Raw genomic sequence first — 90,360 nt, 5'->3', positions numbered from 1 at the left:
CTGGCAAAATCCCATCAAAAGACCCCTAATAACCCGGCAGGTTTTAAGCAGTGGTTGAAATGGGCATTATCCCTTTCAACAGCAGCAGAACTCTGGGTAGTCATGGAACATACCGGGTATTATTCCTGTCAGTTTGAATTATTCCTGCAGGAACAGTCCATTCCTTACAGCAAAGTACACAACGGCGGCTGAAGATGGTTCAAATGATGGCTTAATAATTATTATTGTTGTGTAGAAGTGTCCTTTGGTTTCAATCCCTGTTCCCGTAAATACCTGTCGTAGGATTGTTTGATGAAGAGCATCAGGTCATAATCCGTTGCGTTGAGCAGGAAGCTGTAACTGGGCCTGTGCGTGAGCATGAAGGAATCCAATGCAGGGCTTTCCAGTTTCGTAAGCCGGGCTACAAGTTCCGGATTATAGCGGTAGTCGATATGTTTTTCTTCTTCCCAGTATTGCAGCTGCTCACCGAACTTCTCTTTCCGTTTGCGGGCCTTGTTGGGAATCAGGTAACTTAATGCAGTGATGGGATTGGAAGGTAATGTTTTGAGGATGTCCACGGCACCTGGTCTTTTATATCCAAAGTATTTCTCATATTCATCCCGGATGGCCAGGGAGTCCCTTTTATAGATCCGGCCACGCACATTGATACCCTGTAATCCGAAGATCTGGCGTTTCAGTTCAATATTCTGAGAAGCGGAAATACCGGTGGCAATGACGTAGGTCCTCACATAACTCAGCATGGAGAACTCAATGGTATCTCCCGGGAAGGCCTCAATATAATAACGGCCGGTTTCATTACTCACCGTACCAATTTTGGCCCTTTTATTCCAGATACTTACGGAGGGCAGCCCTACACGGGTATCTCCATCCGTAACCATTCCGGTTAACCGCACCTGTGCCGCCGCTTCCTGCAAAGCGGGGATCATAAAAATGAAAAGTGCAACAGTATATCTGATCAGAGAATGCTTCATACTAATATGCCAAATTTAGCGTTCCAAGCTCAAAAGAAACGTTAAAAATATTTTTAAACCTTCGCCCGGAACCATTGGATTTGCATAAATTCGGAGATAATCATCCGAATATCGTGCCATGCCGAAGAAGATCTTGTTTGCCACACAACGTTACCAATATCTGAAAGCGCGCATTTTAGCGATCGCCCCTGCAGATTGGGAAGATGGTGAAATTATTATCCGGGATTTCCCGGACGGGGAACATTACCATCGTATAACCAGCAACGTTAGCGGCAAGGAAGTAGTGCTCATTGGAGGAACAATTGATGATAAAGAAACCCTCGAACTCTTCGACATTGCCAACGGTTGTATACAAACAGGCGCTATCTGCCTCAACCTGGTGATCCCCTACTTTGGCTATTCCACGATGGAACGTGCTGTACAGCATGGGGAAATTGTAAAGGCCAAAAACCGCGCTATCCTTTTTTCTGCTTTGCCCACTACTTCTCTCGGCATCCGGGTAATTATGATCGACCTCCATGTGGATGGTATCTCTTATTACTTTGAAAGCAATGTGCGGCCGGTACATCTGTATGGCAAACTGTTTGTTCGGGAAGCGGCCCTGGAACTTGCGCAAGGTAAACCTTTTGTGATGGCCAGCACAGATGCGGGCCGGGCAAAATGGGTAGAATCCCTGGCTAATGATCTCCAGGTGCAGGCTGCTTTTGTTTTCAAACGCCGCCTTTCCGGAGAAGAAACACAAATTACGGGCATCAGCGCCAATGTACAGGATAAACTGGTGATCATTTATGACGACATGATCCGCACAGGTGGTTCTCTCCTTGATGCTGCAAAGGCTTATAAAGATGCGGGGGCCAGCGAAATTGCGGTGATCACTACCCATGGGATCTTTGCTGGTAATGGGTTTGAGAAGATCCGTAACAGTGGCCTGGTGCAAAAGGTGGTTTGTACAGATACCCATCCCAATGCCCTGCAAATAACGGATCCTATGTTGCGCGTGCAATCTGTTGCACCGCTGATCGTTGATTATTTTCTCAGCATTCCGTAATAATTTTGCTCTATGCCTGATATAAGACTTATTGAATATGGCAGTTGTGATTACAAAGCCATGGTGGAACTCCGTGATAAGATCCTGAGAGCCCCGCTGGGCCTCACTTTTTCTGAAGAATACCTGCAGCAGGAGATCTCCGATGTGCTGATTGGTTGTTTTGAAGAAGAAAAACTGCTGGGCTGCTGTATACTTACACCCCTCAATGAAACTACGGTGCAATTGCGCCAGATGGCGGTGGATGATAATTTACAGGGGAAAGGTACGGGCAGTAAAGTACTGCGGTTTGCGGAAGAGCACGCAAAGAGGAATGGCTTCCAGGAATTAATGATGCATGCGCGCAAAGAGGCGGCGCCTTTTTATACCAAAAACGGTTACCTGATCCGGGGTTCAGCATTTGAAGAAGTGGGCATTGCCCATTATGAGATGTTCAAACGGCTGTAATCTTTAAACAGCGTTTTCATCAGCTGACTGAAACTATCTTTAGCGGTTTCACTTTCGAAAGCACTGGTAGGAATGAGAAAAAAACTGCGCTTATCCTTGTACAGAAAGAAAAAGGAGTTTGTTTCCACGATCTGGGAAAAGCTTTTCCAGGACAATGCTCTTTCTCCCGGTCCTGTAGAAATGGCCATACCTTCCTCATTATAACGCAAACGGATATTGTCTTTAAAAGTAGCGGCCTTATTATAGGTAGAAACGGGTAACAAATACCAGAATGCCCAGCCCAGGATCACCATCATCGTGGAAATACCGAGTAAGGCATTGAAGTTCACAACATGAAACAGGTAACCTGTTACAGTGGCTATCAGTAAAATAATGAGAGTGTTGCGAAATACTTTGATTTCGCCACGTCGGAGAAAGTGGGAGCGCAATGCATTTATAACCTCTTCCCTATTGTACGTAAACTGAAGGAAATGCATTCACCGAACTTACGAAATTATTTTGATGCAGTCAAAGACATTGGTGCATCCAGGTCGTCGCAGGTAGAAACAGGCGCATTCTTCCGTTTTACAGCGGAAGTGGTCATGCGTTTATCTGTAAGATCTTCTTCATTCAGTCCCGGGAAATTCATTTTGATGAATTTCAGGTACTGCTGCAAAACCTTAGGATCAACCTTGAAAGGAGCTACCGGTGCGTCGTTATTATCACCTTTGATGGAGGAGCTGTTATTAACGCGGGTTTCATTCTGCAAATACCATTTGTAGAGGTCTACCATGGCCTTTTGCATTTCGGAGTCATCTACCTTTTCTACCTGGGAAGATTGGGGGAGTGTCCATATGAACTCTTCCACCCTCTTAGTAGTTTTGGCTTTTGCACCTTTGTCGGTTTTCTCACCGTTGTTGTCGTTGTTATCACCGGGATTGCCGGCGATCGCTGCAGTGGCAGTTACTGTTCCCAGTACTAGCAAAAACAACAGCTGTTTCATAAGGTAATTTTTAATGACCTAAAAATACTAAATAAATAACATAAAATACTCATTGGGGGCTAAATACGCACTTCTACGGGACAAACTGCGTTTTTCACGGTATAAACAGCCTTTTGAGTATAATTTAAAGACGACCGGCCGGATAAAAAGTTGCAAACTGGCCCTATTCTTTTTTTGGGCGGCCGGGAACAGCAGTAAAACGCTGCTTCCCTTATAATATTACATGTAATTTTACGGACGATGAATGCATATATTAATTGGAGTGGCGGAAAAGATGCTTCTTTTGCCCTCTGGCAGCTGCAACAGCAGAAGGATTACAACATACGTTATCTCTTTACCACGCTCAGTGAGGCTTTCCAAAGAGTTTCCATGCATGGGGTAAGGGAAGTGTTGCTGGATGAACAGGCCCGTCAAACGGGTATCCCTCTTAAAAAGGCCTATTTGCCGGAAAATGCTTCCATGGAAGACTATAACCGGATCATGCGCACGCAACTGGCTGAATTACAGGCAGAAGGGATCAGTCACGCTGTTTTTGGGGACATTTTCCTGGAAGATCTGCGTACTTACCGGGAAACGCAATTGGCCCAGATCGGGATGGAAGGGGTGTTCCCGCTTTGGAAAAAGGATAGTACACAGCTGATAAAAGATTTCATAACGGCGGGCTTTAAGGCTATTATCGTTTGCGTGAATGCAAAATATCTGCCGGCCTCTTTTGCAGGCAGGATGATCGATGAAGCCTTTCTCGCCGATCTCCCTGCAGAGGTTGACCCTTGCGGAGAGAACGGCGAGTTTCACAGTTTTGTGTTTGACGGCCCCCTCTTTACCGGACCCGTGAATTTTTTAGTAGGTGAAACGGTAGAAAGAGTCTACTCCCCTGTTCGTAATGGGGAAGGTGATTGCTATAAAGATGATGGTGAAAACTGTTTTAAAAAAGAAACGGCTGATTGGGACACCCGGTTCTACTTCTGTGATCTACTTCCAGTCTGAGGTTCTTTAGTTAGGTTGCTTGATTCTTTTTCTTTGTTATTCCTCCACCTTGATGAAAAAACAAAAGCAATGGATGAATCCATTGCTTTCGAGAGTCATTTACTTTGCAAGAAGATTCTCGCGGTGTAGGAATATTTGGTTTTTCATAGGACAGTAACCATATAAAAATTAATACTTTAACAAATATAAAATAATTTGAATAAATAGAAAAATCGGTGTCTGAATATTCAAAATCCTCAAAATAACCCCCTCAAAATGAAAATAAACAAATTAAAAGGCCGTTTTTTGAAGAAAATCCAACTTTGAAGATACCCTGGGCAAAATCGGTTTTGCGGGCTGGGGTGTTTTGTTAACAAAAAAGGGGCTTTTTTTGCCGCGCAGCCCTCATGCACCTTCTAAGATTAACAAACCGAAAAAACCTGTTAACATTTCTCCTATTTTAATGACCCTATCTTCGCAAAACATGTTACAAAAACGTGTAGTAAAATTTGGGATAAATTCTTGTGACTCAGTAGAAATTTCAGCTGCGTTATATTTTACTACTACAAGCAATACATCTTCACATCAATCATCTCATTTCAATTGCGAAGATGCAGCTATGTTTTTTAAAGCAATGTGCCCTCTTCGCAGAAGCTACCCTCTAAGGCGCAATCCCTTGCTCCTGTTGTGTTTTAGTGTACCTTATATTTTCCTTCACTAAAGTGATCACGCATCTTTCATGTCGCAAATAATTGCGGGTGCATTGTAATGCATGCATCTTTTTTGCAGTTATTGAACTGTTTTGTGCAAATCCTTCGTAAAAGTGGTGGAAGAAAGGCTTCGGCTGAAACCCTTTACAGACAAGGGGGAAAAGAAAAAGGGCACTTAGAAAAGTGCCCTCAATTTGTTACTATCCTATGAAAACCCTATTTGTATACAAAGGTATATCTATGTTAACTTTATTTGAAATTTTTGCCATCGAATAACAAATAATTAACAAAGTATTCGTTGCGTAAAAACCACACAAACCCAATCCCCAAGCCACTTTCAAGGCACACTATCCAACGATTCGCTTTACTACGCTTGTTAAACATTCCTAAACAATTGCAAATCACATCAGCTACAACCCATGCTGTTACCGCAATTCAGACATTTGTAACATGTTCCTGAACGTACAGTGATATGTCCGCAGGTACTACAGGCGGGAGCATCACTCTGCATGCTGCGCATGTATTCCTGTGTACTGCTCTCTCCGCTGGCAGCAGCTACTGGCTGCGGTTTCACGGACTTTTGGCCGGATTGATTACTTGCTGTACCAACAATCCTCATGTTGGATAATTCTGGTTTAACAACTGGCTCAACAGGATCATCATCCCAATCATCTTCTCCTGTATTTCCTGGTGCATCCAGTATATGTACAAGATCAGTTCGGCCGAGATACTCATAACCCAGCACTCTGAAAATATAATCGATCAATGAAGTGGAAGAACGAATATTTGGATGATCTACCATGCCTGAAGGCTCAAAGCGGGTAAATACAAATTTATCTACAAACTCTTCCAGCGGCACGCCATATTGCAAACCAACGGACACTGCTATTGCAAAACAGTTCATGAGGCTGCGCAAAGTGGAACCTTCTTTTGCCAGATCAATAAAGATCTCTCCCAGTGTTCCGTCGTTGTATTCACCTGTGCGCACGAAGATGGGTTGTCCGCCAACTTTGGCCTTCTGTGTAAATCCACGGCGTTTGCCAGGCAGTGTTTTTCTTTCTACGATCCTTGATAAGGCACGTTTCAGTGAGGTATCCGAACTAGCGATCATGCGCTTATTCAATTCTTCCAGCAATTCATCTATCGTTAGCTGGTCCATATCAATGATCTGCCCGGTATTTTCTGCCTCTGCCACTTCTCCCCTCTTTCTCTTGTCTCCTTTTGTATTCAGCGGCTGGCTCAGTTTAGATCCATCCCTGTACAAAGCACAGGCTTTAAGCCCTAATTCCCAGCTCAGTTTGTAAGCATCAGCGATCTCTTCCACCGTAGCCTCATTAGGGAGGTTGATGGTTTTTGAAATAGCGCCTGAAATAAATGGCTGCGTGGCTGCCATCATGCGAATGTGGCCATGCGGGTGAATGAAACGTTCTCCTTTTTTACCACATTTATTAGCGCAGTCAAAAACAGGGAGGTCTGTTTCTTTCAGATAAGGCGCCCCTTCCACTGTCATGGTACCACATACATAATCATTCGCAGCTTCTATCTGTTCATCTGTAAAGCCCAGCTCATGCAACAGGCTGAACTCCATATTATAGAACTGCTCAGGTGTGAAACCGATCCTTTGCAAACATTCCTCACCCAGCGTGTATACATTGAACACAAAAGCCACATCAAAGGAAGAGGCCACTGCCACATCCAGCTTTTTGATCTCTTCTGCAATAAATCCTTTTTCACTCAGTGTTTGCGGATTAATGTAGGGTGCACCGGCAAAACTTCCTGTGCCTTTGGCATAATCCACAATGGCTTTGATCTCATTTTCTTTATACCGGAGGTTACGTAATGCGGCCGGAATGGATTGATTGATGATCTTAAAGTAACCACCGCCGGATAATTTTTTGAATTTAACGAGCGCAAAATCAGGTTCCACGCCGGTAGTGTCGCAATCCATGACCAGGCCAATTGTTCCGGTTGGTGCGATCACGGTAGCCTGCGCATTCCGGTAACCATATTTTTCTCCTAACTGCACAGCATCGTCCCAGGCCTTTGTGGCTGCTTTCAGGAGATAGTCCGGGCAATATTTTGCGTCGATGCCCAGTGGCTGGATCTCCAGTCCTTCAAAAGCATCTGCTGCATCATATGCTGCAGCCCGGTGATTACGCATCACCCGGAGCATTTCTGTTCTGTTCTCTTCGAATTTAGGGAAAGGACCCAGGTGACTGGCCATTTCCGCAGATGTCTTATAAGATACACCGGTCATGATGGCTGTAATAGCTCCGGCAATTCCACGTGCTTCTTCACTATCATAAGCAATGCCGCTCACCATCAGCATGGAACCCAGGTTGGCATAACCAAGCCCCAGTGTTCTGTATTCGTAACTCAGCTGGGCTACTTCTTTGGAAGGGAATTGCGCCATGAGCACGGAAACTTCTAATACAACGGTCCATAACCGCACGGTGTATTCAAAACCCGGCACATCAAACTGGTTATTGCCTTCATTAAAGAAGCGGCGCAGATTTACGGAAGCCAGGTTGCAGGCTGTATTATCCAGGAACATGTACTCAGAGCAAGGATTGGATGCATTGATCCTTCCGCCCTGGGGACAAGTATGCCATTCATTAATAGTAGTATCATATTGGGTACCGGGGTCTGCACAACGCCAGGCTGCGTAAGCTATCTGGCTCCAGAGGTCTACTGCTTTGAGGGTTTTAGTGGTTTTGCCGTTCATGCGGCCTTTTAATTCCCAATCCCCGTCAGATTCCAGTGCATGGAAGAAGCTATTGGGGATTCTCACGGAGTTATTGGAGTTCTGGCCGGAGACGGTTTTATAGGCATCTCCTTCATAATCAGAAGAATAACCTGCAGCAATGAGGGCTGCCACTTTCTTTTCTTCCTCGACCTTCCAGTTAACAAATTCCAGGATCTCCGGATGGTCCAGGTCCAGGCAAACCATTTTAGCTGCCCGGCGGGTAGTGCCTCCTGATTTGATAGCACCAGCTGCTCTGTCTCCTATTTTGAGGAAACTCATAAGGCCGCTGGAAGTGCCGCCACCACTCAGTTTTTCTCCATCACCACGAAGGTGGGAGAAATTGGTGCCTACGCCGGAGCCATATTTAAAGATCCGGGCTTCCCTTACCCAGAGGTCCATAATACCACCATCATTCACAAGATCGTCACTCACACTGAGAATGAAACATGCATGGGGCTGGGGTCTTTCGTATGCTGAAGTGGATCTTTCCAGTTTATTGGTGCGGGGGTCCACAAAGTAGTGGCCCTGCGGTTTGCCTTTGATCCCATAACTTTCATGGAGGCCGGTATTGAACCATTGCGGGGAATTTGGTACACAGGCCTGGTTGAGCATGGCATAGACCAGCTCTTCATAAAATATGGCGGAATCTTTCGGGGAGGCAAAATAACCATACCTTTCTCCCCAGGCGCGCCAGCAATTGCACATTCTGTGCACGACCTGCTTTACGGAGGTTTCCCGGCCAAGGGAACCATCAGGCTGCGGAACACCGGCTTTACGGAAATATTTTTGAGCAAGGATATCTGTAGCGATCTGAGACCATCCCTTAGGGACTTCCACATTATTCATTTCAAACACCACATCCCCGCCAGGGTTGCGGATCACAGAGGAGCGGAAGTCATATTCGAACTGATCATAGGGGCTAATACCTTCCTGGGTAAAGTGACGAGTGAATACAAGGCCACCAGCCTTATTCTCTTGATTTTTCATATGCCCTGGATTATTTACAGGATTAAGCAAATCGGTTTATAACTCTCTTTCTACGCGGGATTACTAAAATAATTTTTTAAACCTTTGATTGGCTATTATTCTTATCCACAGGCTGTGCATAAGCAAAAAGACTGCCTCGATTAACAATTAGGGGGTAAAAAGGGGAACTTGGCACTCTTTTAGTGCTATTTCAGTTGTAAAATCAATGCTATGCATACTTATTTAACTATGTGCCTTATTAGAAAATAATTTATACATTTGCCACAACCGGAACAATGCAAAATTAATGTATAAAAAAATATACAATTCCTTTATCGAAAGAAAGGCAAAAGGTACAAAGTCATTCGCAGTTCTGATTGATCCCGATAAGGTAACCCCTACCGGTATCGCTGATCTGACTGCCAAATGCACTGAGGCGAAGGTTGATTATATATTTTTAGGCGGCAGTCTTGTGATCACCAACCATCTCGACGAGGTGGTTCAACAGATCAAGGCTACCTGTTCTATTCCGGTAATCCTGTTCCCCGGCAGCCCCTCGCAGGTTTCGAAATTTGCAGATGCTTTGCTTTACCTCTCCGTGATCTCCGGCCGTAATCCGGAATTACTCATTGGCCAGCATGTGGTTTCCGTTGCGGCAGTGAAAAAAAGTGCACTTGAAGTGATCTCCACCGGTTATATGGTGATCGATGGCGGTGCCCCTACCACCGTTTCTTACATTAGTAATACTACTCCCATCCCTGCAGATAAAGATGATATTGCCATGGTTACTGCTATGGCCGGCGATATGCTGGGCATGAAAGTGATCTATATGGATGCCGGCAGCGGTGCCCGCAAACCTATTACAGAAAGTATGATCCACAGGGTTGCCAGCCAGGTGGATATTCCCGTTATTGTTGGCGGCGGTATCCGCGATGCGGAAAAAGCTTACCGCAATTGTAAAGCCGGCGCAGATATTATTGTTGTTGGAAATGCTATTGAAAAGGACCTCTCCCTTATCAAAGAAATTGCCGATGCCGTACATCAGGCTCCAGTGAATGTAAATCGCTAACACACTCTTATCCAGTGGGTTCCTTTCTGCAGGATAAACATCCGTACATCAATTTTATTTTCAGGAAATGTAAAAATCTGTGAAAACTTCATAGAGGTTGTATATCTTAGCATCCGATTTAAAGAGCTATCTGTTTTAATATTAAACCAACCAGTAAAAGTCCCTCGATAATACCGTGAAGTAAGTCCGTGTGTTTTATGGTTCCGTTTTTCATTCCCTTGTCATTACAACCTGGTGGAGATAACTCTTCATGTCTGTTACTATTGGTAACCGGCAAACAAAATTGGTAAATCTGGCCCGAAATGGCCTTTTTTCATAAGCATAATTTAGCGGGCTGTTCTTTCCAGGACAGCCCTTCTTTCTTAAAAAAAAAAGCAGCATGCGGGTTGCGCATACTGCTTCAGGTTTATTATTTAATACGTTTACAAACTCATCATTTCTTTGAACTTCACAGCCTGACGGCGGCTCACTTCTATCTTTTCACCTCCGCGCATTTCCAACAGCAGGCCTCCGTTGAAGTAAGTATCTATCCTTTCTATCATCCGCAGGTTCACGATGTGTTTGCGGTTGGCGCGGAAGAACACTCTTTCGTCCAGGCGCTCTTCCAATGCATTGAGCGATTTCAGGATGAGGGGTTTATTGGTTTCAAAATATACCCGTGCATAGTTACCCACGCTTTCAAAAAGGCGGATCTCCTGCAGTTTCACAAACCAGCAACGGTCTCCGTCTTTTACAAATACCTGGTCACTTTCTCCCAGGATGTTCCGGATACCGGAAGCTGCTGCCAGCCGTTCCTTTTCATCTACCTGGTGTAATTTGTGAATGGCATCTGCCAGCCGCTTGGGCTCTATGGGCTTCAGCAAATAGTCCAGCGCATTGTATTCGAATGCTTTCAGGGCATATTCGTCATACGCGGTGGTAAATATTACCTGCGGCGTTCGTTCCAGTTCCGCCAGGAGGTCAAATCCGGTTTTATCCGGCATCTGGATGTCCAGGAATAAAAGGTCGGGCCGCAGTGTTTCTATCTTTTCCATCCCGTCTTTTGCATTTACCGCCTCACCTACTACCACTATTTCCGGGTGATCTGCCAGGAGTTTCTTTAATTCACTTCTGGCCAGCCTTTCATCGTCTATGATCAATGCTTTTTTCATACTACTGTTTGCATTTTTGGTTGATGATGCGTCCAAAAAATACAGGACGCTTCTTTTTATAGCAACGGCATCCGCACTTTGGCTTCAACAGTTGTTTTATCAAGGTTATAGATTTCAAATGAAGCGCGTTTGCCGAACAGCAATCCCAGTCTTTGGCGGGTGCTGGCCAGGCCAAATCCGTTGCCATTCAGATCTTCTATGATCTGCCCGGTATTCTGAATAGTGATCTCATGCCGCAGATCGTGTACATGGGAACCTATCAGGATCAGGCCGCCGTTCACTTCCCGGGAGATACCGTGTTTGATGGCATTTTCTACAAGTGTTTGCAGCATCAGCGGCGGTATGGGTAACTCTAACGTTTCCGGGTCTATATCATATTGCACTTTCAGTCTTTCCTCAAAACGGATATTTTCTAATGCAAGATAATCTTTTACGATGCTCAATTCGTTCTCCATGCTCACAGTTTCTGCTTTATCTGCCTGCATGGAATTGCGCAGGATATTGCTTAACTCCGTGATGGCGGTACGTGCTCTCCGGGGGTTTTCATCTACCAGGGCCCTGATACTGTTGAGGGCATTGAAGATAAAATGCGGATTAAGTTGAGATTTGATGGTCTTAAGCTCCAAAGTACGCACAGTGGCTTCCAGTTTTAATTGTCCCAATTGAGAATTCCGGCTTTCTTCTACATAATGCCATAAGAAATAGATCACCGCCCATAATGCCAAAATAACCACCTGCTGAAAGATCACACTCAGCCAGTAATTGTTAAAATCGAACTCTAAATGGCTGGGGGTGGTTAACCAGGCCAGGCAGGCCAGCAAAAAAGAGTACAGCACAGCACATACCAGGATACCTGCAAAGAAGTAGATGGCTACTTTCTCAAAAGGTTTCTCAATCCATTTAAATTTGACGATAATTGCCCGAAAAGCATGTGTAATGATAATACCCAGTACTACTACCTCTAAAACATAGAGCAGCATTGATACACCCAGGATATCAAAGAAAAAACCGAAGAAAAAGTAAAGAAAGGCATATGCTCCCCACCCCAGTATCTGACACCACCAATATTTTGACAAGCGTTTAAACATCCCTGAAAAGTTAGCAAAGTCTTTCGATTAAATAAAACCTCGCGTGTCATTCAAAAGTAGTACCTGCGGCTATGGGTCTAAAAGTAATTTTTATCAATGGTGGTATAGGCATTTAAATGGGAACCCTGAAATAACGTAAAAACTTGTATTTTTGGGCCTTAAACCCTAATGCTGATATGGAAATTACGGCCGGTCAATTACTAAGCCAGATCGAATACCCTTCTGATCTGCGAAAATTGAGCAAGGAGCAGCTTCACCAGGTGTGTGACGAGCTGCGCCAGTTCATTATTGACGTGGTGAGCGTACATGGCGGACACTTTGGTGCCAGCCTGGGTGTGGTTGAGTTAACTGTTGCCCTTCACTACATTTTTAACACTCCCTACGACCAGCTGGTTTGGGACGTAGGGCACCAGGCATATGGTCACAAGATCCTCACCGGCCGGAAGAGTGTTTTCCATACCAATCGTAAATACAAAGGTATCAGTGGTTTCCCCAATCGCGGTGAAAGCGAATATGACACTTTCGGGGTAGGTCACTCCAGTACTTCCATCAGCGCAGCACTGGGTATGGCCATGGCTTCCAAAAATAAAGGAGAAACAGACCGCCAGCATATTGCTGTGATCGGAGATGGCGCCATGACGGCCGGGATGGCTTTTGAAGCATTGAACCATGCCGGCGTTTCCAACACCAACCTCCTGATCATCCTGAACGATAACTGCATGGCCATTGACCCTAACGTAGGGGCTTTGAAAGAATATCTTACAGACATCACCACTTCCCATACTTATAACAAGTTCCGGGATGATGTATGGAACCTGATGGGGAAACTGCCCATCGGCAAGAAATTCACGCGGGACATGGCCTCCAAGCTGGAAGCCAGTGTAAAAGGCATGGTATCCAAATCCAGCAATCTCTTTGAAAGTCTGAACCTGCGCTATTTTGGCGCTATAGATGGTCATAATATCACCAAACTGGTGGATACGTTGCAGGATCTGCGCGATATTCCCGGTCCCAAGCTGTTACATATTGTTACCACTAAGGGTAAAGGATATGCACTGGCAGAAAAAGATCAAACCAAATGGCATGCGCCTGGCCTGTTCGACAAGATCACAGGTGAGATCTTAAAGAAAGCTATCGACACACCACAGCCTCCCAAATACCAGGATGTTTTTGGCCATACTATTATTGAACTGGCTGAACTCAATAAAACCATTATGGGTATTACCCCCGCCATGCCTTCCGGCTCTTCTCTCAAACTGATGATGGAAAAAATGCCGGACCGGGCTATTGACGTGGGCATTTGTGAGCAACATGCTGTAACGCTCTCTGCCGGCCTTGCCACGCAGGGAATGACAGTGTTCTGTAATATCTATTCTTCCTTTATGCAACGGGCATATGACCAGGTGATACATGATGTGGCCATACAAAGCCTTCCTGTGATCTTCTGTCTGGACCGCGCCGGTGTTGTTGGAGATGATGGTGCCACCCATCATGGTGCATACGACATTTCCTACATGCGCTGCATCCCGAATATGATTGTAAGTGCGCCGATGAATGAAGAAGAACTGCGCAACCTCATGTATACTGCCCAGCTGCCCACTAATAAATCACCTTTTGTGATCCGCTATCCGCGTGGAGAAGGTGTAATGGCTGACTGGCGCAAACCGTTTTCACAGATCCGTGTTGGCACAGGCCGCAAGATCCAGGATGGCCGCGATGTGGCGATCCTTTCTTTAGGTCACCCCGGCAACTTTGTAACAGAAGCCATGAAAGAACTGATGACAGATGGATTGCAACCTGCACATTACGATATGCGGTTTGTGAAACCACTGGATACAGACATGCTGCATGATATCTTCCAGCGCTATGATAAAGTGATCACTGTTGAAGATGGTGCCCTGCAGGGCGGATTCGGCAGCGCTGTGCTGGAATTCATGGTAGATAATGATTACAGGGCTGAGGTAAAACGTTTGGGTATTCCGGACCGCCTTGTGGAACATGGTAAACCGGCAGAGTTACAAAGGGAATGTGGCTATGATGCCATTGCCATTGTGAATACCGTGCGCGAAATGCTCAAAAGTAAAATTACTGTTCACGCCAGCTGATAAAGGCCGTACGTGCCACCGGTTTGCCGGTGGCCGTTTTCCATCATGAACGACCTGTATATACAATTACGCATCACCGCCATTATACCGGAAACTCCGGATACTTTCACTTACCAGTTTGAAGAAGTTAACGGCAAACCTGTTCCTTACCAGGCAGGGCAATTCCTGACTTTTCTGATCACACTTCATGGAAAGGAGATCCGCCGCTCTTATTCTTTAAGTTCCACACCAGGCATTGATCCTCATCTTTCTGTTACCGTTAAAAGGATCACGAACGGGGAAATATCCCGGCATATTATACGGTACTGGAAAGTGGGTGATACCGTCACCTCCTTATTACCTTCCGGCCGTTTTACCCTGGAAAGCCAACCGGATACACAACGGGATCTATTCCTCATAGCTGCCGGCAGTGGCATCACCCCATTGTTTTCTATATTGAAACATGCGCTGAAAACGGAAACAGCTGCGCACATCACTTTACTATATAGTACCCGCAATAAAGAAAATACCATTTTCTACCAGCAGATCCTGGCCCTGCAACAACAATACCCGGAGCGCCTCACCATTTTATGGTTGTTCAGTGATCCGGAAGAAAGCGCCTTCCGCCGTATGAGCAATGGCCTCCTGGAAATGTTAGCCCCCCAGCACCTGAAATATGATCGGGAACTGGCACAGTTCTTCATTTGCGGCCCATCAGAATATATGCGCATGGTACAGTTCACCCTGGTGTTTTTGGGTTTTAACCCAGCACATATTCATAAGGAGAACTTTGTGATAAACACGGAAGCGAAAATTGCCCGCATCCAGATCCCGCAGGATACCAGTATTAAACAAGTATTGTTACAGGTGAAAGGGAAAGAGCAGGTATTGGAAGTGCCTGGAAATGAGAGCATCCTGCATGCGGCATTACGGCAGGATGTACATCTCCCTTATAGCTGTAAGGGTGGTGTTTGCGGTTCCTGCATTGCAAAATGTACCGGAGGCAAAGTATGGATGTCTGTGAATGAAGTACTTACAGATAAAGAACTGGCACAGGGCTTAATCCTCACCTGTACAGGTTATGCACAAAGCGATAAAGTAATATTGGAGTGGTAGAAATTGGCTGGTACGCTAAATTTCCATAAATTGATTTCAAATTAATGCGATGAGCTATACTGCTTTGAAAGCAGCAAGTCTTTATCTTCTCCTTGGATTGGTGTGGATAAGCTGTTATAGCTGGTTATGGCTTTCTCTCGCAGCACGATTCCCCTTAGTTAACCCCGCTTTGCTTCAGTATCTGTTGCATGCGTTCTTTATTGCCGGCTCGGCCGTTTTTATTTACGTGCTCGTTAGAAAGGACTTTTCAAAGAACATTAAATATTCAGAACAGTACCGGCAGTTGTTTTACGGACATCCGGTGCCCATGTGGATCTATGATTGGAAGACCTTGCGATTCCTGACAGTGAACAATGCGGCTATTCAGAAATATGGTTACAGCCAGGAGGAATTTCAGCAGATGAGCATTTTGGATATTCGTGATCCGTCTACCGTTCCGCAGATCCTTGAAGATGTAAGAAAAACGATTCGACATATTGCTTATCGCGGCATCTGGCAACACAGGAAAAAGAACCGGGAGGTATTTACAGTAGAGATCTATTCACATAGTACAAAGTATAAGGGACGGGATGCGCGTATTGTAATGGCAATTGATGTGGATGCCGAAATCAGATCAACTATTATGGTCAAGGACATTGGAACCCGTTATGAATTATTGGCACAGGTGACCCAGGATTATATTTACTACTGGGACATTGCCACTAACCAGGTGACCCGCAATCACGGGCCGGCTTCCTTATTTGGATATAAGGAGGAAGAGATCCTCAACAACGGGGCCTGGTGGAAAGAGAATGTACATCCGGAGGATATTGGCAAAGTAATGACCTCTGTGGAACAGGCCATGCGGAACGGCGATATTAACTGGGAAGCAGAATACCGCTTTCGCTGTGCGGATGGCCAGTATAAATATGTGAATGACCGCGGGTACATTATCTACAATGATCAGAAGCAGCCTGTACGAATGATAGGTGCTGTGCAGGATGTTGATGACAATACCCGGCAGAAACATGAGATAGAATTATTGTCTATGGTGGCCAGCAGAACGATCAATTCTGTATTGATCACCAATGCTGCGGGTGAGATAGAATGGGTGAATGAGGGTTTTGTGCAGCAGACGGGTTATAGTTTAGCGGAATCCATCGGAAAGCGCCCCAGGGAGCTGCTCAGCGGCCCTTCTTCCAATGAGGGCACACTGCAGGAGATAGACCTGAAAATGGCCAGTAAAAAGCCCTTTTCTGAGGAATACATCAACTATAAAAAGAATGGGGAATCCTATTGGGTGAAAATGGATGTTACGCCCATTTTACAGGAAGACGGGAATATCTTCAAGTTCGTATCTATCCAAACGGATATTACGGAACGCAAAAAGTTTGTACACCAGCTGCAGCATCAGAATGAGGTGTTGCAGGAGATAGCCCGCATCAATTCACATGATATCAGGAAGCCGGTTGCTTCTATACTGGGCATTGTTTCCGTTATGGACCTGGATAAAAATGAACCTGCTCTTAACAGCCGCCTGTTGCAGATGTTACAGGAAAGTACAAAGGAGCTGGATGCTATGTTGTACAAGATCCAGGATAACCTGAAAAAGATGAATGACTAAAGCCTTTATCCGAAAGACTCAAATTGATTAAACTCTCCTTTTAATTCGTCGTGTAGTTTGTGAAAAACCTGCATGCGGTCCTGCATGGTGTTGTAGTCTGCTATCGGCCTGTCCTGATGGATGATCACAGGGTTGGTGTTACTCATGCTTTTGGCCGATTGTTTGAGATCATGAAACATTTCGTCTGCAACTTCCAGCTGGCGGATAAACTGGTTTTGAAAGTGCTCAATGCCCACCATTCTTTCCGGATCTACCTGGAGTGGTACTATTTCTTCCAACCTGCTGCGCATGGAACGGATGTTGTTCCTTACTTCATCTACTTCTCCTTTCCAGGTAAGGAGCTGCGCCTGCAGGTCTGATGTCTGTGTTGGTACTTCCATGATATATTGATTTTAATGAAATAAACATATCGATTTCCCTTTCACTTCTAATTTACGATTCTTTTCTCTTTTAAAACGCAAACATCCAGAGGATTTTATCCACCGGATGTTTGTTGTTTTTGTTATGCGATCATGGGTATATCCATTAACAAAAATTCCGCATCTTCCTGCACACTGATGTCCAGTTTATCATAGTCTGAAACTGCTATGGCATCGCGGTTTTCCAGTATTTCTTCTCCTACTTTCAATTGACCATTGAGCACTAAAAGATAGGCACCATTGCCGTTTAATTTAGGGCTGTAAGTAAGGGTTTGGCCTTTGTCGAATTTCCCTAAAGAGAACCAGGCATCCTGGTTGATAAAGAGTGTTTCTTCACTTTCTTCCGGTGCTACCACTACCTGCAATTTATTATGCCGGTTAGCGGGATCAAATGTTTTCTGATCATAGCGGGGTTGAATATCTTTTACTTTCGGGAACAACCATATCTGTAAGAACTTAACGGTTTCTGTTTTAGAAGCGTTGAATTCTGAGTGTTGAATTCCCGTGCCGGCGCTCATGATCTGCACATCATGCTGATTGATGATCTTATGCCTGCCTGTATTGTCTTTGTGTTCCAGCGCACCGGATAAGGGTATGCTGATGATCTCCATATTATCGTGGGGATGGCCGCCGAAGCCCATGCCGCCTTTTACAGTATCATCGTTCAGCACGCGTAATGCGCCGAAATGAATTCGTTCGGGATTGTAGTAACCTGCAAAGCTGAAGGTGTGATAAGATTGCAACCATCCGTGATCTGCGAATCCGCGGGTATTTCCGCGGTGAATAACTGTTTTCATATTTTATTTCCTCCTGTTTATTTTCTATTGCAAAGATCTATCAAACAGGTGTTTTTATCAATGGACGAATTCGATAAAAGCATGCACTATTCATTGTGCAAAAACAAAGGCCGGTAGCAGGTTCTGACTGCTTTCCGGCCTTTGGAATATTGTGTGCTAAATGGCTTACACCAGCTTTGCATCCATGGTGATATTTGTGTTGAGCAGTTTGGAGATAGGGCAATTCTCTTCTGCATCTTTTGCAAACTCCGCAAACTTTTCAGCATCCAGACCGGGTACGCTGGCTGTTACTTCCAGGTGGCTGTTAGTGATAGCGCCATTCTCAAAAGTGATGGTGGCTTTTGTATCAATATTACCAGGTGTTAAACCTGCAGCAGAGATCACAAAGCTCAGCTTCATGGTAAAGCAACCTGCGTGTGCGGCAGCTACCAGTTCTTCCGGGTTAGTACCTGCGCCATCTTCGAAACGGCTGGTGAAAGAGTATGGGGTATTGCTCAGTACGCCTGTTTGGGTAGAAACTGTTCCTTTACCTTCTTTGCCGGTGCCTTTCCAATTGGCAGATGCGGATCTTTTCATGATTCAAATTTTTTTATGGGTGATGAGAGGGTCTAAAATTAATGAATTATCGTAAACCCGCTGTTAATAAATAAAACCGGGCGAATTAAATCGCCCGGTTCACCTAAAACCCTAGACATTCATCTGCACTATTCCACAAAGTCATTTCATTCGTTTCATGTATTACACTTACCTCTCTCACCTGTTGCCAGTCTGTTTTCTCGTAACCTTCTTTTGCCGGGTCTTTTGGCCGTATATACCGATTGGTTTCCTTATGCTTGTTTGATCATTTGCACTGCCATGATCAGGCGTACTTCATCACTTACCACTAATCCACCTGCTTCTGTAGTAGCCGTCCATGTTAAACCGAAATCTTTACGGTTGATCTTTCCTGTCAGTTCAAAACCAGCTTTGGTTTGACCATAAGGGTCTACAGTAATACCTGTATATTCCACGTTCAGTTCAACGGGGCGGGAATTACCGCGGATGGTCAGATCTCCTTTCAGGGTAAAGGTTTCAGCATCTTTCTTCTTTACTTCTGTAGAAGTAAAAGTAATTTTTGGGTGGTTAGCCGCATCAAAGAAATCTTCGCCTTTCAGGTGTTCATCACGTTGTGTGTTCTTGGTGCTTACGCTGTTCACGTTTGCTTCAAAAGAGATCTTTGCATCGGTGAAGTCATCTTTATCTGAAGTGAGGGTTGCATCGTATTCAGCGAAGTAACCTGTCACGTTGGTGATCATCAGGTGTCTTACTTTAAATTCAATTTCGCTATGTAAAGCGTCAATTTTCCAGGTTGCCATTTGTTTGTAGTTTTAATTTTTTATGAATGATTAGAGTTATTGGTCTTAGTTCAGTGAGCCCATCCTGCCGTTGTTGTAATCATCAACAGCCTGTATGATCTCTTCTTTTGTATTCATCACAAAGGGTCCATATGCGAAGATGGCTTCGTTCAAAGGTTCTCCGTTCAATACCACCAGGGTAGTATCTGTGAGTGCCGTGATGGTAATGGTTTCACCCGTTGTTTCAAACACCGCGATCTCCACTCCCTTTGCTGTATGTGTATCATTGAACCGGGCTTCTCCTTTCAGGGCAACAATGCCTGTGGTATATCCGTCCGGCAAATGCAGTTCTGTTGTTTTACCTGCTTTTAACTGTATATCGAACAAGTTCACGGGGCTAAAAGTTTTCGCCGCTCCCTTTTGTCCATTATAATCTCCGGCAATAATGCGCAGATAACTTCCTTCTCCCAGATCAACCACAGGAATATCTTTCTTTTCCAGGCTTTGATAACGGGGAGGGTCCATTTTGTGGGCTTTGGGAAGGTTCACCCACAGCTGTACCATTTCAAGGGTACCACCATTTTTAGTGAATTCCGTTTCATGCTTTTCTTCATGTACCACACCGGAAGCTGCTGTCATCCATTGTACATCTCCTGCGAAGATCTTACCGGCATTTCCTCCGGAATCACGATGTTCCAGTGCGCCCTGGTAAGCAATAGTTACTGTTTCAAATCCTCGGTGCGGGTGTTCTTCCACACCACGGGGTTTGTCTGATGGAGGAAAGTAGCCCGGGGCGGCATAGTCCAGCAGGAAGAAAGGGCTTAACTGCTTTTCGAGGCTTTTATTGCCATTCGGAAAGAGGTTCTGCACTTTGAATCCGTCGCCAACCATATGTGATTGTGCGCCCTGGTAAATACGTGCTACTTTTTTGAAGGTTGTCATTTTGTGTGTTCTCCTTTTAAAGACTACACAAAAGTACATGTTGCAACATCTAATTAGAATGGATAGAACACGTTAAAAGATGGACATTTTTTGCTGCTCATATTAAATTATTGATTTACAGGAACTTTTGCCAGCTCTTTGAATTCTGAAGGGGACTGGCTGGTGTATTTCTTAAAGAAGCGGGAAAAGTAATGCGGGTCGTCGAAGCCCAGTTTATAGGCTATTTCTTTTGCGGTGAGGTCTGTATTATATAAAAGGCGCTGGGCTTCCAGGATCACGCGGTTGCGGATATGTTCTCCAGCGGTAATGCCGGACAGTGATTTGCTGATCTCATTCAGCAGTACGGGTTTGATATGCAGCAAGGCGGCATAGTCAGACACGTTCTTTAACAGCTGGTATTTCTCTTCTATCAGGGATTTGAAACTGATGAACAGGGCGCTGTTATGTTTAGCGTGGTATTCCGGGATCACGGAAATGGTCTGAGGTGCATTGCGGGAAGCCACTACCAGGAAGTACTGCAGCAGGTTCTGGAAGGCTGTTTCGTAGTTGGGTTGTTTGTTTTCCACTTCCTGCATCATTTTCTGTACCATCCATTCCAGTTCTGTTTCATCTTCTTTACTGGCAATATGGATCACGGAGCTGAAATGATCATTTACAAAAAGGCGGTTCCTGACTACGGACATCTTGGACTGGTCGTTCGGGCACATGAGGGAATCATGAAACGCGATCATGTAGCCATCCACTTTCTCGGAAAAATTCATCTGGTGTACCTGGCCGGGAGCCAGGAAGAACAGGGTATTGTCTTTTACCACATGGGTCACGGTATCAATCGTATGGGTCAACTGCCCATTTTTGATCCAGTAGATGGTGTAAAAGTTATGGCGGTGCGGGGCTTCCTGGTGTTCAAAGAAATTGGGGCCCATACCGCAAAGGGTGGACACCCTGAAATCACCAGCTCCTTCTGCATCGTGTGCATATTCCGGTAGAGTAACGATCTCTATATGTTCTTTTTTTTCTGCCATTTTGTTTAGTCTTCGAATACTACTGGTTCTCCTTCCGGTCTGTCAGAAGGCTCAACATAATCGATGATAAAGTTATTCCGTCCTTCGCCTACCATAATACTGAGGAACCTGGCCTGCACCAGCTCCAGCATACCAAGGAAAAGGAATATTGCATGTACCCTGTCCTTACAGTGATCAAAGATCTTTTCAAAGGCCATGGTCCTTTCAGACCGTGCCAGGTCCAGCATATATTCCCGGGAGCCTTCCATGGTATAGTCATATTTATATACCACGTGCTGGGGTTTATTGCTGCGTTCTTTTACCCGCTGCATGATCTTTTCAAAGGTTTTGGTCAGTTTGAAAAGCGTGAGGGTCTGTACTTCTGTTCCTTCACTGGTCACTTCACCAATAATGGCGAGTTCCCGGGCAATATTTCCCCGTTTCATGGACAGCATACGGTCTGCCTCTTTTTCTGCCAGTTCCGCTGCAGCTTGTTTGAAACGCTTGTATTCCAGGATCTTATCTACCAGTTCCATCCGGGGATCGATTTCATTACCTGCCTCGTCCAGCTCTTTGCGGGGGATCAGCATTTTGGCCTTGATCCGCATCAGGGTGGAAATAAAGAGGATGAATTCGCTGGCCAGTTCAATGTTCAGCGTTTCAAGGTGATGAATATAATCCAGGAAATCGTTGGTGAGACTGGTGATGGGGATATTGTAAATATCCAGTTCATCCCTTTCAATAAAGAAAAGCAACAGGTCGAACGGCCCCTCGAACTGGGCTAGCTTGATCTTGTATATTTCTTGTTCGTTGCCCATAGTAAAATAATAAAAACCTGCCGGTAGGCCCGACAGGTTTATCAAAAATAAGGAAAATCCCCTGAATCAGAATTTAGCGGTAAGACCAACGCCCAGAACCTGCTTTATTTGCAGCCGGGGGCCTTTTACGCCAGTTTTGGTATTTTCAAACTCCTTCACATCATCGTCGTAGATCATATCTACGTTCACATTGGCACTGATCCACTTATTCACTTTCAGGGCCAGGGTATTGGTCCAGAATACGTCTATATTCTGCGGATTATGCTTGTAATTGGAAAAAAGCTCCAGTTTTGTGCGGAAAGTGATGTTCTTCACAATTTCCTTGTTCCACGTGGCAGCTATGTAGGCACCAAACTCTCCTTTTACGTGTTTGCCGGTATCTACACCATAGGCGCCATGGGCAGACAATGTATCGTCCGCCACTACTACCCAGCGGGCTGTGATAGGAGACATAAATAAGGAGAATTCTTTATTGGGCATGTAATCGATACCCGGAGACAGTACGATATAGGCAGGAGAAAAGAACTTAGATGTGAGCTGGGGAGTAGTGTCTGCCGGATACAAATAACCAGGGGCAAACTGGGTACGGAGATTAAATAAAGCGCCCAGGTACCAGTTTTTCCCTATTTCGTATCCGTATTTGGAGGTCATATCAATACGGTCGTCACTTTTACGGCTGCCAAGGCTGGTGGTGTTCACATAACCATATGCCAGGTCAATGTTGTTATCCCAGGAATGTTTTCCTTTTTTGTAATTCGCGAAAGCATTGAGGGTACCCAGCAGGGAGAGGGATAATTTGTCACCACCCGCGGCCCAGTTGGTTAAAGATCCCTGGTTGAACATGAGGCCAAAATTGCCTCCTTTCTTCCATAATCTGCCGGTGGTGTCCTTCTCTGCATTCTTGATCTTGGCAGCAGCTTCTTCTCTTAATTTCTTCATGCTATTATCCTGTGCCTGCATAGTGCAAAAGGCCAACAGGCATGTGGCAAGCGCCAAATAAAACTTCTTCATTCTCAAAATTGGTTATATAGATGAAATAGTGAACGGTTGACCGTTGCTGCGGCCAACCGTCTATCTAACAAAGTTGAACTATTTTTGTTTTATGGCATCGCGGATCTCCATCAGCAACTTTTCTTCTGTGGTAGGTCCGGCAGGTGCTGCAGCCTCTTCTGGTTTTTTCAGACGGTTAATAGTCCTAACTACCAGGAAAATAGCGAAGGCTACGATCAGGAACTCTACCGTTGCCTGGATGAACAAACCATATTTTACTTCGGCTTCTCCTACTTTGATCATTCTTGTTTTGAAGTCAAAACCTCCGATCAGGATACCTACCAAAGGCATGATGATAGCCTCAACAAGAGAATTTACAATCTTTCCGAAAGCAGCGCCGATCACAACACCCACTGCGAGATCGATCACATTGCCTTTCATGGCAAAGGCTTTAAATTCACTGAAAAAAGACATACGCTAAAATTTTAGTGTTAAGAAATAATGAATGGCTTATAATAACCGCGATATTAAGAATTTACGATTTGTTATCCTCATTATTTTTTGGCGTCGGTAATTTCGGAAATTTCATCTTCAGTGATTTTAGTGTATCCCTTACCGTTTTAGCGATCACATATTCCTTATACCAGTTCTGATCTGCAGGCACAATGATCCAGGGAACTTTGCTGCAATGCAGGAACACATCATCATACGCTTTGCGGTATTCCTTATGCAACTTTGCTTCTTTAAAATCATTTTCATTGTACTTCCACATTTTTGTGGGGTCCTGTGTTCTTTCTATGAGCCGTTGCTGTTGCTCTTCCGGTGAAATGTGCAGGTAGAATTTCAGGATGTGTGTATCGTTATGCTCTTCCAGCAATTTCTCAAAATCATTGATGGCATCAAATCTCTTTTTGATCGTTTTTTCATCTACCCATTTATGCACCCGCTGTATCAGTACATCTTCATAATGCGAACGGTTGAATACCTGGATCATCCCCTTGCCTGGCGCATGCTGATGGATCCGCCACAGGAAATCATGGCTGGCCTGTTCTTCTGTAGGCGCTTTAAAAGGTTGCACCTGCACCCCCATGGGGTTCATCATGCCAAACACATCACGGATCACACCATCCTTGCCGCTGGCATCCATTCCTTGTAATACAACCAATAAACTATGTTTATGTTCAGCGTAGAGCAGATTTTGCAGATCATCCAGTTCATCCTGGATCCTTCTGAACTGTTCTTTCGTTTGCTCTTTCCCGAACTTCTGAGGGGCCGTGGTGGCCAGTGATGAGAGTTTTACAGTAGGCATACGCGTAAGATCTTTATTAAATTTAAGCAAATTTATTTAGCATATAGGGATTCGGTATCTTTACGGCCCTATGGACCAACGCTTATTAAACTGGGGGATCTTCCTTCTCCTGTCTCTTACCTGGGGCAGTTCTTTCATACTGATGAAGCTCGGTTTGGAATCCTTTAACCCTTACCAGGTGGCCAGTTTGAGACTTATTGCCGGCGGCCTGGCCTTACTTCCTTTTTTCCTGAAAGCTATTCGCGAAGTACCTAAAAATAAAATTCCACTGATCATTGTATCCGGCTTGTTGGGGAATGGTATCCCTGCTTATCTTTTTTGCATTGCGGAAACGAGGATAGATAGTTCACTGGCGGGTATGCTGAATTCTTTCACACCGGTATTTGCCTTATTCTTTGGACTGGTGATCTTTCGCGCGCCTGTTGCGAAACGTCAGCTGATGGGTTTGGCTATTGGTTTCATTGGGGTGATCTGTTTGTTCCTTGCCAAAGGGATAGATACGAATGAATACTGGTACTATGGCTTTTTTGTGGTACTGGCTACTGCCTGTTATGGATTGAATATTACGATCGTGCATCACTATCTGAAAGGGCATGCTTCTATGCACCTGGTGGCTATATCTCTTTTTTTTATGGCGGTGTTTGCATTACCCATCTTATTATCGGGTGATTTCTTCACTTTATTCCAGGGGGAGGATAAGCCATGGATGAGTCTTGGCGCCAGTGTGTTATTGGGTGTGATGGGAACGGGGTATTGCTTCTATCCTTTTCTATCAGCTGATCAGGTCTGCCGGAACTATTTTTGCATCCATGGTCACTTACGGTTTACCCATTGTGGCCATTGGCTGGGGATTATTAGCCGGGGAAGTCATCAATATGTTGCAGGTATTGTGCTTATTCGGGATCATGGGTGGGGTGTACCTTGTGAACCGTAAATAAAAAGAGGCTGTTCCTGATGGGAACAGCCTCCTGAAGAATATGTATGAACGGGCTTAAATAGCCATGATCTCTTTGTCTTTATTCGCGCAATGTTTGTCGATTATCACGATGAATTTGTCCGTCAGCTCCTGCACATCTGCTTCTGCATCCTTGGCGGTATCTTCACTGAGTCCATCTTTCTGTAATTTCTTAATGGCTTCAATAGCATCCCTGCGGATATTCCGGATGGCTACTTTTCCATGTTCACCTTCACCATTCACTTTTTTCACGAGTTCTTTACGGCGTTCTTCTGTGAGCGGGGGCAGGAAGAGGCGGATAATGATACCGTCGTTCTGTGGGTTGAGGCCAATATTGGAAGCAATGATAGCGCGTTCAATGGGTTGAAGCATGTTCTTTTCCCAGGGCTGAATAGTGAGAGTACGGGCATCGGCCACACTCACGTTAGCAACCTGATTCAAAGCAGTGGGGGCACCGTAGTAATCAACATAAATACCATCCAGGATCTGGACGTTGGCTTTACCAGCCCTTATTTTGGTGAGCTCTGTTTCCAAATGCGAAATAGAATTTTGCATGGTCTCCTTTGCGTCGTCCAGGATTAAATTAAGTTCGTCTTGCATAAGAATTAATACTTAAAGTGCTTGCAAACCTACATGAAATCTTTTAATCATCAAAGGATGAGCTACGATAGAAAAGTAAGCGGAGTGTGTTATACGTTACAACACTATTTGTCCTGCAACATCCCTTCTGTGTTGATACGCAGGATCTTGGGCTTGGTAATGGCTGGCGCCACTTCTTCCATTTCGGCCACCACCATTGCTGGTTTCGGTGCTTCTTTCCGTTTCTTTAACACGAAAAGAATAGCGGTGAATCCAAAGGCCAGTGTACCGATCAGGGCCATCAGGTAAGTTGTACCTATATTTTGTAACGAAAAGGCTAAAGTGATAAAACCTGCATTGAATACCACGGCCACCAAAGTTGCTTCTCTGTGAGTAAGCCCCAGTGCCAGCATGTAATGGTGAATATGGTGCCTGTCTGCAGTAAAAGGAGATCTGCCGCGGCTCATCCGGATAGCAAATACCCGTAAGGTATCGAACAAAGGGATGATCAGGATGGCAAATGCAATGGCAGGTACAGACTGAAGCGGCATTTTACTGGCCGGGTTGCCTGCAATTTCAATGAATTTAACGATCAGGGTTGCGTTCACCAGGCCCACTAACAGTGAACCGGTATCTCCCATGAATATTTTAGCGGGGGTGATATTGAAGATCAGGAAAGCAGCAAGACCTGCAGCGAGGCTGAATCCCATTACGGCGAAGGTCACTTCGTTCACGTAGAGGAAATAAGCACCGAGCACTGCGGAAACCAGCATACCGATACTACCTGCCAGCCCATCGATACCATCGATCAGGTTGAAGGCATTGATCACCACGATGAAGGTGAAATAAGTCAGTAAAAGGCTGAAATGATACGGTAATGTTTCAATACCAAACATTCCGTACATGTTACGGATCTGGAGGTTGCCCAGGTAAATGATAGCAAAAGCTGCTACCAGCTGGCCTACCAGCTTCTTTACAGGGGAAAGTCCTGTGATGTCGTCTTTCATGCCTACAATGAAGATCACGAAGAAAGCCGCAACAAGATATTGAAGTGGAAATGTTTGCGTTGAAGGTGCGCAAACAAGCGTTGCCAGCACGAAGCCGGCAAAGAAACCCAATCCGCCGAGCGTGGGGATACGGGATTTATGCGATTTGCGCTCGTCTGGTTCGTCATACAGATGTTTCAGTTCTGCCACCCGGATCAATACGGGTATGGCAAAATAGGTTATAACGAAACTCAGGACAGTCGCGATAATTACATTCTCCATACGGGGGGTTGTGATGCAAAGATATTAAATTCAGTGATATGCGTATCAACATTTTATAAAAACTATGGTTTTTAACCATTCTTCCAAAAAAAGCTGGATTACGCTGAGAATCTGGACAATTTCTTACTACTTTTGCGGCTTATAAAATGCCAATTATCATGCCAGAACTGAAAGATATAGCCACGCAGATCCGGCGGGACATTGTACGGATGGTGCATGCCGTACAAAGCGGACACCCCGGTGGATCCCTGGGCTGTACGGATTATTTTACTGCCTTGTTCTTCAAGGTGATGGAACATCATCCCGTACCGTTTGATATGGACGGTAAAGATCAGGACCTGTTCTTCCTTTCCAATGGTCACATTTCTCCTGTGTATTACAGTGCACTGGCGCATTCCGGCTATTTCCCCAAAGCGGAACTGGCTACTTTCCGGAAACTCAATTCCCGCCTCCAGGGGCATCCCACGACACATGAACATCTTCCCGGTGTTCGTATTGCCAGTGGTTCTCTCGGCCAGGGTATGAGTGTTGCGCTGGGAGCAGCCCTCTCCAAGAAACTCAATAAAGACAGCAAACTGGTGTATTCCCTTCACGGAGATGGTGAACTGGAAGAAGGCCAGAACTGGGAAGCCATTATGTTTGCAGCGCATCATAAAGTGGACAACCTGATTGCTACTGTGGATTATAATGGACAGCAGATCGACGGGCCTACTGATAAAGTAATGAGCCTGGGCGACCTCGGTGCTAAATTCACCTCTTTTGGCTGGATAGTGCTGAAACTGGAGAAAGGAAATGATGTGGATGCAGTGGTAGCTATGTTGGAAAAGGCGAAAAGCCTCAGCGGCAAAGGCCAACCCATTATAATACTCATGACAACCGGCATGGGTAAAGGTGTTGATTTCATGGAAGGTTCCCATGAATGGCACGGCATTGCTCCTAATGATGAACAGCTGGCGAAGGCACTGGCACAATTGCCTGAAACACTGGGTGATTATTAAACGCTAAGTAAGTATAAAAAAAAGGCGCCGTGTCTATTGATGCGGCGCCTTTTATATTTAAGTGGCTTTCAGTGCAATTTCTTGCCTCGCGGCCCTCTTAGCTGGATACCAGCTGGCCAGGACCCCTATAACGAGAATGGTTACACTCACCAGGATAAAGTCATCTATATGCATTTCCACCGGGAAGGCATCTATCAGGAAAGAACCTCCTCCTAATTTTACCAGGCCAAAATGTTGCTGTAATAAACAAATGGTGATGGCCAGGCTAAAACCAAGAACGCTGCCGGCACCTGCTATGATCAGCCCCTCCATCAGAAAGATGCGCTGGATAAGGCCATTGCGGCTGCCCATGGCTTTCAGGATAGTGATGTCCTTTTGCTTTTCTATCACGAGCATGGATAATGACCCGATCATGTTGAAAGCGGCAATCACCAGGATGAAGCTCAGGAATACATACACCACCCACTTTTCTGTTTGCATCACATTATAGATCGTGGCATTCTGCTCTACGCGGGTAAGCACTTTCACATTATCTCCCAGCAATTCCTGTACTTTCCGTTTTACTTTTTTTTCTGAATAATCTGGTTTCAGTGATAATTCCAGCGAAGACATTTCCCCCGGGGCCATGTCCAATATATTCCGCAGGAAGCTGATATCTGTGAGGATGTATTTACTGTCAAACTCCTGCTGAATGGCAAAAGTGCCTACAGGATAGATCACGCCTGTATTCAGCGCTTGTTCCGGCAGGGCGGCATTCAGGTTGCTGTTGGCATCTCTTTTAGGGATGTAAACGTTCACAGGCACCAGGCTATGTTCCACATCTACACCCAGCGCAGTTTCTATTCCCATCCCAAATACGGCCTGGTAGCCATTTTCATGACTCAGATCAAAGCGGCCTCTTACGATCTTATCCTGCACACCAGCTACTGTTTTGAATTGCGCATCTACTCCTTTTAATACGGCAATGGTTTGCTCATTACCAAAACGCAGTACGGCCTTTTCTTCAATGGTCTGGGAAAAGTAGGCTACGCCCGGGATAGCGGCGACCTCTTTGAGCTGGCTGGCTGTTAAAAGAATGGTTTTGCCGGTGGCCGGCACTACTTTGAGGGTGGGGTAAAAGGAAGAATACAGTGATTTAACAAGGCCGGTGAAACCGTTGAAAACACTTAATACAGTGATCAAAGCGGCAGTGCCTACGGCAATTGCACCCACGCTCACCCACGCAATGATATTGATGGCACTGGTAGATTTACGGGCCCGGAAATAACGAAGTGCAAATTGCCAGATCATGTTGTAATAATTCCGAAAAGGTTACTTCTTATCTTTATCCTCGTTGATCTTCTTAAAGAGTTCTTCCATCTTGAACACGTGATCCAGCGTATCATCCAGGAAGAAATTAACGTAAGGTACACGACGTAATTGTTTGGCTACACGGTTGCCCAGTGCTCCCCTGATCTCTCCCATCCGCTCATTCATCTTTTCCAGCATTTCCTCCGGAGATCTGATCTGGAACATGCTTAAATATACCCTTGCCTCCAGCAGATCGGGTGTCATTTTCACGGAAGAGATGGAGATCATACCTCCCTCTGTAACGTTGAACCCCATACGCAGGAATATATCACTCAATTCCTGCTGCACCAGTTGCCCTACCTGCTTTTGCCTTTTTGTTTCTTGCATTTTACTCAATTTAAGCTGAACACCCCTCTATGGGAATCCGCCCAAAATTAACCAATTTATATGGTTATCCGCATAACTCCCGCCCATACGTGGATTCCCGCTTTTAATGTACTTTTGCGGATCATCAATTAACAGGAATGAAGACTTTTAAGCGTTTGCTGGCATTTGTAAAGCCCTTGCACCATTATTTACCGGAATATGTGATCTATTCTCTTATCGGGATCATATTTGGGCTGATAAATTTTGCTATGCTGGCTCCTTTGCTGAACGTGCTGTTTATAGAAACGCCTCCGGAGCCACCTGGTATGCCGGAATTCTCTTTAACGATCGGTTATTTTACCGATCTGTTCCAATACCACTTCCTGCAGATCAGTGATGCATATGGTAAGATGTATGCTTTGGGATTTGTTTGTATCATAATTGCCAGCGCTACCGTGATTGCCAATGGTGCCCGTTATCTCAGCATGCGGGTGATGATCCGGTTGCGGATGAATGTACTGGAAAGGATACGGAACAATCTATATGAACGTGTGACCTCTCAATCACTTTCTTTTTTTAATAAGCGCCGCAAAGGAGATCTGTTGTCTGTTATGACGAATGATGTTTCTGAAGTAGAATACATCATCGCCAATTCCATCCAGGTACTATTGCGTGATCCATTTGTGATTATTTTCACTTTTTTTCTGCTATTCTATATATCCGTACAACTCACTTTATTCACGCTTGTGTTCTTCCCTTTGTCCGGTTTGCTGATCTCTTATATTTCAAAGCAACTGCGCAAGAAAGGTTATTACAGCCAGGAGATGTTGGGTAAAATGCTCAACGTATCTGAAGAAACACTGGGTGGTGTGCGTATTGTTCAAAGCTTTACGGCAGAGACATATATGCAGCGAAAATTTGGTGTTATCACCAGTGCATTTACCCGTTTGAGTAAAGCTATTTACAATCAACGTGAACTGGCTTCTCCTATTTCAGAAGCATTGGGTGTGACCCTGGTAGTGGTGCTGGTAATGGTCGGCGGCTATATGGTATTGGGGAAGCAAATTGAACCGGGCACATTCATTATGTACCTTGGGTTGTACTTCACCATTCTGCAACCGGCAAAGAATATCTCCAACGCCTTTACTTCCATGCAAAGAGGATTGGTGGCAGGCGAGCGCATCTTTGATGTGCTGGATGAACCGGTTGAAATTGAAGATAAACCAGATGCGGTACCTGTATCCACTTTTCAGGATAATATTTCGTACCAGCATTTATCTTTCAAATATGAAGACCAATACGTATTAAGAGATATCAATCTTACGATTGAAAAGGGGAAGATGATAGCGCTGGTAGGAAAAAGTGGTGCGGGAAAATCTACGATGGCGGATCTGCTGCCGCGTTTTTATGATGCCAGCGAAGGAAAGATCACCATAGATGGAAAAGATATCCGTGATCTCAAATTACATGACCTCCGGCAGTTGATGGGCATCGTTTCCCAGGAAGCCATCCTGTTTAATGACAGTGTGCTCAACAACATCGCATTCGGACAGGCAGATGCAGATCCTGCTAAAGTAATAGAAGCAGCGAGAATTGCCAACGCACACGAATTCATTACACAACTGGATAATGGTTATGATACACTCATCGGTGACAGGGGCAGCAAACTCAGTGGCGGACAGCGTCAACGTCTCACTATTGCGCGTGCTATCTTCAAAAATCCTCCGATCCTGATATTAGATGAGGCTACCTCTGCATTGGATACGGAATCAGAAAAACTGGTGCAGGAAGCGCTGGACAAACTGATGCAGAATCGCACCACTATCGTGATCGCACACCGGCTTTCCACTATTCAGCATGCGCATGAAATAATTGTTATGGATAAGGGAGAAATCATGGAAAGAGGGCAGCATGATCAACTGCTGGCCAACAACGGTATCTACAGAAAGCTGGTGGAGATGCAGGAATTTAAATAGACAGGAAAATATACTTGAAAAGGCATTCCGGCGTTGGCTGGGGTGCCTTTTTTTATGGTATCATTTTTGGAGTTAGGAGCGTGCCAGACAGTACCTTATTTCTTCATTAAAAATCATTGGGACCTATGATTTCCGTAATTATACCAGTACTCAACGAAGGGGCCACGATCAGACAGGTGATCAAAGTGATCAGGAAAACATCCCGTGCTATTGAGATCATTGTTGTGGATGATAATTCAACAGATCATACAGTTGAGGAAGCGCTGAAAGAAAAAGTACGTGTGATCACCAGCAGCCAGCGCGGTAAGGGCATTTCCATGCGGGAAGGCATGATGGCCGCCAAACATGATATTATTATGTATGTGGACGGCGATATCTTAACGTATCCTGAAAACCTGGTGGAGCTGCTCACCGATGCGATCGTTAATGGCGAAGCTGATTTTACTAAATCATATTTTGAAAGACAGGCGGGCAGGGTAACACAGCTGGTTGCCAAACCATTGCTGAGTATTCTCTTTCCGGACCTTGCACATTTTCAGCAACCGCTCAGCGGCATGATCGCTGCCCGGAAATCCTTGCTGAAACAGGTGCATTTTGAAAATGATTATGGTGTTGATATCGGCCTGCTGATAGATATGCATTTATTGCAGGCACGTATCCGCGAAGTGAATATCGGCAAGCTGGAGAATGCCATGCAAACATGGGAACAGCTGAGCAAAATGAGCCGGGAAGTTTCCCGTACTATTTTGCGGAAGGCGGAAAGCATTCCGGTACAGAACCTGGAAACACTGGGGAATATCAATATCATCCGTGAACAGATGGAATTCTCCATCCTGGAGTCTATCGACAAGTTGCAGAAGATGGTGATCTTTAACCTGGACGAAACGGTGTTCACACAAAACTACACGTACCTCGCCGCACTGGCATTTGATAAAGAAGATGCGCTGTACCAGATCCTTGAACATTATTCAGATCCTGTGATCAGGCTGGAACGCTCTGCTGCTCTCTTCCAGGGCCGCAACCTTGCAGAACTGCTGGAAGTGGCGGACAGTATTCCGGTAACGCCGGATATCCGGCATGTGATCCGTGAATTAAAGAAACGTGGTTATGTGTGTGGATTTATCACAGATGGTTTTGAATGTGTGGCGAACCACATGAAGAATAAACTGGGGGCCGATTTTGCGTTTGCTAACCGGCTGCATCTGATACACAGTGTGTCTACCGGAGAACTAACGATCCCTGAATATTTCATGGATGGCAGTAACCCTGCGGCTACTTATGACAAGAGCAATATCCTGAAATATATTTCGGACAAATACCACATCTCTCCGCAGAATGTGATCTATGTGGGGAATGGAGAAAGTGACCGCGTTATGTTGCAGGAAGCGGGCATTGGTGTGGCATACCATCCACAATTTGTGGAAGCAGAAACGATGGCAGACAAGGTCATTGAAGATGTGTGCATGGCGCCTTTGCTGGATATTGCCCAGGGTGGTGCTGGCAGGAAGAACGGCCGTTGGCCGAGTAAAAAGCTGGTGCGGAATATCGGGATAGGAAGTTTGGCCGCAGTGGCAACAGCAGGGCTCATTTATTTAGCAGCGAAACAAATTAAGAAGGCTTTTGAAACGGATTGTGATGATGTGGATGTGAAAACGTTAAAGCCTGCATAAAGATTATCATCCGATTGAATGCCCTAGGTGCTTCTCAGCGTTTGCTGGGAAGCACTTTTTTTATGTTTCAAATTCCGAGAAAGTATCACTTTCACTTAACAAAGTGTTGGCGTGTTTTCATGGCGGTTCTGCTTTAGTCCGCTACTTTCGTAAAAATGAAAAATCATGAAAGTAAAGCTTATGCGTGAACGATTGCATGAAGCAATTGACCTGGCCAATGAAGAGAGGATCATTGCCACCTTCAGATCTATTCCGTTGGAGATCAGCCGGAGTAAATATTTATCGTTGTTGCAGATACGGGAGCTGGTAAAGGATGCGGAGGAAGAATTCTCCGGTTCTTCTTCTGAGGAGGATATGGAGGAGGTACTCAAAAGTGCGCACCGGACGTTTTTTGCTGTGCTGCGGAAGAAGAGCGGGGCGAGTGAGACGCCTGCGACATAATCCATTGCAGATTGGTCATCTCACTCTGCCTGCCCGATGTTAACTACAACTGCTTCGCGGTGTTTAATTAATACGAATGATCAATTTTACTTTAACTAGTAGGGCCGGGGTCTCCCGGCCTTGTGGTGTTGGGGGGCAACACCATTAAGCAGCACATTATCAATTAATTAAGACATACTCACCAATCCATATTTACCTAAACAGGTTAATAATGTCCGGTAAATAATTGATGAAAAAAATAAATTAATTGATAGTTTATATAAACTATAGTATCTTTATTATGCAAGTTTTTTATGTTCCCCGAAGGCAATTTAAAAAGGCTGAAATTTCATTAATAAAGCAGCGTGATTTAACTGGTTCTTTGAGAAAGCGATTTGGATTTGACTGGACAAAAGAAGAAAATTACGACGTTTATAAAATTACACTTGCCGGTCATCGGACTATTTTAGGCCTTATGTCTTTGGAAGTCATTGAGCAGGAATCAAGGATCGAAATCAAGCTACTTGAGTCGGCCAAAGAAAATATAGGTAAGAAAAAAATGTTTGATAGGATTCCAGGATGCCTTATTGCCTTTGCATGTAAATTATCCGTTAAAAAGGGCTTTGAGGGATTCGTTTCGTTAAGACCCAAAACAGCCTTAGTTGCACATTATATCAAAAAATATCAATTATTCCGGATGGGAAATCATCTGGCAATTAATAAAAATAATGCTCTTGTTCTTATTCAAAAATATCTAGGAAACGATTATGAAATCAATTAAGAAAAGTAAACATACTCTTAAGGAACTTGCCGAAGCCCACATATTTCCTCATGGCCTTTCTCCAGAAGAAAAGGCGAAAGAGGATAAAGAATTATGGGCATTACGTAAAGAAATGTTGGAGAACAGGAGTGTAGAAGACCAAATAATGGGTGGTGTACTACAATTGAAGTTCCTACTGGAAGATTACATTATTTCAACGGTGTACGAGGAAGAACATCATTTTGGCTATTACCTTGCTTTTTATATTAGGGTAATTCAGAAAAAGCAGAAGGAATTTGCAGAAGAGATCAGCATTGACGAAACCCGTTTGAGCCGGATAATTAATAAAAAAGAATCTCCTAACGAGGAATTGTTTGTGAGACTGGAGCTACATTCAAAAAACATTATTCCTGCTTTGTATTGGTACAAATTATCAGAAAAGGTAAAAGCTCATAATATACGCACAAATGATACCCTCAGGGAAACTGAGCGGAAATTTGTTCTGAAAACGATATAGATCTCTACTTCTATACCAAATAAAAAATGGCCGCCCGGTTCAGGGACAGCCATTTAAGATTTTTATAGCTATTAACTATTTGCTTTTAGACAATTTGGCCTCAATGCTTAAGGTAGCATGTGGCACTGCTTTCAGGCGGGCTTTATCGATCAGCTTACCTGTAACACGGCAAATTCCGTATGTTTTGTTCTCAATCCTCACGATTGCTTTCTCCAGGTGATCCACGAACTGGATCTGACGGCTGGCCATTTGGTTCAGTTGCTCACGCTCCTGGGAACCGCCACCATCTTCCATGCTCATGTATTTATTTTCAGTATCGTCCGTACCTGCTTCATCCTTGCGGGTGATCAGGCCTTGCAGATAAACGAGTTCTTTCTTTGCAGCTTCCAGTTTTTTCATGATGATCTCTCTGAACTCTTGCAATTCGCCATCGCTGTAACGATATATCGGGCCAGTTGGAGCATCTGGCTGATCTAATACGGATTTAGTAAACTCAGGGGCATAAGTGACAGTTTTCATCACTGGTCTGCTACCTGAAGTTTTAGAAGCAGTTCTGGAAGTCGGTCTTTCCGTAAGCCGTTTAGCAGGTTCCACGACGGTGGATTTTTTAACTGTCTCCTTTTCTGGTTTGTCCTGTTTATTCTTTGCTGGCATTATATCAACTTTTACTACGGGTTTAGAAATAACCGGTTGGGCAGGTGCTGGTTTAGCTGCTGGCTTGGTAGTAGCTGCCGGAACTGGTTTGGCTTTAGGCGCCGGAGCAGGCGGAGCTGCTTTCTTAGGGGGCGCTTTAGGAGCGGGAGCCGGTTTTTTAGAGGCAGTTACAACCGGTTTCTTAGCCGGAGCAGCCTTTGCAGGCGCTGCTTTTGCCGTTACTTTATTCACTACGGCCTTCTTAGGAGCGGGTTTAGCCGCTGTCTTTGACGCCGCCTTTTTAGGTGCCGCCTTCGCCGTGACTGCTTTTTTAGCAGGCGCGGGTTTAGCAGCCGATTTTTTAGCAGCAGGAGCGGGAGCCTTTTTAGCTACAGCTTTTTTGGCCGGAACCGCCTTCTTAGTAGTCTTACTAGCAACTTTCTTCTTTGTTGCCATGGGGATTAGCTTTTTTTGTTAACTAATACGTTGAACTTAAGATCGTTAACCTCTACTTCAATGCCCTCCTGTAATTGCGGCACTACATCCAAACTATCTGCCAAAATTTCCGTGCAAATATAGTCATTAAAGTTTATTATCGCCGTTTTCAAACTCTCTACGTCTGCCACTTTTACCGAAATTCGGTCAGTCAACTCAAAACCGCTGTCTTTCCGTATCTTCTGGATCCGGTTAACTAGTTCACGGGCATTGCCCTCGTCCAGTAATTCAGGGGTAATTGTAATATCTAAGGCCACGGTTAGCGCACCTTTGTTTGCTACCGTCCATCCGGGAATATCTTCCGAGATGATCTCGACATCGGATAATAGTATTGGAATTCGTTCAGAATCAATAACTAAGCCAAATTCTCCATCTTTTTCCAACGTGGCAATGTCATGTTGAGCAAATGAGCTTATCGCGTTGGCTACTGCCTTCATTTTCGCGCCCATTCTACTGCCCAGGGTTTTAAAGTTTGGCTTGATCTTTTTCTTGATGAAACCTTCCGTTTCCGTAAGGTACTCAATACTTTTCACATTCACTTCGCTTTTCACCAAATGTTCTACTAAAGTCAATTGATCCCTCATATGTGGGTTCAGCACAGGTATCAGGATCTTCTGAAGTGGCTGGCGGACCTTAATATTCATTTTCTTACGCAAGGATAATACCAATGATGAAATATCCTGTGCCAATTGCATTCTTTCTTCCAGGTCTGTATCTATTGCTGCTTCATCTGCCACGGGAAAATCTGTCAGATGGATAGATTCAGCCTTTTGCCTGCCGCTCACTTCATTCAGGTTACGGTACAGCCAGTCTGTAAAGAAAGGAGATACCGGCGCCATCAGCTGTGCTACTTTTTCCAGGCATTCATATAAGGTCTGGTATGCGCAGATCTTATCATGCTCATACTCCCCTTTCCAGAACCGGCGGCGGCAAAGACGTACGTACCAGTTGCTAAGATGTTCATCCACAAACTCTTGTACAGCACGACCGGCTTGTGTTGGCTCATAATCTTCCAGGCTGGAAGTTACCTGCCTTACCAGGGTATTCAGGGAAGAAATGATCCAGCGGTCAATTTCCGGACGTTGCTCCAGTGGGATATATGCTTCTTTGAACCCGAAATTATCCAGGTTGGCATACATCGCAAAGAAGTTGTACGTATTATATAATGTACCGAACAGTTTCCGTTGTACTTCTTTAATACCTTCCAGGTCAAACTTCATGTTATCCCATGGAGAGGCATTGGTGATCAGGTACCAGCGGGTGGCATCTGCGCCAAATTTATCGAGGGTTTCAAAAGGATTGATCACGTTGCCCACGCGCTTACTCATTTTGTTACCGTTCTTATCTAATACCAGTCCGTTGGATACCACTGTTTTATAAGCCACGCTGTCAAACAGCATCACGCTGATGGCATGCAGTGTGTAAAACCAGCCACGGGTTTGATCCACACCTTCAGCAATAAAATCAGCAGGGAAAGCCTGGCCCTTTTCGATCATGTCCTTATTCTCGAAAGGATAATGCCATTGGGCTACGGGCATGGCTCCACTGTCAAACCAAACATCCACCAGATCTGGTTCACGACGCATGGGTTTGCCGGTGGAACTTACCAGGATGATATCATCCACATAAGGTTTGTGCAGATCGAGGATGCCTTCATGCAGGTAATGTTTGTTTACATCTCCTCCCAATACTTCATTAGCGAGACGGATACCTGCATTTAATTCAGCGATGCTGCCAATGCAGATCTCTTCGGTACCATCTTCTGTACGCCATATCGGCAGAGGGGTTCCCCAATACCTGCTACGGCTCAGGTTCCAATCCACCATATTTTCCAGCCAGTTACCAAAACGGCCTGTTCCGGTAGCAGCGGGTTTCCAGTTGATGGTCTTGTTCAGTTCCACCATCCTGTCTTTTACAGCAGTAGTTTTGATGAACCAGGCATCCAGCGGATAATATAATACGGGTTTATCTGTACGCCAGCAATGTGGGTAGGTATGTTCGTATTTTTCTACTTTGAAAGCGCGGTTCTCTTTTTTCAGTTTTACAGCGATGTCTATATCAACATCTTTATAATCTGGTTCGTTCTTATAATCTTTTACGTAACGGCCACCGAATTCTCCTACGGAATCCAGGAATTTCCCTTGCCTGTCTACCAGGGTGAGGATGCCGATACCATATTTTTTACCTACCCTGTTGTCATCTGCACCAAAAGCAGGTGCGGTGTGAACGATACCGGTACCATCTTCTGTGGTCACGAAATCTCCCAGCAGCACGCGGAAAGGATCACCTTCTTCCGGTTGTACGTAAGGCAACAGTTGTTCGTAGCGGATATTTTCCAGCTGGCTGCCTTTGAAAGAAGCCAGTACAAACCAGGGGATTATTTTGTCGTCCGGCTGGTAGGCGGCAAAATCGCCATGCTCTCCTTCCGGTTTGAAATACTTGCCCATCAGGTCTTTTGCCAGGATCACATTGATCGGCAAATGGGTATATGGGTTAAAGGTTTTCACCAACTGGTATTCAATATTGGCGCCTACGGTAAGGCCCAGGTTGGAAGGAAGCGTCCAGGGCGTGGTGGTCCAGGCCATGAAAAACACTTCTTCAGAACCGGCAGCATCGAATAAAAATTGGGAATTTTCTGACGCGATGGCTTTAAACATGGCCACCACGGTGGTATCCTTCACATCTTTATAGGTGCCTGGCTGGTTCAGTTCGTGGGAACTAAGACCAGTACCTGCAGCCGGAGAATAGGGCTGGATGCTTACACTTTTATAGAGGAATCCTTTTTTATACAATTCCTGCAAACACCACCAAAGGCTTTCTATATAATTATTGTCAAAGGTGACATATGGATTCTGGAGGTCTACCCAATAGCCCATTTTCCGGGTCAGGTTTTCCCATTCTCCTTTATATTTTAATACCTCTTTACGGCAGGTGTCGTTGTACTCTGCAATAGATATTTTTTTACCAATATCTTCTTTCGTGATACCCAATGCTTTTTCTACCCCTAATTCAACAGGAAGACCATGGGTATCCCATCCGCTTTTGCGTTTCACCTGGAAACCCTGCATTGTTTTGTACCGGCATACGAGATCTTTCAGGGCGCGGGAGATCACGTGGTGAATACCAGGTAATCCATTTGCGCTGGGCGGGCCTTCGTAAAAAACAAACGGCGCGGCCCCATCACGGTTGGTGACACTTTTTTCGAAGATCTGCTGCTGATCCCATGCTTGCAGTATATCCTGTTCTATTTGTGGTAAATTCAGCTGACTGTATTCACGATATTTACTGGACATATAAAAATCCCCCTTTCCGGGCTATTAATTTGGCTATAAAATTCTGCGAAGTTACGAAAATACAGGGAGGATTCAGAGAGCGCCTTCCATTTCCTACCATTCATAAAAAATAACGGTTTTATGAAAAAAGTGACCTGAAATTTGAGTAATTTACAATAAAGTATAGTTACTTTGCGTTTTTGGCATTGTTTTGGTTTAAGATTTAGAAGAGTATAACGCAGTAAAAACCATATCTTTTTATGAAAAAAGTAACCGTATTCATGTGCGCTGCTATCTTCACTTCTGGAATAGCTTTTGCGCAGCAGCAAAAAACTTCAGCTAAGAAAACCAAGGTAATAGCAAAGAAAATAGAGGCTCCGGCAAATGTTAAGGATGCTTTTCAGCAAAATGAACAATTTGCAGGAACAACAGATGCTGTGTGGTTAAAAACTTCTGCAGGCAACTGGATTGCTTCCGTAAACAAAGAAAATATAAAAACTGCAGTTGAGTATAATGCTGAAGGAACCTGGATTGCAACCCGCAGTGAATTTCCCGCAGGAAATGTGCCTGAACCAGTTTTGGGAACTTTGAAGAACAAATATCCTTCTGCAGTTGTTAAAGAAGGATGGAAGATTGAAAGAGCGGATGTGGCATCATACTATAAAATAAATATTGACGATAATGGAACTGCCAAAACCGTACTTTTGAATGATGCTGGCACTATTGTTGATTAAAGAAATTGCATATAAAGAAATTAATTAAGTATTTCATAGGTATAGGGATAAATAGGACAGACCCTGCTCTTTTGGGCGGGGTTTTTCATTTTTACTACACGCCGGTTGGGCTTACATCATAAAAAAAGCCGTCATCAGAAAGATAACGGCTTATGCAAATTACTAGGAAAAACTTACGGACTCACAGGGCAACTCTTAGGTCATTGTGGTGTTTGATATTACCCTGCTTTATAATGGCTTTACTATCGTCTGCAAGCTAGTCCTTAGGTCAAATCTGATAAGGAAGCTTATGAGGAACAGTGGATAGATATTCATTGTTCGTTGTACAAAGAAAGAACAATCTCTTCTAAAGCGTTTTTCAAATCGGGAAAACAAATGATCGTAACGGGAAAAATGAGGATGGGAGTTTGCCGCGCTGCAGAGGGCGATGTTTTTTCTATTTTGAAGTGGAAGTTTTTTATGCGGAAGAAGCCGTGAAGCTATTCGCTGTAGCGGATTTATAGCAGAATAATTATACGTCTTTAAAATTTCTTTAGAATTACTACTAGCGCAGCAGAAGTTCACATGGCTTGAGACCAGTATGTTTTTTGAACGCGGTAGAGAAATGTGAGATACAGGAATATCCCATCATGATAGCTACTTCTGAAACGGAGAGCCCTTTTTCATAGAGTAACCCTTTCGCCTTTTCCATTCTTTCTTTCTGGAAATAATCATAAATGGTAGTACCGAACATGGCTTTAAAACCTTTCTTCAGGTAACATTCATTCATGGCCACGCGGCGTGCGAGGTCCCGGATGGTGATAGGTGCATCCAACTGATCCAATAAGATACTACGGGCTTTTTCAATCTTCTCCCGGTCTTCCATATGTGTAAGGAAGCGGCAGCCATATCTTTCATCCGTATCATTCTGGATGAACTGATCGGAGCTGAATAATAGCAGCTCCAGGGCTTTACTTTGTAAGAAGATATTTTTAAGGATGCCTTCGTAGTTATGATGTACCATTTGCTCTAATACCATTTTGGATTTGGTACAAGGCTGAATGGTTTTTACAAAAGGCTTCTTGGATTGCAGTTCAAAGAGAGAGAAGGAAGTGTTCCCTTTTTGCAGGGATTGTATGAAAGCAGGTTGAAAACGAACGGTGATCATGTCCACTGAAGGCATTTTCTCCTTACAATCGTCTTCCTTTTTACCTTCTGCGCAAAGCTGGTCTGTACAGGAAGGGTTCTTGCAATATTTACTTCCGGCCACACAATACCGAAGCTCGATCATGGCGGATTGGCCACGTTTAGCAGGTTGGTATACTACCATCGCCACATCTTCTACAGGCAGCGGACGGTCGAATGTATACCGTTCGAGGTTGTATTCCAGGCAGTCCGGAACGGCCACAGTATCAGCTTCCGCCAATTTCAGGTGGTCGCTTAAGGCCGGTTGCGGGATGGCGAGTGATAATATTTCGTGTACTTCCTTCATCGTTTGCAGCACAAAACTAACGAATCGTTGTTATAATATTATTAGTTTGACAAACAGGTTACAAACAAGGGGAATTGGTACAAATTTAGTAACTACATCTTATAATGAAAAGAATCTGGAAGATCATCATAACGGTAGTGGCCATATTAGTACTGGCAGTAATTGGAACGGGGTGGTACCTGAGCGTGCACTGGAAGCGAATTCTGGACAAAGAGCTGCGGCAATATGTACAGGAAGGGTCTGACAGCCTTTATACACTTGCCTATGGCCGGTTGGACCTTAACCTGCTCAATGGCAACCTCACTATACATAATGCAGCCTTAATTCCGGACAGCGCTGTATACCAGCGGCTTGTGGCACAGCAAAAGGCGCCCGGGGCATTGATCAATGCTAAAATGAGCCGGTTACAGATCAGCCGCCTGAAGTTGTGGCGGTATTTCCTGGATAAAGATGTGGATGCCGGCGCATTTACTATCATTGATCCTGAACTGATTATCGTTTCAGATCAGCGAAGTGTGGATACAACTACCCACCAGCGCAGCTTTTACGAAGTAGTGAATAAGAACATCAATCATTTCAGTATCAGCAGATTGACCCTGAACAAGATCAAACTGATCTATACACAGATTGGGAAAGACAGCAGCAAGGTGATCACCAAACTGGAAGACCTGGATATAATTATTCGTGGCCTGCAGATAGATTCTGTCAGTCAGAATGACCCTGCGCGCTTTTTATACGCCAGGAGCTTTGACATAAACCTGGAAAAATGGGATCACCGCACACCGGACAGTCTATACTGGCTGCATGTGAAGAAGATCAGCTACCATGCTGCAGAGCGGGCTATGGATATAGGTGAAATAGAACTGAAACCAAGATACAACCGGGCGGATTTCGACAAGCAGATCAAAACGCAAAAAGACATGTTCCAGCTGGTTTTCAGGAATATCAACCTGAAAGGTATTCCCCGGTTATACCAACTAAAGCAGGGAGTTTATATACAAAGAGGCAGTATTAATGGAGGGGAATTAAATGTTTACCGGAACAGGAGTCTGCCCCTGCCGCCAGGGGATAAATATGGTCAGTTCCCCAACCAGCTATTGGCCAAACTGAAGCTGCCATTGCAAATAGATACCCTTACAGCCAGCGGCGTAGATGTGAGTTATACAGAAAAGAACCCTAAAAATGGCGAAACCGGCAAGATCCAGTTCCTCAGGGCTGGGGGTACCTTTCGGCATATCACTAATGTTGACTCCCTGGTAGCCAAGAATAAACATTGCACTGCGGACCTTCACGCCATCCTGATGAAAAGCGGGAAACTCAGAGCCAGCTTCGATTTTATCCTGGGAGATGCTTCCGGGGCTTTTGGTGTTTCAGGGCAATTGAATAATATGGACGGGAAGGAATTTAACCCGGTTACAAAACCCCTGGGCATGGTAGAGATCAGGTCTGCCCAGATAAAAGAACTGGAATTCAACTTCCGGGGGAATGAAAAAAGTGCCAGCGGCACCCTGAAATTCTTGTATTCCAATCTGAAGATCTCTATGCTGAAAGAGGAAAAAGACCCTAACGGCAATCAGAGAAAAGGGCTGGCGAGCCTGCTGGCCAACCTTATGGTCATTAAAAATGAAAACCCCTCTCCCGGCGAGGCTGTCCGGATCGTGAAACCGCGGTTCCAAAGAGACCCTAAAAAATCCTTCTTCAACCTGGTTTGGAAAACCATTTTTACGGGTGTAAAGGAGACGGTAGGGACAGACATGCTGGCTGCCATGGAGGCCAGAAATAAATAATATGTTTCCATACTGATTTTTCGCTATTCACATACTATCCACCTACTCCAGAAATGCCGTATTATTCATGGAAATCAGGCTGATTTTGCTTACATTTGCATGATTGTCTACTGATTTGTTTAAAAAAGATTTTCAGCTAATAATATGAGTGAAGAACTAGCGCAAGCAACTACCCCCAGCAATGGCTATGATGCGGGTAGTATTCAAGTATTGGAAGGGTTGGAAGCCGTACGTAAACGTCCCGCCATGTACATTGGCGATATTGGGGTAAAAGGTTTACACCACCTTGTATATGAAGTAGTCGATAACTCTATCGATGAAGCCCTGGCCGGATATTGCAAAAACATTGAAGTAACGATCCTGGAGGACAATTCCATCCGGGTTAGTGATGACGGGCGGGGTATCCCTACCGGCATTCACGCTAAAGAGAAACGTTCTGCCCTGGAGGTTGTAATGACAGTTCTCCATGCCGGTGGCAAGTTCGACAAAAATACTTACAAGGTATCCGGTGGTCTCCACGGGGTGGGTGTAAGTTGCGTGAACGCCCTGAGTGATCCTTTGCACGTTACTGTGCAAAGAGAAGGTAAGATCTTTGAACAGGAGTACAGAATGGGTGTTCCTCAATATACCGTTCGTGAGATCGGAGATAGTGACCTTACTGGTACAACGGTTCACTTCAAACCGGACGGCACCATCTTTACGGAACTCGTCTACAACCGTGAAACGTTGGCAGGCAGGCTGCGCGAATTGTCTTTCCTGAACAGGAAGATCCGCATTTCGCTGACCGATGAACGTGAAAAAGACGAAAACGGTAATTCTTTCAACGAAGTTTTCTATAGTGAAGGTGGTATTGTTGAATTCGTACAATTGATGGATAAGAATGGTCGTCGTAATGGCATCATTCCTGAGCCCATCTTTGTTGAAACACACGAACCGAATTCTAACGTAGTAGTGGAAGTGGCCTTATTATATAATGACTCTTTCCACGAGAACATCTTCTCGTACGTAAATAATATCAATACTATTGAAGGTGGTACCCACGTTGCGGGTTTCCGCAGGGCCATTACCCGGGTCTTCAAATCTTATGGTGACAAGAACAAAATGTTCGAGAAATCAAAAGTGGAAGTAACCGGTGATGACTTCCGTGAAGGCCTGAGCTGTATCCTGAGCGTAAAAGTTCCGGAGCCACAGTTTGAAGGCCAAACCAAAACCAAACTGGGTAACTCTGATGTAATGGGTATTGTGGACAGTGCAGTGGCCCAGGTTCTGGAACACTTCCTGGAAGAACATCCGCGTGAAGCCAAGATCATCATCAATAAGGTAGTATTAGCTGCCCAGGCCCGCGAGGCTGCGCGTAAAGCGCGCCAGATGGTGCAAAGGAAGAGTGTGATGACAGGTAGCGGCCTGCCCGGTAAACTGGCAGATTGCTCTGATAACGATCCTACCAAATGTGAACTCTACCTCGTCGAAGGGGATTCGGCAGGTGGTACGGCAAAACAAGGCCGTAACCGTAATAACCAGGCTATCCTCCCACTTCGTGGTAAGATCCTGAACGTGGAGAAAGCACTGGAACATAAGATCTACGAAAACGAGGAGATCAAGAATATATTCACTGCGCTGGGTGTTACCATCGGTACACCGGAAGATGAAAAAGCTTTGAACCTTAGCAAACTTCGCTATCACAAGCTGATCATCATGACGGATGCGGACGTGGATGGAAGTCACATTGCTACCCTGATCCTCACTTTCATTTTCAGATATATGAAAGCGATGGTGGAACAAGGATATGTGTATCTCGCTCAACCACCTTTATATCAAGTGAAGAAAGGTAAAGACTTTGTTTATGCCTGGACGGATGATCAACGTAAAGCTGCTGTTACCAAACTGGCAGGTGCCGGTAAGGAAGAAAGCGTTACGATCCAGCGTTATAAAGGTCTTGGAGAGATGAATGCCGAGCAGCTTTGGGATACTACGATGAATCCTGAAGTGCGCACACTGAAGCAAGTAACAATTGATAGCGCATTTGAAGCGGATCGGGTGTTTACAATGCTGATGGGTGATGAGGTGCCTCCACGCAGAGAGTTCATTGAATCTCATGCGAAGTATGCGAGGATTGATGCTTAATTGAATGTTTTGAGAATATTGTGTGTCCCGGTTGCGTTATGCGGCCGGGATTTTTTTTGTATGTTCAGATATTCACTTTTAAATTTTTGTATTTTAATCGAAGAAACTAAATGCATGTTCAACCTTGATCCCTGGCCGCAAATTGTATTTATAGCTGCTAAAGGAAAAATGACGGTAGTGCAATATGTTGCAGACTGTGCTTCAAAATATACTTCTGCAATTCCTACCGCGTTAGATGAAACGATCATTTATGAACTCGATCAATTATTGCATGAAAAACTAATCGCCTTTTCTGATACTGTTGATCTTGATCCGCTTCATGATAGACCGAGAAACTGATTGGATATAGTTAACCTTACCCGCACAAAAAACACGCTCCATCATCACCGTTAACATTTGCTTTTCAAATTATTATTTCTGTGTTGATTACCACAAACTATATTCGTGATAGTTTGTTAGCCCTCATTTCTTATAAGCCGTGTTAACCTTACAGGCTATCTCCTAATAAACTTAAAGCGGAATTGAGTGTGAGGAATGGGGTTAAAAACGAAACCCGGAAGTTTGACCAAAGTCAGGGACAACCGGGAATAAGGGTTTATAAAAATACGAAACTATTTCAAGAGAAGTATCCTTAAACAACACATTTTTCAAAATGAGGTCAGCACTAACTGATAAGCGTCTTTTTATTTCAATAAAATCTATAATAGAACAATCACGGGAGAATATTGTGCGCAATATTAATGCTGCCATGGTATTCACCTACTTTGAAATCGGACGTATAATTACAGAAAATGAGCAAAAGGGAAAAGAAAGAGCAGAATATGCAAAGGAGGTGCTAAAAAATCTAAGTGAATCTCTTATAAAGGAATTCGGCAAAGGTTATTCAGTTGATAATCTGGAGTTGATGCGCTTATTTTATCAGCAATACCGAAAATCCGAGACACTGTCTCGGATTTCTGAAAAAGGTGCAAATTCATTGATTTCCGAGACAGCGTCTCGGATTTCCGATTACTCTTCACAGCTTGGTTGGTCTCATTACGTGCAGTTACTCAAAATAAAAGATATTGAAGAGCGTAAATTCTATCAAATAGAAGCTATTCAAAATAATTGGACTGTTCGCGAATTGCGACGCCAATATCAATCATCCCTATATGAAAGACTGGCACTTAGTCGTGATAAAAATGGTGTGATGCAGTTAACAAAGAAGGGACAAATTATTGAGAAGGCCACTGATGCAATAAAGAACCCCTACGTATTAGAATTCTTAGAATTGCAGGAAGATCACCGCTATTCAGAAAACGATCTTGAAACAGCTATCATAGATAAACTTGAACATTTTATGCTTGAGTTAGGAAAAGGTTTTTTATTTGAGGGCAGACAAAGACGGTTTAGCTTTGAAGGGCAAGATTTCTATGTAGATCTTGTATTCTACAATCGTTTATTACGCTCATTTGTAATATTCGATCTGAAAATCGGAGCATTAACACATCAGGATATAGGCCAAATGCAGATGTATGTCAATTACTATGATCGAATGATTAAAACGCCTGATGAAAATCCTACTATCGGTATTATTCTTTGCAAAGAAGATAACAAAACAGTAGTGGAATTTACACTTCCACAGGATAACAAACAGATTTATTCAAGAGAATATAAACTCTATCTTCCAAGTAAAGCAGAACTAAAAAAGCAATTGGAATAACCTCACAAACATGGGGGGATACGATATGTTACCCATCCAACCCCCTCACCCAACACCTCCCCATCTTATCAAAAGCCCTTACCTCCCGCTCTCCCCCACTCAAAACATACTCCCATACCTGCAAGCGTTCATTAAATACAGCCGGTTTATCATCTACACGCACTTCTTTCACACCATTATTATTACGCATGCGCACAGTAACTACTTTTTCCTCCACGCGCACCTCTTTGATTTCTGCCCCATGAAATGCTTCCTGGAAAGCTACGTGGTACGCAGATACCCCAGGCTTTGTAGCCCTGGCCTGGTAGGCTGCCTTTCGAACAGGATCCGCAATCACGGCTTTTGCAAAGGCGTTGGCCCGCGCAAACCGCTCCTGGTTTGCCAGTTGGTTGGCGGTTTTGGGCGGGTAGGGCCTCGGCATGTTGCACATCACGGTTTTTCCGTTCCGTTGCCTGAAAACGATTTGTTTACCGAAGGTCCCGCGGGCTTCTCTTAGAAGCACATTGTTTGTGGTTGTTGCCATAATAATAGTATAACAGTATAAGGATGCTTATTGTTTGATCCTATTAGTACTTTATGTCAACCCTATCTAGACCCTATCTCAGCCCTTCTATTATACTCCTTTAGTACTTCTCATTCAGCACAAGAATCCTCGCATAACAAAAATTATCTATAATATATTTTTTTAATCTATATATGTGTATTATATTGCACTTGTCTTTGTAATGCTTTATATCCTATGAAATTGAAACAATCCATACTGGCGCTGGGCCTCCTGGCTACTGCTGCCCTGAGTGCATGTGAGAAAGATAAAAATACGGCGGCAGGAACCTGCTCCGTTAAAATAGACAACGTCTTTATTGATATCAATAAACAACTTACGGCTACCTATAATGATACCGGGAGTAGGAACTCTTTTCTGATCATTTCCGGGTTAGGGGCTGATAATCAAGCTATTACTATAAATGTGGTGTTTCCTGACAGACAACTGAAACCTGGGACCTATATTTTAGCTGCGGACACTTATAATTATCTCGCCTGGTACAAATCAGGATTTTCTGAAGCTTATTCTGCTGATGATATAAATGATGGTGGCATTGCTACCATTACACTGGAAACTATTTCCGCAACGAAGGCTAAAGGTACTTTCTCCGGCAAACTGGTTAATGACACCAATCTGGCGGAATCTAAGATCATTACGGAAGGAAAATTTGATGTGACTGTATTACCAATGCAATAAACTTATTACCATATCCTATAATACCCTATTTATCCCTGTTACCTATTACCTGATACACTAAATCTTATAACTCCGCCGGGCGCAGTTTATAAGAAATAGCAAAATAGAAGTGAATAGACAAGTTTAATTGACAGTAGAACAACGCAAAGCCACGCGTCTTCAGCCGCAGGCAAACAATGTTTTAGACAGACAAGAAAAGGGCTACCAGTGACGACTGGCAGCCCTTTTCTTTTATACGTATACCTATGCCTTATTTAATTCCGAACACAGCTCTGATCTCTGCGCGGATCTTGATAGTTTTTACATCAATGTTTGAATCTGGTACACCGGCACCTGCTGCATCTGCTTTTGCAAACATCCTCATGTTAGCGGCTTCAGGACGTACATCGCTGTACTGATCGTTGTTGAACTCCTGTACTTCTATCACACTGCCAATATTTTCGTCGATGGCAGCCAACAGATAGGTTGCTTTCGTTCTCGCTGCTTTCATAGCGTTGGCCTTAACCTGCTTGCGGTATTCTTCCATTTTGGTGGAATTGAAAGCCGCGATGTTCACGCTTTCGATACCTTCTTCATCTACTGCTGCAAGGATACCATTGATCTTGTCCAGACGATTTACTTTCAGCACATATTGTTTACGTGCCAGGAAGTCTTCTGCAGTTTTTTTCTTTTTCCACCACTGCTCGTAGTTGGTGCCAAATACGTTACCAATGGTGAAGTTCTCTTTGGTGATGCCGGCATCTTGTACGGCCTTTTGCAACTGCGCTTCTAAAGTAGTAATGCCTACTTTATTGGTTTTGTTCTTATAATATTCACGCAGGGTAATGTTAATAGTGATCTCATCGGGTGTGATCTCCATCTCGGCTGTTCCGGTTACTTCTATCTTTCTCACCGGGGGTTTGTTGTCCGTTGTTTGTGCAAAGGATGTTGCTGTCATAAAGAGGCCCATTAATAATACGGTTAATCTTTTCATTGCTTTCAGTTTTAAATTCAAGTACAGGATGCAGGGGTTTGGTGTGTTTCCATATGCCCTTGCAGGCTTTAACTTTTCTTTTAGTTTTTAGTTAGGTAATGTGCTTGTAACGTACAGCTGCCGCATATGTTACAATGATGATGCCAATAGGGTTACTTACGGGCGTCACTCATCTTTTTCAGGAAGCTGTACAGATCGTCCATGGTCTTGATCCGGTCTACTACTAACATAAAGTTCTTTCCTACCTGCTTCAGTTTTGCATTGTTGGTGCGCGTCTGTATATAAGACAGGATATGCTGGAAAGTGGGGGATTCGAAATACGGGCTATCGGGATTATTTATAAAATAACAACGTAATTTTTCTTCTTTGAGGATCATCTTTTCAAAACCTAACGCTATCGCTTCCCAACGGGTACGGATGGTGGTGAACAGATCTTTTACAGGTGCAGGTACGGGACCAAAACGGTCTTCGAGCCCTGCTTCGAATTCTACGAGTTTGCTTTCCAGCGTGATGTTATCTAATTCCTGGTACAAGTTTAAACGTTCCTGGATGCTTTCTATATATGAATCGGGAATAAGTATCTCCAGATCCGTATCGATGGTACAATCGCTGATGAAATCTTTCTTCTCTTCCAGCTGCTCTTTGAAGAGGTCTTTGAAGTCGGTTTGTTTTAATTCGCGGATGGCTTCGTCCAGAATTTTTGTGTACATGTCGAAACCGATCTCTGAAATGAAACCACTTTGTTCACCGCCTAATAAATTACCGGCTCCACGGATGTCCAGGTCGCGCATGGCTATCTGGAAACCACTGCCTAATTCACTATGCTGTTCCAGTGTTTGTAAACGTTTGCGGCTATCTGCAGGTAATGTGCTCATGGGTGGCGCGAGCAGGTAACAGAATGCTTTTTTATTGCTTCTTCCTACACGGCCCCTTAACTGGTGCAGATCACTGAGACCAAAATGATTGGCGCTGTTGATGATGATGGTGTTGGCATTGGAAATGTCCACACCGCTCTCTACGATATTGGTACATACCAGCACATCGTATTTGCGATCGATGAAATCCATGATCACCTGTTCCAGTTGATGTCCTTCCAGTTGGCCATGTGCGGTAGCAATGGAAAGATCGGGACAAAGTTCCTGGATCAGGCCGGCCATTTCACGTAAGCCGTTTACACGGTTATGAATGAAGTATACCTGGCCGCCACGTTCTGTTTCGTAATAGATCGCATCACGGATCAGGTCTTTGTCAAATACATGTACCTCTGTTTCAATTGGCTGGCGATTGGGAGGGGGGGTATTGATCACAGACAGATCACGCGCGCCCATCAGGGAGAACTGTAATGTTCTTGGGATAGGCGTTGCGGTGAGGGTGAGCGTATCTACGTTTACTTTGAGCGTTTTCAGTTTTTCCTTTGCAGTAACACCAAACTTCTGTTCTTCATCTACAATCATTACGCCAAGGTCTTTGAACTTCACTTCTTTTCCTAACAGGGCATGTGTGCCGATAATGATATCGATCTTACCTTCTGCGAGTCTTTGCAGTGTTTCCTTTTTCTCTTTGGCGGATTTAAAACGATTGATATAATCTACGGTGCAAGGGAAATCTTTTAACCGTTCTGAGAAAGTTTTGTAGTGTTGGAAAGCGAGGATAGTAGTAGGAACCAGTATGGCTGCCTGTTTTCCATCCACTACTGTTTTCCAGGCAGCACGAACGGCTACTTCTGTTTTACCAAAACCTACGTCGCCACATACCAATCTGTCCATTGGAGAGGGTGATTCCATATCCCGCTTCACATCTGATACTGCTTTGCTTTGATCTGGTGTGTCTTCGTATATAAATGAAGATTCCAATTCTGTTTGCAGATAGGTATCAGGTGCATGCGAAAATCCCTGTTGGGCTTTACGCGCGGCGTATAATTTGATGAGGTCTTTCGCGATATCTTTTACCTGCGTTTTAGCTTTCTCTTTCAGTTTATCCCATGCATCGCTGCCGAGTTTATTTACTTTGGGAGAAACACCTTCTTTGCCGGTGTATTTGCTGATCTTATGGAGTGAGTTGATGTTCACATACAAGAGATCGTTATTCTTGTAGATGATGCGGATGGCCTCCTGCATCTTTCCATTTACTTCGATCTTCTGTAATCCGCTGTACATACCTACGCCGTGATCGATGTGTGTCACGAAATCGCCGGACTGCAACTCTCTCAGGGTTTTCAGGGTAATGGCTTTGTTCTTGTTGTAAGCCTGTTTCACCTTGAATTTGTGGTACCGCTGGAAGATCTGGTGATCTGTGTAACACACTACTTTCAGATCGTTATCGATAAAGCCGGCGCTGATGGCAACGGGTACAGGAGAGAAGCTGAAATCTGCTTTCAGGTCTTCGAAAATACTTCTTAACCGCTCTAACTGGCGAGGGTTTTCTGCAAAGATGAAGAGGGCTGATCTATTAGCATTATGTTTAGCCAGGTCTTTGATCAGCAGATCAAACTGGCGGTTGAATACGGGTTGTTGTGTTGTGTTGAAAGCAATGGATTGAACGGCAGCAGGAACTTTTTCAAAATTGAAATGAGAACCGAATACAATACATGGACGCTTTAACAGCTGTTCCATCATTACATCGCCTTTTACGAAATCTTCTTCGCCTAACAGCAGTTCTTCCTCTTCTCCTACTTTTACTTTCTGGCCGGTTCGCAACCAATCCTCCAAACGTTGTTCCATCTGGTTGATCACGCCTTGTACGTAAGCAGGGTCTTTGATCCATACTACGGTGTTTTCCGGCAGGAATTCCGGTAAGCCCATTTTAGTGTGGGTGACGGCGCGTGTATCCATGTTGGCGATCAGCGTTACCTGGTTCAGCTTTCTTTCGCTGAGCTGGGTTTCCGGATCAAACAGGCGGATGGAATCCACCTCTTCGCCAAACAATTCAAAACGGTAAGGTTTTTCATTCCCGAAAGAATAAATATCCAGGATGCCACCTCTCACTGCATACTGGCCGGGGCCATATACAAAATCGGAATGTTCAAATCCCCATGCCACCAGTTTCTGTAACAGCTCATCTACTTTGAGTGTTTCGCCTACTTTCACATGGATCATGTTGGCGTTGTAGGCAGTGTTACCTGCTACTTTTTCAAAGAGTGCTTCCGGATAAGTGACGAGGATCTTTTTATGAACATGCTGACCGGTGAGTTTCATCAGCGCTTCTGTACGAAGCATACTATGACTGCTGTTGAATTCCTGGAACTGACCTGTTTTTTTGAAAGAATCGGGGAAGTAGAAAAGGTCCAGCGCTTGTGTGAGCTGTTCCAGATCATTATGGAAATAAGCGGCTTCTTCTTTATCGTTGAGGATGAACAGGTGATTCACGTCTGCACTGTTCCAAACGGTGGCGCCAACAAAAGTGGCGGCGCTGCCGGAAAGACCCGTGAGGTGAAAATATCCGGGGCGGGGCAATAGGATCCCGGCCGCCAGTGATTTCAGGCGGGAATCTCGCTCGTATAACTGTAAAACACCCTGCAAATTCATGAAGATGGCAAAGATAAGGCTTTTTGCCTTGCGGGAGGCAGGGTAGCTTATTTCATATATTGTCGTTTTTTATGTAAATTGATTGAACTGATAAGGAAGCTTTGAACATTTTACATAAATCCTATATACATGCCCGAGAAATGGTTTACTGGCGTGGTAACAAAGATTGTGGAAGAGACGTATAACACAAAAAGGTTCTGGATCCGCGTTCCCGATAGAAGTTCTTTCGATTTTAAACCTGGTCAGTTTGTAACCCTGGACCTGCCGATCCACGAAAAAATGAACAAACGATGGCGTAGTTATTCCATTGCTTCTCATCCAAACGGGACGAATGAAATAGAGCTGGTGATCGTGTTGCTGGAAGGCGGGCCTGGTTCCACTTATCTCTGCACACAAGTTACAGAAGGTACGGAACTTACGATGCGTGGCCCCCTGGGTGTTTTCACACTGCCGGAAGTAATGGAAAAAGACATTTTCTTTATCTGTACAGGAACAGGGATCGCCCCTTTCCGCTCTATGTCTCACCACCTGCATAATCATGGCATTGTTCATCCCAACATCTATCTCATTGCCGGCTCCCGTTATGAAAAAGATCTTTTGTATAAGGAAGAAATGATGAAATTGCAGGCAGATATGCCGGGCTTTCAATATCTCCCTACTTTATCAAGGGAAGAATGGACCGGCAGAAAAGGGTATGTACATGCTGTGTATGAAGAATTACTGGCAGATAAAAGGCCGGCTAATTTTTTCCTCTGCGGATGGAAAGCGATGATCGATGAAGCGAAGCAGAAGATCATAGCTATGGGGTACGACCGACATGATATTCATCTTGAACTGTATGGATAATATGTTGAATTACCGTGAGTCTTTTGCAGTTGCGCCGCAGCTGAAGCCATATATTGAAAGCTATATGCACATTTCAGGGGATAGTGCCATCCCTTCTAAAAGTATCCTTCCGCGACCAGGCACAACACTCTCTTTTGATTTTTCCGGTAAATACTATAATGATGATACCTTCCTGAAAACAGCGCTCAGCGGATTTCATGAGCGGCCTTACAGGATCAGCTCCACCAACGATTCTACGGATTGCGTGGTGGTAAAGTTCACGGCCTTTGGGTTGAGCAGGTTCACTTCCATGCCCATGTCTGAACTGACTAACCAGGTTGTTGATGCGGTTAATATTTTTGGACATGAGCTGCATTCATTTTATCATCAGTTAAAAGAAGCTCCTAATCGAATTCCTTTACTGGAGGATTTTTTATTGAAATATTTTAAAACACCTTCCCAGATAGATACCGCTATTTTTACTGCCACTTCTTTACAGGATATCCCTTTAAGCATCCGGCAAACGGAACGGCGTTTCAAACACCTGGTAGGTGTTGATCTGCAAACGTATATCCGCATTTGCCGTTTTGATAAAGCCAAAACCCTTCTCCTCCATAAAAATCCAACCCGCCTCACGGATGTTGCATATGATGCCAACTACTTCGATCAGGCACATTTTTCCAACGAATTCAAAAGGCTAACGGGTGTAAGACCCGGTAAATACAATGCCTGCGGTGATGCCATGTTTGCGGATGCGAAACCGAAAGATGTCGTTCTCATACAATTCTAAAAATGCGGGCTGAGGTATGTTTGTAAAAAATTACGAACATGGATACTGGCTTAGCAGCAAAAACAATCTTTATTACGGGTGGCAGCAAAGGCATTGGAAAAGCCGCCGCGCTTGCTTTTGGAAAAGAACCCGGCGCCCGTGTGGCCATCAGTTATTTCCAGGATAAACAAGGAGCAGATGCTATTGTTGAAACCATCCGCGCAGCTGGCGGAGAAGCCATGGCGGTATATTTAAGCCTTGGTGACCGCGATAGCATCCAGCAGGCAGTGGATCAGATCATTCAACAATGGAAAAGCATTGACGTGCTGGTCAATAATGCGGTACAATGGGGCCCTAAGGAATATCGCGGGAAAAGTTTTGAAGAAATTCCGCTTACCGTTTGGGAGGAATTGATCACGACGAACCTTTTTGGTGCGGTAAGGCTCACACAATTAGTGGTACCGTTTATGCGTGAACGTAACTGGGGAAGGATCGTGAATGTTTCCAGTGATCTGGCTTTTGATAGTATGAGAGGATCTGGTGCTTACAGTACTTTGAAATCTTCGCTTATTGGTTTTACGGCTAACCTGGTGGAAGAATATTCACAGTATGAAATTTTAACCAACACGGTGTTGCCCAGCTGGACACAAACAGAAAGAGCGCTGACGGTTTTTCCGGCTAAGGTGCATGAATTATCCAAGGCGGCTTTTCCTACTAAAAGAGTTACACAACCGGAAGATGTAGCCAATACCATCTTGTTCCTTTGCTCTGCAGCGAATGGTCATGTGAATGGAGAAACGATCAGGGTTACTGGGAAAGTGTCATTGCCTTTCATGAGTTATATGTTCCGGCAGGCTCTTCAGTGAATATCACTCACAACGGGCGCACTTTCGTATGCATTCTTTTCATACACGGTTAATTTGCTGTACCCATTCAATTTGTTGAAAGTATAACTGGCACGGATATGCATCAATATATCCTTATCCATACCATACATAGCTGTTAAAGGATTCTTTGGGAAAGAAGCATTTTCCTTTTTATCAAAGATCACAATGAAATGAAAAATGCCGCTTTTGAAACCCGCCTTCTTTTCCGTACAGAACTTTTTCAGTACTTCCGGATTGATAGAATCATTGTAAGCATATAACAGCATTTCATTACTTTCTTCCTGTTTGGTTTCGATGTATTGATAGGGATATTTATTGACGGGATGCGGGTTTCCACAGCTGAATACAACTGCAATAGCTAAAAGGAGTCTAAGCTTCATTGTTAGGGTCTTAAGTTTTGTCTTCCCCTAAAATAGAAATTAAAATGCGCATAAAAAAGGCCGGATGTGTTATCCGGCCTTTTTTAATATCTATTCGAGGATCTTTTTCATCACTAATTCTTTTACACTGGTCAGCGGAATCCTTTCCTGTTCCATGCTATCTCTATGACGAATGGTTACGGTGCCATCTTCTTTTGTCTGATGATCAATGGTTACACAGAAAGGTGTACCAATGGCATCCTGGCGACGGTAACGTTTTCCGATGCTATCTTTTTCTTCGTAATAACAGTAGAAGCTCTGTTTGCAATCTGCCATTAATTCCTTGGCTACTTCAGGTAAACCATCTTTCTTAGTAAGCGGGAAGATAGCCAGTTTGATGGGAGCCAGCTTAGCAGGGAATTTCAATACCACACGGCTATCCGGTTTTTCCGGTGTACCCAGGTCCTGCTCTTCATATGCTTCACTTAATACCATCAGGCAGCAACGATCTAAACCGATAGAGGTTTCTATTACGTAAGGAATATAATTCTGGTTGATCTCTGTATCGAAGTATTGCATCTTCTTACCGGAGAACTGCTGATGTTGTTTCAGGTCGTGATCTGTACGGGAGTGGATACCTTCCACTTCTTTGAAACCGATCGGGAAATCATACTCAATATCCACGGCTGCTTTTGCATAGAAGGCCAGCTTTGCGTGATCGTGGTATTGCAATCTCTTAGGATCAAGGCCAAGGCTCTTATGCCATTTCATGCGTTCTTCTTTCCAGTAGGCATACCATTCATCTTCAGTGCCAGGGCGGATAAAGAACTGCATTTCCATTTGTTCGAACTCACGCATGCGGAATACAAACTGGCGGGCAACGATCTCATTCCGGAAAGCTTTACCTACCTGTGCAATACCAAAAGGAATTTTCATCCTGCCGGTTTTCTGCACATTGAGGAAGTTCACGAAGATACCCTGTGCTGTTTCAGGACGCAGGTAGATCTCGTTGGCATCTTCTGCTACGCTACCCATTTGGGTAGAGAACATCAGGTTGAATTCCCGAACGTCCGTCCAGTTAACGGTACCGCTTACTGCACATTTGATCTTATTATCTTCTATCAGTTTTTTCAAACCGGCATAATCGTTTTCTTTCAGCAGGTTTTCCATTAACTGGATCATGGCTGTTTTCTCTGCTTCGGGCAGGGTGTCTGCATATCCTTCTATCAGGTGATCTACACGGTAGCGTTTTTTGCTGTCCTTGTTATCGATCATCGGGTCACTGAAATTATCTACGTGGCCGGAGGCTTTCCAGATAGTGGGGTGCATGAAGATGGCAGAATCGATCCCTACAATGTTTTCATGCATTTGCGTCATGCTCTTCCACCAATAATCGCGGACGTTCTTCTTGAGTTCTGCACCGTACTGGCCATAATCATATACCGCACTCAACCCATCGTATATTTCACTGGATTGAAAAATAAAACCGTATTCTTTACAATGCGAAATGATCGCCTGGAACTTGTTCTGATCTGTTGCCATAGTCGCGCAAAGATAAATTTGAAAATTGAAACAACGTATTGAATTAATATAGAAACTGTAATTTGCTAATTACTTGAGCTTTTCATTGTCTTTATGCCGGTTCGCATCCCGGATATCCTTCTTCTCGAAATTCTTTTCGAGGGCGGCAGTGAGGTCTACCCCGGTTTGATTGGCCAGGCAAACGAGCACCCATAATACATCCGCCAGTTCATCTCCCAGGTCTTTATTTTTGTCGGATTCCTTGAAGGACTGGTCCCCGTATTTGCGGGAAATAAGCCGGGCTACTTCTCCCACTTCTTCTGTGAGTATAGCCATGTTCGTTAGTTCTGAGAAATATCGTACCCCTGTGGTTTTGATCCACTGGTCTACACGTTCCTGGGTTTCTTTGATGGTCATATTATTCCCGGTTTTTTGTATCTATTATAATGGTAACGGGCCCGTCGTTGAGGAGAGCTACTTTCATATCTGCTCCAAATTCTCCGGTGCCGATGGTTTTGTCCATATCCTGTTCCAGCTGCGCCTTCATTTTTTCATATAAAGGAATGGCGATGTCCGGCTTGCTGGCTTTCAGATATGACGGCCGGTTCCCTTTTTTTGTGGAAGCATGGAGGGTGAACTGACTGACGAGGATGAGCCCGCCACCGGTTTCCAGTACGCTTTTGTTCATCACCCCGGCTTCGTCGTTAAAGATCCGCAGGTTTACGATCTTATTGCTCAGCCAGGAGATATCTTCTTCCCCGTCCGCATCCTCTATCCCCACCAAAACCAACAACCCTCCGTCTATGGCTGATTTCACCACTCCATTGATGGTAACGCTGGCATTTGTAACTCTTTGGATCACTGCTTTCATAATATCGCCGGATTCGGTTTACTTTTGTGTTTAAAGATAAGAAATGCTTTATGCTGGATGTAGCATCGGAAATTAAATTTAAAACAGCCCGTAGTGGTGGTAGTGGCGGACAGAATGTAAACAAGGTGGAAACCATGGTGGAAGGCTATTTTAATATTGCCGGATCTGACCTTTTAACGGAAGATCAGAAAACGCGGCTCCTTTTTAAACTGGGCGACAAACTTAATTCGGAAGGATTTTTGCAGGTAAGGTCGCAAACGGAACGCAGCCAGCTGGGCAATAAGGGGGAGGTGATCAAAAAGATGAACCATCTTTTGCAGCAGGCCCTGATCGTTCCCAAGAAACGCATCAAAGTAAAACCTACGAAGGCGATGGTAGAAAAACGGATCCAGTTTAAAAAGCGGTTGAGCGATAAAAAGAACAACCGAAGGAATAACTTTGGAAACGAATAAACAACGTTTATTTTTGAATCAAATTCAGCGCATTGGGAAATATTAAAAACCTGGCGGGTCAAACGCTTTGGTACGGATTACCTACTATTACGGCAAGATTCCTTAGTTTTTTCACTCAGATCCTCTTTACAGGTTTTCTGATCCCTTATGATTTTGGGCAGATGTCCCTGGTGTATCAGGTGATCCCCTTCCTGAATGTTATTTTCACTTACGGGCTGGAAACGAGTTATTTCCGGTTTGCACAAACCACGGATAAAGGCCGGCTGTATAATACGCTCAGTGTTTCCATGCTGGTGAGCACTTCACTCTTCACCTTTTTCCTGATAGCCAGCGCGGGCCCCATCGCGGCATTGTTAAAGATGCCCAACCATGCGGATTTCATATATTATACTTCTATTATCATTTTCCTGGATACCCTTACTACTTTACCCTTTGCACGGATAAGGCAGGAAGGCCGGCCAAAAAAATATGCCTTCATCAAACTGATGAATGTGGTGTCCATCCTCGTTTTCTCCATGCTCTTCCTGGTGGCCTGTCCTGCATTGAAGAAAAGCCATCCGGGATTGATGAGCTGGTTTGATCCCAACTACGGTGTGGGTTATATCCTGATAGCGAATTTACTGGGCTCCCTGCTCACCATGATATTATTGACCACAGAGATAAAAGCCATCCGCTGGCATTTTGACGGAACGCTCTGGAAAGAAATAATGCGTTACAGCCTTCCCCTGGTGATCGTTGGTTTTGGCGGGATGATCAATGAGCTCATGAGCCGGCTCTCTTTTACTTATTTATTACCGGGCGCACAATTTGACGTGCAGGGGATCTTTTCTGCGAACTATAAGCTGGCATTACTGATCGTTATTTTTATACAGGCCTTCAAAATGGCGGCGGAACCGTTCTTTTTTAACCTGAGTAAAAATGAGGACGCCCGGCTCACCTATGCCAGGATCATGAAATTCTTTGTGATCGTTTGTGGGGCTGTGTTCCTGGGGGTAGCGCTTTTCCTGGATATCTGGAAAATACTGATCACCACCAAAAATGCATCTTATGCGGATGCCCTTGATATTGTACCTATTATTACCATGGGTACGGTTTTCCTGGGGATCTATTATAACCTCACCATCTGGTATAAATTGACCAATCAGAATATGATCGGGGCCTATATCACCATTGCCGGTGCTGTGATCACCATTTTACTCAATATCTGGCTGATCCCCAGGTTCGTTTATATGGGCGCTGCCTGGACCACCTTTATCTGTTATGCTTTTATGATGGTGGCCTCTTACCTGTTTGGGCAGAAATATTATCCTGTTCCCTACGCCGTAGGCAAACTCCTTTCCTACCTTGGACTGGCAACGGTTATTTACCTGGTACATCATTATATACGTTCCATCCATCCGGGTATCTGGACTGTCCACGCAGCCGGGGTATTGGGTGTAGGTATATACGGAGGGGTTATCCTCTTTATGGAAAGGGCTGAATTTGGCAACCTCCTCTCCCGCTTACGCAAAGCGGGTTGAGGGATCTTCCGGAACGAAAGGGTTGTGTTTTTTCTCAAAACCTATGGTGGTGGTGGGTCCGTGACCTGAATAAACAACGGTATCGTCCGGCAGTTTGTACAGTTTCTCCCGGATACTGCTGGTTAATACTTCTAAATTACCTCCCGGAAAATCGGATCGGCCAATACTTTGTTTAAATAACACATCCCCTGAAATCACAAAACCCTGTTTGGCGTTATAGAAAGAAATGCTGCCGGGGGAATGGCCGGGGGTGAGTAAAACTTCCAGTTCATCCTCTCCCAGGATCACTTTATCCCCTTCTTCCAGGTAAGATGCCGGCATGGGGGATGGTTCAAAAGGTATGTTATACATCAGGCCGGACTGGCTGGAACGATCCAGTATCACCTGGTCTTTCTGGTGAATTTCCAGCCCTACGTTAAAGGTCTTTGCCACCAGCTGGTTGCTGAAAATATGATCAAAATGGCAGTGGGTATTCAGCAGGCGGGCAACGTTCAGTCCATTATCCCGTATAAACTGTAAGAACTCATCCCGTTCATTTTGATAATAATAGCCCGGGTCTATAATGATACAGTCCTTTTTTTCGTTTATAAGGACGTACGAGTTTTCCTGAAGGGGATTGACCGTGAAATATTTGATTTCAAACATTGTTGACCGATTTTTGCTAATTTTAATTTAGAACACAATATTATCAATACTTTCCGTATGAACCGATTTATTACCAGGTCATTCTTTTTCTTCATTATCCTATTGATTGGCACGTTTCACGTTAAGGCTCAGACTAATACGGTAGAGTTTGGCCAGAATCGTGTTCAGTTCAAGAACTTCAAGTGGCGGTACTATACCACCAGGCATTTCAACACCTATTTTTCACAAAATGGGCTGGAGCTTGGTAAGTATGTAGCGCAGGCTGCTGAAAAGGAATTGCCCGGCCTGGAGGAATTCATGGAATATACCTTTCGTCAGAAAGTGAATATTGTGGTGTACAATAACTTCGGGGAGTTCAAGCAATCCAATGTAGGAATAGGGATCGAATGGCAGAATACGGGTGGGGTGACCAAACTGGTGGGAAATAAACTCCTGGTATATTTTGACGGGAACCACGAAAACCTCCGCCGCCAGATCCGTCAGGGTATTGCGCGGGTGATGCTGGAAACCTTACTTTTTGGTGAAGATATCGGGGAATTTGCCGGGAATGCGGTATTGATAGATTTCCCGAACTGGTTCACGGATGGCTTCATTGCCTATGCTGCGGAACATTGGAATTCCCAACTGGACGAAGAACTAAAAGGCGTATTCGCTACCAATAAATACACTTCTTTTAATAAACTGGCCTACGACAAGCCCTTGCTGGCGGGTCAGGCTTTCTGGTATTATGTGGAAAGCAAATACGGAAAAGATGCGGTGCCCTACCTGATGTATATTACCCGGATCAATCGCGGGCTGAAAAAGGGGTTTGAGCAGGTGCTGCACATGACCCCTAAAAAGGCCATGAAGGATTTCATGATGTACACCACAAAACGGTACCAGGAAGATAACCGCAAACGCCGTCAATATACCCGTGGTACTGGTGTGATCTCTAATGAGATCGGTAAATCCAACTTCTACCGCTACCAGGCTAATCCAAAGAACAGCATGTATGCGGTGATAGAATATCGCAAAGGGTTATACAAAGTAGAGATCAACCTGGGTTATAATACTTCCAAAGTATTGCTGAAAAGCGGGGTAAGACAATTATCCTCTAAACTGGATCCCAATTATCCATTACTGGCCTGGAACCAGAAAGGTAACCGCCTGGCGATTGTGTATGAGCATGAAGGTAAAACCAAGCTCATGGTGTATGACCTGATCACCAAACTAAAGATCTACCAGGACCTTCCGCAATTTGACCGGGTAATAGATTTCAAATACTTCTTTGAATTTGATAATTCCCTGCTCCTCTCTGCTGTGAAAAATGGTCATACGGACATTTTCACTTACAGTATCACGAATGGCAAGGTAGAACAGATCACCAACGATGTGTATGATGACCTGGATCCTTCTTTTGTGGCGTTCCCCGGCAAAAGTGGTATCATCTATTCCTCTAACCGCCCTTCACCAAAGGCGCGTGGCGGAGATACGGTGTTACCGCATAACCGTTACAATATCTTCCTGATAGACAACTGGAACAAGTCCTCCGAAAAACAAGTGTCTCAGTTAACAGACCTTGCTTACGGTAATGCACGCCTTCCGGTACAATATAATACTACGCACTTCACTTTTGTAAGTGATGTGAACGGGATCAATAACCGCTATGCGGGTTTCTTTAAAACAGAAAGAGCAGGTGTAGATTCCCTCTTCTTTGTAGGAGCGGAAATACTGCATAATCCTGACAAGGAGGAATTGGATTCTGCACTGGCAGAATATGGTTCTACTGCACCGGATTCTGTGCAGGCCATTACCATTACGAACGATTCCACTTACGTATTCCCGGTAACGAACTATCAGCATGGTATCAAGGAATCCCGTATTGCAGGAGACCAGGGAATGGTTTCTGAAGTAGTGCAGATCGGTGATTACAAACGCCTGTACAAACTGAAAGTGGATACCAATACGCTACGCAGAAGAAATGTGAATGCAAGGCCGACACGTTTCCGTTCGGCACAAATGCATGAGGACAGTCTTAAATTAGGATTGCCCAGTGTTTATAATCCAAAAGATACCTCCACGGCTAAACAAAACGATTTCTTCCAGAATGAATTTGGCAATGAGCCGAAAGATACGACGAGCCAGCAAACCATTGATGCCCGTGCTGCAAGGGATGAACCGCCTGTACTGAAACTGGCGAGACTGAGCAATTACAAACTCAAGTTCTCTTCAGATTACCTGGTGGCTCAGGTGGATAACTCTGTGCTCATGAGTAAGTACCAGGCCTTTGGTGGTAAACCATCGTCGCCCATCCGGTTAACGGATCCTATTAATGGATTGATCCGTATAGGAGTGAGTGACCTGATGGAAGATTACAAGTTCAGTGGCGCCTTCCGTATCCCGCTGGGATTGGATGGTACAGAGTATATGTTCTCTATGGCTTACCTGAAAAAACGGTTCGACTATAAGTTCACTTATTACCGCAAGGTAGATAAGGGTGATCTGCTGACGGATGAGGTGATCTATCCGGTGAAGAACAAAACAAACATCTACCAGGGAGAAGTGAGATATCCGTTTGACGTGGTGCGCAGCCTTCGTTTGATAGCTGGCATCCGCAGGGATGAACTGGAAATACTGGCCAACGATATCCCTTCCCTGAATCAGGAATCTTTTGTTCAAACTTACGCATTGGGCCGCCTGGAATATGTGCATGATAATACATTGAACCCGGCGATCAATATTTATAAAGGCACACGTTATAAGATCTATGGAGATCTGATGGCACAGATGTCCAGCAACCGGAACACGTTATTTGGACAGATAACGCCGAAGGGCAAACTGACCTATAACATGGGTATCGATGCAAGGCATTATGAGCAGATCCTGCGTAATTTCATCTGGGCAACCCGTTTCTCTGCAGACCTCTCCTGGGGTAGCAGCAAACTGGTGTACTTCCTCGGTGGGGTAGACAACTGGACGTTCACTCCGGCCATTCATCAGAACACCCCCATGACGCAGGATGCCAACTATGCATACCAAACCCTGGCGGTGAACATGCGTGGTTACAAACAAAACATCAAAAACGGTAATAACGTGATGTTGCTGAATACGGAACTGCGTTTACCGGTGTTCACTACTTTCATAGACAAACCGATCAACTCTGCTTTCCTCCGCAATTTCCAACTGACCACTTTCGTTGATATTGGTACTGCCTGGAACCAGAAGCTGAGCTTCAAGGATGCAAACTATACTACGTATACCAGTAACGATGGTTTGGTTGTAAGGATCAAAGAAGGATTCCTCGGACCATTTGTGGGTGGTTATGGTTTCGGCGCCAGGACTACATTGCTGGGTTATTTTGTGAAAGCAGATGCAGGCTGGCCAATGACCGGATTCTTCCGCGGAAAGCCACTGCTCTATATTTCAATGGGTGTAGATTTCTAACAATACTTGCTATAATTGAAGAAGGCTGTCTCCCGTTGAGGCAGCCTTTTTTTATGATATCTTAGGGAGGAAGATCAATGCTCCTGTTATGGCGGCGGCGATGGCAGCGATGAGCACAGCGCCTGCTGCAATATCTTTTATTCGTTTCACACCGGGATGTTGTTCCGGTGTGATGTGGTCCATGATCTTTTCAATAGCTGTGTTCAACATTTCGGTTAACCATACCATGGCCATTACAATGATCAGCACGATCCATTCCATTTGTGTGCAGTGCAGCCATATTCCTGCAATGATCACTGCTATCGTAGCTACAAAATGGATACGGCCATTTGGTTCACTGCGGAGGAATGATCTGATGCCGTTAAAGGCAAACCGGAAACTTTGCAGGCGTTTGAAAAACATACACTAGGAACTGAATTTGATCATTGCTTCCAATGCGGCCAGGTGGCCTTTGAAAGCTTTCTCTCCTGCTTTGGTAATAGAATAGGTGGTATTGGTCTTTCTGCCGATGAATCCTTTGTGGACTTTGATATAAGCACTTTCTTCCAGGGTGGAAAGATGGGAAGCCAGGTTGCCGTCTGTTACTTCCAGCATTTGTTTGAGGTCATTAAAGCTGACCTCCTCATTTACCATGAGCACGCTCATCACCCCCAGGCGAATGCGGCTTTCAAATATTTTATTCAGGTTACCGATCGGATTCATGACCATACTTTTTAGGGGATCAGGTGTTCATTATTCAGCCGGCACGCGTTCATATTTCCACCACATGAGGGTGCCGTAAATAATGTGCATCACACCAAAACCCAATGCCCAGAATAAAAGACCATGGTAGAGGTTGAACAGCGCAAGGATACCGAGAATGATCTCTGCATACCCCAGGTACCGTATATCCGTTACCGTGTATTTGCTGGCATTTACAAGCGCAAGGCCGTAAAACACAAGGCAGCTGGGCGCTACCAATGCCAGTTGGTTATTATATAACAATCCAAAGATAAATAATCCTCCTGCACCCAGCGGGATCATGAGGTTAAAAAATACTTTGCGGGCGGCGGCATCCCAAACCGGGAGGCCCTGCCGCCGGGCTTTTTTCCAGGTAAAGTAAAACCCGGCACTTAGTGCAGCTACCAGTACAGCTCCGGCAATCATGAGCAGGCGGATCACTAAAAGATCTCCCCCTCCCCGGGCTATTGAATCATAACTGCTCCTGTCCTCCAAAATATTCCAGGCAAAGTAGGCACCAACAAGTGCACTAATCCCGGCTCCTACTCCGCCAAGGCCGCTGAGAGAGATGAAACGGGTGGACCGTTCCATGATACGTTTAATGTCTGTGAGTGTGTCGAGATGTTGTTGCTCGTTCATAAGAAAAGCACTTTGTCCATCAAAGTTAAAAGAATATTTCAAAGTTTGGCATGTTATTCCGGATATAGGGGTAAAGGGGTAGCAGGGCCGTCTATGTTACATGTGCTCTTTTATCCTAAATATTTGTTATAAAAGTGTCGCTTTTACACGTGCTTTAACGTATTTAGTGTGAATTTATCTAATTTGCTGCCTGTATGACCGGCTGGAAACGAACCATAGCTTTTGTTATTTGCATCATCAGCTTCTTACCCCTTAGCGCTCAATATAAGATCAGTGGAATTGTTAAGGATGCGCATACCGAGGAACTGATCCCGTTTGCAACCTTACAGTTTGTTGGCACCAACACCGGCATGGTTACAGATGCGGAAGGCCGTTTTGTTTTTGATCTTCCCGCTATCCCTTCTGATTCCTTGCTTATAAGAGTAATGGGCTACCGCAGAACGGTACTGTTTGTAGATAAAAATTTAAAGGAACAGGTCCTCAACTTTGAGATCAGCCGCTCTGATGTTTCGCTGAAAACATACGAGATAAAAGCTAATGTAAATTTTGCGCTGGTATTGCTCCGCCAGATCATCCGCAGAAAACCGGATAATAATTACGACCGCCTGGAGAGTTATAAATACGAGGTGTATAACAAACTGGAACTGGATATCAAAAACCTGAACACGGTAAAACTTTCCAGGAACCGCTTCACCAAACCTTTCTCTTTCATTCTGAAGAACATAGACAGTACGACGGAAAAACAGCCCTTCCTCCCCGTTTTCCTCACGGAAAGTATTTCTGATTACTATTATCAGAAAAGCCCGAAGAAAACGAAAGAAGTGATCAGGGCCAGCCGTACTTCCGGCCTGGATAATGAAAGTGTGACGAAGTTCCTGGGCGGTATGTACCAGAACATCAATGTGTACGATAATTACATCCCTGTATTCGATAAGAACTTTGTAAGCCCTATTGCCAGCAATGGCGCTTTATTTTACAACTACCGCATTACGGATACACAATACATCAGCAATCACCGTTTCATCAAATTAAACTTTGAGCCCCGCCGCAAAGGAGAGAATGTGTTTATTGGAGAAGTATGGGTACAGGATTCTACTTATGCTGTGCAGAAAATGACGTTGTCCGTTCCGGGTGATGCGAATATTAATTTTATCCGCAAGATCAGCATGGTACAGGAATACAAACAATTTGCGGATAGCAGCGGATGGTTCCTGGCAAAGGATAAATTTATTGTAGACTTCTGGACGCCGAGCCCCAAGCCTACTAAAACCATTGATTTTATTGGCCGTAAAACAACCTCTTACGAAAACGTGATCGTGAACGATACGGCGGCTACGAATATCTTTACGGAGAGGCGTTACCCGCAGAATATTGTGGTAGCAGATAGTGCCAGTTTACGCCCTGATTCTTTCTGGGCCAATAACCGGCACGACAGGCTGAGCAAGAATGAACAGGCTATCTATAACATGGTGGATACTTTGCAGAAGATCCCCCTGTTCCAGAAATATTCCAATACGATCCGTTTCCTGGCAACGGGATATAAACCTTTCGGGCCATTGGAATGGGGTCCTTATTTCTACCTGTTCTCTCAAAACCAACAGGAAGGTTTCCGCCTCCGGCTGGACCTTGGTACTACGCCTAAATTCAACAAGGACCTTTATCTCAATGGTTACCTGGCCTACGGTTTTGGCGATGACCGTTTTAAAGGAAAGTTATCTGCACTCTGGCTGCTAAAACGCCATCCGCGCATGTACGTGTATGGTTCTTTTGTGCGTGACCTGGATAATGGCGCTACTTATTATGACGAAGTAGGAACGGATAATATCTTTTCACTGGCCATACGCAAACCGAATGTACCACAGAAATTTATGCTGGTAGATGAGAAACGGGCGGAGTTCTTTAAAGAATATTACTCTGGTTTCTCCCATCATGTTTCCGTGATACATAAACAGTTCCTGCCTTTTGCGCCCTTACCGGCAGGTGGTTTCTTTCACAGCAATGGAGAAGGGCTGGATCCATTAACGAATATGGAAGTGGCGGTGAAAGTGCGTTATGCTTTCCGGGAAGAATTCCTGGAAGGGAATTATTACCGTTATAGCCTGGGCAGTAAATATCCAATTGTGGAGTTTAAATACTCACTGGGCGTTAAGGGCATTTTGAAAAGTAATTACAACTATCAGAAAGCATCGTTCACTGTTTCTGATTATATCAAACTGCCTCCTTTTGGCAGTCTTTATTATAACTTCTTCGGCGGTAAGATATTTGGTTCTGCCATGCCTTATCCTTTACTGGAAATACATCCGGGTAATGAGATCTACTATTATAACAAGTATGCCTTCAACATGATGAACCGTTATGAATTCATCAGTGATCAATACGCCGGCTTCAACCTCGAACATACATTGGGCAGTGGTTTATTTAATTACATCCCTTTAGTACGTAAGTTAAAACTGCGTCAGTTCTGGACAGCGAAAGGTATGATCGGCAAACTTTCTGAGTCTAATAAAGCATTGAACCTGAATGCGGGTTATCCTTTCAAAACACTGCAAAGTCACCCTTACATAGAAGTAGGTACGGGTGTAGAGAACATCCTCAAATTTATCCGGATCGATTTTGTGTGGCGCTTAGCACCGAAGCCACTACCGGATGAACCTTATGAAAAAAGGTTTGGCATCTTCGGTAGTTTCCGGCTCCAGTTCTAGCTTGGGTAGCAAAGAAGTTGTGGTCTGTTAACAAACAATGGATGCTCATTGGTTTTTGGTTTTACGTTTTATCACGCTGTACCTAAATGATGCTGATGGATCTCGAGCTGCATTTCCATGAGCCGTTGAATAACCGCACTATTTTCCTGCACCTGCCGGCTGAGTGTTTCACAGATCTCTTTTAAGATGTTCAGCGATGCGTGTAAGATCTCTTTATCTTTTCTGAAGTAATGCAGTACCGCCAGTATGTTTATATCACTAAATGCGTCTGTGTTCTTTTTCTTATTTGCCAGGAATACCTCTTTTTCTGCGGGACCGAATAATTCAAAGACATGTACTTTGAAGATATCTGCTATTTCCTTTAACCGGTCTACGCTGAGGCGTTTTATATCATTACGCTCTATGTTTCCATACGCCGTTATGCCGATGTTCAGCTTTGCAGCCATGTATTCCTGCGTAACGTTCCTTTCTTCTCTCAATCTTCTGATGACAGATCCAGCATTCATGGGTTAACAATCATTTCTTGAAAATAAAATTAGGGGAAAGAAGAAACGCTTCCAAATGATATCGTCTGATTCGGAGAAAGTGTTTGTTTCAGACTACAGAATCTCACTCATTTCGATACTCAGCATATCATAATAACAAAAATGCGCTCATTTTGGGCGCATCGAAATCATGTAAGGGGGTAAAGGAAATTTATTTGAGGAATCTTTTGCCGATCCAGCGGAAGATCAAAGCACCAAATGCTGCGCCGGTTCCATCAGCTAATACATCCATGAGATCAAAACTTCTGTTGACCACGAGGTATTTTTGAATGAACTCTATAGCGAGGCCATATAAGGTAACGACCACTACAATGCTTAAGAGGCCCAGGCCGCTGAGGCTACCTTTTTGTTTGAAGATCCCGTATGCCAGCAGGATCACGGTTCCGCCAAACAGGATAAAGTGCACCACTTTATCCACATGCAGTTTGTCCAGGATCGAGATCTTAGGGATAGATGATCCGGGCATGGTGCATAAAAAAAGAATGAGAACGATCCAACCCATTGCTGGTAAGTAATAACGGATCGTTCTCATGCTAAATTTATTATGGGTATTTAATTCGTTCATATTTATTCTCCGATCAGTGCTTTGTAAGCATCTGCGGTTAACAATCCTTCTACGTCAGCAGGATTAGTTACTTCAATGGTCACCATCCAGCCATCGCCATATGGATCTGTATTCACGAGTTCCGGGCTGCCTTCCAGCTTTGGATTTACGGCGCCTACAGTACCTGTAACCGGCAGGAAGAGGTCAGACACAGTTTTTACCGCTTCTACGGTACCAAAGATCTCTTCAGCATTGAGTGTTTTACCGGTTGTGGTGATGTCCACAAACACGATATCACCCAGTTCACGCTGAGCAAATTCAGTAATACCCACTTTAGCAGTGTTCCCTTCTAACAAAACCCATTCGTGGTCTTTTGTGTAACGCAGTTGTGACGGAAAATTCATGTCAAGTTTGATTTTGAGCGGTAAAAATAAAGATTGTGCCGTGAATTATAAAAACTTCTTACTCCCGAATATGTTAAAATTCAATGATCAAAAGAAGAAGAACTTCCTTTTCAGGCGCACTTTCATGCGTATATCCTGTACGGGACGGTTGTTCTTATCTGTTTTCACACTGGCAATGCTGTCTACTATATTCAGGCCTTTGATCACTTCTCCGAAGATGGTGTAATTCTGGTCCAGGTGCGGTGTTCCGCCTATTGTTTTATATACTTCCCGCTGGTCTACCGGTAATTTCCGGCCACCCAGGCGGGTTTGCTCCAATGTGTCCAGCTGCCCATCCGTGAATTTCTTTCCCTGTACAATGTAGAACTGGCAACCGTCTGATGCTTTTGTTGGATTACCATCGCTTTCCCGGGCTGCAGCCAGCATCCCTTTTTTATGAAAGAGGTCCAGCTGGAATTCTGCCGGTACGCGGTAGCCTACTCCTCCGTTTCCTAATTCTGCGCCGGGTTTAGCGGTTTTAGAATCAGGGTCCCCACCCTGGATCATGAAATTTTTGATCACCCGGTGAAACAACAGGCTGTCGTAAAAGTGCTGTTTTACCAGTTTGATGAAATTGTTCCGGTGCAGGGGTGTCTGGTCATATAACTTTATCACCATGGTGCCGTATTCCGTGGTCACTTTCACTTTACGGTTACGCTGGGCGTTAACAGACCCGCAGAACAACAGGAAAAAAGACAGGAGTAGTGCTCTTTGCATATGGATAGTTTATTCTTCAAAGTAAGCGATCACATGTTCCTTCAGGAACCTTTCCTGCTCTTCCATGCCCATTTTGGGAACGGGTTGTACTTCTTTAAAATGCGGCCAGCCGTCTTTATCGCGGCCTTCCGGCTCAAAATATCCGCTCTGGCTCAACAGGGAACAAACAGCTATGTGCATGAGGTCCTGTTTCTGTTCTTTGGTGAATTTGGTTTTAGGGCTGTTCAGTTCCTGTATCCCGATCAATAAAAGCGTAGCTTCCATGTTCGGGGTTTTGCCGAAGCGTTCCGTGAGCATGTCTTCTACCTTTTTCCACCTTATCTTAAAATCATCCTGATCCATTTCTTTATTTTTTTTACTGGTTCTGACCTGCTAATCAAGCATATGGCATATAGATTGCAGGCCGGTAACGAACAGCAAATGTACGGTTTACATAAAAAATTGATGTAAATATCGCTGCCCTTTATTAAATTGGATTTTTTTTTAAACCATATCTTCCTACCGGGGAAGCTGTTCAAGGTGATGATTTAACAGCACTTTAACTGGGGTTACCCGCCATGGTGGTATGTTTAAAGAAGGGAATCAGTATTTTAGCAACCTCGAAATGTAAATACATGGAAAATACATCGTACGATATTAAACAACTAAACGAAAAGATCCACCAGGCCAGTTCTTTTGTTGATATCCTGAATATGGAGATCAATAAAGTGATCGTAGGGCAGAAGTACATGGTAGAACGTCTCATGATCGGATTGCTGGCTCAGGGGCATGTGCTCCTGGAAGGGGTGCCTGGTCTTGCCAAGACCTTATCCATCAAGTCTTTATCTTCTGCCATCAATGCCCGTTTTTCCCGGATCCAGTTCACACCGGACCTTTTACCAGCGGACGTTGTAGGTACCATGATCTACAATCAGCAAAAGAACGAGTTCGTGGTACGCAGGGGTCCTATCTTTGCCAACTTTATCCTGGCAGATGAGATCAACCGTGCCCCCGCCAAAGTACAAAGTGCCCTGCTGGAAGCGATGCAGGAAAGGCAGGTGACCATTGGAGACACTACTTTTAAACTGGATGAGCCTTTCCTGGTACTGGCTACCCAGAACCCGATAGAGCAGGAAGGAACGTATACTTTGCCGGAAGCGCAGGTAGACCGTTTTATGATGAAGGTGGTGATCGGTTATCCTACTAAAGAGGAAGAACGTCACATCATCCGTCAGAACCTGCAACCGGAAGGTAGTGTAAAGATCAATCCTGTGGTTGATCCGCAGGATATCCTGGAAGCCCGCAAACTGGTGCGCCAGGTGTATATGGATGAAAAGATCGAACAATACATTATTGATATTGTGTTTGCTACCCGTAATCCGGAAGATTACAAATTGGGCAAACTGAAACCGCTGATCTCTTACGGAGGTTCTCCACGTGCCAGCATTAACCTGGCCCTGGCGTCCAAAGCTTATGCATTTATGAAACGCAGAGGATATGTGATCCCTGAAGATGTACGCAGCATCTGTTTTGATGTGATGCGCCATCGTATTGGTCTTACTTACGAAGCGGAAGCGGAGAATGTGACCAGCGAAAACATCCTCAGCGAGATCCTCAACGCAGTTGAAGTGCCATAAGCGTGAATTAAAACCTGCAACAACATGGAGACTTCAGAAATACTCAAGAAGGTTCGCCAGCTGGAGATAAAAACCAAAGGTTTAACCAACCATATCTTCGCAGGCGAGTACCACAGCGCTTTTAAGGGCAGAGGTATGTCTTTCAGCGAAGTGAGGGATTATCACTTTGGTGATGACGTGCGGTCTATTGACTGGAATGTAACGGCCCGTTTCAATCATCCTTTTGTAAAGGTGTTTGAAGAAGAGCGGGAGTTAACAGTGATGCTGCTGGTAGATGTGAGCGAAAGTGAAACGTTTGGTACTGCCCAGCATACCAAACGTAGTCTTGTTACAGAACTCTGTGCAGTACTGGCATTTTCTGCCATCAAAAATAATGATAAGGTGGGCGTGATCTTTTTTAGTGATGGGGTGGAGAAATACATTCCGCCTAAAAAAGGTAAATCGCATATCCTCTTCATCATCCGCGAGCTATTATCCTTTACACCAAAAAAGAAAGGGACGAATATCGCGGAGACCCTGCGTTTCTTCAACAATGCGAACAAGAAGCGCAGCATCATGTTCCTGCTGAGCGATTTCTTTTCCGGTAATTACCAGGATGCACTCAACATTGCCTCTAAAAGGCATGATGTGGTGGGTGTACAGGTATATGATCCACGGGATAAGGAATTGCCTTCTGTGGGTATGATGAAGATGACGGATAGTGAAACAGGCGCTACGCAATGGGTGGATTCCAGCGATAGGAATGTGCGGAAATATTACACCGAGCAATTCCAGCAGCATGCGCAGTATTGCCGTAACGCATTTATGAAAAGCGGGGCAGACCTGGTCAGTATTCGTACGGATGAAGATTATGTAAAAGCACTACAATCATTTTTCCTGAAAAGGGTTAAAGCATAAACTGATCACTGCCACACCGGATGAAAGTTAATAAGAACATATTCGTGTATACCTTGCTGGGATGCCTGCTTGCAACAAGTCAGTTGTTTGCGCAGGAACAGTACCAGGATTATTTTAAGGTGAAAGCGAGCCCTGATACTACGAAAATTCGTATTGGCGAACCCATTAGAGTAGCACTTACTGCCAAGGTGATGATCTATGCATTGAAAGGCGCTAATCTGAAAGTTGTGTTCCCCAATCTGCCGGATTCCCTCAATCACATAGAGATCGTAGAACGTACGCAAATAGATACTACTGGTTCCAATGAACAACAGAAGTTATTTAAACAGATCGTTACCCTCACTAGTTTTGATTCCGGCCGCTGGGAAATGCCGCCCATGAAATTTGAAGTGTTCTCTGTAACGGATGGTTCTTATGATTCTGTTTTTACGGAGCCTTTTTTCATTGATGTAAATACGGTTGCTGTAGATACTACTAAAGCATTCAAACCTATTAAGGAATTACGTTCCGTGGGTTGGAACATCCTGGATTACTGGCCTTACCTGCTGGCGTGTTTAGCATTGAGTGCGGCTATTGTACTGTACTTTGTATTCTGGCATAAGAAGCGTAAACCTGCTGTGGCTGCGGCTCCTGTAAAACCAGCCAAACCTCCTTACCAACTGGCAATGGAGCAACTGGAATTGCTGGAAAAGGAAAAAACCTGGAACAGCGATGTGAAATTATATTATACGCAACTCACGGATATCCTCCGGCAATATTTTGAACAACAGTTCCATATTGCTGCGCTGGAACAAACCAGTGCGGAGTTGATGCAAAACATTAAACCTGTAACGGTGCTGAATCAGCAACGGGATAAATTGCAAACCATCCTTACGGTGGCGGACCTGGCAAAGTTTGCCAAGTTACAGCCATCACCACAGGAACATGAGGATTGCCTCCGTAAAGCGATTGCGGTGGTGGAATGGACGAAACCTTCTGCCGTTGCAACAGAACAACCTGCACCTAACAGCACAAATTCGTAATAAACGCATGAACCTGGAAATCTGGAAACATATTGAATTTGCTTACCCGGTCTTCTTCTGGCTGCTCCTGTTCATTCCTGCAATGATCTGGTGGCAATTCAGTGCTGGCCGCAAGTTTCAGGGATCTATCCAGGTATCTTCCCTGCAAGGCCTGAAAGGTTTGCCTGTATCCTGGAAAGTACGCTTCCGCCCGCTTTTGCTGGTGTTGCGCGTGCTTGCTTTTGCAGCACTGGTAACAGCACTGGCCCGTCCACAAACATCTAATACTTCTGAAAATATAGACAGTGAAGGGATAGACATTGTATTAAGTATAGACATTTCCGGTAGTATGCTGGCGGAAGATCTGCAGCCTAACAGAATGGAAGCGGCGAAGAAAACGGCGATGGATTTTGTGGACAGCCGTATCAGTGATCGTATCGGGCTTGTTATCTTTTCCGGCGAAAGTTTTACCCAGTGTCCTATTACCATGGACCATGCTGTGTTGAAACAACAACTCATGACGATCCGCAGTGGTATGTTGCAGGATGGTACGGCTATTGGAATGGGGCTGGCTACTGCGGTGGACCGTTTGCATAGCAGTAAAGTGAAAAGCAAAATAATCGTGCTGCTCACGGATGGTGTGAACAATACGGGATTAGTAGATCCGCTCACGGCACTTGAAATTGCCAAAGCTTATAAGATCAAAGTATATACGGTGGGTGTTGGTACAATCGGCAAAGCGCCCTCTCCTGCTACGATGCCTGATGGCAGTGTGCAAATGCAGATGGTGGATGTGCAGATAGATGAACCGCTGATGAAGAAGATCGCATCTGAAACGGGTGGCCGTTATTTCAGGGCTACGGATAATACTTCGCTCAAAAATATTTACGGAGAGATTGACAAACTGGAACGCACGAAAGTTGAGATCACTTCGTACAAACGTTATAAAGAATATTTCTTCCCGCTGGCCATGATCGCCCTGGCTTGTCTTTTACTGGAAGTGGTGCTGCGATACACACTCTTCAAGAGACTCCCTTAATTGGCTTATCTTTACGCCGTGCAAGCAACGATCTACAAATCAACGGGCAGCTGGTATGCTGCCAAAACTGAGGCTGGTGACTTTCTTCAGGCCCGTATTAAAGGCATCTTTAAGCGGGATGATGATATCACCTCTACCAATCCTATTGCGGTAGGCGATGAAGTGATCATCAGCCTGGAACAGGATGCAGAGGCAGCTGCCATGATCACGGATATCAAAGACCGAAAGAATTATATCGTGCGGTCTTCTCCGCATGGCAAACACAAAAAACATATTGTTGCGGCTAACCTGGATCAGGCGGTATTGGTTTGTACGGTGAAAGAACCGCGTACCTCCCAGGGGTTTATTGACCGGTTTCTTGTAACAGCTGCAGCTTATCATATTCCTGCTGTGCTCATCTTCAATAAAAAGGATGTGTACAAGGAAAAGGAAATGGAAAAGTTTGAACACTGGAAAATAGTGTACGAGTCCATGGGCTACCAGGTATTGCTAACTGCTGCGGGAGCGGGTGCTGGTATGGAAGAAGTGAAAGCGATGCTGCATAATAAAACGAGCCTGATCTCGGGGCATTCCGGTGTGGGAAAATCCACTATCATCAACCGGTTATTGCCAGACCTTAAATTGAAAACAAAAAACGTGAGTGGCTGGAGCGGAAAGGGTTTACATACTACTACTTTCGCTGAGATGTTTGATCTGCCGGAGGGCGGGCGTTTGATCGATACGCCGGGGGTGAGGGAATTTGGGATCGTTGATATTCCTAAAACGGAACTCTCCCAGTATTTCCTGGATATGCAGCCTTTTCTTCCTAATTGTCAGTTCAATAACTGCCAACACCTGGATGAACCTGACTGTGCGGTGAAAGATGCTGTGGAAGCGGGAGAACTGGATATGGAACGATACCTTAGCTATGTAGCTATCTGGCATACGATAGAAGACAAATCTTACTAACCTCTTCTGAACAGCCCTTTCTTCGGGGGGTTGTTCATTTCGTCCATCACTTTTTCTGCACCCATACTACGCCTGGGAATCTTACAACCTGTTTTTTGCGTGCGGCATCCAATAGCCAGGATAGCTGTTGCCATCACGAGTAAAAAGCAAAACCTGCGCATACCTTCTGTTTAGAATAATTTCATTTGTTTCCCGGCCTTTGAGTTTTGCTTTGCATTCCCCTTGTTGTAATACGTGCTGCCCGGGCAGCCATATTTCTGAGATGCGCAACTGGTCAGTAAAAAAACTGCCCAAAGCATTAATAACCATTTTATTTTCATAGGGACAGGGTATTTGTCTTATGCAATATAGCATTTTTTCTTCAAGTGATTATACCTGATCCCGGAACCAGTCTGCATACATGATATAGTTGTTGGCAATCCTGTCGATCTCTCCATGGATCAGCTCCTGGCTGATGGTTTTCACTTTTTTGGCGGGTACGCCGGCGTAAATAGTGCCCGCTTCCACTTGTGTTCCTTCCAAAACCACTGCTCCGGCGGCAATAATGGTATTACTGCCGATATGGGCATTGTCCATTACGATGGCGCCCATGCCGATCAATACATTATCTTCTACAGTGCAGCCATGTACAATAGCGTTGTGGCCAATGGACACATTATTGCCGATGGTGGTTTTGGTTTTCTGGTAGGTGGCGTGGATCACAGCTCCATCCTGGATATTCACCTTGTTGCCCATACGAATACTGTTCACGTCTCCCCGCACAACGGCATTGAACCAAACGCTGCAATCATCCCCCATTATCACATCTCCTACGATGGTAGCATTGGGGGCTATAAAACTGTTTTCTCCCATTTTAGGGTATACTCCTTTTACTGGTAATATTACTGGCATGTTACAAATATAGAACTTCACTAACTTCGCGGCAATGAATAACAGGCAGCTTTTTTTACAACATGTGGCCCAGACCTCAGATGCCCCGCTGGCATTGGAGATCGTAAAAGCGGAAGGCATGTATATGTGGGATGCGGATGGCAAACAGTACCTGGACCTTATTGCGGGGATCAGTGTTTGCAATATCGGGCATTGCCACCCTAAGGTGGTAAAGGCGATCCAGGAACAGGCGCAGACGTACATGCATCTTTTGGTGTATGGGGAATTTGTGCAAGCCCCCCAAGTGGCTTATGCCAAATACCTGACGGATCATTTGCCGGCTTCTTTGAACAGCGTATATTTTACGAATTCAGGCAGCGAAGCGGTGGAAGGGGCTATGAAATTAGCTAAACGCCATACAGGGCGTACGGAGATCATTGCTTTTAAGAATAGCTACCATGGCTCTACGCAGGGATCACTGAGTATTATTGGCGATGAATACTGGCGGAATGCCTACCGGCCTTTGTTGCCGGATGTGCAGCATCTTTCTCATAATTCCATGGACATGCTGAGCAATATTACGGAGCGGACGGCTTGTGTGATTGCGGAAACGATCCAGGGGGAAGCGGGTGTGCTGGCACCTCAGCGGGAATGGCTGCAGGCTTTGCGTTTGCGCTGTACGGAAACGGGAACGCTGTTGATTTTGGATGAGATACAATGTGGCTTTGGCAGGAATGGAACCTTATGGGCATTTGAGCAATATGATGTGGTGCCGGATATCCTGTTACTGGGTAAAGCATTGGGAGGTGGTATGCCGCTTGGCGCTTTTATTGCCAACCGGGATGTGATGTGGAGCCTGACGAATCAGCCTGTATTGGGCCATATCACTACGTTTGGTGGTCATCCTGTTGCGTGTGCAGCTGGCCTTGCAGGGATGAAAGCATTGATGGAAGAAGATATGATGGCAGGTGTGGTTTTTAAAGAAAAACTGTTTTTAGAATTGCTGAAACATCCGCGCATTAAAGCAGTACGTTCAAGAGGATTGATGCTGGCGGTTGAACTGGAAGATTTTCCTGCTAATAAAAAAGTGATCGATCATTGCATACAACAAGGTGTGATCACAGACTGGTTCCTGTTTGCGCCGCAGTGTATCAGGCTGGTGCCTCCTTTGATCATTACGGAGGAAGAGATCCGTGCAGCTTGTAAGATCATACTGGCGGGATTGGACACGCTGGTGTCCTAAATAAAAAAATCCTCCCGGAAAACCAGGAGGAAATTTTCAAATGCTTATGAGAAAATTCGAAAAATACTTTTATTGCTGACCTGATTCTTTCTTCGCGTCTTGTTTCATCTTGTCATTTGCATAGATGGAAAACTCAACACGACGATTTTGAGCACGATTCGCTTCTGAATCATTTGCTACTTTAGGCTGGGTTTCACCATACCAGAAAGTCTGTACACGATTAGCAGCTACTCCTTGTGCAACCAGATAAGCGGCAACGGATTTTGCACGGCGCTCAGACAAACTGTAGTTGTAAGCGTCTGCACCGGTATCGTCTGTATGCCCTTCTACCCGTACGTGTGTATCAGGATATTTATTTAATACGGCTGCCAGTTCATGAATATTGGATTGTGCAGTGGCAGTAAGATCTGATTTATCAAATCCGAATAATACGCCGGAGTTGAAGGTTACGTTGATACCTTCCCCTACTCTTTCCACAGTAGCGTTGGGTACTTCGTTCTTGATCTCCTGTGCCTGTTTGTCCATTTTCTTACCGATCAATACACCGGCACCACCACCAACGGCAGCACCAATGATAGCTCCGAGCGCTGTATTACCGGCTGCTTTACCAATAATGGCACCAGCTGCGGCACCACCACCGGTACCAATCACAGCACCTTTCTTTGTATTATCCATGCTCTGCCATGTGCTACAGCTGCCAAGCAACAGTGTACCGGCTAAAGCTATCGCTGCAAATGCATTCATTCGTTTCATCTTAGTAAATTTTAACATAGTGAGTTTTTTGGACAGGTTTTTTGTTGCCTGCATATAGTTTGTGCACTAGCCTAAACAAATAGTTTGCCAACAAAGTGGTTTTTCCCATAAACTACTGAGGGACAGTATTTTAAAAAACAGACAGGAGACGATGCTCTCCTGTCTGTTTTGTGCAGTTATTTTCCAAAGATGCCGCCTAAAAGGCCGCCCAATCCTCCGCTGCCTTGTTGCTGTTTTGCACCATTGCTGATCATTCCTACCATATCCTGCAGATCCACATCACCATCACCGTCTTTATCCAGTCCGCCTGCAAATTTGCCGAGCAGACTGCCCAAATTGAGGCCTTGTGTGGAACCTCCGGTGAGGGAACTGAAAATGCCGTCCAGTGAAAAACCATTGTCACTCGGGTCGTTGGTCTTTTTCACTAAGGAACCTAATACACTGGGGATGAGAGAACCGGCAATAGCTGATGCAGTGCCACCATTCAGGTTGAACTTTTCCATCAGGCTACCAATAAGGTTACCAGAAATGTTGTTGACCACGGGGTTATTATTGTCTACCTGGCCATTGGAATTAAAAAGACCCATTACGTCTTTTACATTTCCACTGGCAAGGGCTTCCTGTAAACCGGAAGCAATGGAGTGAGAAGCCTCTCCGATCACAGCATCGTTTTGCTCATTAGGTATAGCTGGATTGGCTACCACTGTTTCCTGTGCGCTATCACGCACCAGTTGAACTAATTGATCAAGCATTTTGATATGGTTTAGGGTGGAAAGATACTACTGTAGATGATAATAACATTCCCCTGCCTCAAATTGTTGTGTTAAATCAGACCTGGTCTCCCATCTTCATTTTCTCCGCATTTTCAGCGAATTGCAGGGCTTCTATCATGTCCTGGATGTCCCCATTCATGAAAGCATCCATATTATAGGCGGTCATTCCAATGCGGTGATCTGTAACCCGGCCCTGTGGATAGTTATAGGTACGGATCTTGGCAGAACGGTCTCCGGTGGAAACAAGACTTTTACGTTTGGAGGCAATGGCATCTTCATGTTTGCGTACGGCAGCTTCGTAGATGCGGGTACGCAGCATTTTCATGGCAATATCTCTGTTGGAGTGCTGGCTACGGCCTTCCTGGCATTCCACGATCACACCTGTAGGAATGTGGGTAAGCCTTACCGCAGATTCTGTTTTATTTACGTGCTGGCCACCTGCTCCGGATGCCCGGAAAGTGTCCATTTTAATATCTGCATCCCTTACATCCACATCCACTTCATCTGCTTCGGGCAAAATAGCCACGGTAGCTGCTGAAGTATGGACCCTTCCGGAACCTTCTGTTGCTGGGACCCGTTGCACACGATGTACGCCGGATTCGAATTTCAGGGTACCGTATACATCGTCGCCGGTTACTTCTACTACAACTTCTTTATAGCCACCCACGGAACCGGGGTTTTCATTCATGATCGTGGTTTTCCAGCCTTTGTTCTCACAATAACGCAGGTACATCCGCAGGAGGTCTCCTGCAAAAAGGCTGGCTTCATCCCCACCAGTACCACCACGGATCTCCAGGATCGCATTTCTTTCATCCTGCGGGTCTTTCGGGATCAGGAGGTTACGGATATCTGCTTCTGCCTTGTCTTTCTGCTCATTCAGGCTTTCGGTTTCTTCCTTGGCCATATCCCTCATTTCATCATCCCCGCTTTCCAGCACTTCCCTGTTAAAAGCAATGGCATCCAGCAACTTACGGTAGTTCTCGTAAGCCTTCACGATCTTTTCCAGCTGGCGGTATTCCTTGCTCAGCTTGCTGAATTGCTTATTATCTTTCACCACTTCAGGGTTGGTGAGTGCCATAGCTACCTGTTCGTAGCGGCCCTTGATGGCTTCTAATTTATCTATCATAATGAGTGACGAATTAACAATTACGGATTACGAATATGATTAACATTGAAAGAAAAAACCGTATTTCGTAATTGCTTCGGGTTGCAAAATTACATTTTTGCCCCTAAAAAAAACGAAGTAGCTGTTCCTAATTCGTAATTGATAATTTGCAAAGATGATAAAGCTGGCGGCAGAAGACATTTTTGATGGTCAACGGTTCCATGGACCGGACAGGGTATTGATCCTGGATGATGCAGGAAACGTTTCTGCACTGGTTCCCCGGTCCTGGGCAGGCGAGGATATTAAAACAGTGGAAGGCTGGCTTTCTCCCGGGTTTATTAACACACATTGCCACCTGGAACTTTCTCATATGAAAGGGAAGGTACCGGAGCATACAGGGCTTCCTCTTTTCCTGAGGACAGTGATGGAGCAACGGCAGCCCCCCACTGCGGATTTCCTGGAGGAGGCTATCATGGCCGCCGGGAAAGAGATGGAGGAAGGAGGGATCGTGGCCGTGGGGGATATCTGCAATACAGCAGCTACCCTGGCACATAAGTTAAACTCTCCCCTTTACTGGCACAGCTTTGTGGAATGCATGGGTTTTATAGATGCGGTAGCGCATCAACGGCTGGAACATTCTGCTGCTGTATTCTCTCAGTTTGCCGAAAAGGAGCAGCCGGTTTCGCTGGTGCCACATGCACCCTATTCTGTATCTGCCACTTTGTTTAAATTATTGGGCAGCATGGAAGGCAATACGCCTGTAAGCATCCATAACCAGGAATGCCCTGCGGAGGATGAATTGTACAAACACAAAACGGGCGACTTCCTGGATTTCTATCAGCATTTTGGGATTGATATTGCTAACTTTTCTCCTACCGGCATCACCAGTTTGCAAAGTTACCTTCCTTATTTTTCTCACATTCCCCGCATGCTGCTGGTGCATAATACCTATACAACGGAAATGGACATACGCTTCGCTAATTCCAGGCCACAGGAAATATTCTGGTGCCTCTGCCCCAATGCGAATATGTATATCGAAAACCGGCTGCCGGATATTCCTGCATTTCTGCAACTCGGTGCCAGGATGACGCTGGGAACGGATAGCCTTGCTTCCAATCATCAGCTTTCTATATGGTCTGAGATCAAAACTATCCGGGAACATTATCCGCATATTCCTTTGGTGAATATCATGCAGTGGGCTACTCTCAATGGTGCACAGGCATTGGGAATTGCAGACTTGTACGGGAGTTTTGATAAAGGGAAAAAGCCGGGGATCGTGCAGGTTGTGGGTGATGAGGCGAAGGTTTTCAGGTTATAGGTATTTATTTACATTTGCAAAATATGAACGACATCCTTGACCATATTATCTTTGGCAATTCCATCCGCAATTATAGTATTGTGCTGGGGATTGTGTTATTTGTGTTCTTCATCCGGCGGGTGTTATCGAAAAGCCTGGCCGCAGGGCTTTTCAAGCTGATCAGACATTGGTTTCCCACCATTCAGCAACATGAATTTGTAGAATTATTATTACGTCCGCTGGAATATTTCCTCTTGCTGACTGCTTTTATCATGGCCAGTAATCACCTGGTATTTCCGCCGGAGTTGAATATCATTATCTATAACCGCAGCAATGATCCGTACACGCTGCACATGCTGCTGGACACCCTGCTGCAGATCACGTTCAGTCTTACAGTGATCTGGATACTCCTGCGCCTGATGGACTTTGTAGCATTGATCCTTGAAAAGAAAGCAGACCTCACGGAAGATAAAACGGATAACCAGTTCATTGTTTTCTTTCGTGATTTCTTCAAAGCTATTATGATCATTATCGGCGGTATGATACTGATCAATATTTTATTCGGGCAGCACATTGTAGAGAAACTGGTGGCAGGGCTTGGGATTGGCGCCGCTGCACTGGCATTGGCTGCCAAGGAAAGTATTGAAAACCTCATTGGTTCCTTCATTATATTTTCGGATAAACCTTTCCGTGTGGGAGACAGTGTAAAAGTAGATTCCTTCCAGGGAACGGTGGAAAAGATAGGACTACGCAGTACCCGCATCCGTACATTGGAAAAAACATTTGTGACGGTGCCCAATAAAAAGATGGTGGATAGTGTGCTGGATAATCTTTCCCTGCGCACACAGCAAAGGGTGTCAGTTAAATTAGAACTGGCAGCAGATACGCCTTCGGACAAGGTATCTAAAGTGGTACAGGGAGTGCAGGATTATTTAGCGAAACATGAAGATGTGGAACCGGGGTATTCTGTGAGCCTCTTCGATTTCACGAAGGATTCCTTTGTGTTGCAGATCATTTATATGACCAATATACTGGAGAACGCGGCTTATGTGAATTTGCGGGAGGATGTGAATATTGCTGCTATAAGGATATTACAGGAAAATGAGGTGAGGCTGGCTATGAAAACGGATACGCCACCTGTAGTCTGATGGATATAGGGTGGCTATAGGATGCTTATACGAGTACCCTATGTTGAGCCTATGTCAAGAATACGAAAGCCGCGCTGAGATTACTTTCAGCGCGGCTTTTGCAATAATAGCTATTGTATTGAACTAATCTTTCTTATTATTCATTTTCATAATGATCTGAGCCAGGTCATCTTCCACGGTTTGTTTGGGGCTACCGGAGATGCGGCCTTCTTCTTTACCGTCTCTCATCACGAGGATAACAGGTAATCTTTTCACTTTGTATCCATCAGCTACGGTGTTTCCGGTATTACCACTGTTATCTGCGCCGTAGAGGTGAATGCTTTCTTCCGGTACGCTGGCCAGGATCATCACTTTATAGAATGCTGGTAATAATTTTTTGCTGGCATCGTCTGTGGTATTCACGAGTGCTACCAGTTGAATTTTATCTTTATTCGTTTTAATGTAGTTGACCATATTGGTGTTTGCATCGTACCTGTTTACACCGGTATAGAACCATGCAAAAGCGGAATCACTGATCAGTTGTTTCATTTCTATCTTTCCTTTCAACTGCGTGTTGCCATTAACGGATTGCGCCATAGTCACAGAAGACAACAGCAATCCACATCCTAATAATACTGTGTGTAAACGCATAATTTGTATTTTATAATTGATCTTTTAGCTCTGTTAAAAATGCTCTCACTTTTTGCAGTGATTTCACCATTTCAAAATTTCGGGAGGCGGAACGTTTATCTTCCCGCAGCTTTTGCTTGGCTCCTTCAATGGTGTATTTCCGTTCGCGCAGTAAATGATAGATCAGCTTCAGGTTCTGGATATCTTCCTGCCGGAACAGGCGATCTCCTTTTCGGTTCTTTTTGGGTTGCAGAATATCAAATTCATTTTCCCAATACCTGATCAGGGAAGTGTTTACCCTGAACATACCGGCTACTTCACTAATAGAATAATATTGTTTATCCAGTGTGAGTTTTTCCAGTTCCTGGATCACATGCGGATCGCTGGCGAGTTCCTTCAGGCTTTTGCGGCCGCGCTTCTTTCCCTTTAAGGGCAGATGACCGATGGTTTCCGAAGCAGGCAGTTCTTCCCCACCAACAATATTATCCTTATCCAACTCCTTTTGAGGTGCAGGCTTGCCGGGTGCGGGCTGTTGCGGCTCGGCTCCAAATAAGTCCAGTTGCTGCATCATAACCGATATCAATTGTAATTGAAGAGAATATGGATACAATATTACGGAATCGCCTACGCATCCTACCTGGCACAGCTATCTAATTTTATGCACACGGGGCATTTCCTTCAATAATCATTCCATTAATCGAAGGACTGGTTGCCGGAACGGGCTATTTTCAGCATGCGGTCAAACTGTTCAGGCGTAAGGTCGTTGAAAAAGAAATATACAGGATCTACTTTTGAACCGTTCTTACTTACTTCATAATGGCAATGCGGGCCGGTTGATTTACCGGTACTTCCTACCCATCCCACAACATCTCCGCGTTTCACTGTTTGCCCGCGTTTCACTTTCATCCTTACCATGTGGCCATACAATGATTTATAACCATAACCGTGATTAACCACTACGTGATTGCCATAACCCACATCACTCAGACTGGCTTCTTCTATCACACCATCACCCGTGGAATAAATAGGCGTTCCGGAAGGAGCCGCAAAATCGAGACCACTGTGAAACTTCATGGTTTTATAGATGGGATCTATCCGGTAGCCGAAACCGGAAGCTATCCTGTCCAGATCTTTATTGGATACTGGCTGGATGGCTGGGATGGAGGCCAGCATTTTTTGTTTGTTCTTGATCAGGTCCTCTATCTGTATGTAAGATTTCTCCTGCACTTTCACCCGGTTGATCAACTCTTCGAGGATACTGGTGGTGGCGTTGATCACTTCCCGGTTGTCCTTGGATTGCAATTGCTGCATTTCTTCGGCCTTTTCCGGTTTACCGGCCCTTACACTGTCCGGAATGGGAGCAGCTTCAAAGATGACACGGTAAATTTCATTATCCCGGTGCTGCAATTCGTCCATATGGCCTTTCAGTTCACTCATCCTTCCCTGCAAGGCGTCATATTCCTCCTTCATATTATCGATATCTGCGCGCAGCAGCTTTTCTTTAGGAGAGTCCAGGAAGCGGTAGGCCACAGAGAGGAAGAGGATACCGGTTACGATGGCCGCGGAAATAAACCCCAGGATCCTTAATATCTTCACTCGCAGGGATACTACGAGCTTTTCGTATTTTAGTGTTTGTGTATTATAAAAATATTTGATCTTCTTCATGAACCTGTTTGGGTTGATATGGTGCGCGCCGTTCTAACGTAACGCGGTCAATATTATTATCGCTGCTTTTTTTTAAGGAAAACCGCGATTATAGCTTGTTTTTGATTATTTCGATATTTTTGCACCGCGTTTATCCTGTCCTTTGCATTGTACAATTAAAAACGGGGGTGCACAAACCTAAGCGAAATAGGCTAAAACCGCAACCTTTTGAATGTCAATTTTAAGAGCAAACTGATTTTTCATTAATTACAAATTAAAGTCAAATTTAGAACCGACGCAATTATAAAGTTAAAATTAGATATTAATACGTAGTAATATTTTATGACCGCAGCCGAGATCAGACAACAGTTCCTGGATTTTTTTGCTTCCAAAGGCCACCATATCGTGCCTTCAGCCCCTATTGTGGTGAAAAACGACCCTACCCTCCTTTTCACGAATGCGGGCATGAACCAGTTCAAAGATATTTTCCTGGGAAACAAACCGGCACCTTATAAAAGAGCGGTAGATACCCAAAAATGCCTCCGGGTAAGTGGTAAACACAATGACCTGGAAGAGGTGGGCATTGATACTTACCACCATACCATGTTTGAAATGCTGGGTAACTGGAGCTTTGGGGACTATTTTAAACCGGAAGCCATTGCCTGGAGCTGGGAACTGCTGACGGAAGTATATAAACTACCCAAGGATCGTTTATATGTGACTGTATTTGAAGGAGATGCGAAAGAAAACCTGGCGGCTGACACAGAAGCCATGGACCATTGGAAGAAATATATTGCCGAAGACAGGATCCTGATGGGCAATAAGAAAGATAATTTCTGGGAAATGGGAGATACGGGCCCCTGCGGCCCCTGCTCTGAAATTCATGTGGATTGCAGATCGGATGAGGAAAGAGCCTCCATTCCGGGCAAAGGCCTCGTGAATAATGATCACCCCCAGGTGATTGAGATCTGGAATAACGTGTTCATGCAGTTCAATCGCCTGAAAGATGGTAGTCTTGAACCGCTACCTGCCAAACATGTGGATACGGGGATGGGGTTTGAGCGGCTGGTTCGCGTACTCCAGCAAAAACAGAGTAATTATGATACGGATGTGTTCATGCCGGTGATCCATGCTACGGAAAAGCTCTGTGGTAAAGAATATGGGAAAACGGAGAAAATAGATATCGCTTTCCGGGTGATCGCTGATCATATCCGTGCTATCTGTTTCACGATCGCTGATGGACAACTTCCCAGCAATACAGGGGCAGGATATGTGATCCGCCGGATCCTGAGAAGAGCAGTAAGGTATTATTTCTCTTTCCTGGATGTGAAAAAACCCTTGCTCCATGAACTGCTGCCGGTATTGGCTGGTCAGTTTGCGAAGGTGTTCCCGGAACTGCTGCAACAGGAAGATTTTGTGAAGAAGGTGGTTTTTGAGGAAGAAAGCAGCTTCCTGCGTACGCTGGATAGTGGTATCCGCAGGATGGATGATTTTATGGGTGGTGCCGCTTCTAAAAATGTAGATGGCAAAACGGCCTTTGAACTATATGATACTTTTGGTTTCCCGCTGGACCTTACCATGCTGATAGCCAATGAGAACGGATTTAAAGTAGATGAGCCTGGTTTTGATGCTGAAATGAAAAAGCAGAAAGACCGTTCCCGCGCAGCTACTGAACTGGATATGGGTGACTGGACTGTTTTGCAGGATCAGCCTTCCGGTATCTTTATAGGATATACCTCTTTGGAATCTCCTGCAAAAGTGCTGAAATACCGCAAGATCAAAGCAAAAGGAAAAGAACAGTATCAACTGGTGCTGGACAAAACTCCTTTCTATGCAGAAAGCGGCGGGCAGGTAGGTGATACCGGAACGCTGGATTTTGATGGAGAGATCATCACCGTTACAGATACCAAAAAAGAGAACGACCTGATCGTTCATTTTGTGGATGCTTTGCCAGCTAAACCATCGGGCACCGCAACAGCCGTGGTTGATGCTTCCAAAAGGAAAAACACGGAACGCCATCACTCTGCTACGCATTTGCTGCATGCAGCTTTGAGAGCAGTTTTAGGAACACACGTTGCACAGAAGGGATCTCTCGTAAATGCAGATTACCTGCGTTTCGACTTCTCTCATTTTGCGAAAGTAACGGATGAAGAACTGGCGGCTATTGAAGCGATCGTGAATGAAAAGATACGGGAGAATATTCCTGTTGTGATAAAAGAACTGCCTCGTGAAGAAGCCCTGAAGCTGGGTGCTATGGCGCTTTTCGGAGAGAAGTATGGGGAAACGGTACGTGTGGTGACCATTGATCCATCTTACTCTATCGAGCTTTGTGGTGGTACGCATGTTGGATATACAGGTGAATTAGGGCAATTCAAATTTATTACTGAAAGTGCAGTGGCAGCTGGTGTTCGTCGTGTGGAAGCAGTAACGGGATCAAAGGCAGAAGTTTTTGTGAATGAACAATTACAGCAGTTGAAAGAAGTGAAACTGCAGTTGAAGAACCCGAAGGATATTGTAAAAGCTATTGAGAACCTGGCGAATGATAAAACTGTTTTAGAGAAACAGCTGGCATCTATGGAAGCCAAGCAGGCACAGCAATTGGCGGCTACTTTACCTCAAAAGGCGGTAACGGTGAATGGTGTTCAATTCCTGGGAGCGGTTGTAGAAGTAAGCAGTGCGGATATGGTAAGGCAGTGTGGATCCATTGCAAAAGACCTGCTCACTGCGCCGTATGTAATTGTGCTGGCGGCTAATGTAGCAGGGAAAGCACAAGTGGCGGTTCTCTTATCTGAAGATCTTGTGAAGGACAAAGGGCTGAATGCACAGAAGATCATTAAAGAACAGGTGGCCTCGCTGATCAAAGGTGGTGGTGGTGGACAGCCGACACAGGCTACGGCTGGCGGGCAGGATGTTAGCCAGTTGCAGCAGGTGATTGAGCAGGTGAAGCAGATCCTTTAGGCTAAAAATACTATTCATAAACAGGCGGATACGGGTAACAATTACCGGTGTCCGCCTGTCTTTTTTTAACATTTCGTTACCCTTGTTAGTTCCTAAATTTGCTGTACATAAAACCCGATATTTTTATGCGCAGATTATTATTCGTATTCAGCTTCGGGGCCATTGTGATGGCTCTGCCGGCTTTTTCACAGGAAAGGCCTTCTTCTAAACTGGGTGAATATGATGAGATCATCATCAAACGAAAAGGCGGGGATAAGGACGCGAAAGTGACCATTGAGATCAAGGGTGGTGAGGTGTTTGCAGACGGGAAGAAATTAGATGAATTCCAGGATAAGGATATTATTGTTCGCCGCCGGGTGATCGTACCCAGGAATGGGAACCTGCCTCCCCTTGAGGAACAGGAGCTTTCTTTAAGACCCAATCCTGCTGTGCTGGGAGTTATCACCAGAAAGGAAGATGCTAAAGGAGCTACTATTTCTGAAGTAGCGGAAGGTAGTGCGGCTGAAAAAGCAGGATTAAAGATCGGGGATGTGATCACTGGTATTAATGATAAAAAGATCCTTGAGCCGCAGGAGTTATATGAGGCGATTGGTGGTCTGAAGGCTGGTGATAAAATAACTGTTACTTACCTGCGTGACGGAAAAGAAAATAAGGCTACGGCTACGCTTGATAAACGTCCGGATGCTGGTCGTTCTTTGCGTTTGGCGCCGGAGGGTGATCAATTCCGGTTTAGGATGCCTGAAGGGAGGAGTCCGTTTGGGAATACGCCTGATGGAAGGGAGTATCCTTTTGCGGAGTTTTTTAGGGAACGGGGTGGTGCAAGATTGGGGCTTTCTGTGCAGGATACTGAAGAGGCGAATGGTGCTGCTGTGCTGGAGGTAGCAGATGGTTCTGCTGCAGATAATGCAGGGTTTAAAGAGAAAGATGTGATCACGGAATTAGCAGGTAAACCAGTTAAGAATGCAAAAGATGTAGTAGACCTTTATAAAGAAAATAAAGAAGGGAAAAGTAGTATTACTGCTAAAGTGAAAAGGAATGGAACGGTGCAGACACTTACGATCAAAGTGCCGAAGAAATTAAATAAAGAGAACCTGTAGTGGGTTAAAAGTTTATAGTTTTAAGTGTAAAGCAAAAAGAAGCGGCTCGTGTTATGCGGGTCGTTTTTTTTGTTGTTGGGGCTGGGAGCTTGCCGCGCAGGAAAGGGCGGTTTTTCTTTTCTTTTTTTAGAAGGGGAGTTATTTTGAGGGAGGTGTTTTTATTAGGAAGGGATGGTGTTTTTTAGAAAGAGTATTTGTTGTTTGAGGGCTGAGGGTTTGCCGCGATGCAAAGGGCGGTTTTTCTTTCTTTTTTAGAAGGGGGGGGGTTATTTTAGAGCTGAGGGTTTGCCGGGCAGGAAAGGGCGGTTATTTCTTTTTTGGTGAAAGAATAAAGAACCAACTGTACAAGTGAGTGACCTTTAGATTTGTATGGATAAAATAATGGATTAAATTGAAGGAAAGAGATGGGGTGAACTAAGTGAGTGACTGGGCTGGAGGCCCATGTTGTGTATTAGTCCCCATCTCATTTCCC

84 protein-coding genes and 1 pseudogene are annotated in these 90,360 nt (G+C 44.7%); 38 read left to right on the top strand and 47 right to left on the bottom strand.

Features of this window, described 5'->3' with window-relative positions:
• On the top strand, nt 1-192 hold a 192-nt coding region (locus tag GFS24_RS29045; protein ID WP_216647578.1), incomplete at its 5' end, for a hypothetical protein.
• 29 nt (nt 193-221) lie between these two features.
• Here the strand turns inward: GFS24_RS29045 and GFS24_RS28675 are convergent.
• Nucleotides 222-971 carry a carboxypeptidase-like regulatory domain-containing protein gene (locus GFS24_RS28675; protein ID WP_153665926.1) on the bottom strand — a complete coding sequence of 250 codons (750 nt, stop codon included), beginning with the start codon at nt 969-971 and terminating at the stop codon, nt 222-224.
• A gap of 118 nt (nt 972-1,089) precedes the next feature.
• Here GFS24_RS28675 and prs point away from each other — a divergent pair, with 118 nt between their 5' ends.
• Together prs and GFS24_RS28665 are read left to right on the top strand one after the other, a co-directional pair.
• Nucleotides 1,090-2,019, top strand: coding sequence for a ribose-phosphate diphosphokinase (gene prs, locus GFS24_RS28670; RefSeq protein ID WP_153665924.1), 930 nt, complete (start codon nt 1,090-1,092; stop codon nt 2,017-2,019).
• Between the two features lie 12 nt (nt 2,020-2,031).
• Nucleotides 2,032-2,463 carry a GNAT family N-acetyltransferase gene (locus GFS24_RS28665; RefSeq protein ID WP_153665922.1) on the top strand — a complete coding sequence of 144 codons (432 nt, stop codon included), beginning with the start codon at nt 2,032-2,034 and terminating at the stop codon, nt 2,461-2,463.
• On the opposite strand, the gene GFS24_RS29550 is transcribed toward GFS24_RS28665, so the two are convergent.
• Together GFS24_RS29550 and GFS24_RS28655 are read right to left on the bottom strand one after the other, a co-directional pair.
• A complete protein-coding gene (locus GFS24_RS29550; RefSeq protein WP_173003233.1) occupies nt 2,439-2,792 on the bottom strand; it encodes a YcxB family protein in 354 nt (117 codons plus the stop codon). The genes GFS24_RS28665 and GFS24_RS29550 overlap by 25 nt on opposite strands.
• Before the next feature lie 164 nt (nt 2,793-2,956).
• A complete protein-coding gene (locus GFS24_RS28655; RefSeq protein WP_153665918.1) occupies nt 2,957-3,445 on the bottom strand; it encodes a hypothetical protein in 489 nt (162 codons plus the stop codon).
• Nucleotides 3,446-3,685: 240 nt separating this feature from the next.
• Here GFS24_RS28655 and GFS24_RS28650 point away from each other — a divergent pair, with 240 nt between their 5' ends.
• Nucleotides 3,686-4,432 (top strand): diphthine--ammonia ligase, encoded by a 747-nt coding sequence (locus tag GFS24_RS28650; protein WP_153665916.1) that lies wholly within the window; start codon nt 3,686-3,688, stop codon nt 4,430-4,432.
• A gap of 1,095 nt (nt 4,433-5,527) precedes the next feature.
• On the opposite strand, the gene GFS24_RS28645 is transcribed toward GFS24_RS28650, so the two are convergent.
• Nucleotides 5,528-8,854, bottom strand: coding sequence for a vitamin B12-dependent ribonucleotide reductase (locus GFS24_RS28645; protein WP_153665914.1), 3,327 nt, complete (start codon nt 8,852-8,854; stop codon nt 5,528-5,530).
• A 286-nt stretch (nt 8,855-9,140) separates the two neighbouring features.
• Here GFS24_RS28645 and GFS24_RS28640 point away from each other — a divergent pair, with 286 nt between their 5' ends.
• Nucleotides 9,141-9,902, top strand: a complete 762-nt coding sequence (locus GFS24_RS28640; RefSeq protein ID WP_153665912.1) for a geranylgeranylglyceryl/heptaprenylglyceryl phosphate synthase — start codon at nt 9,141-9,143, stop codon at nt 9,900-9,902.
• 422 nt (nt 9,903-10,324) lie between these two features.
• On the opposite strand, the gene GFS24_RS28635 is transcribed toward GFS24_RS28640, so the two are convergent.
• Nucleotides 10,325-11,053, bottom strand: a complete 729-nt coding sequence (locus tag GFS24_RS28635) for a LytTR family DNA-binding domain-containing protein (protein ID WP_074243099.1) — start codon at nt 11,051-11,053, stop codon at nt 10,325-10,327.
• Between the two features lie 56 nt (nt 11,054-11,109).
• Nucleotides 11,110-12,141: a sensor histidine kinase gene (locus GFS24_RS28630; RefSeq protein WP_153665910.1), complete on the bottom strand. Its 1,032-nt coding sequence runs from the start codon at nt 12,139-12,141 to the stop codon at nt 11,110-11,112.
• Nucleotides 12,142-12,317: 176 nt separating this feature from the next.
• On the opposite strand from GFS24_RS28630, the gene dxs reads away from it, so the two are divergent.
• From dxs to GFS24_RS28615, 3 genes are read left to right on the top strand one after another with little or no spacing between them, the layout of a single operon-like run.
• Nucleotides 12,318-14,246 (top strand): 1-deoxy-D-xylulose-5-phosphate synthase, encoded by a 1,929-nt coding sequence (gene dxs, locus GFS24_RS28625; RefSeq protein WP_153665908.1) that lies wholly within the window; start codon nt 12,318-12,320, stop codon nt 14,244-14,246.
• A 45-nt stretch (nt 14,247-14,291) separates the two neighbouring features.
• Entirely contained in the window at nt 14,292-15,341 is a 1,050-nt protein-coding gene (locus tag GFS24_RS28620; RefSeq protein WP_153665906.1) for a ferredoxin--NADP reductase, read from the top strand.
• A gap of 49 nt (nt 15,342-15,390) precedes the next feature.
• Entirely contained in the window at nt 15,391-16,944 is a 1,554-nt protein-coding gene (locus tag GFS24_RS28615) for a PAS domain-containing protein (protein WP_153665904.1), read from the top strand.
• Nucleotides 16,945-16,949: 5 nt separating this feature from the next.
• Here GFS24_RS28615 and GFS24_RS28610 read toward each other — a convergent pair whose 3' ends face one another.
• The 10 genes from GFS24_RS28610 to GFS24_RS28565 form a co-directional block, all read right to left on the bottom strand.
• Entirely contained in the window at nt 16,950-17,324 is a 375-nt protein-coding gene (locus GFS24_RS28610; protein WP_153665902.1) for a hypothetical protein, read from the bottom strand.
• A 122-nt stretch (nt 17,325-17,446) separates the two neighbouring features.
• Nucleotides 17,447-18,160, bottom strand: coding sequence for a pirin family protein (locus GFS24_RS28605; protein ID WP_153665900.1), 714 nt, complete (start codon nt 18,158-18,160; stop codon nt 17,447-17,449).
• A 165-nt stretch (nt 18,161-18,325) separates the two neighbouring features.
• Nucleotides 18,326-18,736, bottom strand: coding sequence for an OsmC family protein (locus tag GFS24_RS28600; RefSeq protein ID WP_153665899.1), 411 nt, complete (start codon nt 18,734-18,736; stop codon nt 18,326-18,328).
• Nucleotides 18,737-18,987: 251 nt separating this feature from the next.
• Entirely contained in the window at nt 18,988-19,515 is a 528-nt protein-coding gene (locus GFS24_RS28595; RefSeq protein ID WP_153665897.1) for a YceI family protein, read from the bottom strand.
• 45 nt (nt 19,516-19,560) lie between these two features.
• Nucleotides 19,561-20,436 carry a pirin family protein gene (locus GFS24_RS28590; protein ID WP_153665895.1) on the bottom strand — a complete coding sequence of 292 codons (876 nt, stop codon included), beginning with the start codon at nt 20,434-20,436 and terminating at the stop codon, nt 19,561-19,563.
• Between the two features lie 107 nt (nt 20,437-20,543).
• Nucleotides 20,544-21,458, bottom strand: coding sequence for a helix-turn-helix domain-containing protein (locus GFS24_RS28585; protein WP_153665893.1), 915 nt, complete (start codon nt 21,456-21,458; stop codon nt 20,544-20,546).
• Between the two features lie 5 nt (nt 21,459-21,463).
• On the bottom strand, nt 21,464-22,255 hold the full coding sequence (locus tag GFS24_RS28580; protein ID WP_153665891.1) for a ScpA family protein: 792 nt from the start codon (nt 22,253-22,255) through the stop codon (nt 21,464-21,466).
• Between the two features lie 66 nt (nt 22,256-22,321).
• Complete coding sequence (locus tag GFS24_RS28575) at nt 22,322-23,266, bottom strand: DUF3078 domain-containing protein (RefSeq protein WP_153665889.1); 945 nt, start codon at nt 23,264-23,266, stop codon at nt 22,322-22,324.
• 78 nt (nt 23,267-23,344) lie between these two features.
• Nucleotides 23,345-23,719, bottom strand: a complete 375-nt coding sequence (mscL, locus tag GFS24_RS28570) for a large-conductance mechanosensitive channel protein MscL (protein ID WP_153665887.1) — start codon at nt 23,717-23,719, stop codon at nt 23,345-23,347.
• A 61-nt stretch (nt 23,720-23,780) separates the two neighbouring features.
• A complete protein-coding gene (locus GFS24_RS28565; protein WP_153665885.1) occupies nt 23,781-24,554 on the bottom strand; it encodes a PPK2 family polyphosphate kinase in 774 nt (257 codons plus the stop codon).
• A 70-nt stretch (nt 24,555-24,624) separates the two neighbouring features.
• On the opposite strand from GFS24_RS28565, the gene GFS24_RS28560 reads away from it, so the two are divergent.
• Nucleotides 24,625-25,488: a DMT family transporter gene (locus GFS24_RS28560; protein WP_153665883.1), complete on the top strand. Its 864-nt coding sequence runs from the start codon at nt 24,625-24,627 to the stop codon at nt 25,486-25,488.
• A 57-nt stretch (nt 25,489-25,545) separates the two neighbouring features.
• On the opposite strand, the gene frr is transcribed toward GFS24_RS28560, so the two are convergent.
• Together frr and GFS24_RS28550 are read right to left on the bottom strand one after the other, a co-directional pair.
• The gene (frr, locus tag GFS24_RS28555; RefSeq protein WP_153665881.1) at nt 25,546-26,109 is read right to left on the bottom strand and encodes a ribosome recycling factor; all 564 of its coding nucleotides are present in this window, start codon (nt 26,107-26,109) and stop codon (nt 25,546-25,548) included.
• A 104-nt stretch (nt 26,110-26,213) separates the two neighbouring features.
• Complete coding sequence (locus GFS24_RS28550) at nt 26,214-27,356, bottom strand: glycosyltransferase family 4 protein (RefSeq protein WP_153665879.1); 1,143 nt, start codon at nt 27,354-27,356, stop codon at nt 26,214-26,216.
• Nucleotides 27,357-27,514: 158 nt separating this feature from the next.
• On the opposite strand from GFS24_RS28550, the gene GFS24_RS28545 reads away from it, so the two are divergent.
• Nucleotides 27,515-28,354, top strand: coding sequence for a transketolase (locus tag GFS24_RS28545; protein WP_153665877.1), 840 nt, complete (start codon nt 27,515-27,517; stop codon nt 28,352-28,354).
• A gap of 57 nt (nt 28,355-28,411) precedes the next feature.
• Here the strand turns inward: GFS24_RS28545 and GFS24_RS28540 are convergent, their stop codons facing one another.
• Both GFS24_RS28540 and rbfA read right to left on the bottom strand, forming a co-directional pair.
• Complete coding sequence (locus tag GFS24_RS28540) at nt 28,412-29,644, bottom strand: ABC transporter permease (RefSeq protein WP_153665875.1); 1,233 nt, start codon at nt 29,642-29,644, stop codon at nt 28,412-28,414.
• Between the two features lie 21 nt (nt 29,645-29,665).
• Nucleotides 29,666-30,031: a 30S ribosome-binding factor RbfA gene (gene rbfA / locus GFS24_RS28535; RefSeq protein ID WP_153665873.1), complete on the bottom strand. Its 366-nt coding sequence runs from the start codon at nt 30,029-30,031 to the stop codon at nt 29,666-29,668.
• Between the two features lie 137 nt (nt 30,032-30,168).
• Here rbfA and GFS24_RS28530 point away from each other — a divergent pair, with 137 nt between their 5' ends.
• The 5 genes from GFS24_RS28530 to GFS24_RS28510 all read left to right on the top strand — a co-directional run bounded on the left by GFS24_RS28530 (nt 30,169) and on the right by GFS24_RS28510 (nt 35,353).
• Nucleotides 30,169-31,986: an ABC transporter ATP-binding protein gene (locus GFS24_RS28530; RefSeq protein WP_153665871.1), complete on the top strand. Its 1,818-nt coding sequence runs from the start codon at nt 30,169-30,171 to the stop codon at nt 31,984-31,986.
• A 125-nt stretch (nt 31,987-32,111) separates the two neighbouring features.
• Nucleotides 32,112-33,656, top strand: a complete 1,545-nt coding sequence (locus GFS24_RS28525) for a glycosyltransferase (protein ID WP_153665869.1) — start codon at nt 32,112-32,114, stop codon at nt 33,654-33,656.
• A gap of 165 nt (nt 33,657-33,821) precedes the next feature.
• Complete coding sequence (locus GFS24_RS28520) at nt 33,822-34,097, top strand: hypothetical protein (protein WP_153665867.1); 276 nt, start codon at nt 33,822-33,824, stop codon at nt 34,095-34,097.
• Between the two features lie 280 nt (nt 34,098-34,377).
• A complete protein-coding gene (locus tag GFS24_RS28515) occupies nt 34,378-34,857 on the top strand; it encodes a hypothetical protein (protein WP_153665865.1) in 480 nt (159 codons plus the stop codon).
• Nucleotides 34,844-35,353: a hypothetical protein gene (locus GFS24_RS28510; RefSeq protein ID WP_153665863.1), complete on the top strand. Its 510-nt coding sequence runs from the start codon at nt 34,844-34,846 to the stop codon at nt 35,351-35,353. The genes GFS24_RS28515 and GFS24_RS28510 overlap by 14 nt, the downstream gene beginning before the upstream one ends.
• A 75-nt stretch (nt 35,354-35,428) precedes the next feature.
• Here the strand turns inward: GFS24_RS28510 and GFS24_RS28505 are convergent, their stop codons facing one another.
• Both GFS24_RS28505 and ileS read right to left on the bottom strand, forming a co-directional pair.
• Entirely contained in the window at nt 35,429-36,442 is a 1,014-nt protein-coding gene (locus tag GFS24_RS28505; protein WP_153665861.1) for a TraR/DksA C4-type zinc finger protein, read from the bottom strand.
• 5 nt (nt 36,443-36,447) lie between these two features.
• A complete protein-coding gene (gene ileS, locus GFS24_RS28500) occupies nt 36,448-39,774 on the bottom strand; it encodes an isoleucine--tRNA ligase (protein WP_153665859.1) in 3,327 nt (1,108 codons plus the stop codon).
• A 239-nt stretch (nt 39,775-40,013) separates the two neighbouring features.
• Here ileS and GFS24_RS28495 point away from each other — a divergent pair, with 239 nt between their 5' ends.
• Entirely contained in the window at nt 40,014-40,487 is a 474-nt protein-coding gene (locus GFS24_RS28495) for a PepSY-like domain-containing protein (RefSeq protein ID WP_153665856.1), read from the top strand.
• Nucleotides 40,488-41,031: 544 nt separating this feature from the next.
• On the opposite strand, the gene GFS24_RS28490 is transcribed toward GFS24_RS28495, so the two are convergent.
• Nucleotides 41,032-41,958, bottom strand: a complete 927-nt coding sequence (locus tag GFS24_RS28490) for an AraC family transcriptional regulator (RefSeq protein ID WP_153665854.1) — start codon at nt 41,956-41,958, stop codon at nt 41,032-41,034.
• Nucleotides 41,959-42,062: 104 nt separating this feature from the next.
• Between GFS24_RS28490 and GFS24_RS28485 the strand changes: the two genes are divergently transcribed.
• From GFS24_RS28485 to GFS24_RS28470, 4 genes are all read left to right on the top strand, one after another.
• Nucleotides 42,063-43,745, top strand: coding sequence for a hypothetical protein (locus GFS24_RS28485; RefSeq protein ID WP_153665852.1), 1,683 nt, complete (start codon nt 42,063-42,065; stop codon nt 43,743-43,745).
• 144 nt (nt 43,746-43,889) lie between these two features.
• The gene (gene gyrB, locus GFS24_RS28480) at nt 43,890-45,869 is read left to right on the top strand and encodes a DNA topoisomerase (ATP-hydrolyzing) subunit B (protein WP_153665850.1); all 1,980 of its coding nucleotides are present in this window, start codon (nt 43,890-43,892) and stop codon (nt 45,867-45,869) included.
• A gap of 114 nt (nt 45,870-45,983) precedes the next feature.
• Nucleotides 45,984-46,208, top strand: coding sequence for a hypothetical protein (locus tag GFS24_RS28475; RefSeq protein WP_153665848.1), 225 nt, complete (start codon nt 45,984-45,986; stop codon nt 46,206-46,208).
• 313 nt (nt 46,209-46,521) lie between these two features.
• Nucleotides 46,522-47,571 (top strand): YhcG family protein, encoded by a 1,050-nt coding sequence (locus GFS24_RS28470; RefSeq protein ID WP_153665846.1) that lies wholly within the window; start codon nt 46,522-46,524, stop codon nt 47,569-47,571.
• A gap of 28 nt (nt 47,572-47,599) precedes the next feature.
• On the opposite strand, the gene GFS24_RS28465 is transcribed toward GFS24_RS28470, so the two are convergent.
• Entirely contained in the window at nt 47,600-48,094 is a 495-nt protein-coding gene (locus tag GFS24_RS28465) for a hypothetical protein (RefSeq protein WP_153665844.1), read from the bottom strand.
• Nucleotides 48,095-48,310: 216 nt separating this feature from the next.
• On the opposite strand from GFS24_RS28465, the gene GFS24_RS28460 reads away from it, so the two are divergent.
• Entirely contained in the window at nt 48,311-48,811 is a 501-nt protein-coding gene (locus tag GFS24_RS28460; RefSeq protein WP_153665842.1) for a hypothetical protein, read from the top strand.
• 250 nt (nt 48,812-49,061) lie between these two features.
• Here the strand turns inward: GFS24_RS28460 and GFS24_RS28455 are convergent, their stop codons facing one another.
• Nucleotides 49,062-49,784, bottom strand: a complete 723-nt coding sequence (locus tag GFS24_RS28455) for an SIMPL domain-containing protein (RefSeq protein ID WP_153665840.1) — start codon at nt 49,782-49,784, stop codon at nt 49,062-49,064.
• Between the two features lie 152 nt (nt 49,785-49,936).
• Nucleotides 49,937-53,308: a transcription-repair coupling factor gene (gene mfd / locus GFS24_RS28450; RefSeq protein ID WP_153665838.1), complete on the bottom strand. Its 3,372-nt coding sequence runs from the start codon at nt 53,306-53,308 to the stop codon at nt 49,937-49,939.
• 129 nt (nt 53,309-53,437) lie between these two features.
• Here mfd and GFS24_RS28445 point away from each other — a divergent pair, with 129 nt between their 5' ends.
• Genes GFS24_RS28445 through GFS24_RS28435 form a run of 3 tightly spaced genes read left to right on the top strand, consistent with a single transcriptional unit; the run spans nt 53,438 to nt 55,768 of the window.
• Nucleotides 53,438-54,154 carry a ferredoxin--NADP reductase gene (locus GFS24_RS28445; RefSeq protein WP_153665836.1) on the top strand — a complete coding sequence of 239 codons (717 nt, stop codon included), beginning with the start codon at nt 53,438-53,440 and terminating at the stop codon, nt 54,152-54,154.
• Nucleotides 54,147-54,923, top strand: a complete 777-nt coding sequence (locus tag GFS24_RS28440; protein WP_173003232.1) for a helix-turn-helix domain-containing protein — start codon at nt 54,147-54,149, stop codon at nt 54,921-54,923. The genes GFS24_RS28445 and GFS24_RS28440 overlap by 8 nt, the downstream gene beginning before the upstream one ends.
• A 38-nt stretch (nt 54,924-54,961) precedes the next feature.
• Nucleotides 54,962-55,768 (top strand): SDR family NAD(P)-dependent oxidoreductase, encoded by an 807-nt coding sequence (locus GFS24_RS28435; RefSeq protein ID WP_153665832.1) that lies wholly within the window; start codon nt 54,962-54,964, stop codon nt 55,766-55,768.
• On the opposite strand, the gene GFS24_RS28430 is transcribed toward GFS24_RS28435, so the two are convergent.
• From GFS24_RS28430 to dtd, 4 genes are all read right to left on the bottom strand, one after another.
• A complete protein-coding gene (locus tag GFS24_RS28430) occupies nt 55,762-56,169 on the bottom strand; it encodes a hypothetical protein (RefSeq protein ID WP_153665830.1) in 408 nt (135 codons plus the stop codon). The genes GFS24_RS28435 and GFS24_RS28430 overlap by 7 nt on opposite strands.
• 90 nt (nt 56,170-56,259) lie before the next feature.
• Complete coding sequence (locus GFS24_RS28425; RefSeq protein WP_153665828.1) at nt 56,260-57,690, bottom strand: glycine--tRNA ligase; 1,431 nt, start codon at nt 57,688-57,690, stop codon at nt 56,260-56,262.
• A gap of 69 nt (nt 57,691-57,759) precedes the next feature.
• The gene (locus GFS24_RS28420; protein WP_153665826.1) at nt 57,760-58,086 is read right to left on the bottom strand and encodes a nucleotide pyrophosphohydrolase; all 327 of its coding nucleotides are present in this window, start codon (nt 58,084-58,086) and stop codon (nt 57,760-57,762) included.
• 1 nt (nt 58,087) lies between these two features.
• Nucleotides 58,088-58,540: a D-aminoacyl-tRNA deacylase gene (gene dtd / locus GFS24_RS28415; protein ID WP_153665824.1), complete on the bottom strand. Its 453-nt coding sequence runs from the start codon at nt 58,538-58,540 to the stop codon at nt 58,088-58,090.
• 65 nt (nt 58,541-58,605) lie between these two features.
• On the opposite strand from dtd, the pseudogene arfB reads away from it, so the two are divergent.
• Nucleotides 58,606-58,992, top strand: a pseudogene (gene arfB, locus GFS24_RS28410) (alternative ribosome rescue aminoacyl-tRNA hydrolase ArfB); the annotation flags it as partial.
• A gap of 32 nt (nt 58,993-59,024) precedes the next feature.
• Nucleotides 59,025-60,512, top strand: a complete 1,488-nt coding sequence (locus GFS24_RS28405; protein ID WP_153665820.1) for a lipopolysaccharide biosynthesis protein — start codon at nt 59,025-59,027, stop codon at nt 60,510-60,512.
• Here the strand turns inward: GFS24_RS28405 and GFS24_RS28400 are convergent.
• Nucleotides 60,495-61,157 carry an MBL fold metallo-hydrolase gene (locus GFS24_RS28400; protein ID WP_153665818.1) on the bottom strand — a complete coding sequence of 221 codons (663 nt, stop codon included), beginning with the start codon at nt 61,155-61,157 and terminating at the stop codon, nt 60,495-60,497. The two genes, GFS24_RS28405 and GFS24_RS28400, sit on opposite strands and share 18 nt — an antisense overlap.
• A gap of 57 nt (nt 61,158-61,214) precedes the next feature.
• On the opposite strand from GFS24_RS28400, the gene GFS24_RS28395 reads away from it, so the two are divergent.
• Nucleotides 61,215-64,580 (top strand): hypothetical protein, encoded by a 3,366-nt coding sequence (locus tag GFS24_RS28395; protein WP_253906628.1) that lies wholly within the window; start codon nt 61,215-61,217, stop codon nt 64,578-64,580.
• 51 nt (nt 64,581-64,631) lie between these two features.
• Here the strand turns inward: GFS24_RS28395 and GFS24_RS28390 are convergent, their stop codons facing one another.
• From GFS24_RS28390 to GFS24_RS28380, 3 genes are read right to left on the bottom strand one after another with little or no spacing between them, the layout of a single operon-like run.
• A complete protein-coding gene (locus GFS24_RS28390) occupies nt 64,632-64,982 on the bottom strand; it encodes a diacylglycerol kinase family protein (protein ID WP_153665816.1) in 351 nt (116 codons plus the stop codon).
• A gap of 3 nt (nt 64,983-64,985) precedes the next feature.
• A complete protein-coding gene (locus GFS24_RS28385; RefSeq protein WP_153665814.1) occupies nt 64,986-65,282 on the bottom strand; it encodes a transcriptional regulator in 297 nt (98 codons plus the stop codon).
• Between the two features lie 30 nt (nt 65,283-65,312).
• Complete coding sequence (locus tag GFS24_RS28380; RefSeq protein ID WP_153665812.1) at nt 65,313-65,939, bottom strand: hypothetical protein; 627 nt, start codon at nt 65,937-65,939, stop codon at nt 65,313-65,315.
• Nucleotides 65,940-66,133: 194 nt separating this feature from the next.
• Between GFS24_RS28380 and GFS24_RS28375 the strand changes: the two genes are divergently transcribed.
• Complete coding sequence (locus GFS24_RS28375; protein WP_153665810.1) at nt 66,134-68,641, top strand: DUF5686 family protein; 2,508 nt, start codon at nt 66,134-66,136, stop codon at nt 68,639-68,641.
• Between the two features lie 71 nt (nt 68,642-68,712).
• Here GFS24_RS28375 and GFS24_RS28370 read toward each other — a convergent pair whose 3' ends face one another.
• The 5 genes from GFS24_RS28370 to GFS24_RS28350 all read right to left on the bottom strand — a co-directional run bounded on the left by GFS24_RS28370 (nt 68,713) and on the right by GFS24_RS28350 (nt 71,232).
• Nucleotides 68,713-69,147 (bottom strand): helix-turn-helix domain-containing protein, encoded by a 435-nt coding sequence (locus tag GFS24_RS28370; protein WP_153665808.1) that lies wholly within the window; start codon nt 69,145-69,147, stop codon nt 68,713-68,715.
• Between the two features lie 190 nt (nt 69,148-69,337).
• Nucleotides 69,338-69,718, bottom strand: a complete 381-nt coding sequence (locus tag GFS24_RS28365) for a VanZ family protein (protein ID WP_173003230.1) — start codon at nt 69,716-69,718, stop codon at nt 69,338-69,340.
• Between the two features lie 35 nt (nt 69,719-69,753).
• A complete protein-coding gene (gcvH, locus tag GFS24_RS28360; protein ID WP_153665805.1) occupies nt 69,754-70,134 on the bottom strand; it encodes a glycine cleavage system protein GcvH in 381 nt (126 codons plus the stop codon).
• A gap of 87 nt (nt 70,135-70,221) precedes the next feature.
• Entirely contained in the window at nt 70,222-70,890 is a 669-nt protein-coding gene (locus tag GFS24_RS28355) for a peptidylprolyl isomerase (protein ID WP_153665803.1), read from the bottom strand.
• Between the two features lie 9 nt (nt 70,891-70,899).
• Nucleotides 70,900-71,232 carry a hypothetical protein gene (locus tag GFS24_RS28350; RefSeq protein WP_153665801.1) on the bottom strand — a complete coding sequence of 111 codons (333 nt, stop codon included), beginning with the start codon at nt 71,230-71,232 and terminating at the stop codon, nt 70,900-70,902.
• 350 nt (nt 71,233-71,582) lie between these two features.
• Between GFS24_RS28350 and GFS24_RS28345 the strand changes: the two genes are divergently transcribed.
• From GFS24_RS28345 to rsgA, 5 genes are read left to right on the top strand one after another with little or no spacing between them, the layout of a single operon-like run.
• On the top strand, nt 71,583-72,506 hold the full coding sequence (locus GFS24_RS28345; protein ID WP_371731333.1) for an AAA family ATPase: 924 nt from the start codon (nt 71,583-71,585) through the stop codon (nt 72,504-72,506).
• 24 nt (nt 72,507-72,530) lie between these two features.
• Nucleotides 72,531-73,403, top strand: a complete 873-nt coding sequence (locus GFS24_RS28340) for a DUF58 domain-containing protein (protein WP_153665797.1) — start codon at nt 72,531-72,533, stop codon at nt 73,401-73,403.
• Nucleotides 73,404-73,423: 20 nt separating this feature from the next.
• Nucleotides 73,424-74,425: a hypothetical protein gene (locus tag GFS24_RS28335; protein ID WP_153665795.1), complete on the top strand. Its 1,002-nt coding sequence runs from the start codon at nt 73,424-73,426 to the stop codon at nt 74,423-74,425.
• Nucleotides 74,426-74,432: 7 nt separating this feature from the next.
• Nucleotides 74,433-75,443 carry a VWA domain-containing protein gene (locus tag GFS24_RS28330; protein WP_153665793.1) on the top strand — a complete coding sequence of 337 codons (1,011 nt, stop codon included), beginning with the start codon at nt 74,433-74,435 and terminating at the stop codon, nt 75,441-75,443.
• Between the two features lie 18 nt (nt 75,444-75,461).
• Nucleotides 75,462-76,391: a ribosome small subunit-dependent GTPase A gene (gene rsgA / locus GFS24_RS28325; RefSeq protein ID WP_371731332.1), complete on the top strand. Its 930-nt coding sequence runs from the start codon at nt 75,462-75,464 to the stop codon at nt 76,389-76,391.
• Here rsgA and GFS24_RS28320 read toward each other — a convergent pair.
• On the bottom strand, nt 76,388-76,552 hold the full coding sequence (locus GFS24_RS28320; RefSeq protein WP_153665789.1) for a hypothetical protein: 165 nt from the start codon (nt 76,550-76,552) through the stop codon (nt 76,388-76,390). The two genes, rsgA and GFS24_RS28320, sit on opposite strands and share 4 nt — an antisense overlap.
• A 208-nt stretch (nt 76,553-76,760) precedes the next feature.
• Complete coding sequence (locus tag GFS24_RS28315; protein WP_153665787.1) at nt 76,761-77,282, bottom strand: gamma carbonic anhydrase family protein; 522 nt, start codon at nt 77,280-77,282, stop codon at nt 76,761-76,763.
• Between the two features lie 34 nt (nt 77,283-77,316).
• On the opposite strand from GFS24_RS28315, the gene GFS24_RS28310 reads away from it, so the two are divergent.
• A complete protein-coding gene (locus GFS24_RS28310; protein ID WP_153665785.1) occupies nt 77,317-78,504 on the top strand; it encodes an aspartate aminotransferase family protein in 1,188 nt (395 codons plus the stop codon).
• A gap of 69 nt (nt 78,505-78,573) precedes the next feature.
• Here GFS24_RS28310 and GFS24_RS28305 read toward each other — a convergent pair whose 3' ends face one another.
• From GFS24_RS28305 to prfA, 3 genes are all read right to left on the bottom strand, one after another.
• The gene (locus GFS24_RS28305; protein WP_153665783.1) at nt 78,574-79,257 is read right to left on the bottom strand and encodes an OmpA family protein; all 684 of its coding nucleotides are present in this window, start codon (nt 79,255-79,257) and stop codon (nt 78,574-78,576) included.
• Between the two features lie 176 nt (nt 79,258-79,433).
• Nucleotides 79,434-80,009 carry a hypothetical protein gene (locus GFS24_RS28300; RefSeq protein WP_153665781.1) on the bottom strand — a complete coding sequence of 192 codons (576 nt, stop codon included), beginning with the start codon at nt 80,007-80,009 and terminating at the stop codon, nt 79,434-79,436.
• A 76-nt stretch (nt 80,010-80,085) separates the two neighbouring features.
• Nucleotides 80,086-81,156 carry a peptide chain release factor 1 gene (gene prfA, locus GFS24_RS28295; RefSeq protein WP_153665779.1) on the bottom strand — a complete coding sequence of 357 codons (1,071 nt, stop codon included), beginning with the start codon at nt 81,154-81,156 and terminating at the stop codon, nt 80,086-80,088.
• 154 nt (nt 81,157-81,310) lie between these two features.
• Between prfA and GFS24_RS28290 the strand changes: the two genes are divergently transcribed.
• Together GFS24_RS28290 and GFS24_RS28285 are read left to right on the top strand one after the other, a co-directional pair.
• Nucleotides 81,311-82,453: an amidohydrolase family protein gene (locus GFS24_RS28290; protein WP_153665777.1), complete on the top strand. Its 1,143-nt coding sequence runs from the start codon at nt 81,311-81,313 to the stop codon at nt 82,451-82,453.
• 23 nt (nt 82,454-82,476) lie between these two features.
• Nucleotides 82,477-83,580 (top strand): mechanosensitive ion channel family protein, encoded by a 1,104-nt coding sequence (locus GFS24_RS28285; protein WP_153665775.1) that lies wholly within the window; start codon nt 82,477-82,479, stop codon nt 83,578-83,580.
• A 123-nt stretch (nt 83,581-83,703) separates the two neighbouring features.
• On the opposite strand, the gene GFS24_RS28280 is transcribed toward GFS24_RS28285, so the two are convergent.
• The 3 genes from GFS24_RS28280 to GFS24_RS28270 all read right to left on the bottom strand — a co-directional run bounded on the left by GFS24_RS28280 (nt 83,704) and on the right by GFS24_RS28270 (nt 85,854).
• A complete protein-coding gene (locus GFS24_RS28280) occupies nt 83,704-84,210 on the bottom strand; it encodes a hypothetical protein (RefSeq protein ID WP_153665773.1) in 507 nt (168 codons plus the stop codon).
• Between the two features lie 10 nt (nt 84,211-84,220).
• Nucleotides 84,221-84,760: a MerR family transcriptional regulator gene (locus GFS24_RS28275; RefSeq protein ID WP_253906626.1), complete on the bottom strand. Its 540-nt coding sequence runs from the start codon at nt 84,758-84,760 to the stop codon at nt 84,221-84,223.
• Between the two features lie 122 nt (nt 84,761-84,882).
• Nucleotides 84,883-85,854: a M23 family metallopeptidase gene (locus GFS24_RS28270; protein WP_153665771.1), complete on the bottom strand. Its 972-nt coding sequence runs from the start codon at nt 85,852-85,854 to the stop codon at nt 84,883-84,885.
• Nucleotides 85,855-86,175: 321 nt separating this feature from the next.
• Here GFS24_RS28270 and alaS point away from each other — a divergent pair, with 321 nt between their 5' ends.
• Entirely contained in the window at nt 86,176-88,791 is a 2,616-nt protein-coding gene (gene alaS, locus GFS24_RS28265) for an alanine--tRNA ligase (RefSeq protein WP_153665769.1), read from the top strand.
• A gap of 125 nt (nt 88,792-88,916) precedes the next feature.
• Nucleotides 88,917-89,888, top strand: coding sequence for a PDZ domain-containing protein (locus tag GFS24_RS28260; protein WP_153665767.1), 972 nt, complete (start codon nt 88,917-88,919; stop codon nt 89,886-89,888).
• The last annotated feature ends 472 nt before the right edge of the window (nt 89,889-90,360 follow it).

This window comes from Chitinophaga sp. SYP-B3965, from assembly GCF_009647655.1.
Taxonomy (GTDB): domain Bacteria; phylum Bacteroidota; class Bacteroidia; order Chitinophagales; family Chitinophagaceae; genus Chitinophaga.
This window is presented reverse-complemented; position numbering and strand designations above follow the sequence as displayed.

What these genes read in the sequence shown, in the direction of transcription:
- GFS24_RS28675 (WP_153665926.1), bottom strand. Translation starts at nt 971, where the DNA reads ATGAAGCATTCTCTGATCAGATATACTGTTGCACTTTTCATTTTTATG.
- prs (WP_153665924.1), top strand. Translation starts at nt 1,090, where the DNA reads ATGCCGAAGAAGATCTTGTTTGCCACACAACGTTACCAATATCTGAAA.
- GFS24_RS28665 (WP_153665922.1), top strand. Translation starts at nt 2,032, where the DNA reads ATGCCTGATATAAGACTTATTGAATATGGCAGTTGTGATTACAAAGCC.
- GFS24_RS28655 (WP_153665918.1), bottom strand. Translation starts at nt 3,445, where the DNA reads ATGAAACAGCTGTTGTTTTTGCTAGTACTGGGAACAGTAACTGCCACT.
- GFS24_RS28650 (WP_153665916.1), top strand. Translation starts at nt 3,686, where the DNA reads ATGAATGCATATATTAATTGGAGTGGCGGAAAAGATGCTTCTTTTGCC.
- GFS24_RS28645 (WP_153665914.1), bottom strand. Translation starts at nt 8,854, where the DNA reads ATGAAAAATCAAGAGAATAAGGCTGGTGGCCTTGTATTCACTCGTCAC.
- GFS24_RS28640 (WP_153665912.1), top strand. Translation starts at nt 9,141, where the DNA reads ATGTATAAAAAAATATACAATTCCTTTATCGAAAGAAAGGCAAAAGGT.
- GFS24_RS28635 (WP_074243099.1), bottom strand. Translation starts at nt 11,053, where the DNA reads ATGAAAAAAGCATTGATCATAGACGATGAAAGGCTGGCCAGAAGTGAA.
- GFS24_RS28630 (WP_153665910.1), bottom strand. Translation starts at nt 12,141, where the DNA reads ATGTTTAAACGCTTGTCAAAATATTGGTGGTGTCAGATACTGGGGTGG.
- dxs (WP_153665908.1), top strand. Translation starts at nt 12,318, where the DNA reads ATGGAAATTACGGCCGGTCAATTACTAAGCCAGATCGAATACCCTTCT.
- GFS24_RS28620 (WP_153665906.1), top strand. Translation starts at nt 14,292, where the DNA reads ATGAACGACCTGTATATACAATTACGCATCACCGCCATTATACCGGAA.
- GFS24_RS28615 (WP_153665904.1), top strand. Translation starts at nt 15,391, where the DNA reads ATGAGCTATACTGCTTTGAAAGCAGCAAGTCTTTATCTTCTCCTTGGA.
- GFS24_RS28610 (WP_153665902.1), bottom strand. Translation starts at nt 17,324, where the DNA reads ATGGAAGTACCAACACAGACATCAGACCTGCAGGCGCAGCTCCTTACC.
- GFS24_RS28605 (WP_153665900.1), bottom strand. Translation starts at nt 18,160, where the DNA reads ATGAAAACAGTTATTCACCGCGGAAATACCCGCGGATTCGCAGATCAC.
- GFS24_RS28600 (WP_153665899.1), bottom strand. Translation starts at nt 18,736, where the DNA reads ATGAAAAGATCCGCATCTGCCAATTGGAAAGGCACCGGCAAAGAAGGT.
- GFS24_RS28595 (WP_153665897.1), bottom strand. Translation starts at nt 19,515, where the DNA reads ATGGCAACCTGGAAAATTGACGCTTTACATAGCGAAATTGAATTTAAA.
- GFS24_RS28590 (WP_153665895.1), bottom strand. Translation starts at nt 20,436, where the DNA reads ATGACAACCTTCAAAAAAGTAGCACGTATTTACCAGGGCGCACAATCA.
- GFS24_RS28585 (WP_153665893.1), bottom strand. Translation starts at nt 21,458, where the DNA reads ATGGCAGAAAAAAAAGAACATATAGAGATCGTTACTCTACCGGAATAT.
- GFS24_RS28580 (WP_153665891.1), bottom strand. Translation starts at nt 22,255, where the DNA reads ATGGGCAACGAACAAGAAATATACAAGATCAAGCTAGCCCAGTTCGAG.
- GFS24_RS28575 (WP_153665889.1), bottom strand. Translation starts at nt 23,266, where the DNA reads ATGAAGAAGTTTTATTTGGCGCTTGCCACATGCCTGTTGGCCTTTTGC.
- mscL (WP_153665887.1), bottom strand. Translation starts at nt 23,719, where the DNA reads ATGTCTTTTTTCAGTGAATTTAAAGCCTTTGCCATGAAAGGCAATGTG.
- GFS24_RS28565 (WP_153665885.1), bottom strand. Translation starts at nt 24,554, where the DNA reads ATGCCTACTGTAAAACTCTCATCACTGGCCACCACGGCCCCTCAGAAG.
- GFS24_RS28560 (WP_153665883.1), top strand. Translation starts at nt 24,625, where the DNA reads ATGGACCAACGCTTATTAAACTGGGGGATCTTCCTTCTCCTGTCTCTT.
- frr (WP_153665881.1), bottom strand. Translation starts at nt 26,109, where the DNA reads ATGCAAGACGAACTTAATTTAATCCTGGACGACGCAAAGGAGACCATG.
- GFS24_RS28550 (WP_153665879.1), bottom strand. Translation starts at nt 27,356, where the DNA reads ATGGAGAATGTAATTATCGCGACTGTCCTGAGTTTCGTTATAACCTAT.
- GFS24_RS28545 (WP_153665877.1), top strand. Translation starts at nt 27,515, where the DNA reads ATGCCAGAACTGAAAGATATAGCCACGCAGATCCGGCGGGACATTGTA.
- GFS24_RS28540 (WP_153665875.1), bottom strand. Translation starts at nt 29,644, where the DNA reads ATGATCTGGCAATTTGCACTTCGTTATTTCCGGGCCCGTAAATCTACC.
- rbfA (WP_153665873.1), bottom strand. Translation starts at nt 30,031, where the DNA reads ATGCAAGAAACAAAAAGGCAAAAGCAGGTAGGGCAACTGGTGCAGCAG.
- GFS24_RS28530 (WP_153665871.1), top strand. Translation starts at nt 30,169, where the DNA reads ATGAAGACTTTTAAGCGTTTGCTGGCATTTGTAAAGCCCTTGCACCAT.
- GFS24_RS28525 (WP_153665869.1), top strand. Translation starts at nt 32,112, where the DNA reads ATGATTTCCGTAATTATACCAGTACTCAACGAAGGGGCCACGATCAGA.
- GFS24_RS28520 (WP_153665867.1), top strand. Translation starts at nt 33,822, where the DNA reads ATGAAAGTAAAGCTTATGCGTGAACGATTGCATGAAGCAATTGACCTG.
- GFS24_RS28515 (WP_153665865.1), top strand. Translation starts at nt 34,378, where the DNA reads ATGCAAGTTTTTTATGTTCCCCGAAGGCAATTTAAAAAGGCTGAAATT.
- GFS24_RS28510 (WP_153665863.1), top strand. Translation starts at nt 34,844, where the DNA reads ATGAAATCAATTAAGAAAAGTAAACATACTCTTAAGGAACTTGCCGAA.
- GFS24_RS28505 (WP_153665861.1), bottom strand. Translation starts at nt 36,442, where the DNA reads ATGGCAACAAAGAAGAAAGTTGCTAGTAAGACTACTAAGAAGGCGGTT.
- ileS (WP_153665859.1), bottom strand. Translation starts at nt 39,774, where the DNA reads ATGTCCAGTAAATATCGTGAATACAGTCAGCTGAATTTACCACAAATA.
- GFS24_RS28495 (WP_153665856.1), top strand. Translation starts at nt 40,014, where the DNA reads ATGAAAAAAGTAACCGTATTCATGTGCGCTGCTATCTTCACTTCTGGA.
- GFS24_RS28490 (WP_153665854.1), bottom strand. Translation starts at nt 41,958, where the DNA reads ATGAAGGAAGTACACGAAATATTATCACTCGCCATCCCGCAACCGGCC.
- GFS24_RS28485 (WP_153665852.1), top strand. Translation starts at nt 42,063, where the DNA reads ATGAAAAGAATCTGGAAGATCATCATAACGGTAGTGGCCATATTAGTA.
- gyrB (WP_153665850.1), top strand. Translation starts at nt 43,890, where the DNA reads ATGAGTGAAGAACTAGCGCAAGCAACTACCCCCAGCAATGGCTATGAT.
- GFS24_RS28475 (WP_153665848.1), top strand. Translation starts at nt 45,984, where the DNA reads ATGTTCAACCTTGATCCCTGGCCGCAAATTGTATTTATAGCTGCTAAA.
- GFS24_RS28470 (WP_153665846.1), top strand. Translation starts at nt 46,522, where the DNA reads ATGAGGTCAGCACTAACTGATAAGCGTCTTTTTATTTCAATAAAATCT.
- GFS24_RS28465 (WP_153665844.1), bottom strand. Translation starts at nt 48,094, where the DNA reads ATGGCAACAACCACAAACAATGTGCTTCTAAGAGAAGCCCGCGGGACC.
- GFS24_RS28460 (WP_153665842.1), top strand. Translation starts at nt 48,311, where the DNA reads ATGAAATTGAAACAATCCATACTGGCGCTGGGCCTCCTGGCTACTGCT.
- GFS24_RS28455 (WP_153665840.1), bottom strand. Translation starts at nt 49,784, where the DNA reads ATGAAAAGATTAACCGTATTATTAATGGGCCTCTTTATGACAGCAACA.
- mfd (WP_153665838.1), bottom strand. Translation starts at nt 53,308, where the DNA reads ATGAATTTGCAGGGTGTTTTACAGTTATACGAGCGAGATTCCCGCCTG.
- GFS24_RS28445 (WP_153665836.1), top strand. Translation starts at nt 53,438, where the DNA reads ATGCCCGAGAAATGGTTTACTGGCGTGGTAACAAAGATTGTGGAAGAG.
- GFS24_RS28440 (WP_173003232.1), top strand. Translation starts at nt 54,147, where the DNA reads ATGGATAATATGTTGAATTACCGTGAGTCTTTTGCAGTTGCGCCGCAG.
- GFS24_RS28435 (WP_153665832.1), top strand. Translation starts at nt 54,962, where the DNA reads ATGGATACTGGCTTAGCAGCAAAAACAATCTTTATTACGGGTGGCAGC.
- GFS24_RS28430 (WP_153665830.1), bottom strand. Translation starts at nt 56,169, where the DNA reads ATGAAGCTTAGACTCCTTTTAGCTATTGCAGTTGTATTCAGCTGTGGA.
- GFS24_RS28425 (WP_153665828.1), bottom strand. Translation starts at nt 57,690, where the DNA reads ATGGCAACAGATCAGAACAAGTTCCAGGCGATCATTTCGCATTGTAAA.
- GFS24_RS28420 (WP_153665826.1), bottom strand. Translation starts at nt 58,086, where the DNA reads ATGACCATCAAAGAAACCCAGGAACGTGTAGACCAGTGGATCAAAACC.
- dtd (WP_153665824.1), bottom strand. Translation starts at nt 58,540, where the DNA reads ATGAAAGCAGTGATCCAAAGAGTTACAAATGCCAGCGTTACCATCAAT.
- GFS24_RS28400 (WP_153665818.1), bottom strand. Translation starts at nt 61,157, where the DNA reads ATGTTTGAAATCAAATATTTCACGGTCAATCCCCTTCAGGAAAACTCG.
- GFS24_RS28395 (WP_253906628.1), top strand. Translation starts at nt 61,215, where the DNA reads ATGAACCGATTTATTACCAGGTCATTCTTTTTCTTCATTATCCTATTG.
- GFS24_RS28390 (WP_153665816.1), bottom strand. Translation starts at nt 64,982, where the DNA reads ATGTTTTTCAAACGCCTGCAAAGTTTCCGGTTTGCCTTTAACGGCATC.
- GFS24_RS28385 (WP_153665814.1), bottom strand. Translation starts at nt 65,282, where the DNA reads ATGAATCCGATCGGTAACCTGAATAAAATATTTGAAAGCCGCATTCGC.
- GFS24_RS28380 (WP_153665812.1), bottom strand. Translation starts at nt 65,939, where the DNA reads ATGAACGAGCAACAACATCTCGACACACTCACAGACATTAAACGTATC.
- GFS24_RS28375 (WP_153665810.1), top strand. Translation starts at nt 66,134, where the DNA reads ATGACCGGCTGGAAACGAACCATAGCTTTTGTTATTTGCATCATCAGC.
- GFS24_RS28370 (WP_153665808.1), bottom strand. Translation starts at nt 69,147, where the DNA reads ATGAATGCTGGATCTGTCATCAGAAGATTGAGAGAAGAAAGGAACGTT.
- GFS24_RS28365 (WP_173003230.1), bottom strand. Translation starts at nt 69,718, where the DNA reads ATGAGAACGATCCGTTATTACTTACCAGCAATGGGTTGGATCGTTCTC.
- gcvH (WP_153665805.1), bottom strand. Translation starts at nt 70,134, where the DNA reads ATGAATTTTCCGTCACAACTGCGTTACACAAAAGACCACGAATGGGTT.
- GFS24_RS28355 (WP_153665803.1), bottom strand. Translation starts at nt 70,890, where the DNA reads ATGCAAAGAGCACTACTCCTGTCTTTTTTCCTGTTGTTCTGCGGGTCT.
- GFS24_RS28350 (WP_153665801.1), bottom strand. Translation starts at nt 71,232, where the DNA reads ATGGATCAGGATGATTTTAAGATAAGGTGGAAAAAGGTAGAAGACATG.
- GFS24_RS28345 (WP_371731333.1), top strand. Translation starts at nt 71,583, where the DNA reads ATGGAGATCAATAAAGTGATCGTAGGGCAGAAGTACATGGTAGAACGT.
- GFS24_RS28340 (WP_153665797.1), top strand. Translation starts at nt 72,531, where the DNA reads ATGGAGACTTCAGAAATACTCAAGAAGGTTCGCCAGCTGGAGATAAAA.
- GFS24_RS28335 (WP_153665795.1), top strand. Translation starts at nt 73,424, where the DNA reads ATGAAAGTTAATAAGAACATATTCGTGTATACCTTGCTGGGATGCCTG.
- GFS24_RS28330 (WP_153665793.1), top strand. Translation starts at nt 74,433, where the DNA reads ATGAACCTGGAAATCTGGAAACATATTGAATTTGCTTACCCGGTCTTC.
- GFS24_RS28320 (WP_153665789.1), bottom strand. Translation starts at nt 76,552, where the DNA reads ATGCGCAGGTTTTGCTTTTTACTCGTGATGGCAACAGCTATCCTGGCT.
- GFS24_RS28315 (WP_153665787.1), bottom strand. Translation starts at nt 77,282, where the DNA reads ATGCCAGTAATATTACCAGTAAAAGGAGTATACCCTAAAATGGGAGAA.
- GFS24_RS28310 (WP_153665785.1), top strand. Translation starts at nt 77,317, where the DNA reads ATGAATAACAGGCAGCTTTTTTTACAACATGTGGCCCAGACCTCAGAT.
- GFS24_RS28305 (WP_153665783.1), bottom strand. Translation starts at nt 79,257, where the DNA reads ATGAAACGAATGAATGCATTTGCAGCGATAGCTTTAGCCGGTACACTG.
- GFS24_RS28300 (WP_153665781.1), bottom strand. Translation starts at nt 80,009, where the DNA reads ATGCTTGATCAATTAGTTCAACTGGTGCGTGATAGCGCACAGGAAACA.
- prfA (WP_153665779.1), bottom strand. Translation starts at nt 81,156, where the DNA reads ATGATAGATAAATTAGAAGCCATCAAGGGCCGCTACGAACAGGTAGCT.
- GFS24_RS28290 (WP_153665777.1), top strand. Translation starts at nt 81,311, where the DNA reads ATGATAAAGCTGGCGGCAGAAGACATTTTTGATGGTCAACGGTTCCAT.
- GFS24_RS28285 (WP_153665775.1), top strand. Translation starts at nt 82,477, where the DNA reads ATGAACGACATCCTTGACCATATTATCTTTGGCAATTCCATCCGCAAT.
- GFS24_RS28280 (WP_153665773.1), bottom strand. Translation starts at nt 84,210, where the DNA reads ATGCGTTTACACACAGTATTATTAGGATGTGGATTGCTGTTGTCTTCT.
- GFS24_RS28275 (WP_253906626.1), bottom strand. Translation starts at nt 84,760, where the DNA reads ATGATGCAGCAACTGGACTTATTTGGAGCCGAGCCGCAACAGCCCGCA.
- GFS24_RS28270 (WP_153665771.1), bottom strand. Translation starts at nt 85,854, where the DNA reads ATGAAGAAGATCAAATATTTTTATAATACACAAACACTAAAATACGAA.
- alaS (WP_153665769.1), top strand. Translation starts at nt 86,176, where the DNA reads ATGACCGCAGCCGAGATCAGACAACAGTTCCTGGATTTTTTTGCTTCC.
- GFS24_RS28260 (WP_153665767.1), top strand. Translation starts at nt 88,917, where the DNA reads ATGCGCAGATTATTATTCGTATTCAGCTTCGGGGCCATTGTGATGGCT.